Source organism: Arthrobacter sp. TJ-266, assembly GCF_058269115.1.
Genome location: NZ_JBZCNC010000001.1, coordinates 165,425 through 275,310, shown reverse-complemented (window position 1 = coordinate 275,310; position 109,886 = coordinate 165,425). Strand labels below are relative to the sequence as shown.

General features: G+C 69.8%; 110 protein-coding genes, 1 tRNA gene, 3 pseudogenes and 4 riboswitches. Of the genes and pseudogenes, 53 read left to right on the top strand and 61 right to left on the bottom strand.

Annotated features, from left to right (window positions below; genetic code table 11):
• Positions 1-132: 132 nt before the first annotated feature.
• A riboswitch (SAM riboswitch) is annotated at positions 133-250 on the top strand.
• A gap of 180 nt (positions 251-430) precedes the next feature.
• From AC4D12_RS01455 to AC4D12_RS01445, 3 genes are all read left to right on the top strand, one after another.
• A complete protein-coding gene (locus AC4D12_RS01455) occupies positions 431-1,318 on the top strand; it encodes a MetQ/NlpA family ABC transporter substrate-binding protein (protein WP_490948003.1) in 888 nt (295 codons plus the stop codon).
• 66 nt (positions 1,319-1,384) lie between these two features.
• Positions 1,385-2,413 carry a methionine ABC transporter ATP-binding protein gene (locus AC4D12_RS01450; RefSeq protein ID WP_490948002.1) on the top strand — a complete coding sequence of 343 codons (1,029 nt, stop codon included), beginning with the start codon at positions 1,385-1,387 and terminating at the stop codon, positions 2,411-2,413.
• Positions 2,413-3,072 (top strand): methionine ABC transporter permease, encoded by a 660-nt coding sequence (locus AC4D12_RS01445; RefSeq protein ID WP_490948001.1) that lies wholly within the window; start codon positions 2,413-2,415, stop codon positions 3,070-3,072. Before AC4D12_RS01450 ends, AC4D12_RS01445 begins: the two co-directional genes overlap by 1 nt.
• An 87-nt stretch (positions 3,073-3,159) precedes the next feature.
• Here AC4D12_RS01445 and AC4D12_RS01440 read toward each other — a convergent pair whose 3' ends face one another.
• Positions 3,160-3,351, bottom strand: coding sequence for a hypothetical protein (locus AC4D12_RS01440; protein ID WP_490948000.1), 192 nt, complete (start codon positions 3,349-3,351; stop codon positions 3,160-3,162).
• Between the two features lie 107 nt (positions 3,352-3,458).
• Here AC4D12_RS01440 and AC4D12_RS01435 point away from each other — a divergent pair, with 107 nt between their 5' ends.
• Positions 3,459-4,016: a dihydrofolate reductase family protein gene (locus AC4D12_RS01435; protein WP_490947999.1), complete on the top strand. Its 558-nt coding sequence runs from the start codon at positions 3,459-3,461 to the stop codon at positions 4,014-4,016.
• Between the two features lie 44 nt (positions 4,017-4,060).
• Here AC4D12_RS01435 and AC4D12_RS01430 read toward each other — a convergent pair whose 3' ends face one another.
• Positions 4,061-4,564, bottom strand: coding sequence for a GNAT family N-acetyltransferase (locus AC4D12_RS01430; RefSeq protein WP_490947998.1), 504 nt, complete (start codon positions 4,562-4,564; stop codon positions 4,061-4,063).
• Positions 4,565-4,622: 58 nt separating this feature from the next.
• Complete coding sequence (locus AC4D12_RS01425) at positions 4,623-5,192, bottom strand: HIT family protein (protein ID WP_490947997.1); 570 nt, start codon at positions 5,190-5,192, stop codon at positions 4,623-4,625.
• A 25-nt stretch (positions 5,193-5,217) separates the two neighbouring features.
• On the opposite strand from AC4D12_RS01425, the gene AC4D12_RS01420 reads away from it, so the two are divergent.
• Positions 5,218-5,739: a DEAD/DEAH box helicase family protein gene (locus AC4D12_RS01420; RefSeq protein ID WP_490947996.1), complete on the top strand. Its 522-nt coding sequence runs from the start codon at positions 5,218-5,220 to the stop codon at positions 5,737-5,739.
• 87 nt (positions 5,740-5,826) lie between these two features.
• Here AC4D12_RS01420 and AC4D12_RS01415 read toward each other — a convergent pair whose 3' ends face one another.
• The 3 genes from AC4D12_RS01415 to AC4D12_RS01405 are packed head-to-tail and all read right to left on the bottom strand — an operon-like array spanning position 5,827 to position 8,778.
• A complete protein-coding gene (locus AC4D12_RS01415) occupies positions 5,827-6,624 on the bottom strand; it encodes an energy-coupling factor transporter transmembrane component T family protein (protein WP_490947995.1) in 798 nt (265 codons plus the stop codon).
• A gap of 25 nt (positions 6,625-6,649) precedes the next feature.
• Positions 6,650-8,149, bottom strand: coding sequence for an ABC transporter ATP-binding protein (locus tag AC4D12_RS01410; RefSeq protein ID WP_490947994.1), 1,500 nt, complete (start codon positions 8,147-8,149; stop codon positions 6,650-6,652).
• A complete protein-coding gene (locus AC4D12_RS01405; RefSeq protein WP_490947993.1) occupies positions 8,146-8,778 on the bottom strand; it encodes an ECF transporter S component in 633 nt (210 codons plus the stop codon). Before AC4D12_RS01405 ends, AC4D12_RS01410 begins: the two co-directional genes overlap by 4 nt.
• Before the next feature lie 63 nt (positions 8,779-8,841).
• Positions 8,842-8,966: riboswitch (TPP riboswitch) on the bottom strand.
• 247 nt (positions 8,967-9,213) lie between these two features.
• Between AC4D12_RS01405 and AC4D12_RS01400 the strand changes: the two genes are divergently transcribed.
• Positions 9,214-9,474, top strand: a complete 261-nt coding sequence (locus tag AC4D12_RS01400; protein WP_490947992.1) for a DUF4235 domain-containing protein — start codon at positions 9,214-9,216, stop codon at positions 9,472-9,474.
• Positions 9,475-9,554: 80 nt separating this feature from the next.
• On the opposite strand, the gene AC4D12_RS01395 is transcribed toward AC4D12_RS01400, so the two are convergent.
• Positions 9,555-10,676 (bottom strand): FUSC family protein, encoded by a 1,122-nt coding sequence (locus AC4D12_RS01395; protein WP_490947991.1) that lies wholly within the window; start codon positions 10,674-10,676, stop codon positions 9,555-9,557.
• Positions 10,677-10,696: 20 nt separating this feature from the next.
• Positions 10,697-11,626, bottom strand: coding sequence for an aminoglycoside phosphotransferase family protein (locus tag AC4D12_RS01390; RefSeq protein ID WP_490947990.1), 930 nt, complete (start codon positions 11,624-11,626; stop codon positions 10,697-10,699).
• Positions 11,627-11,736: 110 nt separating this feature from the next.
• Here AC4D12_RS01390 and AC4D12_RS01385 point away from each other — a divergent pair, with 110 nt between their 5' ends.
• The 13 genes from AC4D12_RS01385 to AC4D12_RS01325 all read left to right on the top strand — a co-directional run bounded on the left by AC4D12_RS01385 (position 11,737) and on the right by AC4D12_RS01325 (position 24,148).
• Positions 11,737-12,588 (top strand): class I SAM-dependent methyltransferase, encoded by an 852-nt coding sequence (locus AC4D12_RS01385; protein ID WP_490947989.1) that lies wholly within the window; start codon positions 11,737-11,739, stop codon positions 12,586-12,588.
• 58 nt (positions 12,589-12,646) lie between these two features.
• Positions 12,647-13,294 (top strand): 4a-hydroxytetrahydrobiopterin dehydratase, encoded by a 648-nt coding sequence (locus AC4D12_RS01380; RefSeq protein WP_490947988.1) that lies wholly within the window; start codon positions 12,647-12,649, stop codon positions 13,292-13,294.
• An 87-nt stretch (positions 13,295-13,381) separates the two neighbouring features.
• Positions 13,382-15,115 (top strand): dihydroxyacetone kinase family protein, encoded by a 1,734-nt coding sequence (locus AC4D12_RS01375; protein WP_490947987.1) that lies wholly within the window; start codon positions 13,382-13,384, stop codon positions 15,113-15,115.
• Positions 15,116-15,175: 60 nt separating this feature from the next.
• Entirely contained in the window at positions 15,176-15,631 is a 456-nt protein-coding gene (locus AC4D12_RS01370; RefSeq protein WP_490947986.1) for a ribose-5-phosphate isomerase, read from the top strand.
• A 7-nt stretch (positions 15,632-15,638) separates the two neighbouring features.
• Positions 15,639-16,430 (top strand): triose-phosphate isomerase family protein, encoded by a 792-nt coding sequence (locus AC4D12_RS01365; RefSeq protein ID WP_490947985.1) that lies wholly within the window; start codon positions 15,639-15,641, stop codon positions 16,428-16,430.
• Positions 16,427-17,173: a GntR family transcriptional regulator gene (locus AC4D12_RS01360; RefSeq protein ID WP_490947984.1), complete on the top strand. Its 747-nt coding sequence runs from the start codon at positions 16,427-16,429 to the stop codon at positions 17,171-17,173. The genes AC4D12_RS01365 and AC4D12_RS01360 overlap by 4 nt, the downstream gene beginning before the upstream one ends.
• A gap of 100 nt (positions 17,174-17,273) precedes the next feature.
• Positions 17,274-18,218, top strand: coding sequence for a sugar phosphate isomerase/epimerase family protein (locus tag AC4D12_RS01355; protein ID WP_490947983.1), 945 nt, complete (start codon positions 17,274-17,276; stop codon positions 18,216-18,218).
• Positions 18,215-19,180: a 3-hydroxyacyl-CoA dehydrogenase family protein gene (locus AC4D12_RS01350; protein WP_490947982.1), complete on the top strand. Its 966-nt coding sequence runs from the start codon at positions 18,215-18,217 to the stop codon at positions 19,178-19,180. The genes AC4D12_RS01355 and AC4D12_RS01350 overlap by 4 nt, the downstream gene beginning before the upstream one ends.
• A gap of 33 nt (positions 19,181-19,213) precedes the next feature.
• A complete protein-coding gene (locus AC4D12_RS01345; protein WP_490947981.1) occupies positions 19,214-19,984 on the top strand; it encodes an SDR family NAD(P)-dependent oxidoreductase in 771 nt (256 codons plus the stop codon).
• A gap of 160 nt (positions 19,985-20,144) precedes the next feature.
• Positions 20,145-21,524, top strand: a complete 1,380-nt coding sequence (locus AC4D12_RS01340; RefSeq protein ID WP_490947980.1) for an MFS transporter — start codon at positions 20,145-20,147, stop codon at positions 21,522-21,524.
• Positions 21,524-23,047: a four-carbon acid sugar kinase family protein gene (locus AC4D12_RS01335; protein WP_490947979.1), complete on the top strand. Its 1,524-nt coding sequence runs from the start codon at positions 21,524-21,526 to the stop codon at positions 23,045-23,047. The genes AC4D12_RS01340 and AC4D12_RS01335 overlap by 1 nt, the downstream gene beginning before the upstream one ends.
• A complete protein-coding gene (locus AC4D12_RS01330; RefSeq protein ID WP_490947978.1) occupies positions 23,040-23,936 on the top strand; it encodes an NAD(P)-dependent oxidoreductase in 897 nt (298 codons plus the stop codon). Before AC4D12_RS01335 ends, AC4D12_RS01330 begins: the two co-directional genes overlap by 8 nt.
• A 56-nt stretch (positions 23,937-23,992) precedes the next feature.
• On the top strand, positions 23,993-24,148 hold the full coding sequence (locus AC4D12_RS01325; protein WP_490947977.1) for a hypothetical protein: 156 nt from the start codon (positions 23,993-23,995) through the stop codon (positions 24,146-24,148).
• Positions 24,149-24,257: 109 nt separating this feature from the next.
• Here the strand turns inward: AC4D12_RS01325 and AC4D12_RS01320 are convergent, their stop codons facing one another.
• The 4 genes from AC4D12_RS01320 to AC4D12_RS01305 form a co-directional block, all read right to left on the bottom strand.
• Positions 24,258-25,121: a class I SAM-dependent methyltransferase gene (locus AC4D12_RS01320; protein WP_490947976.1), complete on the bottom strand. Its 864-nt coding sequence runs from the start codon at positions 25,119-25,121 to the stop codon at positions 24,258-24,260.
• 64 nt (positions 25,122-25,185) lie between these two features.
• On the bottom strand, positions 25,186-25,932 hold the full coding sequence (locus tag AC4D12_RS01315) for a class I SAM-dependent methyltransferase (RefSeq protein ID WP_490947975.1): 747 nt from the start codon (positions 25,930-25,932) through the stop codon (positions 25,186-25,188).
• A gap of 14 nt (positions 25,933-25,946) precedes the next feature.
• Positions 25,947-26,345, bottom strand: coding sequence for a response regulator transcription factor (locus AC4D12_RS01310; RefSeq protein ID WP_490947974.1), 399 nt, complete (start codon positions 26,343-26,345; stop codon positions 25,947-25,949).
• 124 nt (positions 26,346-26,469) lie between these two features.
• The gene (locus AC4D12_RS01305) at positions 26,470-26,961 is read right to left on the bottom strand and encodes a MarR family winged helix-turn-helix transcriptional regulator (protein ID WP_490947973.1); all 492 of its coding nucleotides are present in this window, start codon (positions 26,959-26,961) and stop codon (positions 26,470-26,472) included.
• A 94-nt stretch (positions 26,962-27,055) separates the two neighbouring features.
• On the opposite strand from AC4D12_RS01305, the pseudogene AC4D12_RS01300 reads away from it, so the two are divergent.
• Both AC4D12_RS01300 and AC4D12_RS01295 read left to right on the top strand, forming a co-directional pair.
• Positions 27,056-27,369, top strand: a pseudogene (locus AC4D12_RS01300) (alcohol dehydrogenase catalytic domain-containing protein); the annotation flags it as partial.
• 91 nt (positions 27,370-27,460) lie between these two features.
• Positions 27,461-27,706, top strand: a complete 246-nt coding sequence (locus AC4D12_RS01295; protein ID WP_490947972.1) for a putative quinol monooxygenase — start codon at positions 27,461-27,463, stop codon at positions 27,704-27,706.
• 5 nt (positions 27,707-27,711) lie between these two features.
• Here AC4D12_RS01295 and AC4D12_RS01290 read toward each other — a convergent pair whose 3' ends face one another.
• From AC4D12_RS01290 to AC4D12_RS01280, 3 genes are all read right to left on the bottom strand, one after another.
• On the bottom strand, positions 27,712-28,812 hold the full coding sequence (locus tag AC4D12_RS01290) for an SDR family NAD(P)-dependent oxidoreductase (RefSeq protein ID WP_490947971.1): 1,101 nt from the start codon (positions 28,810-28,812) through the stop codon (positions 27,712-27,714).
• Between the two features lie 239 nt (positions 28,813-29,051).
• Positions 29,052-29,678 carry a TetR/AcrR family transcriptional regulator gene (locus AC4D12_RS01285; RefSeq protein ID WP_490947970.1) on the bottom strand — a complete coding sequence of 209 codons (627 nt, stop codon included), beginning with the start codon at positions 29,676-29,678 and terminating at the stop codon, positions 29,052-29,054.
• Positions 29,679-29,757: 79 nt separating this feature from the next.
• Entirely contained in the window at positions 29,758-30,594 is an 837-nt protein-coding gene (locus AC4D12_RS01280; protein ID WP_490947969.1) for a carotenoid biosynthesis protein, read from the bottom strand.
• A gap of 188 nt (positions 30,595-30,782) precedes the next feature.
• Here AC4D12_RS01280 and AC4D12_RS01275 point away from each other — a divergent pair, with 188 nt between their 5' ends.
• From AC4D12_RS01275 to AC4D12_RS01265, 3 genes are all read left to right on the top strand, one after another.
• Positions 30,783-31,397, top strand: coding sequence for a VanZ family protein (locus AC4D12_RS01275; protein WP_490947968.1), 615 nt, complete (start codon positions 30,783-30,785; stop codon positions 31,395-31,397).
• Positions 31,384-32,223, top strand: coding sequence for a helix-turn-helix transcriptional regulator (locus AC4D12_RS01270; RefSeq protein ID WP_490947967.1), 840 nt, complete (start codon positions 31,384-31,386; stop codon positions 32,221-32,223). The genes AC4D12_RS01275 and AC4D12_RS01270 overlap by 14 nt, the downstream gene beginning before the upstream one ends.
• A gap of 131 nt (positions 32,224-32,354) precedes the next feature.
• Positions 32,355-33,284, top strand: a complete 930-nt coding sequence (locus AC4D12_RS01265) for an SDR family oxidoreductase (RefSeq protein WP_490947966.1) — start codon at positions 32,355-32,357, stop codon at positions 33,282-33,284.
• Between the two features lie 27 nt (positions 33,285-33,311).
• On the opposite strand, the gene AC4D12_RS01260 is transcribed toward AC4D12_RS01265, so the two are convergent.
• The 7 genes from AC4D12_RS01260 to AC4D12_RS01230 form a co-directional block, all read right to left on the bottom strand.
• On the bottom strand, positions 33,312-33,563 hold the full coding sequence (locus AC4D12_RS01260) for a hypothetical protein (RefSeq protein WP_490947965.1): 252 nt from the start codon (positions 33,561-33,563) through the stop codon (positions 33,312-33,314).
• A 252-nt stretch (positions 33,564-33,815) separates the two neighbouring features.
• Positions 33,816-34,304 (bottom strand): monovalent cation/H(+) antiporter subunit G, encoded by a 489-nt coding sequence (gene mnhG / locus AC4D12_RS01255; protein WP_490947964.1) that lies wholly within the window; start codon positions 34,302-34,304, stop codon positions 33,816-33,818.
• A 4-nt stretch (positions 34,305-34,308) separates the two neighbouring features.
• Positions 34,309-34,566: an MrpF/PhaF family protein gene (locus AC4D12_RS01250; RefSeq protein ID WP_490947963.1), complete on the bottom strand. Its 258-nt coding sequence runs from the start codon at positions 34,564-34,566 to the stop codon at positions 34,309-34,311.
• Positions 34,563-35,111, bottom strand: coding sequence for a Na+/H+ antiporter subunit E (locus tag AC4D12_RS01245; protein WP_490947962.1), 549 nt, complete (start codon positions 35,109-35,111; stop codon positions 34,563-34,565). Before AC4D12_RS01245 ends, AC4D12_RS01250 begins: the two co-directional genes overlap by 4 nt.
• Positions 35,108-36,718 (bottom strand): Na+/H+ antiporter subunit D, encoded by a 1,611-nt coding sequence (locus AC4D12_RS01240; protein WP_490947961.1) that lies wholly within the window; start codon positions 36,716-36,718, stop codon positions 35,108-35,110. Before AC4D12_RS01240 ends, AC4D12_RS01245 begins: the two co-directional genes overlap by 4 nt.
• The gene (locus AC4D12_RS01235; RefSeq protein WP_490947960.1) at positions 36,715-37,203 is read right to left on the bottom strand and encodes a Na(+)/H(+) antiporter subunit C; all 489 of its coding nucleotides are present in this window, start codon (positions 37,201-37,203) and stop codon (positions 36,715-36,717) included. Before AC4D12_RS01235 ends, AC4D12_RS01240 begins: the two co-directional genes overlap by 4 nt.
• Entirely contained in the window at positions 37,200-40,196 is a 2,997-nt protein-coding gene (locus AC4D12_RS01230) for a Na+/H+ antiporter subunit A (protein WP_490947959.1), read from the bottom strand. Before AC4D12_RS01230 ends, AC4D12_RS01235 begins: the two co-directional genes overlap by 4 nt.
• A 140-nt stretch (positions 40,197-40,336) precedes the next feature.
• On the opposite strand from AC4D12_RS01230, the gene AC4D12_RS01225 reads away from it, so the two are divergent.
• Entirely contained in the window at positions 40,337-41,725 is a 1,389-nt protein-coding gene (locus AC4D12_RS01225) for an MFS transporter (RefSeq protein ID WP_490947958.1), read from the top strand.
• 169 nt (positions 41,726-41,894) lie between these two features.
• Here the strand turns inward: AC4D12_RS01225 and dcd are convergent, their stop codons facing one another.
• Together dcd and AC4D12_RS01215 are read right to left on the bottom strand one after the other, a co-directional pair.
• Entirely contained in the window at positions 41,895-42,470 is a 576-nt protein-coding gene (gene dcd / locus AC4D12_RS01220; RefSeq protein WP_490947957.1) for a dCTP deaminase, read from the bottom strand.
• Positions 42,471-42,493: 23 nt separating this feature from the next.
• A complete protein-coding gene (locus AC4D12_RS01215; protein WP_490947956.1) occupies positions 42,494-43,348 on the bottom strand; it encodes a tryptophan 2,3-dioxygenase in 855 nt (284 codons plus the stop codon).
• A 71-nt stretch (positions 43,349-43,419) separates the two neighbouring features.
• Between AC4D12_RS01215 and AC4D12_RS01210 the strand changes: the two genes are divergently transcribed.
• The 11 genes from AC4D12_RS01210 (at position 43,420) to AC4D12_RS01160 (ending at position 54,149) form a co-directional block, all read left to right on the top strand.
• Positions 43,420-44,490, top strand: a complete 1,071-nt coding sequence (locus AC4D12_RS01210) for a M4 family metallopeptidase (protein ID WP_490947955.1) — start codon at positions 43,420-43,422, stop codon at positions 44,488-44,490.
• The gene (locus AC4D12_RS01205; protein ID WP_490947954.1) at positions 44,487-45,158 is read left to right on the top strand and encodes a hypothetical protein; all 672 of its coding nucleotides are present in this window, start codon (positions 44,487-44,489) and stop codon (positions 45,156-45,158) included. The genes AC4D12_RS01210 and AC4D12_RS01205 overlap by 4 nt, the downstream gene beginning before the upstream one ends.
• A 152-nt stretch (positions 45,159-45,310) precedes the next feature.
• Positions 45,311-45,381: transfer RNA gene (locus AC4D12_RS01200), tRNA-Gly, on the top strand.
• An 88-nt stretch (positions 45,382-45,469) separates the two neighbouring features.
• Positions 45,470-45,901, top strand: coding sequence for an aspartate 1-decarboxylase (panD, locus tag AC4D12_RS01195; RefSeq protein ID WP_490947953.1), 432 nt, complete (start codon positions 45,470-45,472; stop codon positions 45,899-45,901).
• 216 nt (positions 45,902-46,117) lie between these two features.
• Positions 46,118-47,431 (top strand): sugar ABC transporter substrate-binding protein, encoded by a 1,314-nt coding sequence (locus AC4D12_RS01190; protein WP_490947952.1) that lies wholly within the window; start codon positions 46,118-46,120, stop codon positions 47,429-47,431.
• Positions 47,432-47,547: 116 nt separating this feature from the next.
• Entirely contained in the window at positions 47,548-48,435 is an 888-nt protein-coding gene (locus AC4D12_RS01185; protein ID WP_490948758.1) for a carbohydrate ABC transporter permease, read from the top strand.
• Positions 48,435-49,277 (top strand): carbohydrate ABC transporter permease, encoded by an 843-nt coding sequence (locus AC4D12_RS01180; protein ID WP_490947951.1) that lies wholly within the window; start codon positions 48,435-48,437, stop codon positions 49,275-49,277. Before AC4D12_RS01185 ends, AC4D12_RS01180 begins: the two co-directional genes overlap by 1 nt.
• Before the next feature lie 32 nt (positions 49,278-49,309).
• On the top strand, positions 49,310-50,659 hold the full coding sequence (locus AC4D12_RS01175) for an ABC transporter ATP-binding protein (protein ID WP_490947950.1): 1,350 nt from the start codon (positions 49,310-49,312) through the stop codon (positions 50,657-50,659).
• Between the two features lie 96 nt (positions 50,660-50,755).
• The gene (locus AC4D12_RS01170) at positions 50,756-52,714 is read left to right on the top strand and encodes a helicase HerA-like domain-containing protein (protein WP_490947949.1); all 1,959 of its coding nucleotides are present in this window, start codon (positions 50,756-50,758) and stop codon (positions 52,712-52,714) included.
• Positions 52,715-52,754: 40 nt separating this feature from the next.
• Complete coding sequence (locus tag AC4D12_RS01165; RefSeq protein WP_490947948.1) at positions 52,755-53,135, top strand: hypothetical protein; 381 nt, start codon at positions 52,755-52,757, stop codon at positions 53,133-53,135.
• Positions 53,136-53,162: 27 nt separating this feature from the next.
• Positions 53,163-54,149: a hypothetical protein gene (locus AC4D12_RS01160; RefSeq protein WP_490947947.1), complete on the top strand. Its 987-nt coding sequence runs from the start codon at positions 53,163-53,165 to the stop codon at positions 54,147-54,149.
• Between the two features lie 40 nt (positions 54,150-54,189).
• On the opposite strand, the gene AC4D12_RS01155 is transcribed toward AC4D12_RS01160, so the two are convergent.
• From AC4D12_RS01155 to AC4D12_RS01110, 10 genes and pseudogenes are all read right to left on the bottom strand, one after another.
• A complete protein-coding gene (locus AC4D12_RS01155) occupies positions 54,190-55,410 on the bottom strand; it encodes an SDR family oxidoreductase (RefSeq protein ID WP_490947946.1) in 1,221 nt (406 codons plus the stop codon).
• A gap of 231 nt (positions 55,411-55,641) precedes the next feature.
• Positions 55,642-57,630, bottom strand: a complete 1,989-nt coding sequence (locus AC4D12_RS01150; RefSeq protein ID WP_490947945.1) for an NHL domain-containing thioredoxin family protein — start codon at positions 57,628-57,630, stop codon at positions 55,642-55,644.
• Positions 57,627-59,810, bottom strand: a complete 2,184-nt coding sequence (locus tag AC4D12_RS01145) for a bifunctional copper resistance protein CopD/cytochrome c oxidase assembly protein (protein ID WP_490947944.1) — start codon at positions 59,808-59,810, stop codon at positions 57,627-57,629. The genes AC4D12_RS01150 and AC4D12_RS01145 overlap by 4 nt, the downstream gene beginning before the upstream one ends.
• Positions 59,811-59,944: 134 nt before the next feature.
• Entirely contained in the window at positions 59,945-60,223 is a 279-nt protein-coding gene (locus AC4D12_RS01140) for an HU family DNA-binding protein (RefSeq protein WP_104181350.1), read from the bottom strand.
• Positions 60,224-60,469: 246 nt separating this feature from the next.
• Positions 60,470-60,775 carry a 30S ribosomal protein S14 gene (gene rpsN, locus AC4D12_RS01135; RefSeq protein WP_158502799.1) on the bottom strand — a complete coding sequence of 102 codons (306 nt, stop codon included), beginning with the start codon at positions 60,773-60,775 and terminating at the stop codon, positions 60,470-60,472.
• 2 nt (positions 60,776-60,777) lie between these two features.
• Positions 60,778-60,945 (bottom strand): 50S ribosomal protein L33, encoded by a 168-nt coding sequence (gene rpmG / locus AC4D12_RS01130; RefSeq protein WP_019481734.1) that lies wholly within the window; start codon positions 60,943-60,945, stop codon positions 60,778-60,780.
• The gene (rpmB, locus tag AC4D12_RS01125; RefSeq protein ID WP_043441573.1) at positions 60,945-61,181 is read right to left on the bottom strand and encodes a 50S ribosomal protein L28; all 237 of its coding nucleotides are present in this window, start codon (positions 61,179-61,181) and stop codon (positions 60,945-60,947) included. Before rpmB ends, rpmG begins: the two co-directional genes overlap by 1 nt.
• Before the next feature lie 434 nt (positions 61,182-61,615).
• Positions 61,616-62,764 carry a glucose-1-phosphate adenylyltransferase family protein gene (locus tag AC4D12_RS01120; protein ID WP_490947943.1) on the bottom strand — a complete coding sequence of 383 codons (1,149 nt, stop codon included), beginning with the start codon at positions 62,762-62,764 and terminating at the stop codon, positions 61,616-61,618.
• Between the two features lie 104 nt (positions 62,765-62,868).
• A pseudogene (locus AC4D12_RS01115) lies at positions 62,869-63,339 on the bottom strand (MarR family winged helix-turn-helix transcriptional regulator); the annotation flags it as partial.
• Positions 63,340-63,451: 112 nt separating this feature from the next.
• Complete coding sequence (locus AC4D12_RS01110; RefSeq protein WP_490948757.1) at positions 63,452-64,231, bottom strand: SGNH/GDSL hydrolase family protein; 780 nt, start codon at positions 64,229-64,231, stop codon at positions 63,452-63,454.
• Between the two features lie 141 nt (positions 64,232-64,372).
• On the opposite strand from AC4D12_RS01110, the gene AC4D12_RS01105 reads away from it, so the two are divergent.
• Together AC4D12_RS01105 and AC4D12_RS01100 are read left to right on the top strand one after the other, a co-directional pair.
• Positions 64,373-65,380 (top strand): diacylglycerol/lipid kinase family protein, encoded by a 1,008-nt coding sequence (locus tag AC4D12_RS01105; protein ID WP_490947942.1) that lies wholly within the window; start codon positions 64,373-64,375, stop codon positions 65,378-65,380.
• Between the two features lie 50 nt (positions 65,381-65,430).
• Positions 65,431-66,678 carry an MFS transporter gene (locus AC4D12_RS01100; protein ID WP_490947941.1) on the top strand — a complete coding sequence of 416 codons (1,248 nt, stop codon included), beginning with the start codon at positions 65,431-65,433 and terminating at the stop codon, positions 66,676-66,678.
• Here the strand turns inward: AC4D12_RS01100 and AC4D12_RS01095 are convergent.
• From AC4D12_RS01095 to AC4D12_RS01065, 7 genes are all read right to left on the bottom strand, one after another.
• Positions 66,675-67,958, bottom strand: a complete 1,284-nt coding sequence (locus tag AC4D12_RS01095) for a M23 family metallopeptidase (RefSeq protein ID WP_490947940.1) — start codon at positions 67,956-67,958, stop codon at positions 66,675-66,677. The two genes, AC4D12_RS01100 and AC4D12_RS01095, sit on opposite strands and share 4 nt — an antisense overlap.
• A 3-nt stretch (positions 67,959-67,961) precedes the next feature.
• A riboswitch (cyclic di-AMP (ydaO/yuaA leader) is annotated at positions 67,962-68,165 on the bottom strand.
• 163 nt (positions 68,166-68,328) lie between these two features.
• Positions 68,329-69,381, bottom strand: coding sequence for a siderophore-interacting protein (locus tag AC4D12_RS01090; protein WP_490947939.1), 1,053 nt, complete (start codon positions 69,379-69,381; stop codon positions 68,329-68,331).
• Positions 69,378-70,319, bottom strand: coding sequence for an ABC transporter ATP-binding protein (locus AC4D12_RS01085; protein WP_490947938.1), 942 nt, complete (start codon positions 70,317-70,319; stop codon positions 69,378-69,380). The genes AC4D12_RS01090 and AC4D12_RS01085 overlap by 4 nt, the downstream gene beginning before the upstream one ends.
• A 2-nt stretch (positions 70,320-70,321) precedes the next feature.
• Complete coding sequence (locus AC4D12_RS01080) at positions 70,322-71,287, bottom strand: FecCD family ABC transporter permease (protein WP_490948756.1); 966 nt, start codon at positions 71,285-71,287, stop codon at positions 70,322-70,324.
• A gap of 122 nt (positions 71,288-71,409) precedes the next feature.
• Positions 71,410-72,468: a FecCD family ABC transporter permease gene (locus AC4D12_RS01075; RefSeq protein WP_490947937.1), complete on the bottom strand. Its 1,059-nt coding sequence runs from the start codon at positions 72,466-72,468 to the stop codon at positions 71,410-71,412.
• A gap of 198 nt (positions 72,469-72,666) precedes the next feature.
• Positions 72,667-73,677 (bottom strand): glutathione S-transferase family protein, encoded by a 1,011-nt coding sequence (locus AC4D12_RS01070; protein WP_490947936.1) that lies wholly within the window; start codon positions 73,675-73,677, stop codon positions 72,667-72,669.
• Between the two features lie 81 nt (positions 73,678-73,758).
• Positions 73,759-74,850 carry a YihY/virulence factor BrkB family protein gene (locus AC4D12_RS01065; protein WP_490947935.1) on the bottom strand — a complete coding sequence of 364 codons (1,092 nt, stop codon included), beginning with the start codon at positions 74,848-74,850 and terminating at the stop codon, positions 73,759-73,761.
• A gap of 149 nt (positions 74,851-74,999) precedes the next feature.
• On the opposite strand from AC4D12_RS01065, the gene AC4D12_RS01060 reads away from it, so the two are divergent.
• Entirely contained in the window at positions 75,000-76,082 is a 1,083-nt protein-coding gene (locus AC4D12_RS01060) for an NAD-dependent epimerase/dehydratase family protein (protein WP_490947934.1), read from the top strand.
• A gap of 53 nt (positions 76,083-76,135) precedes the next feature.
• On the opposite strand, the gene AC4D12_RS01055 is transcribed toward AC4D12_RS01060, so the two are convergent.
• On the bottom strand, positions 76,136-78,238 hold the full coding sequence (locus AC4D12_RS01055; protein WP_490947933.1) for a sensor histidine kinase: 2,103 nt from the start codon (positions 78,236-78,238) through the stop codon (positions 76,136-76,138).
• 221 nt (positions 78,239-78,459) lie between these two features.
• Positions 78,460-79,059, bottom strand: a complete 600-nt coding sequence (locus AC4D12_RS01050; RefSeq protein WP_490947932.1) for a TetR/AcrR family transcriptional regulator — start codon at positions 79,057-79,059, stop codon at positions 78,460-78,462.
• Between the two features lie 116 nt (positions 79,060-79,175).
• On the opposite strand from AC4D12_RS01050, the gene AC4D12_RS01045 reads away from it, so the two are divergent.
• On the top strand, positions 79,176-80,123 hold the full coding sequence (locus AC4D12_RS01045; RefSeq protein WP_490947931.1) for an alpha/beta hydrolase family protein: 948 nt from the start codon (positions 79,176-79,178) through the stop codon (positions 80,121-80,123).
• A gap of 220 nt (positions 80,124-80,343) precedes the next feature.
• Here AC4D12_RS01045 and AC4D12_RS01040 read toward each other — a convergent pair whose 3' ends face one another.
• Complete coding sequence (locus tag AC4D12_RS01040) at positions 80,344-81,387, bottom strand: NAD(P)-dependent alcohol dehydrogenase (protein ID WP_490948755.1); 1,044 nt, start codon at positions 81,385-81,387, stop codon at positions 80,344-80,346.
• A 224-nt stretch (positions 81,388-81,611) separates the two neighbouring features.
• On the opposite strand from AC4D12_RS01040, the gene AC4D12_RS01035 reads away from it, so the two are divergent.
• Complete coding sequence (locus tag AC4D12_RS01035) at positions 81,612-82,982, top strand: dihydrolipoyl dehydrogenase family protein (RefSeq protein ID WP_490947930.1); 1,371 nt, start codon at positions 81,612-81,614, stop codon at positions 82,980-82,982.
• On the opposite strand, the gene AC4D12_RS01030 is transcribed toward AC4D12_RS01035, so the two are convergent.
• Both AC4D12_RS01030 and AC4D12_RS01025 read right to left on the bottom strand, forming a co-directional pair.
• Entirely contained in the window at positions 82,979-83,635 is a 657-nt protein-coding gene (locus AC4D12_RS01030) for a GNAT family N-acetyltransferase (RefSeq protein WP_490947929.1), read from the bottom strand. The genes AC4D12_RS01035 and AC4D12_RS01030 overlap by 4 nt on opposite strands.
• Before the next feature lie 84 nt (positions 83,636-83,719).
• Complete coding sequence (locus AC4D12_RS01025) at positions 83,720-84,709, bottom strand: bile acid:sodium symporter family protein (protein ID WP_490947928.1); 990 nt, start codon at positions 84,707-84,709, stop codon at positions 83,720-83,722.
• Positions 84,710-84,809: 100 nt separating this feature from the next.
• On the opposite strand from AC4D12_RS01025, the gene AC4D12_RS01020 reads away from it, so the two are divergent.
• Both AC4D12_RS01020 and AC4D12_RS01015 read left to right on the top strand, forming a co-directional pair.
• Complete coding sequence (locus tag AC4D12_RS01020) at positions 84,810-85,208, top strand: hypothetical protein (RefSeq protein ID WP_490947927.1); 399 nt, start codon at positions 84,810-84,812, stop codon at positions 85,206-85,208.
• 93 nt (positions 85,209-85,301) lie between these two features.
• Positions 85,302-85,571, top strand: coding sequence for a DUF6480 family protein (locus AC4D12_RS01015; RefSeq protein WP_490947926.1), 270 nt, complete (start codon positions 85,302-85,304; stop codon positions 85,569-85,571).
• 122 nt (positions 85,572-85,693) lie between these two features.
• Here AC4D12_RS01015 and AC4D12_RS01010 read toward each other — a convergent pair whose 3' ends face one another.
• The 4 genes from AC4D12_RS01010 to AC4D12_RS00995 all read right to left on the bottom strand — a co-directional run bounded on the left by AC4D12_RS01010 (position 85,694) and on the right by AC4D12_RS00995 (position 89,585).
• Positions 85,694-86,017: a PRC-barrel domain-containing protein gene (locus AC4D12_RS01010; protein WP_490947925.1), complete on the bottom strand. Its 324-nt coding sequence runs from the start codon at positions 86,015-86,017 to the stop codon at positions 85,694-85,696.
• A gap of 79 nt (positions 86,018-86,096) precedes the next feature.
• A complete protein-coding gene (locus AC4D12_RS01005; RefSeq protein ID WP_490947924.1) occupies positions 86,097-87,158 on the bottom strand; it encodes an iron-siderophore ABC transporter substrate-binding protein in 1,062 nt (353 codons plus the stop codon).
• Positions 87,159-87,272: 114 nt separating this feature from the next.
• The gene (locus AC4D12_RS01000; RefSeq protein ID WP_490947923.1) at positions 87,273-87,698 is read right to left on the bottom strand and encodes a ChaB family protein; all 426 of its coding nucleotides are present in this window, start codon (positions 87,696-87,698) and stop codon (positions 87,273-87,275) included.
• A gap of 30 nt (positions 87,699-87,728) precedes the next feature.
• A complete protein-coding gene (locus AC4D12_RS00995) occupies positions 87,729-89,585 on the bottom strand; it encodes a gamma-glutamyltransferase family protein (RefSeq protein WP_490947922.1) in 1,857 nt (618 codons plus the stop codon).
• A gap of 212 nt (positions 89,586-89,797) precedes the next feature.
• Between AC4D12_RS00995 and AC4D12_RS00990 the strand changes: the two genes are divergently transcribed.
• Positions 89,798-90,997, top strand: a complete 1,200-nt coding sequence (locus AC4D12_RS00990) for a M14 family zinc carboxypeptidase (protein ID WP_490947921.1) — start codon at positions 89,798-89,800, stop codon at positions 90,995-90,997.
• Between the two features lie 87 nt (positions 90,998-91,084).
• On the opposite strand, the gene AC4D12_RS00985 is transcribed toward AC4D12_RS00990, so the two are convergent.
• Positions 91,085-91,738 carry an FMN-dependent NADH-azoreductase gene (locus AC4D12_RS00985; protein ID WP_490947920.1) on the bottom strand — a complete coding sequence of 218 codons (654 nt, stop codon included), beginning with the start codon at positions 91,736-91,738 and terminating at the stop codon, positions 91,085-91,087.
• A gap of 123 nt (positions 91,739-91,861) precedes the next feature.
• Here AC4D12_RS00985 and AC4D12_RS00980 point away from each other — a divergent pair, with 123 nt between their 5' ends.
• Positions 91,862-92,305 (top strand): winged helix-turn-helix transcriptional regulator, encoded by a 444-nt coding sequence (locus tag AC4D12_RS00980; protein ID WP_490947919.1) that lies wholly within the window; start codon positions 91,862-91,864, stop codon positions 92,303-92,305.
• A gap of 156 nt (positions 92,306-92,461) precedes the next feature.
• Complete coding sequence (locus tag AC4D12_RS00975; RefSeq protein ID WP_490947918.1) at positions 92,462-92,893, top strand: NUDIX hydrolase; 432 nt, start codon at positions 92,462-92,464, stop codon at positions 92,891-92,893.
• A 14-nt stretch (positions 92,894-92,907) separates the two neighbouring features.
• On the opposite strand, the gene AC4D12_RS00970 is transcribed toward AC4D12_RS00975, so the two are convergent.
• The 5 genes and pseudogenes from AC4D12_RS00970 to AC4D12_RS00950 all read right to left on the bottom strand — a co-directional run bounded on the left by AC4D12_RS00970 (position 92,908) and on the right by AC4D12_RS00950 (position 96,799).
• On the bottom strand, positions 92,908-93,294 hold the full coding sequence (locus AC4D12_RS00970) for a YchJ family protein (RefSeq protein WP_490947917.1): 387 nt from the start codon (positions 93,292-93,294) through the stop codon (positions 92,908-92,910).
• Positions 93,295-93,298: 4 nt separating this feature from the next.
• Positions 93,299-94,321: an NADPH:quinone reductase gene (locus AC4D12_RS00965; RefSeq protein WP_490947916.1), complete on the bottom strand. Its 1,023-nt coding sequence runs from the start codon at positions 94,319-94,321 to the stop codon at positions 93,299-93,301.
• A gap of 97 nt (positions 94,322-94,418) precedes the next feature.
• A pseudogene (locus AC4D12_RS00960) lies at positions 94,419-94,682 on the bottom strand (ATP-binding protein); the annotation flags it as partial.
• A 156-nt stretch (positions 94,683-94,838) separates the two neighbouring features.
• On the bottom strand, positions 94,839-95,687 hold the full coding sequence (locus tag AC4D12_RS00955) for a phosphatidylinositol-specific phospholipase C/glycerophosphodiester phosphodiesterase family protein (RefSeq protein ID WP_490947915.1): 849 nt from the start codon (positions 95,685-95,687) through the stop codon (positions 94,839-94,841).
• A gap of 128 nt (positions 95,688-95,815) precedes the next feature.
• Complete coding sequence (locus AC4D12_RS00950) at positions 95,816-96,799, bottom strand: ATP-grasp domain-containing protein (RefSeq protein WP_490947914.1); 984 nt, start codon at positions 96,797-96,799, stop codon at positions 95,816-95,818.
• A gap of 460 nt (positions 96,800-97,259) precedes the next feature.
• Between AC4D12_RS00950 and AC4D12_RS00945 the strand changes: the two genes are divergently transcribed.
• On the top strand, positions 97,260-97,928 hold the full coding sequence (locus AC4D12_RS00945; protein WP_490947913.1) for a hypothetical protein: 669 nt from the start codon (positions 97,260-97,262) through the stop codon (positions 97,926-97,928).
• Entirely contained in the window at positions 97,925-98,119 is a 195-nt protein-coding gene (locus AC4D12_RS00940; protein ID WP_490947912.1) for a hypothetical protein, read from the top strand. The genes AC4D12_RS00945 and AC4D12_RS00940 overlap by 4 nt, the downstream gene beginning before the upstream one ends.
• Positions 98,120-98,279: 160 nt before the next feature.
• Here AC4D12_RS00940 and AC4D12_RS00935 read toward each other — a convergent pair whose 3' ends face one another.
• The 3 genes from AC4D12_RS00935 to AC4D12_RS00925 form a co-directional block, all read right to left on the bottom strand.
• A complete protein-coding gene (locus AC4D12_RS00935; protein WP_490947911.1) occupies positions 98,280-99,851 on the bottom strand; it encodes an AbgT family transporter in 1,572 nt (523 codons plus the stop codon).
• A 79-nt stretch (positions 99,852-99,930) separates the two neighbouring features.
• A complete protein-coding gene (locus AC4D12_RS00930; RefSeq protein ID WP_490947910.1) occupies positions 99,931-101,250 on the bottom strand; it encodes a M20 family metallopeptidase in 1,320 nt (439 codons plus the stop codon).
• A gap of 141 nt (positions 101,251-101,391) precedes the next feature.
• Positions 101,392-102,474: a PQQ-dependent sugar dehydrogenase gene (locus AC4D12_RS00925; RefSeq protein ID WP_490947909.1), complete on the bottom strand. Its 1,083-nt coding sequence runs from the start codon at positions 102,472-102,474 to the stop codon at positions 101,392-101,394.
• Between the two features lie 154 nt (positions 102,475-102,628).
• On the opposite strand from AC4D12_RS00925, the gene AC4D12_RS00920 reads away from it, so the two are divergent.
• Together AC4D12_RS00920 and AC4D12_RS00915 are read left to right on the top strand one after the other, a co-directional pair.
• Positions 102,629-104,269, top strand: a complete 1,641-nt coding sequence (locus AC4D12_RS00920; RefSeq protein ID WP_490947908.1) for an ABC-F family ATP-binding cassette domain-containing protein — start codon at positions 102,629-102,631, stop codon at positions 104,267-104,269.
• 9 nt (positions 104,270-104,278) lie between these two features.
• Positions 104,279-104,346, top strand: a riboswitch (guanidine-III (ykkC-III) riboswitch).
• Positions 104,347-104,356: 10 nt separating this feature from the next.
• Complete coding sequence (locus AC4D12_RS00915) at positions 104,357-104,671, top strand: DMT family transporter (protein ID WP_490947907.1); 315 nt, start codon at positions 104,357-104,359, stop codon at positions 104,669-104,671.
• Between the two features lie 45 nt (positions 104,672-104,716).
• Here the strand turns inward: AC4D12_RS00915 and AC4D12_RS00910 are convergent, their stop codons facing one another.
• Positions 104,717-105,517: a GAF domain-containing protein gene (locus AC4D12_RS00910; RefSeq protein WP_490947906.1), complete on the bottom strand. Its 801-nt coding sequence runs from the start codon at positions 105,515-105,517 to the stop codon at positions 104,717-104,719.
• Positions 105,518-105,755: 238 nt separating this feature from the next.
• Between AC4D12_RS00910 and AC4D12_RS00905 the strand changes: the two genes are divergently transcribed.
• Positions 105,756-106,280 (top strand): hypothetical protein, encoded by a 525-nt coding sequence (locus AC4D12_RS00905; RefSeq protein ID WP_490947905.1) that lies wholly within the window; start codon positions 105,756-105,758, stop codon positions 106,278-106,280.
• 15 nt (positions 106,281-106,295) lie between these two features.
• Here AC4D12_RS00905 and AC4D12_RS00900 read toward each other — a convergent pair whose 3' ends face one another.
• Positions 106,296-107,492: a TerC family protein gene (locus AC4D12_RS00900; RefSeq protein ID WP_490947904.1), complete on the bottom strand. Its 1,197-nt coding sequence runs from the start codon at positions 107,490-107,492 to the stop codon at positions 106,296-106,298.
• A 130-nt stretch (positions 107,493-107,622) separates the two neighbouring features.
• On the opposite strand from AC4D12_RS00900, the gene AC4D12_RS00895 reads away from it, so the two are divergent.
• Together AC4D12_RS00895 and AC4D12_RS00890 are read left to right on the top strand one after the other, a co-directional pair.
• Positions 107,623-108,741: an alcohol dehydrogenase catalytic domain-containing protein gene (locus tag AC4D12_RS00895; RefSeq protein WP_490948754.1), complete on the top strand. Its 1,119-nt coding sequence runs from the start codon at positions 107,623-107,625 to the stop codon at positions 108,739-108,741.
• Between the two features lie 85 nt (positions 108,742-108,826).
• Positions 108,827-109,690, top strand: a complete 864-nt coding sequence (locus tag AC4D12_RS00890; protein ID WP_490947903.1) for an aldo/keto reductase — start codon at positions 108,827-108,829, stop codon at positions 109,688-109,690.
• The last annotated feature ends 196 nt before the right edge of the window (positions 109,691-109,886 follow it).

Sequence of the window (109,886 nt, the reverse complement as noted above, 5' to 3'; positions counted from 1 at the left end):
GGACCACGTCGTCCGGCACGGTCCATCTGGATCGGCCCGACTGCCCGACGGCGCTCGATATGGCGCTGCATGACGCTCCTTCCCCCGGCCTTTTTGACCCGCCGCGCTCCGATGTCCTAGCGTCGTCCTAGCAATCATGAGTTCCAGCCACAGGCCCTGGCCGGCTGGACAGCAACCCTCTCCCGTAGTGGGGTGCTCCAGGTGAAGATTGGGCCGCCGGGTCAAGTCCCCCGGTTGGCAAGTACGGCGTCGTGCGGTCCTCCGAGGGGTCTTGTCCCTGGAGGGACCGCCCAACGCTCAGCCCAGAACAGCGAGCGTGTCACCTGAAAGTCATTCCCACCTCGTCGCTGCCCCGTCGGCAGCGCGCCCTCCCTCGTCACGCCCCCCTGCAGTTCCGCGGTACCGCCGTGCCATCTCGAAGGACACACCCATGATCACCTCACGCAGGCTGCTCGCCGCCGCCGTCGTCCCCCTCCTCGCCCTGACCACCGCCTGCGGCCTCTCCGGCGGAGACGCCGCAGGTGGCTCCGAGACCGTCCGCATCGGCGTCGTCGGCGCCAGTGACCCCGAGTGGGCCGCGTTCACACAGGCCGCCGAGGACGAAGGCATCTCCGTGGAGATCGTCGACTTCGCCGAGTACACGCAGCCCAACCCCACGCTCTCCGAGGGCGAGCTGGACCTCAACCAGTTCCAGCACCTGGTGTACCTCGCGCGCTACAACGTCTCGAGCGAGTCCGACCTCGTGCCCGTCGGCTCCACCGCCATCTACCCGCTGGGCCTCTACTCCACCCAGTACGAGTCCGTCGAGGACATCCCCGACGGCGCCACCATCGCCATCCCCAACGACGAGTCGAACCTCGCGCGTGGCCTCCTCGTCGCGCAGTCGGCCGGTCTGTTGACCCTGCGCGACGGCGGCAGCGCGTTCTCCACGATCGACGACGTGATCGCCGACGAATCCCGCGTCACCGTCACCACGCTGGATGCCGCGCTCACCCCGACGTCGCTCCCTGACGTCGCAGCAGCCATCATCAACAACGATTTCGTGCAGGACGCCGGGCTCAGCTTCGATGACGCCATCGCGAAGGACGACCCGACGGACCCGGCGGCCGCAGCCTACGTCAACGTGTTCGCCTCCCAAAGCGGGGAGAAGGACAACGAGACCTACCAGCGCCTCGTCAGCATCTACCAGGACACGCAGGCCGTGCTCGACGACGTCCAGGAGACCTCGGGCGGGACGGCCGAGTTCGTGAAGGTGCCCGCCGAGGAGCTCCAGTCCACCCTCGAGCGCGTCGAGGAAGACACCCGCGCCCAGGGCTGACCGCTCCACCACCCTCCGACGGCCGGCCGCACCCCGGCCGGCCGTCGGCATGTCAGAAAGGCGACCATGCCGCTCATCGAACTGCGGAACGTCACCAAGAGCTTTCCCGCGGCCCGCCGGGGCGATCCCCCGGTCACCGCGATCGACGACGTCAGCCTGGACATCGAAGCCGGCGAGATCTTCGGCATCATCGGCTACTCGGGAGCGGGCAAGAGCACGCTCGTCCGCCTCATCAACGCCCTGGAGAGCACCACGTCGGGCGAGATCGTCGTCGACGGCCAGCAGGTCACCGGCGTCCCCGACCGCCGGCTGCGGAAACTGCGCCTCGACATCGGCATGATCTTCCAGCAGTTCAACCTCTTCAGCGCGAAGACGGTGTTCAACAACGTGGCGTACCCGCTGCGCGTGGCCGGCAGGAGCCGGGACGAGATCCAGGCCCGGGTCACCGAACTGCTCGCCTTCGTGGGCCTCGCCGACAAAGCCTCCGCCTACCCGGAGCAGCTCTCCGGCGGGCAGAAGCAGCGGGTGGGGATAGCCCGGGCACTGGCCACCTCGCCGAAGATCCTGCTCGCGGACGAGGCGACCTCCGCACTCGACCCCGAGACCACGCACGAGGTGCTCCGGCTCCTCCGACGCGTGAACGAGGACCTCGGCATCACGATCGTGGTCATCACGCACGAGATGGATGTCATCCAGACGCTGGCCACGAAGGTGGCTGTGATGGACCGGGGGCGCATCGTGGAGCAGGGAAACGTGTTCGACGTCTACTCTGACCCGCAGGAGGCCTCCTCACAGCGGTTCGTCTCCACCGTGGTGCGCGGCATCCCCGCTCCGGACGAACTCGCGGCGCTCCGCGAGCGCCACGCAGGGCGCATCGTGACCTTCTCCTTCCGCGACGGCGACGCCTCGCAGGCCTCCGTCTTCCTGGAACTGGCCTCCGCCGGCGTCGAGTTCGAACTGATCTACGGCGGCATCAACGACATCCGCGGCCGCGCCTTCGGACACCTCACACTCGCCCTCACCGGACCCGACGCCCAGGTGGACGCCGCGCTGGCCGGCCTCGCCGCTCGCACCACCGTGAAGGAGCTCTCCTGATGGACGACCTCATCCCACTGACGCCTCTTCTCTGGGAGGCCACGTACGAGACGCTCTACATCGTGGGACTCAGCCTGCTGTTCGGCGGGCTCGGCGGCCTGCTGCTGGGGCTCGGCCTCTACACCACGCGGGCCGGCAGCATCCTCGGGAACCGGCCCGTGTTCGGTGTTCTGAACCTGGTGGTCAACATCTTCCGGCCCATCCCGTTCATCATCTTCCTCGCGGCGGCGCAACCCCTGGCGCGCCTGGTGACGGGCACGGGTATCGGGAACAGCGCCATCATCTTCACGCTCTCCCTCGCGGCGGCCTTCGGGATCAGCCGCATCGTGGAGCAGAACCTCCTGACGGTCCAGCCCGGCGTCATCGAGGCGGCGCGATCGGTGGGAGCAGGCCGCCTACGGATCATCCTCACGATCCTCATCCCCGAGGCTCTCGGTCCGCTGATCCTCGGCTACACGTTCATCGTGGTGGCCCTTGTAGACATGTCGGCGGTCGCAGGCGTGGTGGGTGGCGGCGGGCTCGGAAACTTCGCCATCCAGTACGGCTACCGGCAGTTCAACCCGTGGGTCACCTGGGCTGCGGTCATCGTGATCATCATCCTGGTGCAGGCCGTGCAGTTCCTCGGCAACGGATTGGCGCGGAAGGCCCTGCGGCGCTGACGGGTGGGGCGGCTCGCGACAGCCGCCCCGGGGCGGATGCAGGACGTGGTACCGCGACCCTCACCGACCGACTCCGGAGAGTAGTGGCTAGTTCTCCTCCGGTTCGGCCGTGGGCGTGCCGAGGCTCCACGGCTCCTCGGGCTCCAGGGACTCCGCAGCCTGGACCGTGTCCACCTCCCACTGCTCGGAGGCCTCCGTCAGTGGATGGCGGACCGGATTCCGCTCGCCCGCATCGTTGAATTCCGGGTAGGGCAGCGGATCGTTCTCGGTGCTGGTCATTTCCCGATCCTACTCACCACCCCGTGACCTCCCCGTGGGGCGTCAGTCTGTTCCGCTCCGAAGTCCTGTGCTATCCGCGCGACAGGCCCGCGTGTGATCCTTTGTCGATGCGACCTCTGCGCTATTCGATCAACGTCTCGCTCGACGGCTGTGTCGACCACACGGCCGGCACCGTGGACGAGGAGACCCATCACCACGCGGCGCAGACCATCGCCCGCGCCGACGCCATCATCCTCGGCCGCACCACGTACGAGTTGATGGAGTTCTGGCGGACGGCTGAGGACCTGCCGCCCTGGATGAAGCCGTTCAAGGAGTCCATCAGCGCGGCCAAGAAGTACCTGGTGTCGAGTACCCGCGAACCGGACGGGTGGAACACCGAGTCGCTCACCGGCGACCCTGTCGAGGCGGTCAGGACGTTGAAGGAGCAACCGGGTGACGGGCTGTACGTCGGCGGCGTCACGCTGCCTCTCGCCCTCGCCGACGCGGGACTCATCGACGAGTACGAGTTCGTCGTGTCCCCGACGCTCGTCGGCCACGGGCCACGGCTCTTCGAGGGACTCGCCAAGCCGCTCGACCTGCGGCTCGTGGGGATCACCGACTTCGCCTCGGGGGTGCGGGCAGAACGCTACGTCCCGGTCGCCGGCTCGTCGTCGCCCGGGCAGTAGCGGTGCCGGCTTCCCCGGCTCGTACTCGAGCGGTGGCGCATCCGTTATCGGACAGCGAAATGGATCCATGCGTCCGCTGGAAGGTCGGGTCGCCCCGGCACGTCGCGATGCACCAGCTCCCAGCGATCATCATGCGCAGCGGCCACGGTCATCCAGAAGCGGGCAGCCGGGGCGTTCTTGTCCTGGAACGCCACTGACCACCGGCCCGGACTCTGCCCGATCACCAGATTCATGGCAGCTCGCCCAACTCCCGATCTCCGCGCGCCCTGGACGATGAAGAAGCTGCTGATGATGTGGTCGGCAGAATTGAGTCCGCGGACAACGGCCAGGCCGACGGGCGCGGCACCCAGCCGGACAAGGAAAGCTGCCCAGCCCGGCTCGCCCAACGCTGCGTCGAGACGTTCTTGACGGAACCGCCCGTGGTCATCGGGGAGCGCTCCGGTGAACGCCGACATGTCGTGTCGGAACATCGTCCAGAGCTGTTCGAGCACCGGACGATCGTCCTCGCCCGCAGCGACGACGGCGAGGGGTCTGTGAGAAGTGGTCATGAAAAAAGCCTCCACCCGGTGGGGTGAAGGCTCCGGACTGCAGTCTATCGCCCTCCGTCTACAGGTCCGCTTCGGAGCGGCCCTGCGGACGCCGTTCGGCCTCGTCACTGCTCTGCAGGTGATGTCGGAGCATGCTCGCCAGAGTCGACTGCTCCGCCGCGGACATGTCGATGACCCCGTTCTCGCTCATCACCGCTGCGAACTGCTGGTGGTCGTACGGCACTCCAGGCGGCAAGGGAGCCACGTGCCAGTGAACATGCGCGTTCCCCTGGCGACTGCCGAGACTCAGGACGTAGATGCGTTCAGTCGGCAAGGTGGCTGACAAAGCGCGCGCCACCTGATGGAGGACCCTCTGCACTGCGAGGTGATCGTCGACGCTTTGTGTCTCCCACCGCTCGACGTGGGCTTTCGGCGCCACGATCACGTAACCCACCAGCGTGGGGTATCTGGACAGGAATGCGATGGTCCGATCGTCGTCGAACAGCACGTCATGGACATAGTCGGGATGGCGCTGCACCGTCGCACACACGAAACACGGACCGGCCGAGACCCGCTGGTCGTACATCGCTCGATCAAAACTGCGTCGTTCCCTCATCCGTCGATTCTCCTTCAGCAGGGTGATCAGCATCGCGGATCACTGGCTACCCTTCAGTGTGGGCACACGGAACTTTCTGATCGAGGGCGGATCCGGGACCGGGAAGACGGCCGTCTGCGAGGAGTTGGCGAGAGGCGGCTACCACTCGATCCACGGTGACCGGGAGCTCGCCTACCAGGGCGACCCGCTGACAGGCGCACCAGCCACCGGGATCACGGGCACCGCCGCCCATGACCATTACGTGTGGGACGTGGCGAAGGTCAGAGCGCTCGCTGCGGATCAGCAGGCGGACGTGACCTTCTTCTGTAGCGGATCACGGAACGTCCGTTCCTTCCTCGATGTCTTCGACGGCGTGTTCGTTCTGCAGGTCGACGCCGACACCCTCGCGCACCGGTTGGATCAACATTCCGACGACGAGTGGGGAGGAGCTGGGCGTCACGCGGAGCGCGAGTTGATCATGCGCCTGAACGGCGACCGGGGAATCGTGTCCGGTTGGGACGTCGTGATCGACGCGACCGCGCCACTCGACGTCGTCGTAGACACCATCCTCACTCTGAGTGGGGCTCCACGAGTCCCGTGACAACCGTGGGCGCTCCTGGTCTTCCGCGGGAAGCAGTAGTACCGGAGCAGGGAATGTCGGAGAGCGGGCCGAGGCCCGTGCGGCGGCTCAGGACAGGATGAAGTTCCATGTCCCGGCGAGCACCGCCGCCGTCGCCGCGCCCGCAGCGATCACGAGCCCCACGGCGGCCACGACGGCGTCGAGCCGGGAGTAGGTGCTCTCCCGCGCCCAGGTGCGCGCCGCTCCGCCGAACCCGCGCGCCTCCATCGCCGTCGCGAGGCGTGTGGCGCGTCGGATGGCCTGCACGATCAGGCCGAACGACTGCCCCATCAGGTTCCGCGCCCGCGCCACGACCGAGCCGCCCGACCCGACGCCGCGTGCGTGCCGGGCGAGTCCGAGCGTCTCCCACTGCTCCACCAGCAGGCCGACGAGCCGGAGCGATGCCAGCCCGCCGAGGACGAAACGGTGCGGCAGGTGCAGCTTCTGGGCGAGGGCGTCGGCGAGGTCCGTGGGGTCGGTGGTGAGCAGGATGAAGATGCCCGGCAGCGCGAGCGCGAGCCCGCGCAACCCCACCGCGATCCCGGCCGCGACGGAGCCCTCGGTGAACAGGAACGGGCCGACGTCGAGCAGTACCCCGCCCGTCTTCTCCGCCAGCAGTGCGGTGCCGTACGCGCCGAGCGCGGCGGCGATCAGGAGCGGCCAGATGCGCCGCGCGAGCCCCACCACGCTGATGCCGAGCAGGGGCATGAGCAGCACCTCGGCGGTGAGGACGACGGCGGCGCTCACCCAGTCGATGCTCGCCAGGAGCACCAGCGTGATGACGGTCGCCGCGAACAGCTTCGACACCGGGTTGGCGCGCACGAGGGTGCGCCCGGTCAGGACGGGCGTCAGGGCGTCCGCACTCATGCGGCACGTCCCGGGGCGACGGCGGTCACCGCGCCACCAGCGTTCCGGTACCTGCCGCGATGTAGAGGGTGGCTCCGCCGAGCGCCGCCACGAACTCGGCGTCGTGCGTCACGGAGACCACGGCCACGCCGTCGTCGATCAGTTCACGCAGGAGCGTGACGAGTTCCGCCCAGGTGAGTGCGTCCTGGCCGAAGGTCGGCTCGTCGAGGATCAGCACGCGGGGCGCGGTGGCGAGCATCGTCGCGACGGAGAGGCGCCGCTTCTCACCGCCCGAGAGCGTGAACGGGTTGGCCTGCAGCAGATGCGTCAGGCGCAGCCGCTCGGCCAGACGATCGACCCTGCCCGACACGTCCGCGCCGCCCACGCGCTCCGGCCCGAACGCTAGTTCCTCCCCCACCGTCGGTGTCAGGAACTGGTGTTCGGGCTCCTGGAACACCGTGCCGATGCGCTCCACCAGCTGGGTGGATCGCCATCGGAACGGATCCTCTCCGGCGTCGCCGGCGAGTGCCGGGCCCGCTGTCACCGCTCCCCCGCGCGGCCGGAGCAGGCCGCCGAGGGTGAGTGCCGCCGTCGACTTCCCGGCACCGTTCGGCCCCGTGATGCCGAGGGCAGCCCCGGCGCTCACGGTGACGTCGAGCTCCGTCACCGCCGCCGGTCCCCGCTTGGTGCGGGCGACGGACAGGGAATGCGCCGTCAGCAGCGGCTCATCGAGTGAAGCGGCGCCCCGCGGCTGCGGCCCGCCCACCACCGGCCGGTGCCCGGGCACCCACACGCCGGCCGCGACGAGCCGGGCGCGCGTGGTGCGCTCGGCGAGCACGACGCCGGGAGGACCGTCCGCGAGCGCCCCACCGTCGGCGTCGAGCACGATCACGCGATCCACCACGTCCGCCCAGACCGCCACGCGGTGCTCGACGACCACGAGCGTGGCACCCGTGCGGTCGAGGACACGGACCACGGCGTCGCGGACCTCGAGGACTCCCTCGGGATCCAGGTTCGCGGTCGGCTCGTCGAGCAGGAGCAGCCCGGGCTCCATGGCGAGCACCGAGGCGAGGGCGAGCCGTTGCTTCTGGCCGCCGGAGAGCGCCGTGGTCGGGTGATCGAGCGGCAGGTCCAGTCCGACGGCGTCGAGGGCGCGGCTCACGCGCCGCCAGATCTCCTCCCGCGGGACGGCGAGGTTCTCGGCGGCGAAGGCCACTTCATCGCCGACACGCGCCAGGACCACCTGCGTCTCGGGATCCTGCAGCACGAGCCCGGCCCTCCCGCGGGCCGCAGCGGGGTGGGCGCCGTCGAGCGTCAGCTCACCTTCCTGCTCACCTTCGTCGTGCGCGCCGAGCAGCCCGGCGAGGCCGTGGAGCACGGTCGATTTGCCGGCTCCGGACGCCCCGAGGAGCAGCACACGCTCGCCCGGTGCGATGTCGAGATCGAGGTGACGGGCGGCGAACGCCTTCCGGCCCGCATGGCGCCACCCCCAGCCCCGGGCGCGGACGTACACCGCATCTGGGGCCGGCGTGTGCGCTGGTGTCACACGTCCGCCGTGCGGCCTGCGGCGAAAGCGGACAGGACGCCCGTCTTCGCGAGCCCGCGGAGGGCCAGCCAGCTGAGCAGACCGGCGATGACCACGCCCGAGATGCTCGCGAACACCACGTACATGAGCTTGAACTCGATGGTCCAGAGCGTGTTGTAGAGGATGTTCTCGCTGATCGAGAGGGCAAGGCCGGCGCCGAGGCCTGCGAGCAGGGCCACGGAGAGGTTCCACTTCCGGTAGGCGAACAGCAGGAACACGAGCTCTGCACCCGCGCCCTGGATGGCCCCCGAGAGCAGGGTCGCCATGCCCCACTGCGTGCCGATGAGGGCGGACACCGTGGCCGCGAGCACCTCGCAGTAGATGGCCGCGCCGGGCTTGCGGATGATCAGGCCGCCGAGCACTCCGGCGATCAGCCACCCGCCGGTGTAGAGGCCCGAGAGGGGCGGGAAGCCTGCCGTGAGCACGCTGATGCCGCTGTAACCGGCCGACCAGGCGGCGAAGACGACGCCGACGGCGACCGCGATGACCGAGGCCACCACGATGTCGACGACGCGCCACTGCCGGGTGGAGGGGGCTGCGCCGCTTCGCGACGTTGATCGGGACGTCGATGGGGATGTGGATGATGCCATGGTGCTTCCTCCTGAGGTACAGGAGGGGAGAGTGCCGGGCGAGCAGCGGATGCGGCAGCCGAGCACTCTGAGAACTCGACTCCCTTCGCCGGTACTAACCGGATCAGGTTCGAGGGTCTGCGGTGGTCCGCACTCTCAGCGCCCGATCCGGCGGCGTACCGCGGATCTGCGCTCCCCTGTCGTTTCGTTGCTAGAGCGTTCACGATCCTACACCTGACGTGCCGGCCGCTCGGCGGCAGAGTGCGCCCGCAGGATCAGTCGTCGTGGCGCTCTTCCAGGTCGGGTGAGCGGTGTAGTCACCGGCGCGGTGATCGTGTCACGTGCCCGCTCCGGAGCGGGAGCGCACGCGTCCCATCGCCGCGGAAGACCCGCTGCGACGCCGCAGGAGCCGGGCTAGGGTGGACGAAGGACGACGACAACTCAGAAGGAGAAATCATGGACGTTGTGTTCAAGCTGCTCGGTGTGGGACTCAGCGCGGGTGCGGGCTTCGTCGGCACCAAGCTCGTCGACTTCCTGTGGCAGAAGATCACCGGCGAGGCACCGCCCAAGAGCAAGGACGGGCTCGAGAACACGCTCCGCTCGGCCCTGATCTTCGCTGTCATCTCCGGCGCGGTGAGCACCATCATCCAGGTGCTGACGAACCGCTCCACCCAGCGGGCCATCAAGCGCTTCTCGAAGACCCGCGACCTCACCTGAGCTGGGGCCGCCGGGAACGGTGACCTGGTGCCGTCGGGAACGGCTGACGGGCGGCCATCGTCATCAGACGTCCCGGCGCTTCAGTTCTGGGCGCGCAGCTCCGGCATGACCGCCTGGAGGATGCGGTGCAGACTCATGCCGATGGCCGCTGCGGCACCGAAGGGGACGTCCCTGGACGACGCCTCGTAGGCCGCGAGTTCGAGGTCCTTGAGCGCTTGCTCGGCTGCCTCCAGCGTCTCGGCGTCGCTCTCCTCCACGGTCCAGAGGTCGAGTACATCGCCGACCGCCGTGAACGCCCGCTGCAGCGTCGGCCGGACGGACGCCGGTAGAGGACGCTCACGGGACGTCCCGTGCAGTGCGTCCTGCAGCATGTTCGTGATGTTGAAGGTGTGCGAGGCGACCACCTCGAGTACTTCGACCTGTCGATGGTCCCGCCGCAGGTCACGCGGGTGGCGGCGTCGCCGGACGTTGCCCTTCCGGCTCTCGTCCGCATACTGCAGCGCGTCCCGGGCATTCCGGGCCGAGGTCGTCAGGTCCTCCCGGTGCTGCGCCCACCGGGCATCGTCCGCCGCCCATTCCTCCTGCAGCGCCTCCCCCATCGCGCGCAGTTCTGCGGCAGCCGTCCGCCGCAGGCCGCTGATGCGCCCCACGGCGTCGTCGAGGTTCAGCGGAGGCAGGATGAGCGCGCTGACAGCCAGACCCACCCCTACTCCGACCACCGTCTGCACGAAGTAGCCGAGGGAGTAGCCGAGGTCCTCGTTGCCGATGACGAGAACGAAAAGGCCCGCCGACGCGATGCCGGAGCCGCCTCCCGCCGTTCGTCGGAGACTACCTGCGAGCAGCACACCCACTCCGACGACGAAGGCGATCGTCAGCCAGTTCGGCTCCGCGGCCCAGACGGCGATGTGGGCCAGCACGATCCCGATCGTGAGACCGGCCACCGTCTGGAGCCCCAGCTTCACCGTCCCGGCCACCGTCGGGTACATCGCGAGCAGGGCTCCCAGCGGTGCGTAGTAGGGGTAGTCCGACGGCGTACCGGGCAGGGCGAGGGCGATCGTCCAGGCGAGCGCGGCAGCGAGGGCCGCCTTGCCCGCCAGGAGGAGCTGCGGATTCACCACGGCTCCGCGCAGGCGGTCCCTCAGCTCGTCGTCGAAACGCGCAGCCAGGACTCGATGGGCCGTCGTTCTCCTTGTTCTGGCCATCTCCGCAGTATCGCACCCGCTCATGGCATCCGTTCGAGCCGATCCCGGTCCGGCGACCGGCCGTCATCTGCGTCCCGGACCGGTAACCCCAGCGCTGCGAGAACCCGCCGCGCCTGGGCCGACCGGGAGGGTTCCTCGAGCGTGATGAGCGCCTTCCAGAGCGCCCACCCGCGGCCGCGCTGCCATTCGGCGTCGCCCAACGCCAGCCGGGTACGGAACCGGTCCCGTGCAGGTGCGGCCAGCGAGGTCCAGGCAACCGCGAGGTCACAGGCGGGGTCGCCGACGCCACAGCAGCCGAAGTCGATGACCGCGCCCAGCCGCCCGTCACGCAGCAGGATGTTGCCGGGCGCAACGTCGCCGTGGAACCACCTCGGACCGCCGTCGTCCTCTGCCGCGAGCGCTGCCGCCCATTCCGCGAGCGCCGCCTCGGCGTCGACCCGCGGGCCGCTCCGCGCTGCCAGTCCTCCGACGGCAGCTCGCACCTCGCCGTCCAGGACCGCCAGGGGTGCGCCGCGGAGGGCGCTGTGCTCCCCGGGAGCAGGTCCTACGGGCGCCACTGCCCGTAGCTCCAGCAGGAAATCGGCGAGATCGTCGGCGACGGCGTCGGCGAGCGTGCTCCCCGACGCCGCCGGTGTACCCGGGATCCAGCGCCGCACCGACCATTCGAAGGGGTAGCCGCACCCCGGCCGGCCCACCGCGAGCACCTCGGGAACGGGAAGGCGGAGGGCGTCATGGAGAACAGGCAGCCAGCGCGCCTCCTTCCGCACCTGCGGCACGTACCCCGCGGCGGACGGCAGCCGGGCGACGAGCCCGGCGCCCACACGGAAACTCCGGTTGTCCCAGCCGTCCTCGTCGACCGGCCGCACGTCGAGCCCTGCCCAGTCGGGGAACTGTTCCGCGAGGAGGCTCCGCACGAGGTCGGCGTCGATCAGCAGGGCGTCGGAGGTCATGGCGGCACGCTAGCGGGAGATTCCCCGCGCGCGCCAGGGGATGCCGCGGGCCGCGACGCTCGCAGCAGGCGGGACCCGGGGCCCCGCAGCGCCCCGCCTAGGATGGCCGCATGGAACACGACGCCGCCCCGGTGCCCTGGGCGACCGCCCGGGCTGAGAACCGCGACAACTGGGACGACCGCGTGCCGCTCCACGAGGAGGCCTACGCACGCGATGCCTTCGACGACCCCGCACACCTCAGCGAAGTGGTTCGCGAGGACCTCGCCGCCCTGGCGCCGTTCCTGCCGGACGGCTCCGTGGCCGGGCTTGACGTCGGCCATCTCCAGTGCCACATCGGCACCGACACCCTCTCCCTGGTCCGCGCCGGTGCGCGGGTCACCGGCGTCGACTTCTCCGCTCCCGCCCTCCAGTCGGCGGCGCAGCTCGCGGACCGTCTCGGCCTCGAGGCCACCTGGGTCGAGACGGACGTCCTCGACGCGCGGGCCGCCGTCGTCGGCGAGTTCGACGTCGTCTACACGAGCATCGGGACGGTCACCTGGCTGCCCGACCTCGGGCGCTGGGCCCAGCAGGTCGCCGCGCTCCTCCGCGACGGCGGCACCTTCTTCATCCGCGACGGCCACCCCTCGCTGTACTCGATCGACGAGGACGCACCCGGGCTGGTCCTGCGGTACCCGTACTTCGGGAGCGGACCGCAGGTGTGGGACGAGGAGCACTCCTACGTGGGGGACGGGAAGCTCGCGCACTCCAGGACCTACCAGTGGGCGCACCCCCTCTCGGAGATCCTGACGTCCCTGATCGCGGCCGGCCTGCAGATCATGCACGTCGCCGAGGCGACCACGCTGCCGTGGCGCTTCTCCTCGCGCATGGTCGAGGTACCCGGCGGGTGGTCCTGGCCCGAGGGCGAGCGGGACCTCGTGCCCTGCACCTACACGATCGTGGCCCGGAAGCCGCCCTCGGCCTGACGCTTCGGGCCAGACCGTTTCCGTGGACCCGACCGCGACGGCGGGACATACTGGCCGCATGAGCACCCTCACCGCAGAGCAGATCCTCGACGCCGGCCTCGACGACTGGCGCCAGCTGGCCCAGGCCCTGCACGCCCGGTTCCGCACCGGCGACTTCACCACGGGCCTCGCCCTGGTCTCCGCGATTGGGGAGCTCGCGGACGAGGCCGACCACCACCCGGACATCTCCCTGACCTACCCGCACGTGGACATCACGCTCCTCAGTCACGACGCAGGCGGCGTGTCGGAGCGCGACGTGGACCTCGCCCGCCGCATCAGCGACCTCGCGAGCGAGCGCGGCATCACCGCCGACCCCGCCGCGCCGACCGTCGTGGAACTCGCGCTGGACACCGCGGACGTCGCCGCCGTCGGGCCCTTCTGGGCGGCACTGCTCACGGGCGACGCCGGAACCGTGGACGGCGACGACGTCGCCGACCCGACCGGTCGCGTACCCCTCCTCTGGTTCCAGCACACCGATGCGCACGAGACCACGCGGCAACGCTTCCACCTCGACGTCTGGGTGCCACACGACGTCGCGGAGGCGCGCATCGCGGCGGCCGTTACTGCGGGCGGCACCGTGGTCGACGACGCACAGGCCCCCTCGTTCACCGTCCTCGCGGATCCAGAGGGCAACCGCGCCTGCGTCTGCACGGCGCTGGAGCGCTGACGCTCCACGTCGGAAGGGCCGTGCGGGGCAGGCGCCCACGTCTCCTTATCCTATAGAATCTAGGAAACCCGACCGAGAGGAATCGCAATGACGCGACTGTTCAACACACCGGAGGACTTCGTCGACGAGATGCTCACGGGCTTCGTCGCAGCATCCTCCCGATGGGTCCAGCAGGTTCCCGGCGGTGTGGTCCGCTCCACGCGGTCGGGAACTCCCACCGTCTCCCTCGTCATCGGTGGCGGCAGCGGCCACTACCCGGCCTTCGGCGGTCTCGTGGGGCCGGGCCTCGCCCACGGCGCCGTCATGGGCAACCTCTTCGCCTCACCCTCCGCCCACCAGGTCCGCACCGTCACCCGCACGGCCGATCAGGGCCGCGGTGTCCTCCTCAGCTACGGCAACTACGCCGGCGACGTGCTGCACTTCGACGAGGCACAGGCGGAACTGCGCGAGGCCGGGATCGACGTCCGGACCGTGGTCGTCACGGACGACATCTTCAGCGCGCCCAAGGGCGAGGAGACCAAACGGCGCGGCATCGCCGGGGACCTCACGGTGTTCAAGGTGGCCGGCGCCGCGTGCGAGGAGGGCTACGACCTCGACGGCGTGGAGCGCGTGGCGCGCCTCGCGAACCACCGCACACGCTCGCTCGGCGTCGCCTTCGGCGGCTGCACCCTCCCCGGCGCCGACGCACCGCTCTTCGAGGTCCCGGCCGGACGCATGGCAGTCGGCCTCGGCATCCACGGTGAGCCCGGGATCGACGAGGTGGACGTCCCCACCGCCGCCGGTCTGGCGGAACTGTTCGTCGAGCGCCTCCTCGACGAGGTGCCCGAGGGCGTGGACCTCGCCGGAGCCCGCGTGGTGCCGCTCCTGAACGGCCTCGGCAGCGTGAAGTACGAGGAGCTGTTCGTCGTCTACGGCACGGTGCACCGCCTGCTCACCGAGCGCGGCCTCACCGTCGTGGACCCCGAGGTCGGCGAGCTGTGCACCAGCTTCGACATGGCCGGTTGCTCGCTGACGCTCCTGTGGCTCGACGACGAGCTGGAGCGGCTCTGGACCGCCCCCGCGGACACCCCCGGCTTCCGCCGTGGGCAGGTGGAGACGCAGGAACGCTTCGACGCCGTGGTGCAGGACGACGCCGAGGACACCGTGGGCAGCGCGTCACCGGAATCGCAGGCTGCCGCCTCGCTGATCGCCGCGGCGCTCGAGGCCGTGGCCGCCGTGATCGACGAGCACGCGGACCACCTCGGCCGGCTCGACCAGGTGGCGGGCGACGGCGATCACGGTATCGGCATGCAGCGCGGCTCCCACGCCGGACGCGACGCCGCGCGGGAGGCCGTGGCATCCGGAGCGGGAGCGGACACGACCCTCCGCCGCGCCGCGAACGCCTGGAGCGACCGCGCCGGAGGCACCTCGGGCGCCATCTGGGCCACGATGCTCAAGACGGCCGGCCAGGCACTCGGTGACGACGCCGCACCCGTACCCGCCGACGTCGTCCGCGCGGTCGAGGCGGGGCGCGACGCCGTCATGGCCTTCGGGAAGGCGTCGGTGGGCGACAAGACGATGATCGACGCGATCGTCCCGTTCGCCGAGGCGTTCGCGGCCCGCGTCGCCGACGGCGCGGACCTGCGCTCGGCCTGGACGGATGCCGCAGGAGTGGCCACGCAGGCCGCCGAGCGGACGTCGGAGCTGAAGGCGACGCTCGGGCGGGCGAGGGCCCACGGCGACAAGTCCGTGGGCACCGCGGACCCCGGTGCCGTCTCCTTCGCGCTGATCTGCACGGCGACGTCCATGCTCGACACGCCTGCCCGGACCTCTGCATCCTGACGTCCGCACCCTGACACCCGGACCGACGCCCCCACGACCACGAAAGAACCAGGAGAGACCATGGCACTCAGGATCATCATCGGCTGCGACGACGCCGGCTTCCAGTACAAGGAGATCCTCCGCGGGGACCTCGAGCAGAACGAGCTCGTGGAATCCGTGGTGGACATCGGGGTGGGCGCCGACGGGCACACCTCCTACCCGAAGATCGCCATCGAGGCCGCGGAGCGCGTGGCCCGGGGCGAGGCCGACCGCGCACTGCTGATCTGCGGCACCGGGATCGGCGTGGCGATCGCCGCGAACAAGGTCCAGGGCATCCGGGCCGCCACCGCGCACGACTCCTTCTCCGTGGAACGCTCCGTGCTCTCGAACGACTGCCAGGTGCTGTGCATGGGCCAGCGCGTCGTCGGCATCGAGGTGGCACGGCGCATGGCGCGCGAGTGGCTCACCTACACGTTCGACACCTCGAGCGCATCGAAGGCCAAGGTGGACGACATCTGCTCCTACGAGGGCGTGTAACCCCTCCATGCCTGCGACCCCGCGCTTCACCATCGGCTCGAGCCTGAAGATGTACTTCGGCCACCGGCGCCAGGTCGAGTGGACGCGGCAGGTGGCGGAGATCGCGGCGGTGCACCCGGCCGTGCTCGGTGACCTGGTGCAGCCGTTCGTCATCCCGACCTTCCCGTCCATCCCGGCCGTCCGCGACCTCGCCGCTCCGGCGGGGATGCTCGTGGGAGCGCAGGACGTCCACTGGGAGGAGGCAGGCGCCTTCACCGGCGAGGTGTCGGCGTCCGAGCTGGCCGAGCTCGGGATCTCCCTCGTGGAGATCGGCCACGCTGAGCGCCGGGCGATGTTCGGCGAGACGGACAGCACGGCGTCACGCAAGGTCCGGGCCGCCTTCCAGCACGGCCTGACCCCGGTGCTGTGCATCGGGGAACGGGACCGCGTGGACGCAGGGGACGAGGCCACCGCCGTCGAGCAGTGCCTGCGCCAGCTCGAGGCCTGCCTGGAGGACGCGCGGCACGCCGGCTCGCCGGGCGGCCTGATCGTCGCCTACGAACCGGTGTGGGCCATCGGCGCGCCGGATCCCGCACCCGATGACCACATCCGGGCGGTGACGAGCGCCCTGCGTGACCACGTGGCGGCGGATCCGCTCCTCGACGACGCCCGGGTGATCTACGGTGGAAGTGCCGGCCCGGGCCTGCTCACGCGTATCGCGGACTGCGTGGACGGCATGTTCCTCGGCCGGTTCGCGCACGATCCCGCGGCGTTCGAGGCGATCCTGGACGAGGCGTGGGAGGTAGGGGACACACGATGACGGCGAACATGATGGCCGACCCGCCCGTCGACCCGAGGGGCGACGACGGCGCGGAGGAGTTCCCCGGGATCGACCGGCGCGGCCTGCGGGACCGCGTCCACGACCGCATCCTCGACATCCTGCTCTCCAGTTCCATGGAGCCCGGCGCACGGCTGTCCATCGACACCCTCGCCAAGCAGTTGAAGGTCTCTCCCACCCCCGTGCGTGAGGCCATGGTGCAGCTCGAGCGGACGGGCCTCGTGACCCGCCAGGCGCTGAAGGGCTACCGCGTGGCGCCCCCGCTCGGCCGGGAGCAGCTCGACGAGCTCTTCGAGGCGCGCACCATGCTCGAGGTGGAGGCTGCCCGGCTCGCGACCCCGCGCGCGGCCTCCTTCCTCCCCGCACTGCGGCAAGCGCACGAGCACCACCACGAGATGGGCGAGCGCGTCACCGCCGCCATGATGAGCGGCTCCGTTCCCGTGCGCACCATCCACGACTACTTCGACGCCGACGCCGCGTTCCACACCGTGATCCTCGATGCCGCGGGCAACCGGTACCTCCGGGAGATGTACGGGAACCTGGGCGCCCTCACGCACCGCATGCGGCAGGCCGTGATCCGCGGTACCAACGACGTCGCGGAGGCCGCCACCGAGCACGCCGCGATCCTCGAGGCGTTCGTCGGCGGCGACGACGCGGCCCCGGTGAACGCGCTCAGGGCGCACATCGAGGGCGTCCGCAGCAGATCGCTGAACGACTCCGTCTGACAGGCCCATCCCTGATCGGGCCTTGCGGAGGGCTGCTGCGCCGTTTATATTTCCTATAGGATCTTTCATCCGGCGAACTCTCATGCAATGGAGCACTGACATGTCCCCGCAGCCCGCATTCACCGCGCAGGAGTGGCCCATCGCCACGTGCCTCCACGGGATCCCCACCGTCACACGCGAGGGGGTGGCACTGCACGACGCCGGCGCGGAGGTCTGGGACGAGATGTTCGCCGAGGTGGAGCGCGTGGGGTTCTCACTCGCCGAACTCGCCGACAGCCACGTGCGGCCCGCGGACCTCGAGCCCTCCCGCCGCGACGAGTTCCTCTCGATCACCGCCTCGCACGGCGTCCGGATCCCGTCAGTCCACCTGCAGCGCCAGAGCGTGATCATGCCCGGTCACGAGGAGAAGAACCTCGCCTACGCGCACCGCACCATCGACGCCGCCGCCGCGTGGGGCATGGAGGTCTTCTCCACCGGCCTGCACCAGCCCTTCAGCGATGCGCAGCGGAAGGCCCTGTGGTTCTGGACCGCCGAAGGCCCGAAGGACCCTGACGATCCCGAGCTCTTCGCGACCGCCGTCGCACGGCTCCGCGAACTCGGCAGGCACGCGGCCGACGTCGGGCTGAAGATGTCTCTGGAACTCTACGAGGACACCTACCTCGGCACCGGTGACAGCGCGGTGCGCCTGGTCGAGGAGATCGGCCTCGACAACGTGGGCATCAACCCCGACATCGCCAACCTCATCCGCCTGCACCGCCCCATCGAGGACTGGCGGGAGCTGCACGCCAAGCTCCTCCCCTACGCCAACTACTGGCACGTCAAGAACTACTCGCGGGACGAGGCGGCGGACGGATCCTGGGCCACCAGCGTCCCCACCTCCATGGAGGCCGGCCTCATCAACTACCGCCAGGTGATCCGCGACGCCGTGGACCTCGGCTTCGACGGCATCTTCCTCTGCGAGCACTACGGCGGGGACAGCCTCGGCAACTGCGCCACCAACCAGAAGTACATCCGCTCGCTGCTCCCCGGAGGGAAGACCACATGACGCAGGAACCAACCGGCCGGAGGATCGCCGTCGTCGGCTCCGGTTACATGGGCGGAGGGATCGCGCAGGTCCTGGCACTCGCGGGCCACACCGTCCGGATCGCCGACGTCAGCGCGGAGATCGCGGCGTCGAACCTCGAGCGGCTGCTCACCGAGGCCGACCAGTTCACCGCGGACGGCCTGTTCCCCGCGGATGCCCGGGCCCGCATCGAGGCGAACGTCTCGGCGGCGGAGTCCATCGAGGCCGCCGTCTCGGACGCCGAGTTCATCGAGGAGGCCGTGCCGGAACGCCTCGAGATCAAGCACGAGACGCTGCGGCGCATCTCCGCCGCCGCCCTGCCCGACGCCGTGATCGGCTCCAACACCTCGACCATCCTCATCGCCAGCCTGGCCGAGGCGGTCGAGCGGCCCGAGCGTTTCCTCGGCGTCCACTTCTCCAACCCGGCGCCGTTCATCCCCGGCGTCGAACTCATCCCGCACCCCGGCACCGCCGACTCCGTGCTGCCCATGGTCGAGGAGATCGTCGCGTCCACCGGCAAGGAGACCGCGCGGGTCAAGGACGCCACCGGCTTCGTGCTCAACCGCCTGCAGTACGCGCTGTTCCACGAGGCCACGCAGATCGTCGAGGAGGGCATCGCGACGGCGGACGACATCGACACGATCGTCCGCACGACGTTCGGGTTCCGCCTGCCGGTGTTCGGGCCCTTCGCGATCGCCGACATGGCCGGGCTCGACGTCTACTCGTTCTGCTACGCCTCGCTGCAGACCCGCTGGCCCGAACGTTTCGCGACCCCCGAGTCGCTGAAGAACCTCGTGGACGCCGGACACTTCGGGACGAAGACCGGCTCCGGGTACCTCGATGTGCCGGCCGATCGTACCGCCGAGCTCATCGCCTACCGCAACAGGGCCTACGTGGCCATCAAGAAGCTCATGGACGAGCTGGGCCCCGCGCCCATCCACTGACACCAGCCCCTCCACCCACCCCAGGAGACACCCATGGCATCTGCTTTCCCCGACTCACGGTCCGTCGTCCTCACGGGCGCGGCCTCGCCCCGAGGTATCGGCCGGGCGTCCGCGCACTACCTCGCCGGCCTCGGCTGGAACATCGGCATCATCGACCTCGACGCCGAAGCGGCTCAGTCCGTCGCCGAGGAGATCGCGGCGAAACACGGCGTGACGGCGGCGGGTGCCGGCGCCAACGTGGCCGACGAGCCCGCGGTCCGTGCGGCCTTCGACGAGCTCGAGGCGAAGCTGCCGCAGATGGTGGCCCTCGTGAACCTCGCCGGCGTCTCCAGCCCCGTGCCGTACCTCGAGGTCACTCCCGAGGAGTGGAACCGCGTCATGGGCATCAACATGAACGGCGTCCACTTCGCCACGCGGCGGGCCGTCGAGTCGATGGTCGGGAACGGCGTGGGCCGCGTGGTCAACCTGTCCTCGGTCTCCGCGCAGCGCGGCGGCGGTACCTTCTCGAAGACCGTGTACTCGGCCGCGAAGGCGGGCGTGATCGGCTTCACGCGGTCCGTGGCGCGGGAGCTGGGCGGGCAGGGCATCACGGTCAACGCCATCTCGCCCGGGCCCATCGACACCGACATCATGGGCGGCACGCTCACGGAGGAGCGGAAGACCGCCATGGCGGCCGACGGCGTCCTCCCCCGCATCGGGACGCCGCGCGACATCGCTGCGGCCATCGCCTATCTCATCAGCGAGGACGCCGGCTTCGTGACGGGGCAGACCCTGAACGTCGACGGCGGCCTCTACATGCACTGACATGCGCGACTGGTCGAAGTCCCGCCTTCTGTTCCTCGCCGTCGGGGTCGTCCTCGTCGGCATAGGTCTCTGGCTCATCGTGCCGTCCCTGGTCGGCTAGGAGTCAGCGCAGTCCTCCGCTCCACCCCACGCGTCACCACTTCCGAACAAGGAGAGCCCCATGTCCGCAACGGACGCGGTCAAAGACGACCTGGACAGCCCAGCGCTCGCCTCCGCCGTCAAGAAAGCAGCCCGGCACCTGATGCCGATGCTGATCATCCTGTACTTCGTCGCCTTCCTGGACCGCACCAACGTGGGCTACGCCGAGGATGCACTCGAGATGGACCGCGGTATCAGCGCCGGTGCGTTCGCCCTCGGCGCCGGCATCTTCTTCATCGGGTACGCGATCTTCGAGATCCCCTCCAATCTGCTCCTCAAGAAGTTCGGCGCCCGGTGGTGGCTCGCGCGTATCGCCATCACGTGGGGCATCGTGGCCTCGGCTTTCGCCTTCACCAGCGGCGACACCATGTTCATCGTGCTGCGGTTCCTCCTCGGCGTCACCGAGGCCGGGCTCTTCCCGGGCGTGATCATGTTCCTCTCCGAGTGGTTCCCCAACAAGGTCCGCGTGCAGATGTTCGCGCTGTTCTACCTCGCGCAGCCGTTCTCGCAGATGCTCGGCAACCCGATCTCCGGTGCGCTCATCTCCTTCGGTGACACCTACACCCCGTGGCGCGGCTGGCAGGTCATGTTCTTCACCGAGGGCATGATGGCGGTGGTCGCCGGCATAGCCGCCATCTTCTTCCTGATCGACAGTCCACAGAAGGCCAAGTGGCTGGATAAGGACGAGAAACGGGCGCTCCTGCGGGTCATGGAGGCGGAGGACGAAGTCCGGGCCAGCGACGGTCCGTCGGGCATCGTCCGCGCCATGGGCAACTGGAAGGTCTGGTACTTCACCATCATCTACTTCTGCCTGCAGGTGGCGGTCTACGGCACCACGTTCTACCTCCCGCAGCAGGTCAGGCGCATCATCAGCCCCGACGCCGAGTTCTGGCAGATCGGCCTGATCTCGGCCATCCCGTGGTTCGTGGGCCTCTTCGTCTGCTACTACGTGGGCAAGAACGCCACGACCATCCGGCGCCGTCGCGTCTGGGGCACCATGTTCTACGTGTCCACGGCCGTGGCGACCATCGGTGCCGCCCTCGCCGGGGAGGCGGGCATGCCGGTCCTCGCGATCGCCTTCCTGGTGGTCTCGGTCTCCAGCTTCCTGGCGTGCGGGCCCATCACGTGGTCCTACCCGACGGCGTTCCTGACGGGTACGGCCGCCGCGGCGGGCATCGGCCTCATCAACTCGCTGGGCAACCTCGGCGGCTTCGTGGCCCCGATCATGCGTACCGCCGTGGACCAGCGGTTCGTCACTGAAACGGGAATGTTCGGCACCATGTCCGTGGGTGTCTTCGCCTTCGTTGCGGCCGTGATGTTCATCCTCACCAAGCGCATGCGGTCGAAGTCGGACGCACTGCTCGAGGCCGAGGAAAAGGCCACGGCAACTCCGGGACATTGATGGCCGTCAACGAACAGTCCCTGCTCAAAGCCTTCCCCGCCGAGTACGCCGTCGCGGCGGCCGACGTCGCGGCGGCCGTCCGGCACGCACCGGACGGCCGACGCCGGGTGTTCGTGGTGCTCGACGACGACCCGACGGGCACGCAGTCGGTCGCCGACCTCCCGGTGCTCACGCAGTGGGAGGTCGGCGATTTCGCCTGGGCGTACCAGCAGGGCACCCCGGCGGTCTACGTCCTGACCAACACGCGGAGCCTCGACCCCGCGGAGGCCGCCACCCGTAACGAGGAGGTGGTGCGCGCGGCGCTCGCAGCGGCGGCGGACGTCCCGGCCTCGGGCCCCGCTCCCCTGCGGATCAGCTTCGTCAGCCGCAGCGACTCCACCCTGCGCGGCCACTTCCCGCTGGAGACGGACACCCTCGCGGCCACGCTGCGGGACGTCACCGGCGAGGAGGTCGACGGCGTGGTGGTGGTCCCGGCGTTCCCGGACGCCGGGCGGGTGACCATCGGCGGGACGCACTACGTCCGTGGCCCCGGCGCGGACCGCCTCACACCCTCAGCGGAGACGGAGTTCGCCTCGGACGCCAGCTTCGGATACCGCTCCTCCTACCTGCCGGACTATGTGGAGGAGAAGAGCGGCGGCCGCATCCCGGCGGACTCGGTGATCGTGCTCGACCTCGGGGTCATCCGGTCCGGAGGCACCGCGGAGGCGTCGTCGCGCGCCATCGCCGACGCCGTCGGGCACGCCCGCGCGGGAACGCCGATCGTCGCGGACATCGTGGCGGAGAACGATCTCCGCGCGCTCTCCCTCGGCCTCGACGAGGCGGAACGCCGCGGCTCCTCCCTGCTCTACCGGGTGGGCCCGCCGTTCATGCGGGCCCGCGCGGGCCAGGAGGTGCCGGCGGTCCTGACCGGTGCCGAGAGCTACGACCGGCCGGAGGGCTCCGCGGTCGGCGGGCTCGTCGTCGTCGGCTCGCACGTCGCCGTGACCACTCGGCAGCTCGAGGCACTGACCACGCGGCACCCGAACGCCGTCGTCGTCGAGATGGACGTCGCGCAGCTCCTCGACGCGCGCGCCGAGGCGCACCTGGACGCCGTGGTGTCCGCGGTGGTCGAAGCCCTCGCCGGGCGGGACGTCGTCCTGCACACGAGCCGCTCCCTCGTGAGGTCCCGGTCGCCGGAGGAGAGCCTGCGGATCGCACGCACGGTGTCCGCCGCCGTCGTCGACGCCGTGCGGCGCGTCCTCGCGCTCGCCCCGCCCCGCTTCGTCATCGCCAAGGGTGGCATCACGTCCTCGGACGTCGCCGCGCACGGGCTGCAGATCCGCCACGCCATGGTGCGCGGGCCCATGCTGCCCGGGATCGTCAGCCTGTGGGAGCCCGTGGGCGGGCCCGCGCAGGGCATACCCTTCGTGGTGTTCGCCGGTAACGTCGGAAACGACGACTCCCTCGTGGACGTGGTGCGGAAGCTCAGCGCCGCGTGGACGGACCTGCCCATCACCGAAGCATCGGACGGATCACATGACTGACTACGCGGTAACGGTTCTCGGCCTCGGCGCGATGGGGCTGCCCATGGCCACGCGGCTCGCGACGGGCGTCTCCGTGCGTGGGTTCGACATCGCGGAACCGCGCCTCGCACTCGCCCGTGAAGCCGGCATCCGCACGTTCTCGTCGGCGCGCGAGGCCACCGAGGGGACCGACGCCCTGCTGCTGGCGGTCCGCAACGCCGACCAGCTCGACGAGGTGCTGTTCGGCCCCGAGGGCGTGGCTCCCGCGCTGCGGCGCGGCGCCGTCGTGATCCTCACGAGCACCGTGGGCACCGACGCCGTCGCGAGTACCGTGCAGCGGCTCGCCGAGTACGGGGTCGCGCTCGTGGACGCGCCGCTCTCGGGCGGACCGAAGCGGGCGGGCGAGGGCGATCTGCTCATCGTGGTGGGCGCGGCACCCGAGGCACTCGACGCCGCGCGGCCCGCCCTCGAGCTGCTCGCCTCCACCCTGACCGTGGTGGGCGACCGCCCAGGCGACGGCCAGGCGATGAAGACCGTCAACCAGCTGCTGTGCGGCATCCACATCGCCGCAGCGGCAGAGGCCCTCGCCCTCGCCGACGCGCTCGGGCTCGACCGCGCCGCCACCCTCACCGCCCTCGAGGCGGGCGCCGCGGGGTCCTTCATGCTCTCCAACCGTGGCCCGCGGATGCTCGAGGCGTACGACGACGACGGCGCCGAGGTGCTGAGCCGCCTGGACATCTTCGTGAAGGACATGGGGATCGTCGGCCGTGCCACCCGCGCACACGGTCTCCCTGCGCCCCTCGCCGCGGCCGCCGAGCAGCTGTACCTCCTCGGGCAGGCCCAAGGACTGGCCGCGGAGGACGATTCCGCGATCATCCGGGTCGTCGCGCCGCAGCGCCGGGCGGACTGACGCCGGTTCGTCCGCGGGTCCGTAGCGCTCTTCGGACCTGCGGCTAGAGTTGCCGCGTGGATACCTCCTGGCTGCTCGTGCTCCTCGTCCTCGTGGTCCTGTTCGCGAGCATCAGCATCGTCGGTGCCCTGAACCGCATCCGCGACGCGAGCGAACGCAGCGCGGATCTCCTGGAGCGACACCTCGCGGACTCCGTGAGCCGCGACTCCTGACCGACGCTTCTCCGGAACTCAGCGAGGACGATCGCGCCCTCGACCGACTCCGTACAACGGTGAAGGGGACACACGGAGAGCCGCCGATGCGTCCCTCGTGTCCGGGCGATTACCGCCCCGGTGTGGGAACCGCCGGCTCGGGATCCCTGGTGAGCGTCAGGATCCCGTACCGCATGGCCCCGGTGCGGTACGCGAGGATCAGGCGGGGGATGCTCAGGAGGAACACGCGGTTTCGCCCCCGGACGGCGAGGCGCCGGGTCTCGCGATCGACGATCAGGACCTTCAGGAGGCGACGCGCGCAGATGCTCCACGTGCGCGCCACGCGAGCGCTGACGTCCTCGTAGCCGGTGACGGTGAACCCGGCAGCCACCGCCATCCGCTCGTAGTCCTCGCGCGTTCCCATCGAGGGGAGCCTCCCCTCGCGGCAGATCGGCTCGAGCAGATGGCGTACCTTCCATGGGCCGGCGCCCGTCTCCGCGAGCCAGGCACAGACGACGAAGCGCCCGCCCGGCGTCACCACGCGGTGGGCCTCGGCGAAGAACCGGGGCTTGTCCACCATGTGTTCGCTCGATTCGATCGCCCACGCCGCGTCTGCGCTCCCGTCGGGTAACCCGTTCGCCAGCCAATCGCGAACCTCGATGGTCACCCCGGGTACGGGCAGGGCATCCGCGAAACGGGCCTGCTCGGCGGAAAGCGTGAGGCCCGTGACGCGGATCCCGCGCGTCTCTGCGAGCCGCCGGGCGGTCGATCCGTAGCCGCAGCCGATGTCGACGCACGTGTCACCCGGCGAGAGCTCGAGCCTGTCCCCCACCGCGTCGCTCAGAGCGACGACGGCCTCGGCCGGCGTCTCGCGGCCGGTCGTCCACAGCCCGTGATGAACATGATCGCCCCAGACCCGCAGGTAGACGGGATCGAGTTCGTCGTAGTGGTCCGCGACAGCGACGGCGTCCTGGGAGGTGTCCGGAAGAATCACGCCCTCACAGTACGACGCCGGCCGTCCCCGGTCCACGCGGCCGACTCCTTCGGCGGTATCTCGGTCAGCCTCTCCGCGCCGCCTGGACGATCATGAGCGGTTCCTCCGCCGAGCCCGCGAACGCCGTGCCGTCCCAGTCGCCACTGACGGTGACGACGGCGAGACCCGCCCGGTCGAGGTCCGTTGTGATCTGCTGGAGGCTACGGAACTGCAGGCGTTGCTCGACGTCCACCACATGACCCGCGTCCACGAACTCGTTGTGGCACCGCATCATCACCACGCCGTCGTCGTCGGGAGGCGTGGTGCTGGTCGATTCCCGGAGCCGGCCCGCGACGGTACTGCGCTCGGTTCCGGGATCGTTCCATCCAGCCCACGCCCGCGCTCCCGGGTTCCGGGTCTCGAAGGCGAGCACGCCCTCACCGTCCAGCCCCCGGGCGATGTCCTGCAGCGCGGCGTGCCAGTCGTCGCCGATGATGTGCATCGCGACGTTCCCGGTCATCAGGATCAGATCGCTTCCCCGGGTGTCGATCAGCGCCGACGTGCCGAGCCGCCACTCGACGGCGTCGCCCCGGGGCCGTGAGCAGGCGTACGCGAGCATCGCCGCAGCGGGGTCGATGCCCACGACCGTCCGCCCCGGGGTCGCGAGGGTCACCGTCAGGAGGCCCGTCCCGCAGCCGAGGTCCGTGATGCGGGTCGCGCCGGTACTCGCCGCGAGCGAGCGGTAGTAGTCGTGGTCCCGTCCGTCCAGGTTGTCCGTGTCGTACAGCGCTGCCAGGAGGTCGTCGTCGTACTCGTCGTGGGCGGCGCTCACGGTGGAGGGCACTGCTACGCCGCGCCCTCGCGCGGGAAGACGCCGTCGAGGTAGGCGCCGAGCTCGCGGGGGCTGAAGGGCTTGGGCATGAAGTGATCAGATCCCGCGAGCAGGCACTGCTCCTGCGTGAGATGCGGAGGGCGAGCCGAGATGGTGAGGATGTGGGCGTCGGTCACCGCCCGCAGCTGCGAGCAGAGGTCGATCCCGTCGATGTCCGGGAGGTTCAGGTCGAGGGTGATGAGCGTGGGCTGCACCTGATCCACGAGGCTGCGGCCCTCGGCACCCGTCACGGCCTCGTGCGCCGTGAAGCCGTGGGAGCGGAGCACGATCACCAGGAGCTGACGGATGTCGGCGTCGTCCTCGACCACGACGGCAGCGCGATGCGCGCCGTCCTTCCGCACTACCGACTCCATGGTGTTCGCCCCTCGATCGCAGTCACCCTATCGCGCAGTGGGCTGTCGATCCACCGGAGCGACGCGTTAGAGCCCTCCGGCGAGCCACTCCGACAGGCGAGCGACCGGATACTTCCCCGCCGCCTTACCGTTCCGCGCGCGGCGGCAGGATCGCGACGCAATCTGCGCGAAGAGGTGTGAGGAGTGCTTCGGTGATGTCCTCGAGCTGGTGGGCCTGCGCGGGCGTCAGGCGGCTGAAGACGAGTGTCCGGACTTCTGCGACGTAGCCCGGTTCGATCTCATCGACGACACGCGCGCCCACGTCGGTGAGACGCGCGAGGACCTTCCGCGCGTCCCGGGGATCGATGCTGCGGACGACCAAGCCCCTCGCCTCGAGGCGAGCCACGATCCGCGAGAGATGGGACGGGGTGACGCCGGCGGTGGTTGCGAGGTGTGTCATGTGGGCCTCGCGTTCTTCGGTGAGTGAGAGCCGGCGCAGTACCTGGTAGTCGGCGTGACCCATCCCGGCGACACGTTCGAGATGGGTGTCCAGGGCGACCGGCAGCCACATCATGACCCCGATGAGCAGCGACCAGGCGCGGTCCTCCTGCGCGGGCAGTGCTTCCGGGGAATCCATCCCGCCATTCTAGCGACGCTTGCCATGGCAAGGACCCGGCCGTAGGGTTACTTTCCGTGGCAAGGAAATGTCGTACCCATCGACAGGAGACCCCATGCGCGCTGCACGCTTCCATCACTACGGCGATCCGGACGTCCTCGTCATCGAGGAGGCGGCCGAACCGCATGCCGTCGCGAACTCGGTGCGCATCAAGGTCCAGGCCGTGAGCGTGAACCCCATCGACTACCTGCTGCGCCAGGGCGTCATCCAGCATGTCCTACCGCTCCCACTCCCGGCCATACCGGGACGTGACGCCGTCGGGATCATCGATGAAGTGGGCGAGGGGGGGTGTCCGGCGCGTCCGTCGGCGATCTGGTGTTCGGGCTCGGCGGCGTCAGTGACACCACCGCGGAACTCGCGGTGCTGACGCGGCCAGTACGCGCCCCGTGTCGATCACGTCCTACCCGTCTCCTCCATCCGGCGCGCGCATGCGTTGGCGAAGAGCGGAGCAGGCAAGGTCGTGGTCACGCTGACGACCACGCCGGTGGACGTCACTGCCGTCCTCACTTCGCTCGAGGCCGAGTTCAGCAGGGTGAGCCTCGTGCTGAGGAACGCGATCGACGAGGTGGTCCGCGAACCCGGCTGCATCCGCTACGGGATCACCGAGGAGAGCGAAGGTCGCATCGTCCTCACCGAACACGGTGAGTCACTCACCGGGCTGCTGGCCGAGCCCATCCGGATCGTTCGTTCCGACCGGGCCGCGTAGCCCGATCAGCTGAACTGCACAGCGGCGAGGTCCTCCAGGGTCCTCCAGTACCTGGCGGCGACGTCGAGGTCCTGGGCGTCGTCGGGAACGACGGCGAAACCCGGTAGACCGCTCAGGCCGCGCAGCTGTTTCGGGCCGTAGTAGGCGCCACCGGCAGCCTGTGGTGAGGTGGCCGCGTAGAGCGCGGGAAGTGCCCCGATCCCAGGGTCCTGCCAGAGTGGCCGTACGTACCGGAAGCGCAGACCTTCCGGCGAATCGGGCCCCGGCCCGTCCAGGACGATGTTCGTGCGGCACACACCGGGATGCACGGCGATGCTGGTGATGCCCCAACCCGCGGCCTTGCTGCGGCGCTCACATTCGAAGGCCATGAGCAGCTGCCCGAGCTTCGTGTCGTCATACGCTCGCCCGTAGTCGTAGCTGTCGACCTTTTGGAGGTCGTCGAAATCGATGGAGCCGACCCGCGAACTCGACGTCCAGATGATGCGCGGCGCCTCGGCCTCCTGGAGAAGGGATCGCAGCCGGGCGGACAGCGCGAACGGCCCTCGTGCGTTGGTGGCGAAGACCCGTTCCAGGCCGTCCGCAGACTCTTCGCGGCCCCTGCGCCCCTGCACCCCTGCATTGTTGACGAGCACGTCGAGGCCCTGCCCGGACTCCTCCATGCGTCGGACGAAGAGGCTGACGGACCCCAGATCGGCGAGGTCGAGGGTCTCGGCGCGGATGATGGCCCCCGGGACCTCGGCGCGGATCCTGCGTGCGGCCTCCTCACCACGCTCGCGGTTGCGGGACGCGATCGTCACGTCCGCGCCGGCGGCGGCCAGTGCGAGCGCCTGGTGGTACCCGATCCCGCTCCTGCCCTCGTTCGGGTAGCCGTTGCCACCGGTGACGATCGCACGCCTGCCGACCATCGACGGCATGTCCTCGGCGGTCCAGTCGGGCAGCTCTGCGCCGGGGGCCGTGAGCCGGGCCGCCCCGAAGCCGACGGTGCCCGCCGCAGCTCCGATCCCCGCCATGGTGAGCAACGATCGGCGGGAGAGCTGGCGACGTCCAACGGTCGCGTCGGTGGCTTCGGTGCGGCGCTGTGCTGACGGTGTGGAGTCGGTTTTCATGATCGTGTCCTTCGGTGTGTGTCCGGGGTCGATCGGCGCAGGAACGCAGCGGCTACCGGAGAGTGATGGATTGGACGTGAGCGCTCACGAAGAGGCCGCGGTGAAGAGCGCACGGGGAGAAGGGCGCGCTGGCGCTCCTGAGTGAGTACGGGGAACGGCGACGACGTCGGGTGACGAGCCGCGGAGATCTGCTCCGCCGTCGACGGCGCTGGTGGTCCGACGGACCTGCTCGGGGAAGGCTAGGCGAGTGGCCCGACCGGCCGGCTGAGAGCGTTGATCAGGAAGCGCGAGACGATCTCGGCTTCCGCAGGTCCGATGACCTGCGACGCACTGTATCTGCGGAGCGCTGCCTGCATCACGCCCACCATGAGTGAACGGGTGAGAGCGGGGTCCTCCACCGGCGCGAACTCCCCTGCTTCGACACCCGCTCTGACGACGTCGATGATCAGATCGCCGATCTGATCCCGGAAGGGGATGACGGCGTCGGTCACGCGCTCCTGCCGGAGCGCCCGCTCGATCGTCTGCATCGCGATGAAGGCGCTCGTGCTCCGGGCGTGTTCGGTGAGCAGGACGATCACGATCTCGCGGAGGCGCTCGGCCGGCGTCATCGACGTGTCGTCGGCCCGCTGCGCCACCGCGTCGCCCACCTCTGCACTGCCGCGCCTCGCCGCCTCGACGAGCAAGGTGACGGTGTCGGGCGCGTAGTTGTAGACGGCGGTCCGGGCGATCCCCGACCGTTCGGCGACGTCGCGCATCGAGATGGTCTCGAAGGGGCGTTCGAGGATGAGTTCGTCGACGGCGTCGAGCAGCAGGCTCCAGGTGTGCAGCTTGTGTTCGGCGATCGTCGCCGCTGAGATCTTGGGCATTGATCTCCCCTCTCCGGTCCCTGCCAGGTGGGCATCGCGAGGGCATGGCCTTCGCTCGGTCGATGGTGCGCGCACCGTGCTAGACCCGCGTGAGGTCTCCCCTGGCGATCTTGACGATCGCGAACAGGGCAACGGGTACCACGCTGAAGATGTTGATGATCATCAGTGTCTCATTGAGAGCGGCCGCGTCCCATGGAGCGCCAGTGGGATCCAGGACCGTCTGTGGTCCGCCCCCGGCGATGAAGGTCGTCGTGGAGACGACGGCGAACATCGCGTAGGCCAGGACCGGCTGGAGGTAGGACACCGGCCGCAGGCGGCTCTCCGAACGGGCTGGGCGCCGGGTCTGACGAGCAGCGAGGATCAGGGTGAAGACCTGGAAGAAGGTCCACGTGACGAACCACCACCCCAGGTAGTTCGTGAAGGGGACGCCGAACACCCCTCCCCCGTCCTCCCAGACCCAGATGCCCCGGACGGTCGAGATCAGGGAGTCCGCTCCGACGTCGAACATCGTCATGACGGCACCGGAGAGCGCCGGGAGAGCGAGGACGTTGATCCGTCCGCCATGGGTGCGGAGGTCCAGGCGCTCGTCCGCACGGTCCAGCAGTGCGTTGGTCGTCATCCAGCTGACCCAGCCGATGCCGAAGTAGATGACCCCGATGATCACCGGGACGTAGAACAGCTGTGGCATGAGCGTGTAGTAGTAGTTCCCGAACGGGAACCCCGTGATGATGCTGAGGTTCTCCCAGGCGTTGCTGAGCACGAAGCAGATGGCGAAGAAGGCGAGGAGCAGCCGCCATCCGTACCGGCGGGAGCCCTGGACGACGGCCAGCGCCAGAGCGCTCAGCGAGACGGCCTGAGCAGCCGCGGGCAGCCCGGCCAGCGGGATGATGACGGCGGCAGCAGCAGCCGCCGCCACTGCGCACCATCCGAGGAGTCGACGGACCCTCCCCTCTGATGGTCTGCCAGCGTCTCTCGCCGCTGGCCGGAGTACGTCGGTCGCTGGTTCATGGACTGGTTCGTGGACTGATGCATGCATCGGGATCGTCTCCTCGAGGGGGTGTGCAAGTTATTGACATGTTGTCAGGAAGATAATTACATAGTGTCATGAAGAAGAACAAGAGCCTCCGGACGGCAGCACGTTCCGGGACGGACGCCGGGCGTGACTCTGCCGAAAGTGTCAGCACGAGGACGATCGCCGCCCTCCTGGGTGCCGCCTACACGTGCACGGTGCTGTGGGTGACGCTGCGGCCGATCCCCTGGGCGGCTGCCGGCTCCGAGGGAAACCGGGGGATCCTGGACGCGGGAGCGTGGGTCGACGGGCCGGGATGGACCGAAGGCCGGCCGGTGGAAGTCCTCCTCAACGTCCTGATGTTCGTGCCCGTCGGGATCTCGGGAGGTCTGCTCGTCCGGGGTGTGACCGCTCTGATAGGCCCGTTGGTACTCACCGTCGTCATCGAGCTGGTGCAGATCCCACTCGACCGGATCTCCCATCCTCGTGATCTCGCCGCCAACGCAGTAGGCGCGATCGTCGGACTGATCGTGGTGATGATCCTCCGTCGTCGGCGGGGGCTCCGACGCAGCGCCCTGCAGCCACACCGCGGACCGGCGCCCGTTTCCGAGGGGTGGCCCGAGGGGTGGTCTGACAGACCGTGGATAACCGGTGACGGACACGGTAGACAGAAGGCTTCAGCCGAGGAGGCACAGCATGATCGATCGTGAGGGTCTGAGCTCGTTCCTGCGTCATCGCCGAGAATCATTGCAGCCCGAGGACGTCGGCATGGTGCGGGGTCAGCGGCGGCGGACGAACGGCCTCCGCCGGGAGGAGGTGGCAGCGCTGTGTCATATGTCGAGCGACTACTACGCCCGGATGGAACGTGGCACCGGGCCCCACCCGTCGGAGCAGATGATCGCCTCGATCGCCCAGGGGCTCCACCTGACCCTCGGTGAGCGTGATCATCTGTTCCGCCTCGCCGGGCACACCCCACCTCACAGGGGCACCGACAGTGAGTTCGTGAGCCCCGGGCTGCTCCGGATCCTCGACCGGCTCACGGACACCCCTGCGGAGATCATCACCGAGGTCGGGGACACGCTCCGGCAGACTCCGCTTGGCAAGGCTCTCTTCGGAGACGCATCGCAGCGCAGCGGACCCGGTCGGAGCATCGGGTACCGGTGGTTCACCGACTCCACGGCCAGGGACGCCTACCCACCCGAGGAACGCGACCGGCTGTCCCGCGTCTACGCCTCGGGGCTGCGTCAGCTCGTGGCACTGCGCGGCCCGGGCTCGCGGGCAGCCGAACTCGCCGCGCTCCTCCAGGACGACGCCGGCTTCCGCAGCGTCTGGGACACCCAGGAGATCGGCGTGCAACCACCCGAGATCAAGCGCTTCCACCACCCCTCGGTGGGCCGACTGGATCTGAACTGCCAGACCCTGCTGGATCCGGATCAGTCCCACCGTCTCCTTGTCTACACCGCCGTACCCGGCAGTGACAGCCACGAGAAACTGCAGCTGCTGGCCGTGCTCGGCTCGCAGGTCGTCACGTCCTGATCACCGACGCGTCGGCATCCGCTGTCCGGTTATCCGTGGATCGGCAGGTCCTTCATGTGGCGGAGCAACCGGTGAATCATCGGAGCAGGAACCGGATCCGGTGACCCACCCCTCGAACGAAGGAACGTCCCATGCCTCGCACCCATGACATCACCCTCCCCGACCTGACCGGGAAACTCGCCGTCGTCACCGGAGCGAGCGACGGCATCGGCACCGTCATCGCGACCCGCCTCGCCGGTGCCGGCGCGGAGGTCATCATGCCCGTCCGCAACCAGACCAAGGGCGACGCCGCAGCACAGCGCATCCGCGCCGCGATCGACGGCGCGAAGGTCAGCACCCGATCGATGGACCTGTCCTCGCTGAGCTCCGTCACCTCCCTCGTGGCCACGCTCGTTTCCGAGGGGCGCCCCATCAACATCCTGATCAACAACGCCGGCGTCATGCAGCCGCCCACCCGCCAGGTGACCCGCGACGGCTTCGAGTTGCAGTGGGGCACGAACCACCTCGGCCATGTCGCGCTCACCCTGGGCCTGCTGCCGCTCCTGCGCGAGGGCCGGGCCCGGGTCACCCACCAGACCAGCGTCGCCGCCCGGAAGGGTGAGATGGCCTGGGACGACCTGAACCACGAGCGGAACTACGACGTCATGAAGGCATACCTCGGATCCAAGATCGCCGTCGGCCTGTTCGCCCGCGAACTCGACGCCAGGAGCCGCACCCACGGCTGGGGTATCAGCAGCAACCTCGCACACCCCGGCGTCTCACCGACGAACCTCCTCGCGGCACAGCCCGGCATGGGGCGCGACAGGACACCCGCGTCGCGCCGCCTGATCGGACTCCTCTCCCGCATCGGCATCGCCGGCACCCCCGAGAGTGCCGCTCTGCCGGCTCTCATGGCCGCGACCGACCCCGAATACGGAGGGGACCAGTTCTTCGGTCCCCACCGCACCATCGGTGGGGCACCTTCTGTCCAGGAATTCTGGGCGCCCCTTCGTAACATGGACGATGCCCGCCGCCTCTGGGAGGTATCAGAGCAGCTCGTCGGGACACGGGCGAGTCACTGAGCTCCCGAGGCGGTGACGCGCAGGCGCCTAGGAGGCGGTGGTGCGGCGCCGCACGAGGTAGGTCCCGCCGGCCGCTGCAGCCAGGACGAGCCCGCCTCCGAGAGCCATGAGCCCGGCGTCGTTCGAGGACGGCTCGACCACCGCGCCGGTCGCGGCACCGCCGGACGGCACGGCACCCATCTGCGTCTTCACGAGGGTTCCGCACAGCGCCGGGGCCGTGGCGCCGAGGGGAAGAGCCGCGGCGGGCTCGGGGGTGAGGTCGCTGCGGCTGTTGAACACCTCGGGGGTGGTCGGGGTGGTGGCGGGGGGCTCTTGTGGTGCTGACGCGGTGTTCGCCGTCGAGCGGCACAGCCCCCCGGATCGGCACTCCCGCGTTCCTGCCGCGGTACGCCCTCGTCGGCTTCATGGTGCGTCGCGCTCAGCAGACGCGGCCACCGCGATACCGGGCGGGTCACTCGCTTTACAGGCGGCGCTCCACCCGTGTAGGGGAGCGCACTACGCGGTCGCGCACCGCGGGCACGACGACGGTGATCAGGTGGCGCCGGTCCGCGGCCCGTCCGTCGGCGGCGCCGACGAGCGTCCGCCGTCGTCGTCCGGGCCGCGGTCCTTGCCGTCGTCGTCCGTGCCGCTAGGGACCGTGCCGCTGCGGTCCGCACGGCGATGGTCCTCGCCGTGCGGGTCCGCGACCGCGCGCGCGACGACGTCGTCGAGCTCGTCGAGGGTGAGGAGGTCGCGGCGGAGGTGCCGCGTCCGGTAGCCGGCGCGCCCCACCATGTGCGCGGACACCGGGCTGACGAGCAACTGGAACACCCAGCAGAGCACGAGTACGGGTACCAGGAGCCAGCTGCCGGACTCGACGGCGAGCGCGAGGAGCAGCAGGAGGAGTCCGAGCACCTGCGGCTTGGTGGCCGCGTGCATGCGGGAGAGCAGGTCGGGGAAGCGGACCAGGCCGATGCCTGCGGCGAGGGACATGGAGGCCCCCGAGATGAGGAGCGCGGCGACGACGACGTCCTGGAGCATGGCGCTACTTCCTGTCCGTCACGAAGCGGGCCATCGTCACGGAACCGATGAACCCGATCAGGGACACCACGACGAGCAGGATCAGGTTGTCCAGGTGCCTGTTCACCACCATGTTCAGCACCAGGGCGCCGCCGATGATCGCGAGGACGACGTCGAGCGCGAGCACGCGGTCGAGGATGGACGGTCCGCGGGCCACGCGGTAGAGCGCGAGCCCCGCCGCGACGGCGAGGATGATGCCGGCCACGAGCGCGACGACGCTCATGCGCCCCCCTCCTCTCGCTGCAGCGCCTCGAGGTCCGCGCGCGTGCCCATGATCCGGATGAGCCAGGCCTCGGTGGCGCGGACGTCGCGGCGCACCACGTCGGCGTCGGCCGCGCTCGTCACGTTGAGACAGTGCAGGTAGAGCGTGGAGGTGGAGCGGTCCACCTCCAGCACGGAGGATCCGGGGATGAGCGAGAGCGCGTGCCCCGTGGCGGTGACGAGGAAGTCGGAGTGGCTGCGGAGCTCCACGGCGACGACGGCGTTCCGCAACCTCGGCCCGCGGGCAACGGCGAGCCAGATCACCTGCAGGCTGGCGACCACCAGCTGGGCGAGGAAGCGTCCCACGAAGGCGAGCGCCAGGAGCACGTTGAACCGGCCGGTGAGTTCGACGGGCGGCAGGTAGAACACGTTGACGACCACGTAGGCGATCACCGCTCCGAAGAGCAGGGTGCCGGGGCTGAAGTCCTGCCAGAGCGCTCCCCACACGAGGACGAGCCAGATGACGAGGGGGAGCTCGGTGATGAGGGGGATCCGCTGGCGGGTCATTCGTCCGCCCCCGGTCCGAGCACGGCCTCGATGTAGGGGGTGCGGTCCAGCATCTCCTGCGCGGCCGCGTCGCTGAGGGCGAAGAGCGGCCCGGCCAGGACCGTGAGGGAGAGCCCGAGCACCACCAGGCCGATCGTGGGACCGGTCATGGTGCGCGGCAGCAGGGTCACGGGGTCCTTGCCGGCGAACCGCCCGCTGTCCTCGCCGGTGACGTGGCGTGAGGTGCCGATCATGGAGCCGTCCGCCTTGCTCGCGAGGAGGATGGGGTCCGGCTCGTCGGCGTCGGCCGGGCTCCGCCAGAACGCCCTGTTCCAGACCCGCGCCATGACCAGCAGCGTCAGGAGGCTCGTTGCCACCCCGCCGGCCACGAGCGCATACGCCAGCGGCGTGCCGAGGTCCACGCCGGCCTGGATCAGCCCGAGTTTCCCGAGGAAGCCCGAGAACGGCGGGATGCCCGCGAGGTTCATGGCCGGCAGGAAGAAGAGGATGCCGAGCAGCGGTGAGAGCCTCGCGAGGCCGCCGAGCCTGTCCACGTTGGCGGTGCCGCCCCGCCGCTCGATCAGCCCCGTGACGAGGAAGAGGCTCGTCTGCACGATGATGTGGTGCGCCACGTAGTAGACGGTGGCGCCCAGGCCGATCCGCGTGGAGACGGCCAGCCCGAACACCATGTAGCCGATGTGGCTGACGAGGGTGAAGGAAAGCAGCCGCTTGAGGTCGGACTGCGCGAGCGCCCCGAGGATCCCCACGATCATGGTCAGGAGCGCCACGACCATGAGCAGGGAGTTGATGCGGTCGCCCGGGAACAGGAGCGTCTCGACGCGCACCATCGCGTACACGCCCACCTTCGTGAGCAGGCCGGCGAACACCGCCGTCACGGGAGCCGGCGCCGTCGGGTAGGAGTCGGGAAGCCAGAACGAGAGCGGGAACACCGCTGCCTTGATCCCGAACGCCACGAGCAGCATGAGGTGCAGCACCATCTGCGTGGCCGGATCCACGCTCTCGAGCTTCACCGCGAGGTCCGCGAGGTTCACGGTGCCCGTGGCCCCGTAGATCATGCCGATCGCGATGAGGAACAGCATCGAGGACACCACGCTGACCACCACGTAGGTGACGCCCGCGCGGATGCGCGGCGCCGATCCGCCGAGGGTCATGAGCACGTAGCTCGCGGTGAGGAGGATCTCGAAGCCCACGTACAGGTTGAACAGGTCACCCGTCAGGAACGCGTTGGAGACCCCTGCCACGAGGATCAGGTAGGTGGGGTGGAAGATCGAGACCGGTCCATCCTCGTCGCCGTCGGCCATGCCCTGCCCTGCCGCGTAGATCAGCACCGCGAGGCTCACCGCCGAGGAGACCACGAGCATGAGCGCGGAGAACTGGTCCACCACGAGCACGATCCCGAAGGGCGGCGCCCACCCGCCGAGCGCCACCGCGTGCGTTCCGGTCGCGGGCGCACCGAGGAGCATGACCACCTCGAGGATCAGGGTCACCGAGAGCGTGGAGATGCTCACAGTGCGCTGCGCGCGCGAGTGGCGCAGCAGCAGGAACGTCACGGCCGCGCCGAGGAACGGCAGGACGACGGCCAGCGGCGCGAGATCGGCGGCGATCACGGAGTGCCGCTGTCGTCGCGCTCGTCGCGGTCGTTCCCCGCGTAGGTGCGCGGGTGGTGGTCGGACACCGATTCGAGGAAGTCGGACGGAGCGGCCGCCACATCGGCGTCGTCCTCGTAGTCGTAGCTCGACTGGTCGGCCACGCGCAGGTCCTCGGGATCGTCCTGGACGTCGTCCTTGCGCCCGAGCACCCAGGAGCGGTAGATGATGCCGAGCATGAACGCCGTGACGGCGAAGGTGATGACGATCGCCGTGAGGATCAGTGCCTGCGGGAGGCTGTCCGTGTACTCGGCCTCCGGCGTGCCGGCCGCGTAGAGCGGCGACCGCCCGCCACCACCGCTCATCGCGAGGATCAGGATGTTGGCGCCGTTGCCCATGAGGATCAGGCCGAGCAGCACGCGCGTCAGGCTCCTCTCGAGCAGGAGGTAGATCCCGGCCGCGAAGAACACGCCCATGAGGACGATCAGCGTGACGTTGACCGTCATCGCCTCACTCCCTCGGTGGCGGGCGGCACCAGGGCATCGGCGCCGGCGTCCTCCTCGACGGGGTCCTCGTCCTCGCTGCGCTCGTCGATCTCGGACCCGAGGCTCCGGAGGACGTCCAGCACCAGGCCGACGACGATCACGTACACGCCGATGTCGAACACCGTGGAGGTCACGAACTTCACGTCGCCGATGATCGGCAGCCAGAACTCGAGGATGTAGCTCTCGAGGACGGCGCCCCCGACCACGAGCGGCGCGAGCGCGGTGAGCGTGACGATCGCGAGACCGGCACCGAGGAGCACCCCGGCGCTCACCGGGCTCGCCTCGGCGAGCTCGAAGCGCCCGCCCGCGAGGTAGCGCACGGCCAGGGCGAGGCCCGCCAGGAGGCCTCCCGCGAACCCGCCGCCCGGCAGGTTGTGGCCGGCGATGAGCAGGTAGACCGAGAGCATGATGATGGTGTGGAACAGCAGGCGCGTGACCACCTCGAAGATGATGGAGCGCCGCTCGGGCGCGAGGGTGCGGCCTGCCACGAGCCACGGGTCACGGGAGACGTCGGCGAAGCGCGCCGCCAGCCGACGCGCGGCGTCCTGCCTGCCCCCGGCGTTAAGCGGCTCCTGGCCACGGTCCACCGAGCCGTCCTCGACGCCGTCGGCCCGCTTCCGCCGGTCGTTCCGGCCGCGCACGAAGATGAGGCTCGCCACCCCGGTGGCCGCGATCACGAGCACGGTGATCTCCCCGAAGGTGTCCCAGGCCCTGATGTCCACGAGCAGCACGTTGACGGCGTTCGCCCCGCCGCCGACGTCGTACGCCAGCCGGGGGTAGGCGAGCGAGATCGGCTCGGCGCTGCGGGAGGCCATCGCGGACATGGCGATCACCGCCATGACGGTGCCGAACGCGATCCCGAGGCCGGCACGGAGCAGGCGGTGCCGGCTCTCCGCCCGGCTCCAGAGGCGCGCCGGCAGCGATCGCAGGGCCAGCACGAAGGCCACGAGCACGATCGTCTCGACCAGCAGCTGGGTGAGCGCGAGGTCCGGCGCCCCGTGCAGGGCGTAGAGCACCACCATGCCGTACCCGGTGACACCGACCATGAGCACGGCCATGAACCGCTTGGCCGCACGCAGCGCTGCGAGGATCCCGACCACTATCACGACCGCCACGACCATCTGGGCCGGCGACTCGGCCACCTGGAGGTCCGTGGGCAGGGGCGCGTCGAACAGGATGAGCGCCGTCAGCGGCGTGAGGATCGCGGTCACGAGGATCACGAAGAGGTAGAAGGCCAGGGAACCGCGCTGCGTGCGTCCCGTGATCCACACGGCGACGTCGTCGAGCACGCCGATCCCCGAGCGGTAGACCACCTCGGAGTCACGAACCGCCGGCACGCGGTCCTGGAGCCGGCCGAAGGGCGTGCGGGCAGCGTGGAGGGCGAATCCACCGGCGAGCGTGAGGACCGAGAGGAACAGGGGCAGGGAGAAGCCGTGCCACAGGGCGAGGTGCGGGGCGTCGCCGTCGGACGGGAAGAGCGCCGCGTACGGCTGGACGGCGGCGTCCAGCGGTACGGGCCACAGGCCGAACACCACCGTGGCGACCGCGAGGACGGCCGGAGCGAGCACGAAGGAGGTACGGATCTGCCCCAACGGGGTCTGGCGCACGCCGTGCTTGAGCGCGAAGGCGCCCCAGACGAAGCGCGCGCTGTACGCCACCGTGAGCATGGACCCGAGGACGATCCCGCCGAGCAGGAGCGTCCCCGTGACGCCCTCCTCCGCACGGTGCACGAACGCCTCGTAGACCGATTCCTTCGCCACGAACCCGAACAGCGGCGGCACCCCGGCCATGGAGCCCGCGGCAACGAGCGCGACGGCGAAGAGCAGGGGCGACGTCGCTCCCACGCCGGAGAGCACGCGGAGATCGCGCGTGCCCGCCTGATGATCGATGATGCCGACCACCAGGAACAGCATGGCCTTGAAGAACCCGTGCGCCAGCAGCAGACCCAGCCCCGCGACCGCGCCGTCGCGCCCGCCGAGACCGGTGACCATCACGAGGAAGCCGAGCTGGCTCACCGTCCCGTAGGCGAGGACCAGCTTGAGGTCGTGCTGCCGCAGCGCCCGCCAGCCGCCGATCAGCATGGTCGCCATGCCGAGCACCATGATCACCGGGTACCAGAAGGCGGTCTCGCCGAACCCCGGGGCGAAGCGGGCCACCAGGAAGACGCCGGCCTTCACCATCGCGGCGGCGTGCAGGTACGCGCTCACCGGGGTCGGCGCAGCCATGGCACCCGGCAGCCAGAAGTGGAAGGGCACGAGCGCGGACTTCGTGATCGCCCCGACGAGCACCAGCGCGATCGCGACGTCGATCACGGTGCCACGCGCCGTCAGAGCCTCTGCGTCGGCGAGGATCGTCGAGATCCGGTAGGTCCCGGCGGTCTCCCCCAGCATCACGAGGCCCACGAGCATCGCGAGCCCGCCGAACGTGGTGACGATCAGGGCCTGGAGCGCTGAGCGCCGTGCCGAGAGCCGCGTCCTCGAGTACCCGATCAGCAGGTAGGAGAGGATCGTGGTGAGCTCCCAGAAGATGAACATGAGGATCAGGTCGTCCGCCGTCACGAGCCCCACCATGGCTGCCGCGAACGCCAGGAGCTGCGCCCCGAAGGCGCCGATGTCGTGGTCCTCGCTCGTGAAGTAGCGAGCGCAGTAGAGGAGCACGAGCGCACCGACGCCGAGGATCAGGATGCACAGGACGGCGGCGAGGGCGTCCAGCCGGAAGGCGAACTCGAGGCCGAGGCTGGGCACCCACGGCACGGTCACCGACGGCGGACCGTCCGCCCGGTCGCCGGGGATCTCCTGCGGCGCGGCGAGGACCGCGGGAAGCTGCACCATGAGCCAGACGAAGGCCGCCGCGGGGGCTGCGGCGAGGACGAAGAACGCGGAACGTCCGAGGCGGGCGAAGAGCAGGGGCGCCGCGAGTGCCACGGTGAACATGGCGATCAGTACGGCGAACATGGTGTCTCGATCTTCCGCTGGAGGGACGGTCGGGCTCCTTCCATCCTAGTCGGGCGGAAAGTTGAAGCTTCCACCACTCCCCTCGCGCGACGCGACGTGAAGGCGGTCATCGCACTGCGCCGCGGCGCTAGCATGCACTCATGAGCACTCACCCGCCGCTGCCGCAGCCCGCGGAGGCCCCGGCCCCTGCGCCCACCGTCGGCTCGGGTAGGATCTTCAGCCGTCCGGTCCTCGCCTGGGCCTCGTGGGACTGGGGATCGGCCGCGTTCAACGCCATCATGACCACCTTCGTGTTCACGGTGTACCTCACGTCGGAGGCCTTCGGCGGGGAGGAACGCGCCTCGCAGGTCCTCGGATGGGGCCTCGCCGCGGCGGGCCTGCTGATCGCCCTCCTGGCGCCCGTGACCGGGCAGCGCTCCGACCGCGGCGGGCGGCGGAAGCTCTGGCTCGGTGTCAACACCCTGGTGGTCGTGATCCTGACGGCGCTGTGTTTCTTCGTGTTCCCGGGGCCCGGCTTCCTCATCCTCGGCGTGGCCCTGATCGCCGCGGCGAACCTCTTCTTCGAGTTCGCAGGCGTCAACTACAACGCCATGCTGACGCAGATCTCCATCCCCGGGACGGTGGGCCGTGTGAGCGGCTTCGGCTGGGCCATGGGCTACGTGGGCGGGATCGTGGCGCTCGTCGTGGTGCTCGTGGTATTCATCCAGCCGGTGGTCGACTGGGCCGGAGCCTCGAGTGAGAACGGGCTGAACATCCGGCTCGTCGCCGTGTTCTCCGCACTCTGGTTCGCCGCGTTCGCCGTCCCCGTGATGTTCGCGGTGCCCGAGGTGCGGCGTCGCTCGGAGGCGACGAAGCTCGGGTTCCTGGCGTCCTACGGCCTGCTCGTGCGGCGCGTGAAGGTGATCTACCGGGAGAGCCCGCACACCATCTACTTCCTGCTGGCCAGCGCCATCTTCCGTGACGGCCTCGCCGCGGTCTTCACGTTCGGTGGCATCCTCGCCGCCGGGGCCTTCGGCTTCTCCGCGAGCATGGTGATCGTCTTCGCGATCGCCGCGAACGTGATCGCCGCGATCGGCGCAGTGGTCGGCGGGTACCTGGACGACCGCGTGGGGCCCAAGCGCGTCATCATCGGCGCTCTCGTGGGCCTGCTCGTCGCCGGGACGGCCATCCTCGTCCTCGGCACCGGGACGTACTCCTTCATCGGCATGGAGTGGACGTCGGACACCACGTTCTGGGTCTTCGGCCTGATGCTCACCCTGTTCGTGGGACCCGCGCAGGCATCCTCGCGTGCCTACCTCGCACGCCTCGCTCCGGTGGGCGACGAAGCCGAGCTGTTCGGGCTGTACGCCACGACCGGGCGCGCCGTCAGCTTCCTCGCCCCCACGCTGTTCGCGCTGTGCATCGGGATCTTCGGCTCGCAGCTCTACGGCGTGATCGGCATCCTCGTGGTGCTGCTCGCAGGACTGCTCGTGCTGCTGCCGGTGCGGCCGCCCGCACGCGTGACCCGCGCCGTCGTGCCGGAGGCCTGACGTTGCAGCGGCCGCCCGCTTCCACGGACCGCCTTCGTTATCGGCTTTCGCCACCCGCACCGCGTGTCGGGAAGGAACACGCCGGAGGACCGGGCATTCGGAGTCGAGAAGGGACAACGATGGGGGCGCCCCGCCGACTCTCCCGCCGATTCCTCCCGGGGAGCTCTCGCTAGATGCCGGTGCGGTGGAAGTTCAGGTGGCTGCGGGAGGCCGTGGGACCCCGCTGGCCCTGGTAGCGGTTGCCGTACTCGCCGGAGCCGTAGGGGTGTTCGGCCGGTGAGGTGAGCTTGAAGAAGCAGAGCTGCCCGATCTTCGAGCCGGGCCACAGCTTGATCGGCAAGGTCGCCATGTTCGAGAGCTCGAGGGTCACGTGCCCGGAGAAGCCGGGGTCGATGAACCCCGCCGTCGAGTGCGTGAGGAGGCCGAGGCGACCGAGCGAGGACTTCCCCTCGAGGCGCGCGGCGACGTCGTCGGGCAGGGTCACGGTCTCGTAGGTGGAGCCGAGCACGAACTCGCCGGGGTGCAGGATGAACGGCTCGTCCGGTGCAACCTCGACGAGACGCGTGAGGTCCGGCTGGTCCTCGGCCGGGTCGATGTGCGCGTACTTGTGGTTGTCGAAGAGCCGGAAGTAGCGGTCTATCCGCACGTCGACGCTCGAGGGCTGCACCATCGTGGGGTCGAGCGGGTCGAGGACGATTCGCCCGGCGTCGAGTTCCGCCCGGATGTCGCGGTCTGAGATCAGCACCGTCCAAAACTACCAGCCGGGCGTCAGCGGCCTATCTCCGTGCGGACGGCGAAGAGCTCCGGGAAGAACGTGAGCTCGAGGGCACGCTGCAGGAAGCCGACGCCGGATGATCCGCCCGTTCCCGTCTTGAAGCCGATGGTCCGCGCCACCGTCTTCAGGTGCCGGAAACGCCACAGCTGGAAGTTGTCCTCGAGGTCCACGAGCTCCTCGCACGCCTCGTAGATGTCCCAGTGACCGGCGGCATCCTCGTAGACCTCCTTGTAGAGGGCCACGAGGGCGGGCTCGAACGCGTGGGCCAGCGTGACGTCCCTCGTGAGCAGACTCTCGGGGACCGCGTAGCCGCGCCGGGCGAGCAGCGCGATGAACTCGTCGTAGATGCTGCTCTGGCCGAGGAGCTCCGTCAGCAGTGCCTGCGCGGCGGGGTCGGCGTCGAACACCTGGATCATTGCGGCGTTCTTGTTGCCGAGGAGGAACTCCACGGCGCGGTACTGGTAGGACTGGAAACCGCTCGAGGACCCCAGCTCGCCGCGGAACTCGGCGTACTCGGACGGCGTGAGCGTCGCGAGCACCGACCACTGTTCGGTGAGGGAGCGCTGGATGTGCTTGATCCGCGCGATCCCCTTCATGGCCGATCGCAGGTCGTCACCCTGAAGGTGCAGCCGCACGGCCCGCAGTTCGTGCAGCACCAGTTTCAGCCACAGCTCCGAGGTCTGGTGCTGGATGATGAACAGCATCTCGTCATGGTGCTCCGGCGTGCTCACCGGATGCTGCGCGTCCAGCAGCTTGTGCAGTTCCAGGTACCCGCCGTAGCTCATCTTGTCCGAGAAGTCCCGCTCGATGCCCTGCTCGAGGTCCCGGGTGTTCCGCTCCACCGTCATGGGCAGAAGCCTACGTGCCGCCCGAATGTCCGAGCCCGGGTCTACCTTGGGGACCAGTCGAAGGAGGCACCATGAACCCCGCCCGTACCGCCCGTCCCGCCCGCTGCGGCATCGTCCCGCCGCACCTGCTCTCGCGCCTCGCCGGCCTCCGGGATCCACGGCTGTCCGTCGCGTCCCGCGCCGCCCGACACGCTCTGCTCGAGCTGGATCCGCTCGTCGCGGAACGCTCCGACAGGCTGCGTGCCCCCGTGCGCAGCGGCAGCTCGGTGGTCGCGGGCACCCTCACCCGGCGCATCCACGACGCCGGTGGCCGCGAGGAACTGCCGGGAGCGCTCGTGCGGGCGGAGGGCGCCCCACCCACGGGCGACGTCGCCGCGGACGAGGCGTACGACGGCCTCGGCGCAACGTACCGGCTCTTCAGCGAGGTGTACGGCCGCTCCTCGATCGACGGCGCCGGCAAGGCGCTCGACGCCACCGTCCACTACGGCGCCAACTACGACAACGCGTTCTGGGACGGCGAGCGCATGGTGTTCGGGGACGGCGACGGCGAGATCTTCGGTCGGTTCACGGCGTCCCTCACCGTGATCAGCCACGAGCTCACCCACGGATTCACCCAGTACTCCACCAACCTGGAGTACCAGGGGCAGTCGGGCGCCCTCAACGAGTCGCTCTCGGACGTCTTCGGCGTGCTCGTGGAGCAGCGGGAGCTGGACCAGGACGCCGGAGCGGCCGGCTGGTTCGTCGGCGCGGGGATCTTCACGGAGGAGGTGCAGGGCTCGGCTCTGCGCTCACTGAAGGCACCGGGAACGGCGTACGACGACGACGTGCTCGGCAAGGACCCCCAGCCCGGGACCATGGCCGACTACGTGGAGACGACCGCCGACAACGGCGGCGTCCACATCAACTCGGGTATCCCCAACCACGCCTTCTACCTCGCCGCCACGTCGCTCGGGGGCCGGGCGTGGGAGGGCGTGGGGCAGGTCTGGTACGACACCGTGATGAGCGGCGACGTCCCCAGCGACTGCGACTTTCCCACCTTCGCCCGGGCCACGACCGCGGCTGCGACGAAGCGCTTCGGACAGGACAGCGCCGAGGCGGGCGCCGTCGCCGGGGCCTGGTCAGAGGTGGGTGTGATGGCGTGAGGATCGAGATCACGCGCTCGGGCGGATTCGCCGGACTGACCCGCACCTGGACGCTCGAGGTGAGCCGCACCGAGGCCGAGCAGCGGTGGCTGCCCCTCGCCGCCGAGGCGGATGCGGCGGTCGGCGGCGCGGGAGCCGAAGCAGGTTCGTCAGGTGCTCCGGGCCTCACGGGTTCGTCGGGCGGTGCGGACAGCAGTGAGGGCCAGGGCATCTCCGGCCCGACGACCGGAGGCCGCGGAGCCTCTCCCGGGCAGCAGCGCGACCGCTTCACCTACCGCATCGCCATCGGCTACACGGAGGTGTACCTCGCGGAGAGCGCACTCGCCGACCCCTGGCGGGAGCTGATCGCGCGTGCTCGAGCCGCGACTCCGGCCCGCCCGGCGGTCGACGGCGACCCTGCAGGCACGACGACGGGCGGCCGAGCCTCGCAGCCGGAAGCGACGGACCCGGGCGCGGCGGATCCGAGCGCTGCTGGTTCGGACGCGGCTCCTTCGGACGCGGCTCGTTCGGACGCCGCTGGTTCGGACGCCGCTGGTTCGGACGCGACGGATGCGGGCGCGACGGATACGGGCGCAGGGAAGCCGGTAGCCCCGGAGCCGGCGTCGACGGACGGCGGAGCGGAGGGCCGGAGCGCGACGCCCGGCTCACCTCCGCCGTCGAAGCTGTGACCGTGGCCGCGCTGGTCGTCGAAGCCGCTTCATCCGACGCCGCCTCGAAGGAGGCGTCGTCGTGATCGGGCAGGTCGTACGGCGCTCCCGGGGCCGCCGGGCCCGGAGCGCCACGCGAACTGTTGTAAGGTGATGGAGCGGTTCCACCGCATGCGGGCGTAGCTCAATGGTAGAGCGCTAGCTTCCCAAGCTCGATACGCGGGTTCGATTCCCGTCGCCCGCTCTTCTCCTCCCCGGCCGGCACCTCGGTGTGCCCAAGGCCACCCTCCCCGGCCCGTTCTGCGCACGGCGGCGGCAGTACCCTTGAAGCGATGATTCGCACGATGTTCGCCTCCAAGATCCACCGCGCCACGGTGACCCACGCCGACCTCCACTACGTCGGCTCCGTCACCGTGGATCTCGACCTGCTCGAGGCCGCGAACATCCTGCCCGGCGAGCTCGTCTCGATCGTGGACATCACCAATGGGGCCCGGCTCGAGACGTACACCATCGCCGGCGAGCGCGGTTCCGGCGTCATCGGCATCAACGGGGCCGCAGCCCACCTCGTCCACCGGAGCGACCTCGTCATCCTCATCACCTACGTGCAGCTCACCGACGCCGAGGCCCGCAGCTTCGTCCCCACGGTGGTGCACGTCGACGCCCACAACCGCGTCGTGCAGCTCGGCTCGGACCCCGCCGAGGCGGTCACCGGCGACGTCGCCCGCCCTCCCCACGCCCTGGACAACAGCGCCCTCCCCCGCTGACCCGCTGCTCGTCCGGGCCCGATCCGGGCAGGATTTCCTGCCCCTCACATCGCACGTCCTGGGCGTCCACGACTCGTTGCAGGATTGGAAGCACACTTCCTAGCGCAACCGTCCGTGAAGGCATATGGTCACAAAACGAAGGTTGCTCAGGCCGTCGGCCCCCTCGGCCGGCAGTCGGGCTGTCTACAAGGATGTGGAGGCTCGGTAGGAATGCGGATGAGACGAAGGACGCGCGAAAGCGCGAAGAACCGCCCGAAGGCCGCCGCCCTGGCGGGCCTGTTGATGGGAACACTGGCGATGAGCGGGTGCGGTCCCGCCGAGGCGGACAACGCCCTCACCTGGTACATCAATCCGGACGCCGGGGGCCAGGCCGCCATTGCCCAGAAATGCACCGACGAGTCCGGTGGCCGCTACACCATCGAGACCTCCCTGCTCCCGAGTGACGCCGCCTCGCAGCGCGAGCAGCTCGCCCGGCGCCTCGCCGCGGGTGACTCCTCGCTCGACATCATGAGCCTCGACCCGCCGTTCATCCCCGAACTCGCGGAGCCCGGCTTCCTCGCGCCCGTGCCCGACGACGTCGCGCAGGGCACGTCGGAGAACGTGGTGGAGGGTGCGCTCGCGGGCGCCACCTGGAAGGACGAACTCGTGACCGTCCCGTTCTGGGCGAACACGCAGATCCTCTGGTACCGGAAGTCGGTGGCCGAAGCCGCGGGTCTCGACATGACGCAGCCCGTCACGTGGGACCAGATCATCGACGCTGCGCAGACCCAGGAGAAGGTCCTCGGGGTGCAGGGCGCGCAGGCCGAATCCATGACGGTGTGGGTGAACGCACTCATCGCATCGGCCGGCGGATCCATCATCGTGGACCCCGAGGCCACCGCCGACACCATCGAACTGGGTCTCGACTCCGAGGCCGGTGTCGCTGCGGCGGAGGTCGTGTCCCGGATCGGCCGGGACGGGCTGGGCGGCCCCGGGTTGCCCACGCAGACCGAGAACACCTCCCTGACGCAGTTCCAGGGCGATTCCGGCTCCTTCATGGTGAACTACCCGTTCGTCTGGCCCGCCACCACGGGTGCCGTGGAGGCAGGAACGCTCGATGCCGCGGTGCTGGATGACATCGGCTGGGGAATCTTCCCGCGCATGTCCGAGGATCAGGAGGCCGCTCCCCCGCTGGGCGGCATCAACCTCGGCGTCGGCGCGGAGAGCGACAACCCGGAGCTCGCCTACGAGGCCATCCAGTGCATCGTCTCGGTCGAGAACCAGTCGGAGTACTTCGTGACCAACGGCAACCCGCCGTCCAACACCGAGGCCTACGAGGACCCGCGCATCGCGGAGACGTTCCCCATGGCCGAGACCATCAGGGACTCGCTGCAGGTGGCGGCTCCCCGGCCCCAGACCCCGTTCTACAACGAGGTGTCCACCGGCATCCAGCAGACCTGGGCGCCGCCCGCCGCCGTCGACCCGGAGACCACCCCGGGCACGTCGAGCGACTTCATCACATCGGTCCTCAGAGGGGAGAAACTCCTGTGACCTCCGCAATTCCCGCCCGGACGACGACGGCGTCGTCGGCAGAAGCTGGCCCACACCTCGAGCGCGACACCGGCGAGAAGAAGGGGCGCAAGGCACCCAAGCAGTACAGCGACCGCGTGCGCGCGGAGCGGCGTCTCGGCTGGATACTCGCCGGACCGGCGTTCGCGATCATGCTGCTCGTGACGCTCTACCCGATCGTCCAGGCCATCTACGAGTCGCTCTTCCGATTCCGACTGACGGCGCCCGGGGAGCGCGAGTTCATCGGTCTCGAGAACTACCTCGTGATCCTCTCCGACGGCGTCTGGTGGGCGGACTTCACGCGCACCGTGCTGATCACCATCGTCACCGTCGCCGTCGAACTGGTGCTCGGCTTCGCCCTCGCGCTGGTGATGCACAAGGCCCTGAAGTCGGTGCGCGGGCTCCTCCGCACCGCCATCCTCGTGCCCTACGGCATCATCACCGTCGTCTCCGCCTTCGCCTGGTTCTACGCCTTCGACATCGACTCCGGCTACATCAACAACTGGTTCGGCTGGCTGCCCGGCATCGACGAGAACACCAACTGGTTCGCGGAGCCCGGGACCTCGCTGTTCGTGATCATGGCCTCCGAGATCTGGAAGACCACGCCCTTCATCTCGCTGCTCCTCCTCGCCGGCCTCGCGCAGGTGCCGGACGAGCTGAGCGACGCCGCGAAGGTGGACGGCGCCACGTGGTGGGAGCAGATGCGCAAGGTGATCATCCCCAACATGAAGGCCGCGATCATGGTCGCCGTGCTCTTCCGGGCCCTCGACGCCTTCAGGATCTTCGACAACGTGTTCATCATGACCAACGGGGCGAACGGCACCGAGGTCCTCTCGCTGCTCGCCTACCGCCAATCGATCAGCAGGCTCGAGATCGGGCTCGGCTCCGCCGTCTCCGTGCTCCTGTTCGTCTGTGTGCTCATCATCTGCTTCATCGCGATCAAGCTGTTCAAGGTCGATCTCGCGGGAACGCAGGGAGGGAAGTAATGACCAGCACCAAGAGCAAGCTGCTCTGGGCACTCGCCACCGTCCTCGTCCTCGTCTACGCGCTCTTCCCCGTGCTCTCCATCCTCGCCACGTCGTTCAAGTCACCGAGCGACCTCACGAGCGGGAAGTTCCTGCCGTCGTCGGGCACGGCCACCACCGGCAACTACGAGCAGATCCTGGTCGGGGACGCGCAGGGGTTGTTCCTCTCGGCCCTGCGCAACTCGATCGGCATCTCGCTGATCGCCACGTTCATCGCCGTCGTGCTGGCCACGCTGTGTGCCTACGCGATCGCCCGGCTGGACTTCCCGGGCAAGAAGCTCGTGCTCACCACGGCACTCGCGGTCTCGATCTTCCCGGTCATCTCGATCGTGACGCCGCTGTTCAACCTGTGGCGCACCATCGGGCTGTACGACACGTGGCTCGGCCTGATCATCCCGTACCTCTCGCTGACCCTCCCGATATCCATCTGGACCCTCGCCGCGTTCTTCCGGCAGATTCCCTGGGAGCTGGAGCAGGCCGCGCAGGTGGACGGCGCCACGACGTGGCAGGCGTTCCGGAAGGCCATCGTGCCGCTCGCGATGCCCGGCGTCTTCACGACGGCGATCATCGCGTTCTTCATCGCCTGGAACGACTTCGTGTACGGCATCTCGCTCACCTCCACGGAGGCCGCCCGGCCGGTTCCGGCAGCGCTGGCCTTCTTCACCGGGGCCTCGCAGTTCGAGGCTCCCACCGGGGCCATCTCGGCGGCGGCGATCATCGTCACCATCCCTGTGGTCCTCCTCGTCCTCCTCTTCCAACGCCAGATCGTCTCCGGCCTGACCTCGGGCGCCGTCAAGGGCTGACGCCCGACGTGTTCACGTAAAGGATCAACACCATGGCTTCCATCACCCTGAATCACCTGGTCAAGAAGTACGGTGACGGCTTCCCCGCCGTCAACGACATCAGCATCGACATCGCCGACGGCGAATTCATCATCCTCGTGGGGCCCTCCGGCTGCGGTAAGTCCACACTGCTCCGCATGATCGTGGGCCTCGAGGACATCACCGAGGGCGATCTCCTGATCGACGGCAAGCGAGCCAATGACAAGGCTCCCCGCGACCGCAACCTCGCGATGGTGTTCCAGAACTACGCGCTGTACCCGCACCTCACCGTGTTCGAGAACATCGCGTTCCCGCTGCGCCTCGCCAAGGGCAAGCACACCGAGGACCAGGTGAAGAAGCTCGTCACCGAGGCGGCTGCGACGCTGGAACTCACCGACCACCTGCAGCGCAAACCCGCCAACCTCTCCGGCGGTCAGCGGCAGCGCGTCGCAATGGGCCGCGCGATCGTCCGGCAGGCGGACGCCTTCCTGTTCGACGAGCCGCTCTCCAACCTCGACGCCAAGCTCCGCGGCCAGATGCGCTCGGAGATCTCGCAGATGCAGCGTCGCCTCGGCGTCACCTCCGTGTACGTGACCCACGACCAGACCGAGGCCATGACCCTCGGTGACCGCGTGGCCGTGCTGAAGAAGGGTGAGCTCCAGCAGATCGCCTCGCCGCGGGAGTTGTACGAACAGCCCGTCAACCTGTTCGTCGCCGGTTTCATCGGCTCGCCGTCGATGAACTTCCTGCCCGCGACGCTCGACGGGAACATCCTGCGGACCGCCCTCGGCGATCTCGAGATTCCTGCCGAGAAGGCCCAGAAGGCGGCGGGCAAGAAAGTCGTCCTCGTCGGCGTCCGGCCCGAGTTCTTCGAGGACGCCAAGCTCGTCGAGGACCACAAGCGGGTGCACGGCTCCACGTTCCACGCCACACTCACGCACACCGAGTGGCTCGGCAACGAGCAGTACGGCTACATCAACTTCGACCCGGCGCCGGAGATGCGCGAGCTGCTCAACAGTCTCGCCCGCGACATGGATGCGGACGAGCTCCGCCCGCAGGTCGTCGTCACGCTCGACGCCGCCAGCCGCATCCGCGGCGGACGTGAGGCCGAGATCTGGCTCGACACCCGCAAGCTCCACCTGTTCGACGCCGAGAGCGGTGACAACCTGACGCGCGACGTCGAGGCGGGCGCCCAGCTCACACGCGAGGCCGGCGAGGACCGCGAGGAGGAGATTGCGACGGCGCAGGGTTCGAACGGCGGCTTCGGTGGCGGCGGTTCGAACGGTCAGACGGCCGACACCGGCCACACGGGCACCGGTCACTCCGGCGGTGCCACCGCGGCAGGCGGAAACCACTCCGCCTGACCGCTCCACGGCGCCCCTCCGGCGTCGAGGTTCAGCACGTCCACAGCAGGGCCGGCACCCGGCGAGGGCGCCGGCCCTGCTGTGTAGTCTGACCCTATGGTCGAACACGACGCCGCAGCCCAGGTCGCCGCCATCACCGCCGGGTACGTCTTCGAGGGGCCCACCCTGCACCTCGGAGCCGCCCTGGTGGACGGAACGCTACACCCCGGCGCGCAGGTCGGTCTGCCGCTGGCCATGATGAACCGCCACGGGCTGATCGCCGGGGCCACCGGCACGGGCAAGACCGTCACCCTGCAGGTCATGGCCGAGCAGCTCTCCGCACACGGCGTCCCGGTGTTCCTCTCCGACATCAAGGGCGACCTCACGGGCCTCGCCGCCGCGGGCACGGCGACGGACAGGCTCACCAAACGCACCTCGAGCGTGGGGCAGGAGTGGACGCCCACGGCCTTCCCCATCGAGTTCCTCTCCCTCGGGGGCGACGGCCCCGGCATCCCCGTCCGGGCCACCATCTCCTCGTTCGGGCCCCTGCTCCTCAGCCGGGTCCTGGACCTCAACGAGACGCAGGAGTCCAGCCTGCAGCTGGTGTTCCACTACGCCGACAAGAACGGCCTCGAGCTCTACGACCTGGCGGACCTCCGCGCCGTCATCACCTTCCTGACGTCCGACGACGGCAAGCCCGCCCTCGAGGCGCTCGGGGGCCTCTCCTCGGCCACCGCCGGGGTGATCCTCCGCGAACTCGTCACGCTCGAGGCGCAGGGCATGGACGTGTTCTTCGGCGAGCCGGAGTTCGACACCGCCGACCTGCTGCGCACCGCGCCCGACGGCCGCGGCATCATCTCGGTGTTGGAACTCGTCACCCTGCAGCGGAAGCCCCGCCTGTTCTCCACGTTCCTGATGTGGCTCCTCGCCGACATGTTCGAGGAGCTGCCCGAGGTGGGCGACCTCGACAAGCCCCGGCTGGTGTTCTTCCTCGACGAGGCCCACCTGCTCTTCGCGGGGTCCTCGAAGGCGTTCCGGGAATCCATCCAGGCAACCGTCCGGCTGATCCGCTCCAAGGGCATCGGCATCTTCTTCATCACGCAGACCCCGAAGGACATCCCGGCGGACGTCCTGGGGCAGCTGTCCAACAGGGTGCAGCATGCACTGCGGGCCTTCACGCCCGACGACGCCAAGGCCCTCCGCGCCACCGTCTCCACCTTCCCGACCAGCGCGTACGACCTCGAGGAAGTGCTGACCTCGGCGGGAATCGGCGAAGCCGTCGTGACCGTCATGAGCGAGAACGGAGCGCCCACCCCGGTCGCATGGACACGCCTCCGCTCCCCCGAGTCGATCATGGGGCGGGCCCCCGAGGACACCGTGCCCGCCGTCGTCGCCGCGTCCGCGCTCCTTCCCCGCTACCGCGACGCCGTGGACAGCCACTCCGCCTACGAGAAGCTGAGCGGCCTGCCTGCACCGCAGCCGGGCGCAGCAGGCGGCGGTTCGACGACGTCGGACGCCCCGTCAGCGCCCGTCCCGGCCGGAACGGGAGGGGACGGCACTCCGCCGCCCGCTACCGGCACACCGTCCGATGACGGCGCTGCGCGGTCACGCGAGGAGCGCGACGCCGAGGCGCGGCGCATCGAGGAGGAGATCCTCGGGATGCCCTCGCGGCCCGCCCGCGAACGCCGGCAGGACGCCGCCGGCGGATCCGGCGGTGGGTCCGGCGGCACCGGCGATGGCTACGATGACCAGGACCGCCGGCGCGATGGCGCCGCACCCTCCCGCGCAGGCGGCGGGTACGACGGCGGCTCGGGCGGTGGCTACGGCCGTGGGTACGGCGCCGGTACGAGCGGCGGGTACGACGGCGGCGCCTACGGGACGCCGTCGACCTACGACTCACGCGGCGACAGCGGATATGGGCGGGGTTCCGACCGACGGCCTCCGGCGCAGCAGTCGCAGCGCGGGCCCGGGAAGGACGAGATGGCGGACCTCGCACTCAAGGCGGCCGGTGTGATCGGGAAGGAACTTGCGCGAGGTCTCTTCGGCACCAAGCACAAGAAGCGCCGGTGGTACTGAGCAGGCACGCATCGCGTCCGGCCGGAGGTGCCTGCCGGTGGTGGTGATCGAGATCCTCAGCTCCACCCTCACGGCACTCGGCGTGGGGCTCCTCCTCGCCGCCCTGGTGATCCGGCTCGTCTACGGCTCGTGGACGAAGACCCAGGCCATCAGCTTCGAGCACGAGGGGCACCCGTACCTGCGCTGGCACGACAACCGGTACCGCATCGTCGAAGCCCTGTGGTCCAGCGGGAGCCGGCGCCGGAAGGGCAGCGTGCAGCCGGCGCCGCTGCCACCCGGTGAGGACGTCGTGATCCACTACCACGCGCGTCACCCGACCCAGTGGTCGCTCGAGGAGCCGTACCGCGGCACGCGCACCCTCGCCGTCGTCGGCCTCGTGTGTGCGGTGGCCGGTGCCCTCCTGGGGTTCCTGCCCGGTTGAACTGCGCCGGCGGGTACCGTGGACGCTGTGCACACCACCCCGGTCGTCAAGGTCCTCGCAGCCTGGCTGCTCGGGCTCATGCTCGTGGGGGCCGCGTTCATCGGCACCGTCGCCGTCCTCAACGGGCGCGCCTACAGCCCCGAGCACCAGGTGAACCTCTACCTCGACGCCCTGCGCAGCGGCGATGGTGGCGCAGCGCTCGGGCTGCTCAACGCGACCGTGCCGGACGGTGCGGACGCCACGCTGCTGGACGGCGACGCCCTGCAGCGCTCCACCGCCGCCCTGCAGGACGTCCGGGTGGGTGACGCGCAGGCCGACGGCGCGGACCGCGTCGACGTCCCGGTCACGTACACGCTCGACGGCGCGGCCGGCACCACCGTCTTCACGCTGCAGCGCGAAGGCCGCACGTGGGGGTTCTTCGACGACTGGCGGTTCGAGCAGGGCGTCCTGCCCGCCGTCGAGCTCTCGGTCGTCAACGCGTCCACCGCGGACGTCAACGGGGCGGAGGTCGGACTGCCGGATGGCAGGGCGCGGCTCGCGGCGTTCTACCCGGCAGTCGTCGCGGCCACGTACGAGGGCCGGTACTTCGCCGCCGCCGAGCGGCGTGTCGCCCTGACCGACGCCCAGGCTCCGCCACCGCCCCTCGGTCTCGCCACCGAAGCGACCCCCGACCTGACCCGGGCCGTCGACGAGCAGCTGCGCGCCTTCCTCGACGGGTGCGCCGACCAGACCGTCTTCCAGCCCGCCGGCTGCCCCTTCGCGTACCCCACCAACGAGCGGCTGGCGGGCGAGATCGAGTGGTCCATCGACGAGTACCCGGCGGTCGTCATCACCCCGAACGACGGCGGGTGGCAGGTGTCACCGCTGCGCGGCTCCGCGCGGATCGACACACGTCTCATCGACTTCTTCTCGGGCGCCGTCCGGGACGTCTCGCAGCCGGTGCCGTTCACGTTCGACGCCGACCTCACCGTCTCCGAGGAAGCCATCGTCATCACGCCCCGCGTGAGTTACTGACGCCGCCGTTCCTCGGCGCTCACGCTCAGGGATCCGGCGGTTACGGGATCAAACGCTCTGCGCGGTAGCGGTCGAACAGCGATGTGAAGGCGTCCGGAGTACGACGGTAGCCCGTGAAGCCCGCCACGCGGCTCTTGCCCATGTCGGTCACCACCTCGATGTCCCGGCCGAGGTCTCCGTCGGTGTGCCACCACGAGGCCACCTTCTCCAACCGCGGTTCGGCGAGGCCGTGGCGTTCGGCGAGCTCGGCCCACTCGGACTCACGCCCGGCCATGGTCTGTTCAAGCGGTCGAGGAGCTCCGTCGAAGCCTTCCCAGTCCACACCGAAGTATGCGGCGAGCTGCGGCCACATCCAGCGCCACCGGAAGACGTCCCCGTTGACGATGTTGAAAGCTTCGTTCGCGGCGCCCGGCGTGGTCGCCGCCCAGAGCATGTGCTCGGCGAGGAGACCGGCGTCGGTCATGTCGGTGAGGCCGTTCCACTGCGTCTCGGACCCGGGGAACACGAAGGGCTGGCCGGCCTCCCTGCAGAGCGTCGCCTGCGCCGCGAGCGTCAGTCCCATGTTCATCGCGTTACCCACCGCGTGGCCGATGACCGTATGGGCCCGGTGCACCGACCAGGTGAAGCCCTGCGCGGCTGCAGCGGCGAACAGCTCGTCCTCCTGCGCGTAGTAGAAGTTCCGCACGGGCAGGCGCGGCTCCTCCTCGTGGAACGGGGTGTCGGCCATCTCGCCGGCGGCGTAGGCCTCGAACGGGCCGAGATAGTGCTTCAGCCCGGTCATGAGGGCCACGTGGGCGACGTCCTTTCCGCGGAGGGCCGCCAGGAGATCACGCACCATCCCGGCGTTGACCTCGATGTTCTCCTCCTCGGTGTCCCGCCGCGACCACGCCGTGAAGAACACCTGCGACGGGTTCTCGGGGGCGAGTACCTCGGCCAGCTGGTCGGCGGAGGTGAGGTCGGCGGAGAGCCAGCGCACGCCGTCGCGCCTCGCACCGGGCGTGCGCGACAGCGCCAGGACGTCCCGGCCCTCCCGGGTGAGCAGGTCGACGAGGGCCGACCCGGCGATACCCGTGGCGCCGACCACCAGCGCCGGCCCAGGCGCGGCATCGCTCCGTGTCGCCGCCACGCTCGTCGACGTCGTGTGCGCCGAGCGTGTGTCGGTCGGTGTCAGTTCCGCCGAGCGCGTACCTGCCTGCGTCGCGTCAGCCGAGCGAACGTCCGTCGGGATCCCGTGGTCATTGATCTGCTCGTGCGTCGTCATACTCGCGACAAGCCGGGCACGTCGGACGTTATTCCGCCGACCAGACTGTCCTGGGCACCTGCCTCCGTCGTCGGATGACGGACGGACGTCCTGACCGGCATCGAGGAGCGCAAACCCGGGCCATTGTGTCCGTTCCCGGGGTACATGTCCCACGGGTCTGACCACCCGCCGCGGCGGACCCCAGAAAAGGTGCCGTCGCCGCGGCGGACGCCTGCCGGGCGGTACCTGGAGCTAGTCGAGGCCGCGGAGGTCCAGGGTCAGCTCGGTCTCGCCGTCGGCCGTGACCTTCACCGGGATGCCCCAGTCCTGCTGGTACAGGTGGCACGCCGCGTGGTCGGGGATCTCCCCGCCGGGCTCGCCGTCGCAGGAGGCCGCCCGCGCGGTGATGTGCAGCACGCCCTCGACGGCGTCAGGCGAGAGGACCAGCTCGCGCGTCAGCCCCGTGGATGTCCCGCCACCCGAGACGAGCAGTGACTCCGGGGAGGCGCTGATCGTGAGCTGCGTGGGGTCGCCCCAGCGGTCGTCGAGCTTCTGGCCCTTGGGAGCGGCGAACCGCACGGTCAGGGCCACCGGACCCGCGGACATGGGCGACGTCGGGCGCTGCGTCTGGGAAGCACCCTCGTCCACGGCGAGAGCCTCCTTGGGCAGCGGCACGCGGACCAACTGGTGCTTGTTCGCCTCGACGACGATCAGCAGCGGGTCCCCTCCCTCGGCGACGGGCGTGAGGTCCACGAGCACGTCGGACGGCTCGGACAGGCCGCGCACGAGGGTGGACACCTCCCGCGTGGCCGGGTCGTAGCGGCGCACGGCGCCGTTGTAGGTGTCGGCGATGGCCACGGAGCCGTCGGGCAGGGCCGTGACGCCGAGCGGGTGCTGCAGGCGCGCCTGGTCGGAGTCGCCGTCGCGGAAGCCGAAATCGAACAGCCCGGTGCCGATGGCGGTCTGCACCTGCACCCGGCGGCGTCCGTTGACCTCGAGGAAGGACATCTGGCGCACGGCGGACGTCTCGGAGTCCGCGATCCAGAGGGTGCCGTTCGCGTCCTCCGCGAGCCCGGAGGACTGCGCGAACCAGGCAGCGGAGGCGTCGCCGTCGAGCAGACCCTCCAGCCCGGTTCCGGCAAGGACCTCGACGGCGTGCGTGCGGGGGTCGTAGCCGAAGATCTGGTGCGTCCCGGCCATCGCGACGACCACGCGCTCGAGCGTCGTCGACCACAGCACGTCCCACGGGGAGGACAGGGAGATGTTGAGGGCGTCCGTCCCGAGCTGCGCCTCGGTCAGGCGCGGCGTCTCGCTCTCCGCTCCGACCACGTGCGCGTTCTCCTGCAGCCCGGCCTTCGTGTGGTTCCCGGCGTCGAGCAGGCGCTGCGTGCCGTTGCCCGCAAGGGTGCGTACCTCGCCGGTGGCGAGCGTGACCCCGCGCAGCCGGTGGTTCACGGAATCGGCGACGACGACGTCGTACCCCACCTCCGCGGCGACATCGGCCGGCAGCAGGGCGACGCCCTGCGGCTCGTTGAAGCGGGCCTCCCCGGCCATGCCGTCCCGGAAGCCCTTGGTGCCCGAGCCGATGGTGCGGCGCACGGTCACGAGGTCCGCCTCGAGTTCGACGAGGCGGTGGTGACCGGTGTCGCCGACGAGGAAGGAACCGGTGCCGGGCAGCGCCACGGCCTTGCCCGGGAACCGGAGGTCGCCGGCGGTGCTCGCCGCGGGGACGTACGGACCGTCGCCGCGGTGCAGCGTGCCCTTGGTCTCGTGCTCGGCGACGAGTTCCTCGACCAGCGAGGTGAGCCCGGCCGCATGGCCCTCACCGGAGAGGTGCGCCACGATGTAACCCTCGGGATCGATGACCACGAGGGTGGGCCAGGCGCGTGCCGTGTAGGCCTGCCAGGTGCCGAGCTCGGGGTCGTCGAGCACGGGGTGGTGGATGTCGTAGCGCTCGACGGCGGCCGCGAGGGCCACGGGGTCCGCTTCGTGCTCGAATTTCGGGGAGTGCACGCCGACCGTCACGAGGACGTCCGAGTACTGCTCCTCGAGGGGGCGCAGCTCGTCGAGGACGTGCAGGCAGTTGATGCAGCAGAACGTCCAGAAGTCGAGGATCACGATCTTGCCGCGGAGGTCCTCGAGCTGCAGCTGCTGACCGCCGGTGTTGAGCCAGTTCCGCCCGGTCAGCGCCGAACCGCGTACCCGGTAGTTCGCACGGGTACGCGGGGACTCGACGGTCATCGGCCCGTTCCTGCGGAGTCGGCTGCGGACGCCGAGGTCCCCGAGCTGTTCGGGTAGGAGCCCTCGGCGGGGCGGAGGGGCGGGGTGGTGCTGCGGGAGCCGGCGTCACGCGCGGCAAGATCGGCGAACATGCCGTTGTAAGCCGCGAGGTCGGCGTCGTTATTCCTGTCCGCCGCGCGGTCCTTCCGCTTGGTCTCCCGTGCGTCCGATCGCGACCACATGATGGCCACGCCGATCGCGAGAAGCAGTGTGGGTAGCTCGCCGACGCCCCAGGTCACGGCGCCTCCCACCTGCTGGTCGGCCAGCGCCGAGGCGCCCCACTCGCGGCCCATGTTGCCGAACCAGGACGCCTCGAGGAGCGAGGTGGATCCCATGAGGGTCACGCCGAAGAATGCGTGGAAGGCCATGGTGGCGAAGAGCAGCAGGATCCGCATGGGGTACGGCGCCCTGAACGGCACCGGATCGGAGCCGATCATGGACAGCACGAAGATGTAGCCCGTGATGAGGAAGTGCGTGATCATCAGCTCGTGGCCCACGTGCTCGCGCAGGGCGAAGCCGAAGAGCGGCGAGTAGTAGAAGACCACGATGGACGCCACGAAGTTACCGGCCGCGAAGATCGGGTGCGTGATGATCTTCGACGGCCAGGAATGCACGATCACGAGGATCCACTCGCGGAGCCCGCGCGTGCCGTCGCGGCGTGCGGAGAGCGCCTTGAGCGCCAGCGTGACGGGGGCACCGAGCACCAGGAACAGAGGGACCACCATGGTCAGGGCCATGTGGTCGATCATGTGGGCGCTGAACAGCACCATGCCGTAGATGGCGGGAGCGCCCGAGGTGAAGTAGGTGAGCAGCAGCAGCCCGATGATCCAGCTGACGAGCTTGAACGGCGACCAGGAGTCCCCGCGGCGGTGCAGCTTCATCACACCGAGGACGTAGGCGACGCCGAACGTCAGCGCCACCGTGATCCACAGCCAGTCCGGCCGCCACTCGGTGAGCCAGCGCTGCATGGTGGGCTCGGGCGGGAGGTCGTACCCGGTGAGGATACGCGCGGGTCCGGCTTCCGTCGGCAGCTCCTCGGCGCGCGGCGGGGCGGTGCGGCCGAGCGCACCGGCCACACCGGACACGGCGCCCATGATGACCAGTTCGACGGCGATGAGCTGCCACAGCACGCGGCGTGCGGACAGCTTCGACGCGGCCGATCCGGAGGGGGCTGTGAGCTGCGGGATGATCCACTGCCGGTGCATCCAGCCGATACCGCCCAGCAGCAACGTGGCGATGGTCTTGAACGTGACGAGCAGGCCCCACTGGGAGCTCAGCTGCCCGAGGTCGGTGATGCGCAGGCTGGCGTTCACCACCCCCGAGGCGACGACGAGGACGAACGCGAAACCGGCGAGCGCGGAGAACCGCTTGAGGACCGGCAGCGCCTGGTCCCCGAGCTTCCCGCCCACGACGGCCAGGGAGATGATGCCACCGACCCAGAGGCAGACGCCGACGAGGTGCAGCGCGATGGAGTTCACGGCCGCGTTGTGGTCGTTCCCGCTGGCGGAGTGCCCGATGAGCGCCATGGGCAGCAGGTTCAGCAGCGCGAGCACGAGGGTCAGCGCGAGGCCGACCTGGGACCGCACACCGAACAGGACGGTGGCGAGGACGGCGGAGACGATCGAGGTGACGAGCCAGGCGCGGCCGGTCGAGAAGTCGGTCAGGAACGCGGCGAGTCCCTGCGTGTAGGCGGGGTCCGTGCTGAGCGGCAGTCCGGCGGCGTCCGAGTAGGTGAACAGCATGACGCCGAGGGCGCCGAGCGTCCAGGCCACAGCCGAGACGGCCGCAAGGATGAGGACGCGGGTGAAGGCGGGGTGCTCGGCGGCGTCGGCCTTGGGTGCGCGGCCCTTGCCCGCGACCTGACGCGGGAGCATGACCACGGCGAAGACGAGCGCTCCGATGGTGGCGGCGGCGGCGGTGTTGTTCAGCACCTTGGCGACGGGCAGTCCCCAGCGTGTCAGCGCTCCGGGATCCCCCAGCTGACGCGCCGCGGAGGCGCCCGAGTACAGCAGGGCGACCACGAGGGCGAGGAGGACGACGGCGCCGGCCAGGATCAGCCACACCGGTCCGACGGCTCGTTCCGGGGAGGCCGCGGAAGTCACCTCGCGGGATTGCTTCGCTGTAGTGGACACGTACACCATTCTCTACCCGAAGTAGAAATAGGGCTAATTCCTTGCGCGGTTTCGCCCTCTGGCGAAGGGCGGCCCCAGGGGGCCGGAACGACGAAGGACCGCTGCCGTCCTGGCAGCGGTCCTTCGGTCACAGCGTGTGGGGCCTACTTCGCGGAGGCCTTGAGCTTGGAGCCTGCGGTCAGCTTGACGCTGTGGCCCGCGGCGATCTGGATGGTCTCGCCGGTCTGGGGGTTGCGGCCCGTGCGGGCGGCGCGGCTGGTGCGCTCGACGGCGAGCCATCCGGGGATGGTGATCTTCTCGTCCTTGGCGATGGACTCTGCGAAGACGTCGAACAGGGCGTCGAGGACGCCGTTGACGGCAGCCTGGCTGGTGTCTGCCTTCGCTGCTACCTCTGCAACAAGCTCACTACGGTTCTTGGCCACTTTCGGTCCTCCTGGACGTTGCTGTTGGGAACGAGCTCTTCACGGTCATGGAAGAACCTCTGTCCGAAAACCTACCAGCTTCGCCGCGTGATTCCGCGTGTTTACAGGCCTTTCCGGCCCGGAGCGGCCCGATGTACGGCCTTTTCGAGCCGTGTGGAAGGACCTCGGCGCACAAACGGAGAAGCCGGCGACCCGAGGGCCACCGGCTTCTCCACCACCGCTTTCGAAGCGGTGGTCACTGCAGTGTTACCAGCTGGACTTGGTCACACCGGGCAGCTCGCCCCGGTGCGCCATGTCGCGGAAGCGGATACGCGATATACCGAACTTCTGGAGCGTGCCACGGGGGCGCCCGTCGATCTGGTCGCGGTTACGCAGACGGACCGGCGACGCGTTGCGGGGAAGCTTCTGCAGGCCGAGGCGTGCGGCTTCGCGAGCTTCGTCGGTGGCGTTCTCGTCCACGAGGGTCTTCTTCAGCTCGAGGCGCTTTGCGGCGTAGCGCTCCACGATGACCTTGCGCTGCTCGTTGCGAGCAATCTTCGACTTCTTGGCCATGCCTAGCGCTCCTCTCGGAATTCGACGTGCTTGCGGATCTTGGGGTCGTACTTCATGAGGACCATGCGGTCCGGATCGTTACGACGGTTCTTGCGCGTCACGTAGGTGTAGCCCGTGCCGGCAGTGGACTTCAGCTTGATGATCGGACGTACGTCCTTGTCCTTCGCCACTAGAGCTTCACTCCCCTCGCGAGGATCGACGCGACGACCGCATCGATGCCGCGCACGTCGATCGTCTTGATGCCGCGGGCCGAGACCTGCAGCGTGACGTTACGGCGGAGGGAAGGCACGTAGTAGCGCTTCTTCTGAATGTTGGGGTCGAACCGACGCTTGTTGCGGCGGTGCGAGTGCGAAATGCTGTGTCCAAAGCCGGGCTCGGCTCCGGTCACTTGGCAGTGGGCTGCCATAACTCTCCTCCAGATTAGATGAACGTGACGGAATCACTTGTGGAGCGTCCCGCCACCAGTAATGACACCGTTATTACTGCAGCTTTCCGGAGGTTGACCTGGCAGGGTGAGAGCCTGCCGAAGCGCCTCGCCGCGGGGAAGACGGTGAAGACCAGGCACGCGCGGCCTCTCGGCCGGCTGCGCCTGGGATTCCAGGTAGTCGCGGGTAGTCGCGCCGATCCCGTGTCGAGGACGACACAGCACCAGCCACGGCCAAACGCCTTACCATACTACCGACCGGATCCGGCCTCGCCAAACCTGATCCGGCACCACTCCGATCGGCTCGGCCCCGCCCGCGATCACACCTCTCGGGCGGCCCCCGCACCGCCCCGGGAAAGGGGCCGCCGGGAGGACTCGGCGATGGAACGGCGAGAGGTTGGACGAGGGGCGTGGGGTCAGTCGGCGGGCGTGCCGTCGCGGTCCACGAGCATCGGATCCTCCGGCCCCGCACCGATCCGCTCGCCGGTCACCTCCGCGTCCGAATCCACGATCGCGTGGCGGACCGTGGCCCCCTTGCGCACTGTCACGCGGTTGAGCAGCACCGAGTGCTCGACGACGGCGCCGGCCTCCACCGTGACGCCGGCGCCGATCACGCTCCGCCGGACCGTTCCGCGGATGGTGGCACCCGGGGCGATCAGCGAGGACGCGATGCTGGCGCCCTCGGCGATGAACGCGGGCGCGAGCTGCGGCGGCTCGGTGAGGATGGGCCACTGCGGGTCGCCGAGGTCGAGGCCCTCGCCGTCCAGCAGATCGAGGTGGGCGCGGAGGTAGTTCACGGGTGTGCCGAGGTCACGCCAGTAGGTGGTCAGCCGGTGCTCCGCCACGTTCCCGCGCTCCACGAAGTAGGGCACGAGGTGGTGGCCGTAGTCGCCGAGGTCCTCGTGGTCGTCCTGGAGTGTGTGCAGCGCGTCGAGGAGGGCGCCGGCCGAGTAGAGGAACACCTCGGCCGTGACGAGGGAGGTCCTCGGCTCCTCCGGCTTGTAGGCGAAGCCGGTGACCGTGCCGCCGTCGTCGACCTCCACCACGCCGTGGGCTGAGGCGTCGCCCGCGAAGTCGACCGTGACCATGGTGAGTTCGGCGCCCGCCTCGCGATGCGTCGCGACGACGTCGCGGTAGTCCAGCCGGTACAGGTGGTCGGAGCTCAGCACGAGCACCAGGTCCGGTGCGAAGTCGCGGATGAAGGCCGCCTGGCGCAGCAGGCCGTCCGCGTTGCCCTCGGCGAAGCCCTCCCCCTCGTGTCCGCTGAAGGGCGGGAGCACCAGCAGGCCGCCGCGCGTCCGGTCGAGATCCCAGGGCCGGCCGTTGCGGAGATGGTCGTTGATGGTCTTCGGCTGGTACTGCTCCATCACCCACACGTCCGAGATGCCGCTGTGGTGGAGGTTGGACAGCGCCACGTCGATCAGGCGGAAGCTCCCGCCGAGCGGCATGGCCGGCTTGGCGCGGTGATCGGTCAGGACCCCGAGGCGGCCGCCGGCTCCCCCGGCGAGCACGATCGCCAGGATGCGCGGATGTGCGGGGTGCCGGGAGCCGGCGGAGGGGCTCACGCGGTCCTCATTCCTCGGGCGTCCTGCCGGACGGGCGCTGATGTTCCTGCGTCATCGAGCTCGGACCCGGGATCCTCCGCGTCACCGGGCGTGCCCGGCGCACACTCGGCGACGATCCAGTGCGTACCGTCGAGCCGGCGCAGGATCTTCCGGCCGATCCGCTCCAGATCCGCGACGTCCTCGGCGTCGAGGGGATCGAACACCGACGCGCGGACCTGCTCCACGTGCGAGGCGGCGAGTTCCGCGAGCATCTCGGATCCCGCTGGTGTCAGGGACGCGGTGGTCACGCGACCGTCCGACGCGGACGGCAGCCGGGCCACCCACCCCCGGCCCTCGAGCTTCTTCACCACATGACTGAGTCTCGAGAGCGACGCCGTGGACCGAGCGGCCAGCTCGCTCATCGGCAGCGACGAGCCGTGCGATTCCGAGAGCATGGCGAGCACGTGGTAGTCGAACAGGGTGATCCGCGCCTCGCGGAAGAGCTGCGCGTCGAGGGTCGCGGGCAGGAGCGAGGTCACGGCCTGGAGCGCCAGCCAGGCGCGCCGTTCGTCGGGTGTGAGCCAGGGCGCCGCCATCCGTTCATTCTGGCACAGCGCCCGGACGCGCTCCCGGCCCCGACGGGTCCTTCCGCGCCCTTGCCCCGGCGTCACGGACCGCCCTCGCGCGGCCTCCGTGGAGAGGGTCACGTCAGTGCTCGACGACGGCCCGGAGCGGGTGGGTCGGCGTCGGGTACCGCGCGGTGAGGGTGTCACCCGAGGAGACCTTCCGCAGGCGCCGCCCCACCCAGGGCGTCAGGTACTCCCGCGCCCACTGGGCGTCAGCGCGTACCTGCTCGAGCCGCGTGAGGGAGGGGCGGGCGTCGAGTCCGGGGACGTCGATCCGGTGCGAGGCCTTCAGCGCCTCCAGCACCCGGACCGCCATGAGCGTGTGCCCGGCCGTGGACATGTGCATCCGGTCCACGTCCCAGTAACCCCAGTCCTGGAACTCCCTCAGGCGCCAGTAGTCCACCAGCGTTGCCCCGTGCCCGTCCGCGATCTCCCGCACCCACTCGTTGTAGATGGCCGTGCGGCCGCGCGTGGTGCCGAACACCGCGGACCCGGACGCGTCGAAGCCCGTGAAGAGGACCACCTCCGCACCGCCCGCGCGCAGCCGGCCGATGCCGGCGTCGTACTCACTCATGAGGCCGTCGATGTCGATACGCGGCCGCAGGATGTCATTCGCGCCCGCGTAGATGGTCACGAGCGAGGGTTGCAGCGCGAGCGCCGCGTCGATCTGCTCGTCGAGGATGCCGCGCATCGTGCGGCCGCGGATGGCCAGGTTGGCGTAGGTCCAGGACGGGTCGGCCAGGATCAGCTGCTCGGCGACGCGGTCGGCCCAGCCACGGACGCCGTTGGGTGACTCCGGATCCCAGTCGCCCACCCCCTCCGTGAAGGAGTCTCCGAGGGCCACGTAGCGCGAGGTGTTCATCACGTCCAAAGATTACCCTCGCCCTCCTCATGGCGCGGGATAAGCTTCGTCGGAGCCGCTCGTGACGGGCCACGGCCTCCGCCGGAGCCCGTCACCGACCGTCGCAGCTCAACTCCAGCCCGTCACCGCCCGAAGGACGCCATGCCCGTCGATGCATCACCCCACGCCGCTCCGGACCCGGACACCGCCGAACCCGCCGGGTCGGGCAGCACGCGCCGCGCCGCGCTGATCATCAACCCGATCAAGGCCACCGGCTCCGACGTGCAGGACGCCGTGACGCGGATCTCCGCGGAGGACGGCTGGGAGGCACCCCTGATCATCGAGACGACGGCGGACGATCCCGGACACGGTCAGGCGCGCGAGGCACTCGAGGCCGGCGTGGATCTGGTCATCGCAGCCGGTGGCGACGGCACCGTCCGGTGCGTGGCCGAGGAACTCGCCGGGACGAACACCATGATGGCGCTCGTGCCGCTGGGCACCGGCAATCTCCTTGCCCGGAACCTCGACATCGCCGTCGATGATCCCGGAGCCGCCGTCGAGGCCGCCTTCCGCGGCACGGAGCGACGGATCGACGTGGTGCACGTGACCGTGGACCGCGCCCAGGACGCGTCGGTGTTCCTCGTGATGGCCGGCGTCGGGTTCGACGCCGCGATCATGTCCGACACCCGGGACGACCTGAAGGACAAGGTGGGCTGGCTCGCCTACGTGGACGCCGGGCTGCGGAACCTCCCCGGGAAGCCCACGCGGAGCAGCATCTCGATCGACGGCGGCAAGCCGTTCGAGCGGCGCCTGCGCAGCGTGATGGGCGGGAACTGCGGCAAGATCATGGGCGGCCTCGAGATCTTCCCGGGCGCGAGGATCGACGACGGACTGATGGACATCATGACCGTGGCCCCGAAGGGCAAGCTGGGCTGGCTCGCGGTGGTCGGCAAGCTGGTGTCCCGCGGGAAGGGCAAGGACCCCTCGCTCGAGTACTTCCAGTGCCGTACCGCGGAGGTGACCCTCCGCGAGCCGCTGGAGGTGCAGCTCGACGGCGACCCGCTGGGCAAGGCGACGCACATGGCGTTCGAGGTCAAGCCAGACGCCCTACGCCTGCGGATGCCCCTCGGGTACAAGGACCCCGCGGTGGTCAGCGACCCGCTACCCTGACGGGTGAGAACCGGGGCCCCGCCCCGGCCCCGATTCCCGTCAGGAGACGAATGCCCTCGCTCGGCGAACTGATCGCTCCGCGTCGGCTCGGTGGCAGCTTCCGGTGGCTGCTCGCCTCCACCTGGACCAGCAACGTCGGTGACGGCATAGCACTCTCGGCGGCTCCCCTGCTGATCGCCTCGGTGACGTCGTCGCCGTTCCTCGTCGCTGCCGGCGCCATGATGCAGATCCTCCCGTGGCTCCTGTTCGGACTCGTGGCGGGATCCGTCGCGGATCACCATGACCGCCGTCGTCTCGTCATGCTCGCCAACGGGGTGCGGGCCCTGATCGTCACGGGCCTCGTGGCGGTGCTCGTGACCGGCCAGGTGAGTATCTGGGTGGTGCTGGTCTCGGCGTTCCTCTACGGCACCGCGGAGGTGTTCGCGGACACGGCAGGCAGCACGCTGCTTCCCATGACGGTCCCGTCGGCAGACCTCGGGCTCGGCAATGCCCGCATGCAGGCCGGGTATCTGGTGGCCAACCAGCTCGTCGGGCCACCGCTCGGCGCCTTCCTCTTCGCGATCGGCTCGTTCTGGCCGTTCACGGTGCAGGTCCTCTGCGTGAGCCTCGCGGTCGTCCTCGTGGCCCGGATGGCGCGGACACCCCGTCCGCAGCAGGAACCTTCGGCCCTCGTCGAGGGCGCCCGCCCCCGTCCCATCCGCGAGGGCCTCGCCTGGCTCCGCGGCAACGCGCCCGTGCGGACCCTGATCCTCATCATCCTGATCTTCAATGTCACGTGGGCTGCTCCGTGGAGCGTCCTCGTGCTCTATGCCACCGACTACCTGGGCCTCACCGCCGTCGGCTACGGACTGCTCGCCACCTCGGCCGCCCTCGGCGGGCTCGTGGGCGTCAGCTCCTTCGCCTGGCTCGAGCGCCGGGTGCGCCTGGCCACGCTCATGCGCGTGTGCCTCAGCCTCGAGGTGGTGATGCACCTGGCCTTCGCGCTCACGACGTCGGCCGCCGTCGCGTACGTGATCATGTTCGGCTTCGGCGTCTACGCCTTCATCTGGGGCACCATCTCGACGACGGTGCGGCAGCGTCTTGTCCCGATGCCGCTCCAGGGGCGGATCGGTTCGGTGAACCTGGTCGGCGTGTTCGGCGGGCTCGTGATCGGGCAGCTGTTCGGCGGGCTCATCGCCCAGGTGTGGGGGCTCACCGGGCCGTGGTGGTTCGCCTTCGCCGGCTCGGCGATCACGCTGGCTCTGATGTGGCGCGCCATCTCCAACATCTCGGCCGCCGCTCCCGCGCTCGAGGGCTAGAGCCAGGGCTGCGGGTCCACCTTCTCGTCGCCGACCATGACCTCGAAGTGCAGGTGGCACCCGGTGGAGTTGCCCGTGCTGCCGACCGCACCGAGCGCACCACCGCGGCTCACGGCCGCTCCCTGCGCGACGTCGATGACGCTGAGGTGGTTGTAAGTGGTCTGCATGCCGTCACCGTGGTCCACGACGATCCGCTGCCCGCCGCCGTAGGCGTGCCATCCCGCCTCGACCACCGTGCCGTCGTCGGCCGCGGTGACGGGGGTGCCGCACGCGCTGGCGTAGTCGAGTCCGGTGTGGAGTTCCGTGCCGTAACCGCCCATGGGATTGACCCGGTGCCCGAAGGTGGAGGCGACGGTCCCCTCGGCGACGGGCACGGCGAAGGCCTCCCGCTCCTGGACCACGGGCGAGACCGACGCCGAGAGGGCACGCGCACTCGCGATGCTCGGGGCGATGCCGTCGGTCGCCGGGCCCGCACTCTCCAGGCGGAAGACCACCTCCGCGCCGGAGGGCGCGGTCACTGCCGGGGCGGCCGCGCCGGCGGTGACGACGGCGGCCGGCAGCGCGGCCGTCGGTGCTGCCGCGGTGGTCGACGGCGCGACCGTACCCATGAGCAGCCCGGCCGAGGCGAGCACCATGCCGGCCGTCGCGGACTGGTCGCGGAGACGGGCCAGACCGGAGCGGTTCCGAGTCCCGTTCCGGCGTGCCCGCGCGCCGTGCGGACGGCTGTGGGAGCGGCGCTCCCGGCGGCTCGGCGTCGGTACGTCCGGCACCTCCGCGCCGGCAGGGGACATCGTGAACAGGGCGTGGGACTGCTCGGCGTGAACGGCCTCGAGCGGAACAGCTGGGGCAGGGTGGGTGGTCGCGGCGTCGGCTCGGCCTCGCAGTTCCCGACGCGTGGGGAACTGCTGTGCGGGAACCTCCAGCGCGGGAGCGCCTGCGGCGGCAGTGTCCGCCTCGGGGGTGCCGACGACGGCGGCGCGGCGACCTGACGCCGGACGGATGGCACGGGCGGCGGGTGCGGCGAGCGGGAGAGGCGCGACGGGCGCCACCGGGGCCACCGGGGTTGCGGACGCATCCGCTGGCGCGACGCCGATCGGGTGGAGCGCATCGTCGATCGAGCGTCGCTCCGGGACCTCTCCACGCGCCTCACCGATCGCAGTGGCCCTCAGGGAGCGGCGGCTGGGCAGCGTGTGGCAGTCGGACCCGAGCAGGACGGGGTGCTGCTGGTGCACGCGAGCGACGGGCGCACGACGGCGCCCGGACGTAACCGTCTGGGTCAACTGCTTACCTCTCTGGGGACGCCGGCGGAGTCAGCTGTCGGGTTCGAGCAAGAGTCGACTCGGCCCCCTGCCAGGCTCCGGTGCGGACCTGCCGGATACGGCAGCGCACCACGAGCACTGTGGGAGGGCTTCACCCCGAGGCGGCCTGCGCCGCCGTGATCGTGGGTCCTCCGCCCCTGTCACGGGTTGGTCAGGCGGTCCGCTGACAGGGTTGGGCGTACGGACCTGGATCACGTCTTCGGGCTTTGCTGCTCACACTGTAGGGGAGGAAACCCGTAGTTACAATTCCGTTATACACGCTGTGGACAATCAGTGGGATACTCCAGAATCCTGCGGAAAGCCGTTGGAAAAATTGAGGTGCGCACCACCCTCAGGTCAGTTCCGCGCGGCCCTTCCGCCAATACCCCATGAAGGCCACCTGCTTGCGGTCCACGCCGACATCGCGCACCAGGTAGCGGCGGAGACCGCGCACCACAGCCGCTTCTCCCGCGATCCACGCGTAGAACGGCTGGGTGCCCGGCGGGCGGTCGGGGTTGATGGTCGACTGGACGATCGCCGTCTCGAGCAGCTGCGGGGTCTCCCACAGGATGGTGCGGTCCACGTCCACGTCCTCCGGCTCGCTGCCGCCCCGTGCGTCCCCGGATCCGGCGAGGGAGACCCAGCCCGGCACCCGGACGGCGTCGCGTACGGCGGCCTCGAGCGGTTCACCGTGCGGCTTGCCGTCGCGCGGGAGCCAGGTGACGGTCACGGACGACGGCGTGTGCAGCTCCTGCACGTCCGCAGCGGTGGGCACCTCCAGGAACGCGTGCCCGCCGACGTCCGCGGGCAGCGACTCGAGGATCGCACCGATCGCGGGCACCGCGGTCTCGTCGCCGGCGAGGAGCACGTGCTGGGCGAGGCCGGGGCTCCACTCGATGCCCCCGTAGGCGCCGGCCGTCAGGCACTGCGCTGCTGCGGCGTTGGGCCCGATCACGCACACGCGGTCACCAGGGCGGCTCGCCGCGGCCCACTCGGCAGCGGGGCCGCCGCGGCCCTCGGCGTCGAGGTGCATCACGAAGTCGACGTCGATCTCCGGGACCGCGCCGTCGCAGCGCGAGGCCCGCACCGTGTAGGTGCGCATGGATCCGCGCTCCTCGGCCTCCATGGCGAGCCAGGACTGGTACCAGCTCGCGCTGTCACCGCTCGCCATCAGGCCCGCGATGTCCGGGCACGGGCGTCCGGCCGAGGGGATGATGATCTTGATCCGGAGGTCGAGGCTGTCCCCGGCCACTCCGAAACCCTTCAGGCACGCCCCGCCGAAGGTGATCCGGCGGAAGTTCGGGCTGAGGTCGCGCACGCGGGTGACGGCGACGTCGAACGCCAGCACCATCGGTTCGGTGTCCGCGGCAGTACGCCGTGCGGTTCGCTCGGTCACGTCGGTCATGATGCTGCCTCCACAGGGGTGGGAACGGAGTCGTGCGGGTTGGGTCGGTAGCCGGCCTGCGGTGGCGCAGGTGCTCCGTGGCTCTCGTGTTTCTCGTTGCTCTCGTGGTCCCGGGCACCGTGGTGGCGCCCGACCGGGACCACCATGGGTGTCGCGGACACGGGGTCCTGGATGATGCGGCAGTCGAGGGTGAAGACCCCGGACACGATCTCCTCGGTGACCACGGCGGCCGGCGGACCCTCCGCGACGATCCTGCCGTCGCGCATGGCGATGAGGTGGTCCGCGTACCGCGCGGCGAGGTTGAGATCGTGCAGCACCATGACCACGGTGGTGCCGGCGCGGCGGTTGAGATCGGTGATGAGGTCGAGCACCTCGATCTGATGGGTGACGTCCAGGAAGGTGGTCGGCTCGTCCAGCAGCAGGATGCCGGTCTGCTGGGCGAGGGCCATGGCGATCCAGACCCGCTGGCGCTGCCCTCCGCTGAGCTCGTCCACGCTGCGGTCGGCGAGCTCCAGGGTGTCGGTGGCCTCCAGTGCGTCGGCCACGGCGGCGTCGTCCTTCGGCGTCCACTGCCGGAACCAGCCCTGGTGCGGGTACCTGCCGCGCCCCACGAGATCGGCCACGCTGATGCCGTCCGGCGCCACGGGCGTCTGCGGCAGGAGGCCGAGCACCCGCGCCACGGACTTCGTGGACTGCTGGTGGATGTCCGTGCCGTTGAGGATCACCGTGCCCTGCGCGGGCTTCAGGAGCCGTGCGAGTCCGCGCAGGAGGGTGGACTTCCCGCAGGCGTTCGCCCCGACGATCACCGTCATCTTCCCCGCGGGCAGGGTCACGGTGAGTCCGTCGACAACGGCCCGTTCGTCGTACGCGAGGGTGATCGCCTCGGCGGCGAGGGTGTCAGCCGTCGCGCCGTCCGCACGCTGCTCGGTGGTGGTCACGGTCAGCCTCCCTGTCCGGAGCGGTTGGCGGTGGCGAGCAGCCACAGCAGGAACGGGGCGCCGAGGGCGCCGGTGACGATCCCGACGGGAAGGGCCGTGCCCGGAACGAGGTTGGCGGCCACGAAATCGGCCGCGAGGACGATCACGCACCCCACGAGCGCTGCCATGGTGAGGGACGGCCGGTTGCCGAGCAGACGCCGGGCGATGGGACCCGACAGGAAGGCGACGGACGCCACGGGGCCGGCCGCGGCGGTCGCCACGGCGGCAAGGGCCACGGCCGTGACCATCAGCCCGAGCCGCGCGGCCTCGACGCGCAGGCCGAGCCCGGAGGCGGTGTCGTCACCGAGCTCCAGCCCCCGCAGGCTGCGGGAGAGCACCGCGATGGCCGGGAGCAGCACCAGGAGGAAGAGCACCAGGACCGTGACGCGGTCCCAGGAGCTCGAGTTGAGCGAACCGCTGAGCCATAGGACGGCCTCGGAGGCGGTGCGGAGGTCGGTGCGCGTGATGAGGAAACTCACCAGCGCGTGCATCACCGCCGCGAAGCCGATCCCCACGAGGATCAGGCGGTAGCCGGCCACTCCTCCGCGCCGCGAGATCAGGTAGATGGCACCTGCGACCACCAGCGCGCCGACCAGGGCGGAGACCGACACCGCTGCTCCGGCCGCCCCGAAGAGCACGATCGCCGTGACGGCCGAGGCGCTGGCCCCGTAGCTGATGCCGATGATGTCCGGGCTCGCCAGCGGGTTGCGGAGCATGGTCTGGAAGACGGCGCCGGCGATCCCGAACGCCGCACCGATCAGCACGCCGATCACGGCGCGCGGCAGCTTGTTCTCGAGCACGATGAACGAGGCACCGGGGATGTCCGCACCGCCGAGGATGCGGAAGAAGTCCGGGATGGTGACGGTGTAGGACCCGAGCAGCACGGCGACGGCGAACAGCACCACGATGAGCGCCGCGGTGGCGCCCATGCGCGTGGCGGTGGACCGACGACGGCGCGAGCGGATGGCGGACAGCCGCGCGGCAGGGAGCGCCGGCGCCTCAGGGGCGCCATCGGGAGCCGGCGCGGCGGGGACGCGGTGGAGGGCAGTGCTCACAGCTGGGCCATCCGGCGCCGGCGCACGAGCCAGACGAAGAAGGGAGCGCCGATGACGGCGGTCATGATGCCCACCTGCACTTCGCCCGGTGGCAGGATCACACGCCCCACGATGTCCGCGCCGAGGAGCAGCACGGGCCCGAGGAGTGCGGAGAACGGCAGGATCCACCGGTAGTCCGGCCCGACCACGAGCCTCACCATGTGCGGTATCACGAGCCCCACGAACGCGATGGGCCCCGCCGCCGCCGTGGCGGCACCGCACAGGATCACGACGCCGAGGCCCGTGATCCCGCGAGCGACGTTCACGTTCTGCCCGAGCCCCCGCGCGATGTCGTCGCCGAGAGCGAGGCTGTTGAGCACCTTGCCGGTACCCAGGGTCAGGACCAGCCCGGCCAGGAGGAAGGGCGCGACGGCGCCGATGACGTCCCAGCCGCGGCCCGCGAGCGTGCCGACCTGCCAGAACCGGAACGCGTCGAGCGTCTCCTGGCTCGAGACGAGCACGGCGTTGGTCAGGCTGGCGAGACCGGCCGCGAGGGCCGCGCCCGCGAGGGCGAGCTTGACCGGCGTCGCGCCTTCGCGGCCCAGGCTCGCCACGGCATAGACGAGGACGGCGGCGGCACCGGCACCCGCGAAGGCGAACCAGAGGTAGCCGGAGGCGCCGTTCACGCCGAACAGGTAGATGCCCACCACCACCGCGAGAGCGGCGCCCGCGTTGATGCCGAGGATCCCGGAATCGGCGAGGGGGTTCCGCGCGATGCCCTGCAGTGCGGCGCCCGCGGCGGCCAGTGCAGCCCCGACCAGCAGCCCCACCACGGTGCGCGGGATGCGGGAGAGCACCACCGCGTGGTCACCGTTCGCGGGGTCGAACGCCGTGAGGGCGCTGATCATGGTGCCCGGGGCGACGCTCCTCGCCCCGATGGTGAGCGAGGCGACGCAGAGCGCCGCGAGGACGAGAGCGGCGAGGGACAGCCGGAGGAGCATGGGGAGCGTCGTGGACCGGCGACGCCCGGGGTCGATCGTCTCCGGCAACGGCACGGAGGAGGCGTGGACTACCATGGAGCCTCCCTCAGACGGACGATCTTCTCTGAAGTAAGGCTAGCCTAGGCTTCCCCGCATTAGGAAACGCTCCCGTTGCCTAATTGGCCACTCCCCCGGGCGACGGCGAGACCCGCCGTGACCCCGGTGTCCCCATCGTCCCCCGCCGTCGCCCGTCCTGACCCGTCCCGCTCGAGGCGGCGGCGTGCTGCGGCCGGCCTACGCTGCTGCGGGCGGCGTGCCGTCGCCGAACGGGCGGCCACCCAGGGACTCGCGTCCGTGGGCGGAGGTCCACCCGGAGAGGTCAGGACCCTTGGGGACGATCCCGGTGGGATTGATGTCCTCGTGGACGATGTAGTAGTGCTGCTTGATCTGCTCGAAGTCCACCGTGTCGCCGAAGCCGGGCGTCTGGAAGAGGTCGCGAGCGTAGCCCCACAGGGCAGGCATCTCGCTGAGCTTGTTCCTGTTGCACTTGAAGTGCCCGTGGTACACGGGATCGAAGCGGACCAGCGTCGTGAAGAGCCGGACGTCGGCCTCGGTGATGGTGTCCCCGACCAGGAAGCGCTGACCGGTCAGGCGCTCCTCGAGCCAATCGAGTGCCGTGAAGAGGCGGTCGTAGGCGGCCTCGTACGCCTCCTGCGAGCCGGCGAAGCCGCAGCGGTACACCCCGTTGTTGACCTCCGTGAACACACGCTTGTTGACGGTGTCGATCTCCTCGCGGAGGTGCTCGGGGTAGAGGTCCGGAGCGCCGTCGCGGTGGTACTCGCTCCACTCGCTCGAGAAGTCGAGCGTGATCTGGGGGAAGTTGTTGGTGACCACGGCGCCCGTGGTGGTGTCGACGATCGCCGGCACGGTGATGCCGCGTGAGTAGTTCGGGTCGCGCGTGAAGAACGCCTCCTGCAACCGCTCGATCCCGAGTACGGGGTCACGGCCGTCGGGGTCGAGGTCGAAGGTCCATGACCGGCTGTCGTGCGTGGGGCCGGGCGTGCCGAGGGAGATAGCGTCCTCGAGGCCGAGGAGCCTCCGGACGATGATGGTGCGGTTGGCCCACGGGCAGGCACGGGCCGCGACGAGCCGGTAGCGCCCGGGCTCCACCGGGTACCCGTCCGCGCCGTCGCGCGTGATGCGCGTCTCGATGTACTGGGTGTCCCGCGTGAACTCCTTGCCGCCGGTCACATAGGAACCCTTGGTGCTGTGCTCTGACTGCTCTGACTGCTGCGTGTCGGTCATGTCCGTCAGTCTAGGGTCGCGGACGGACAGGAGGCCCGGTCGCAGTGCGACCGGGCCTCCTGGACGGAAAGGGGGGGTGTCCTAGCTGCGGCTGGAGTCTCGACCGTACTTCTCGCGCAGTTCCCGGCCTTCGCGGATCAGCTTGATCTTCTTCTCCTGCTTCTTGTCCGCGGCCTTGGTGTCGCGCGGCGGGAGCTGGATGGTCTCCTCCGCCTCGATACCACCCTGCAGCTGGCGGCCACGCTCCATCTCGGCGTCGAACTCGACACCGAAGAGCAGCGAGAGGTTCGCGAGCCAGAGCCACAGCAGGAACACGATGACACCCGCGATGGCCCCGTAGGTGGCGTTGTAGCTTCCGAAGTTGGAGACGTAGAACGAGAACCCGGCCGTGGTGATCGCGAGGACGATCAGGGCGATGAAGCCGCCGAGGCTCATCCAGCGGAACTTGGGCTGCTTGATATTGGGCGATCCGTAGTAGAGGACGGCGATCATGAGGACCGCGAAGAGCACCATGACAGGCCACTTCGCGATGCTCCAGATGGTCACTGCAGTGCTGCCCAGACCGATGGTGTTACCGACCGCCTCGGCCACCGGGCCGGAGAGCACGAGCATGAGGCCCATGAGCACGATCAGCAGGAGCACCACGATGGTGATGACCAGCACCTGGGGGCGCAACTTGAGGAGACCGCGGCCCTCCTCCACCTCGTACACACGGTTCATGGCGCGGGAGAAAGCGAGCACATACCCGGAGGCGGAGAAGATGGCGCCCAGCAGACCGATGACGAAGCCGAGACCAGCAGCTTCGTTCGAAGCGAGGGCAAGGATCTGCGGCCGGATGGTGTCGACGGTCTCTTGCGAGGTGAACCCGCGGACGATCTCGAGCAGGGCGTTCGTGGTGTTCTCGGCTTGCCCGAAGAGCCCGAGGAGCGAGAGCAGCGCGATGATGCCGGGGAAGATCGCGAGGACCGCGTAATAGGTCAGCGATGCGGCGAGGTCGGTGCACTGGTCCTTCCCGAACTCGCTGACCGTCCGCTTGAACACGTACTTCCACGCCGGCTTCTTGACGTCCTTCGGATCGTCGGGCTTCCGGGAATCGTTCGGGTCAGGAGCGTTCTGCGCCTTCTTGGAGGTTTCGCTCGGTGCGCCCTCGCGGACCTTGCTGTTACTGCTCACGGTGACCTCCGGGTTCGGCCCCGGTCGGTCCCGAGGCGGCTGGCTGCGCTGTACGTCTGCTTCAACTGCACCATAAGCTTACTTAGTAGTCCAGTCCCGAATCGGTGCGTCCACGTGCCCTTCCCCGTTCAAGGTCCAGGAGTAGAAGCATGCGCATTGCAGTCACCGGCGCCACCGGCAACGTCGGCACCGCCTTCCTCGCGCGGCTGAAGCGTGCCGCCGCCTCCAACGAGACGACCCATCATTCCGGCCCCACTGCCCCAGGGAACGCCGGCACCATCTCCGTCACGGGGATCGTCCGCACCGTCCCGGATACCTCCGTGGAACCGTACGACGGCGTCGACTGGCATGCCATCGACATCGGCACCGATGACGGCCGCGACGCCCTGACGCGTGTGTTCGAGGGGGCCGACGCCGTCGTGCACCTCGCGTGGGCCATCCAGCCCAACCGCGACGAGGCAGCGATGTACCGGACCAACGTGACCGGTACCGCGAACGTCCTCGCGGCGGCCGGCGCGGCCGGGGTGCGGCAGGTGGTGTGCGCCTCGTCGGTCGGTGCCTACTCTGCTGCCGACAAGGACACCCGCAAGGACGAGACCTGGCCCACGGAGGGCATCGCGTCCTCGCACTACAGCCGGCACAAGGCCGCTCAGGAGCGCCTGCTCGACACCTTCGAGCGGGAGTACCCGGAGATCCCGGTGGCACGGCTCCGCCCCGGGCTGATCTTCCAGGAGCAGGCCGGCAGCGAGATCGGCCGGTACTTCCTGGGGCCACTGGTACCGAAGATCCTGCTGGGCGGCGGGCCGCTGCCGATGGTCCCCATTCCGAAGGCTTTCGTGTTCCAGGCCGTGCACGCCGACGACGTCGCCGACGCCTACTGGCGGGTGATCGTGCACCGCGCGTCCGGCGCCTTCAACATCGCCGCCGAGCCGGAACTGAACCCCGAGCGCGTCGCCGACCTCCTCGGCGCGAGCAGGGTGATCGGCCTGCCGGTGCGCGTGCTGCGCTGGATCGTCGCCGCGAGCTGGGGCGCCGGTCTGCAGCGCACCGATCCGGGGTGGATCGACATGGCAGCCGGCAGCCCGGTCATGGACGTCACTCGCGCCCGTGCCGAGCTGGGCTGGGAGCCGCAGCGATCGTCCCGCGAAGCCATGGCAGAGGTGCTGGCCGGTCTCCGCAGCGGCAGCGGACGGAATGCCTCACCCAAGCTGTACCGGCGCTCGGACGGCTAGGCCACCGCATTTACGCGGCTGCGACGGCGTCCGTTCGGTCAGCGCGACGGCGGTCAGGCGCCGGCGGCCGCTCCGGGCGCCGGGACCCGCACCTCCGCACACGCTGCGGGGCTGGGCTCCGCGGCCCTCACCAGCGGGATGCCCTCGGGCAACTGGTCAGGCGTCGCTGGCATGCTCGCGGTGAACACCGCTCCGCCCTCGGGCCGGTTCCGCACGCTGAGAACACCGCCGTGGCTCTCCACGATCCGCCGGCAGATCGCGAGGCCGAGACCCGTGCCCGAGGCCTGGCGCAGACCGTTCGCAGAGCGGTGGAACTCCTCGAAGACGAGTTCCAGGTCACCCTCGGGAACCCCGATCCCGTTGTCCGCGACGCTCACCAGGGTTCGGCCGGTGGACGCCTCCACGGAGGTGGTGATGCGCACCTCCGCGGCGCCGTCCTGACGCCCGTACTTCATGGCGTTGCCGATCAGATTCTCCAGGAGCTGCAGGAACAGGCGCTCGTCGGCATACACGGGCTGCGGTGCGTCGATGACGAACCGGACGTCCGGCAACTGCGTGCCGGGCAGGGCGGTCCGCACGTCCACGATGTTCGCCGCGAGGCGCGCGACGTCGAGCTCGGACGCCGTCAGCTTCTCCTCCTTGGCGAGGCTGTAGGCCAGCAGGTTCCGGATGAGGTTACGCATGCGTCGGCTCGCCTGCTGGAGTCGCTCGATGCTCGCGCGGCGCTCGGCCGCGGGCAGGTCGGGGTCCTCGAGCATCTCGAGCCAGCCGTCGAACACCGTGAGGGGCGTCAAAAGATCGTGCGCCACGACTGCGGCGAACCGGCTGAGGTCCTGCTGATGCATACGTTCTGCCGTGACGTTGTGCATCACCACGAGCGCGCCCTGACCGTCCGGAAGCGGCACGGCGTCCACCGTCAGGTGCATGACCTCGCCGTCCCGGTGCGTGAGGTCCACGTCCATGCGCTCGGTCGCGACACCCTGCAGCGCCAGCGTCAGGGGGTTCTCCGCGTCCTCCAGGGTTGAGCCGTCCGTCTTCGTGACCTCGTACTCACGAATCCGCTCCTCGCCCGGCTGGGCCTTGCCCAGCCACCGCTCGCTCGTAGCATTCTGGAACACGAGGCGCCGCCCGGGCCCGGCCACGAGGACGCCGTCGTTCATCTTGCCGATCACGAGGTCACGGAGGTCCGCGGCGGCCTTGGCCTCGGCGGTGGCCCGGTACAGGCGGTCGATCAGGCGGCGTCGCTCGTCCATGCTCAGGGCGAGGACGGCGGAGAGGGAGAAGGCGATGAACATGAACGACTGCGCCACGTATGCCGCGGCGCCCGGCCCGAGGTCCTGGAAGGGTCCGCGACCCTCCAGCGTGAAGAGGACCAGGAAGGCGCCGCTGACCAGTCCGTGCAGCATGGCCCACCCCGAACGGAGGCGGAGCCCTGCCCACATGTGCGCAGGAATGGTGGCGTAGGCGACCGGGAGCGCCGTGGCGGTCGCGAAGGTCGCGACGTACAGGATGACGGAGACGACGGCGAGCATCGCGTACTCCGCACGCCGCGCTGGCGGTAGCGGCGACGGAACCTGCCCGGCAGCCCGGGCACGGATGCTCGAGGCGATCACGATGCCCAGTGATCCGAGTGCCGTGAGCGACACCGCGTGGCGCACGAGCCACGGGATGAAGGCGGCGAGGGGCTCGGGGGCCCCGTTCAGGGCACTGCCGACGACGATCACCAGGGCGCCGACCGCGCAGGCCACGAGGGCGATGGAGCCCACACGGAGATAATCCCCGACGGTCCGGACGTCGAGACCGGGCACGAAGCGGCGGAACAGGGCAACGGCGACGACTGTCTGGGCGACGCTGCCGACGGCCACCGCCACGCCGAGCACGGGGGTGAGTCCGGTGATGAGGTTCACCGCGGCGAGGATGGGCAGGCTCGCGACGAGCGAGACTGCGAGGTCCGCCCGCGAGCGCGACGCCCACAGCCCCCAGAGGAAGGTGATGCCCGCCGCGGGCCAGACCAGCGCGAGACCGGAGGACTCGAGGTTGGTGCTCCGCCCGAGGGCGGCCGCAGCGACGAGGACCAGGCCGAAGAGGAGGTGCAGGGCCGCCGGCGGCAACGCCACAAACCGCCCCGCGATCGCCTGCATTCGCCCCTTGCTCATGCCACTACCTGTTCAGAAACGTGAATGTTCCCGCCGCCGGACCAGGACGAGCGGGTGCGAAGCCGGAAGACCGCCGCGTCAGACAGCCTAACGGCTGATGACCTGCCGCACGGGAGGACGTGACTCTGCTGCGAGCGCTTCGTCGCGACGATGCCACTTCGAAGGCGAGCCGTCGCATGACCGAGCCATCGCCGGGATGACCGACCGACCCCTGACCGAGGTCACCGATCAGCGGAGGCAAGGACGCCCGAGATGAGCAGTTGCACAAGGACATCGGCCTCGTACGCGCCGTCACCGGCCGCACCGATACAGAGGTTCCCGATCCCCTTCAGCACGTTGTACGCATCGACCGGCGGGTGCCCGTTCACTGGTTCGAGCGCCGCCCCGAGGAGCGAGGCGCACACCGGGACGAGACGATCGACGAAGTAGGCGTGGAGAGCGTCGGACCCCGCGCTGTCCCCCTGCAGCGCGCCGGCCAATCCGTGCTTCGTGACCAGGAATTCCACGAACAGTGTCACCCAGGCACGTAATGCCACCTCGGGCGTGGCGCTCTCCGAGAGCAATCGCGGACCGGCGTCCGCGCAGGCCTCGACCTGGCGCCTGTACACCGCGACCACGAGCTCCGAACGCGTCGGGAAGTGACGGTAGATCGTTCCCGTGCCGACGCCGGCCTTCGCTGCGATCTCCCGCACCGGGGCGTCCACCCCGGAGGTCACGAACACCGCTGCAGCTGCGTCCAGGAGAGCCTGCTCGCTCTGACGTGGTCGACCGACCTGCTTGGCCGGCACACGCCGCGGCCGTTCATCGTGCGTGTCGATCACACTGCCCCCTGCTGAGCCGACCCCTGCTTGCATAACGGAACATTGTTCCGTTATGTTTCGGAACGACGCTCCGATACCCGCATCGTAAAGCGCGACCATTCGAAAGGAAAGCTGCCATGACGTCGTCACTCGTCGACACACTGGAGGGCATCATCGGTGCCGCCACCCCGGTCGTCTCCGTCGCCCCTCTCGGACTCTCCGCTCCGGGGCGATCGCTCCCGCTGCAGGTGCGCGTCTCCGTGCCTGCAACCGGTACGGATCTTCCTGTCGTGGTGTTCTCTCACGGCAACGGGTGGAACTTGGACGGGTACGCGCCCCTGACGGCGTTCTGGGCTTCCCGCGGGTTCGTCGTGATCCAGCCCACACACCTGGATTCACGCCGGAATGGCTTCGGATTCGACCATCCGGCGTTCCCGACGATCTGGACCGAGCGGATCGCTGATCTCACACGCATCCTCGACCAGTTGGATGCTGTCGAGGCCGCCGTCCCCGGGCTTGCCGGCCGGATCGATCCCAGCCGGGTCGCCGCCACCGGTCACTCCTGGGGCGGACAGACAGCTCAGGCCCTCCTCGGAGCGCGGATCTTGGACGATACGGGGCAGGTCGGCGAGGACATGACCGACAGTCGTGTCACCGCGGGCATCCTGTTCGCCGCAACCGGTGTGGCCGGTGATGACCTGCACCCGTTCGCGCAGGCGAACTTCCCCTTTATGCGCCCCTCGTTCCAGGAACTGACCACCCCGACACTCGTTGTTGCCGGTGACCGTGACCAGTCGAAGATGTCCAGCCGCGGACCCGACTGGTTCACCGACGCCTATACGTACAGCCCCGGCGCCACCGACCTCCTCACGCTCCACGGAGCCGAGCACGCTCTTGGCGGGATCGTCGGATACGACGTTGCCGAGACCACCGACGAGCATCCGGAGCGCGTCGCCGTCATCCAGCGAATGAGCACCGCCTTCCTCCGGACGGCCCTGCAGGGTGACCGGAACAGCTGGCCCGCTGCCCGTGCCGCCTTCAGGGACAGCGCCGGTCCGATGGGCCGCGTCGACAGCAAGCACTAGGCGCTGGTCGGTGCACTCCTCGCCGACGCTTCCCACGTGAACACGACGTCAGGGCGGAACATCCATGCAGCCGAACCGCTTCCTGCCCGGTGACCTCGTCGCCGACCACGTGGAGTCCGGCGTCTGCACCCGTGATACCGGAGCGGTTGGCGTCCGGGACGGGACGCACCAGGGGCGGGGCACTCAGTGCCCCGCCCCTGGTAATTCCGCCGACGACGCGTCAGGCGAGGCTGGCGGTGTCGATCACGAAGCGGTAGCGCACGTCCGAGGACAGCACGCGCTCGTAGGCCTCGTTGACGGCGTCGGCCGTGATGACCTCGACCTCCGGGGCGATCCCGTGCTCGGCGCAGAAGTCCAGCATCTCCTGGGTCTCACGGATCCCGCCGATGCCCGAGCCCGCGAAGGACCGGCGCTGGTTGAAGAGCGTGAAGACGTGCAGCGGCAGGGCGTCCGCCGGCGCACCCACGTTCACCATGGTGCCGTTGAGCCGCAGCATCGAGAGATACGCGTCGAGGTCGATCTTCGCGCTCACGGTGTTGATGATGAGGTCGAAGGTCGTGGAGAGCTTCTCGAAGGTCTCGGGATCGCTCGTGGCATAGTAGCCCGTGGCGCCGAAACGCTTGCCGTCCTCCTGCTTGCTCAGGCTCTGCGAGAGCACGGTGACCTCGGCGCCCATGGCGTGCGCGATCTTCACGGCCATGTGGCCGAGCCCGCCGAGCCCCACGACGGCGACCTTCTTGCCCGGCCCTGCGTTCCAGTGGTTCAGCGGGGAGTAGGTGGTGATGCCGGCGCAGAGCAGGGGTGCGGCCGCCTCGTAGGGGATGGCCTCGGGCACCTTCAGCACGAAGTGCTCGTCCACCACCACGTGCGTGGAGTAGCCACCCTGGGTGATGGTCCCGTCGCGGTCCTTCGCGCCATAGGTGCCGACGTTGCCCTTGAGGCAGTACTGTTCCTCGCCGGCGGTGCAGTTCTCGCACTCGCGGCAGGAGTTCACCATGCAGCCCACACCCACGCGGTCCCCGACGGCGTGGGTGGAGACCTCGGAGCCGACCTCGTCGACGACGCCGACGATCTCGTGACCGACGGTCAGCGGGTACTGCTGCCGGCCCCACTCGCCGCGGACGGTGTGGATGTCGGAGTGGCAGATGCCCGCGTAGGCGATGGAGATCAGGACGTCCTTCGGCCCCACCTCGCGACGTTCGATGGTGGTGGGGACGAGGGGTTCGGTGGCTGACGGCGCGGCGTAGGCGTTGACGGTTGTGATGGCGTTCCTCCTGGAAGGTTCGGGAGCGGCGGGCGGGCGTGCTCGCCGTGGGTCTCCCTCGCGGTACTCGCTCCTCCCACGGTAGGTCCTGCCGGCGCTTCCTGCAGAACCGGTACCTCCTGCAGACCATGATGCGCTCCGCGAACACCACTGTGCCGATTGTGGCTCCCCACCCCCGCGATGGAGGATGGGAGGGCAGCTCCCATCCTCGACAGGAGACCACCATGGAGTACTCGTACGACGTCCTCGTGATCGGCGGAGGACCCGCCGGCATGGCCGCCGCGACCCGCGCAGCAGAACTCGGAGCCCGCACCGCCGTCGTCGAGCGCTCCGCCCTCGGCGGCACGTGCGTCAACTCGGGCTGCGTGCCCACGCGCGTGCTCGCGAAGACCGCGCGGCTGTTCCGCGAGGTACGCACCGCCTACGACTACGGGATCGTGGTGGCCGAGCCGTCCGTGGACTGGGACAAGACGGTGCAGCGCGTACGGGCGACCGTCGCCCGGGTGCTCGACGCCAAGGGCTACGGCGCCACCATGAAGCGGCTCTCGATCGAGCTCCTCGAGGGCGATGCGACCCTGACCGGCCAGCACTCCGTCGTGGTCGACGGCCGCGAGGTCACGGCGGCGTCGATCATCCTGTGCATCGGTGGCAGCGGACGCCGCCTGCCCATCGAGGGCGCCGAGTACGCCGTCCTCCCCCACGAGGTCCTGGGACTCGAGAGCCTGCCGGGCAGCGTCGCGATCATCGGCGGCGGCCACACCGGCGCCCAGATGACCACCATCTTCGACGCGCTCGGCTCCGAGGTGCTGCTCCTCGACCTCGCGCCGCGCATCCTCATGACGGAGGACGACGACGTCGCGGCGGCCGTCACCGCGAGCTTCACCGGCAAGGGCGTGCAGGTGGAGACCGCGATCGGCGGGATCGACAGCATCGTCAAGGGCGAGGACGGCCTCACCCTGACCTGGAAGCGCGACGACGCGCAGCACTCCCGCGTGGTGGACGCCGTCATCATGGCCGCGGGCTGGCCCGCGAACCTCGGCGGCCTCGGGCTCGACGCGGCCGGCGTGGAGACCGCCCGCTCGTTCATCCCCGTGGACGAGTACCTCCGCTCCAACGTGCCCCACATCTACGTGGCGGGCGACGCCAACGGCAGCAGCATGCTCGTGCAGGCCGCCGTGTTCGAGGGCGAGACCGCCGCGGAGAACGCCGTGCTCGGCGCCACCCGCACCACACCGCACCACCTTCTGCCCGAGGGCGGCTTCACCGATCCCGACTACGCCGGCGTGGGCCTGACCGAGGCGAAGGCACGTGAGCGCGACGCCGAGTGCCACGCGGTGACCGTGCCCTACGCCGTCGTCGAGCGCCCCATCATCGACGACCGCGAGCAGGGCTTCCTGAAGCTCGTGATCGACCGGCGGCGTGAACTCATCCTCGGCGCCCACGCCGTGGGCGAGAACGCCGTCGAGGTGGTCACCGCCGTGGCGTCGGCGATGGCCGCGGGTACGGACCTTGCCACGCTGGCGCGCGTGAAGTTCGCGTACCCCACCTACAGCGCCGTGATCGGTCACGCCGCGAGGGCCGGGCTCCGGAACTAGCGCGGCACGCGCGCCAGGATCCGGTACTGCGGGTTCTGCTCGAGGAACGCCCTGGCCGCGGGGCACCCGGGGATCACCCCGAGGCGCCGCTTGTGCGCATGGAGCATGGCCTGCCGCAGGAGGATCGGCGTGAGGCCCCGGCCCTCGAAGCCGGGCGTCTCCACGAGCGCTCGCAGGGTGAGCCGACCGTCCACGAGGGAGTACCTGAGGTAGGCGGCCAGTGAGCCGTCGAGGAACAGCTCGAAACGGGAGCCGAAGGCGGAGTTCTTGAACACCTGGCGCCGCGTCTCGGCGGTGCTGTGTGTTCGCGCCTGCGCGGCGCGCGCCTCGATCTCCTCGACGGCGGCGGCGTAACGCTCACCGGCGTCGAACGGAGGCCGCTCGGCGTCGAGCAGCAGGAACATCCGGTTGGCGAGGACGCGCAACTCGGACGTCGTGACGTCGGTGAGGTCCAGGGTGGCCAGTGCCGTGCGCATCCATTCCGCTTCGCGCTCCCGCTTCGTGGGAGGTGCTGGGACGAGGATGCGCTCGTTGCCCGCGGGACCGCCCGTGAGCTGGTCCTGCTCGCTGGGCTGGTCCAGATCGCTGATCAGGGAGGGGGTGCAGACGGCGGACGGGCCGAGCATGTCCGGCAGGGTCGAAGGTTCTGTCATAGAAGATCCGATGATGGTCAGGTGCCGCAGCCCGCTGCTGGACCGTGGCGTGACAGACACTAGCTGCCGCCACCCCCAGAAAACTCAGGAGTGTGCCGGGTGCGACCCCGTCCGAGCGGCACGCCGGGCGTCCTGGCGGCGCCAGATCGCGGCCATGACGGCCCCCGAGACGTTGTGCCACACGGAGAAGATGGCCCCGGGCAGCGCCGCTTCCGGGGTCAGGTACGTCCGCGCAAGACCCGCCGCGAGGCCCGAGTTCTGCATGCCCACCTCGATGGCCGTGGTCCTCCGGGCGGTCAGCGGCAGCCGGAAGAGCCTCGCGGCGCCGTACCCCAGCGCGTACCCGAGACCGTTGTGGAGCACCACTGCGATAAGGACGAGGAATCCTGCCGAGGCGATGACCGCGGCGCTGCCGGAGACCACTGCGATCACCACCACGGTGATGGCGGCGACGGAGATCCACGGGAGGGCCGGAAGCAGGCGCTCGACCACGCGGGGGAGGAACAGGCGCACGAGGAGGCCCACGATCACCGGGATGAGCACGATCTGCAGGATCGTCCCGCCGATCGCGGCGGCGACCACCGGCATGTACTGCCCGGCGAGCCACAGGGTCAGCAGCGGCGTGAGGAAGGGGGCGAGCAGCGTGGAGACCGAGGTCATCGCCACGGAGAGCGCCACGTCACCGCGCGCCAGGTAGGAGACGATGTTCGACGCCGTCCCGCCCGGGCAGCAGCCCACGAGGATCACGCCGGCCGCGAGCGCGGGTGGGAGCCCCAGCGCCAGCGAGATGGCCCAGCCCAGCAGCGGCATGATGAGGTACTGCGCCACCACACCGATCACCACGGGCACCGGGCGCCGCCCGATCACTGCGAAATCCACCGGGGTGAGCGTCAGTCCCATGCCGAACATGATCACGCCGAGGAGAGGATTGACGAGCGGCCCGAGACCCGTGAAGGTCGACGGCGTGAGCACCGCCACGAGGCCGCCGGCGAGGATGAGGAGGGGGAAGAGGGTCACCGCGATCCGCGCGCTGCGGTCCTCGGCCGTGCTGGGAGCGGTGCTCGTGGGATCCATGGGTCAAAGGAATACCACGGACCGCCCGCACCTGCTTTGCTACAGTGACTTCCACCGAAAGGCAAGGCTACTTACCAACGGACCGACGGCAGGGATCACGATGGCGAAGCCCGACAAGAAGTTCACCGCGACCGAGGAATCGACGAGCAAGCATCCGCACGACTGGGGCCGCGCCATGGCTGTCGCCATCTGCCGCCTGACCGACATGGCGCGCGAGGCGGGCGACCCCGTGCACGACGAGGCGCTCATCGGGGAGGACCTCCACCTGTTCGTCGCCGACACCGAGCACGGTGTGTCCATCGCGATGTCCTGGACCCCGAGCGAGCGTCAGGCAGCGGAAACTCCCGCTCTGACAGCGGGAACGGACGACGGCGGCCCGGACGGCGGCGTCGGCAGCGCCGCGGGAGGCACCAGCGACGGCGGCGAGGAGTCCCCGCACAGTACTGCGGATCAGCGGTTCGACCCGACCGGTAACAGCACGGCCGGTCTGGGTCAGTAGCACCGGACGCGCCCGCCGTCGAGCGCTAAGCAGGCTTATGATTCCCGGGGTAGGCTGACAGGAGGAACACCCGCCGACCCCGTGGAGGACAGCATGAGTGAGCGCAAGAACCCGGATCCCTCGAACGCCGGCAACCCCGACCCGGAGCAGATGAACCTCACGGGCCTCGAGCCCGGTGGCGGAGTACCCCCGGGAGAGACGCCCCCGGGCGAGGCGAGCACCACCTGGCAGCAGCCCACCATCGAGGACAAGCCGCAGTCGAAGGGCATCACGGGCCTCTGGCTCGGGCTGATCGGCATCGTCGTCCTGCTGGTCCTGGTCTTCATCATCGGCAACATCGTGGGGATCGTCGACATCGGCTGACGCCACCGGCAGCAACCGACACCCGCTGCCACCGGCTCGTACCGAGCACCTCGCACCACGCGAAAGCCCCTCTCCACTGTCGGAGAGGGGCTTTCGTCGTACCGGTGGTGTCGCGGGAGGCGTTACGCCTCCGCGCCGTCACGCAGCTTGTAGTAGTCGATCAGGGCGGATTCCTCCTCGGCCGAGAGTTCGTACGAACTCGCGGGCTTCGGGGCATCCGTGATCTCCTTCCGGGTCCATGCCACGTGGAGGTCGTCGCCCTCGAAGCGCGAGTCGGCCAGCGGGATGTAGTGCTTCCGGGAGTTCAGCAGCCCGAGGGAGACGGTCACCCACGCGGGGATCCCCGATTCCTTCTCGAGGTGCACGTCGTTGACGACGCCGAGCTTCTTGCCCTTGCTGTCCCACGCCGTCGCGGCCTGGAGCTTGGTGATTTCGGCCTGAGCCATGGAGCTTCCCTTCGAGAGTCGGTTCGCGACCATTCCAGCCGAGATCGGTCGCGAGGGCAATCCGCGCCCCCGCGCGGGGTCACGCCTTGTCGGCGGCCTCGCCGAGCAGCGGCAGGAATCTGTCGAGGGCCCAGACCAGGCTGAGCGGGTTCGCCGCCGAGATTGAGAGGGTCAGCGTGTTGTCGCTGTCCGCCACGAGCGCACCGCTCTGCACGGCGGGGATCTGTCCGAGGAGGGGGTCGGTGCCGATCGCGGCCGCGGTGTCCGCATCGGGTACCCAGGTCACGAAGACGTCGGAATCGAGCTCGTTGGCGCGCTCGGCCGACCACGGGATGAAGAACTCCTCGGAGCCCGTGGTGGCGTCGGTGACGACGTCGGCCTGCACCATGCCGAGCTCGGTGAGGAACTTGGGCCGGTTGTCGTTCGCGGTGTAGACACTCACGCCGTCGGCCGTGCCGGGTTCAAGGTTGCCGTAGATGAAGCTCTTGCCCTCGAGCTGCGGGTACTCGGCCGCTGCCTCGGAGATGGCGGTTTCCGTCTCCGTCACGAGCTCCTCCGCCGCGTCGCTGAGACCGAGCGCCTCACCGATGATCCGCGTGGAGTCCTGCCAGGCGGTTCCGTAGGCGAGTTCGGGGTACGCGATCACGGGCGCGATCTTGCTGAGGGTGTCGTAGTCCTCCTGCGAGATGCCGGAGTAGGCGGCGAGGATCACGTCGGGGTTGGTGGCGGCGATGTCCTGGAAGGCGATGCCGTCCGTCTCCGAGTACTGCACCGGCGCATCCTCGCTGCCGATCTCCGCGCCGAGCTCCTCGAGCTTGGCATCCTTCCACGGGGTGGACTGGTTCTCGTTGCCGCCGTAGGAATCGGCGGGCATCCCGACGGGCACGACGCCGAGGGCCAGGGACACGTCCGCATTCACCCAGGAGACGGTGGCCACGCGCTCGGGCTTCTCCTCGAGGGTCGTCTCGCCGAACGCGTGCTCGATCGTGACGGGGAAGGCACCGGCGTCCGCAGTTGCACTGCTCCCGCCGGTGCTGGTTCCGGCGGTGCCACTGTCGGCGGGACCGGTGGAGCAGGCGGAGAGGGAGAGGACGGCGACGGCGGCGACGGCGATCAGGCCGCGAAGGCGCGAGGGGGCCATGTGGTTCCTTGACTTCTGGGACCTCTCGATGAGGCCTCGGGACGGGGTAGAAGTAAGGCTAACCTAAGCGCCGAGCAATTACGAAATGCTTTCGTTGCGTAATGCGTCAGGGTGTTACTGCTCCCTGGCCCTCCGCGTCTCGCGGTCGTTGGCCTTCTGCAGGGCCTCCACCAACTCGTCCTTCGACATCGAGGAGCGTCCCTTCACGTCCAGCTTCTTCGCGAGGTCGTACAGGTGCTGCTTCGTGGCGTTGGCGTCCACCCCACCGGCCGTCGGCCGGGCCTCGGCGCTGCTGCCCGCGGCCTGATCGTCCGAGGGACCCTTTTCCGCCTTCGGTTCCCAGTGGTCCCCCACCTTCTCGAACCCGTGCTTCAGGGAGGCGAACGCCGTGCGCCTGGCACGTTCGCCGTCGCCGCCGTACTGCTCCTCGGCGGCGTCGAGCGTCGCGGCAAAGGTGTCCTGCGCCTTCCGGTCCGATCTCTGCAGCGTGCTCGGCAGCGTCTCCGGCTTGACCTTGCCGTCCTTCGTGAATCGCGCCATGGTGCGTCCTCCTGCGTCGTCGTGGTCGTCCTAGCCGGGCGGTATGACGACGGCGCTCGCCGTGTCGTTGCGGGGCTCGGCCGCCGCTTCGGCGGAGAGCCCGTCCCGGGCGATCTCGAGCATGCTCGCGGTTCCGAAGACCCCCTGGCCCACGGCGATCCTATGTCCCCGCGCGGTCAGCCCGTCCACCGTGGCCTGGGGGGCGGAACCCTCGACATCGAGCACGTTGTTCGCTGCGTACGGGAAGGTGGACGCCGGGAAGGCCGTGCTCACGTAGCGCGGCCGCGCGATCGCCTCGGCCGGGGAGAGCCCGAAGTCCACGACCCCCATGAACTGCTGCAGCTGCCCCTGCGGCTGGGTGTCCACCCCGGTGTTGCCGCCCAGCAGGTACGGGCGGCCGTCACGCAGGGCCATGTACGGGTTGGAGGTGTGGCGCACGGTGGCACCCGGCGCCACCACGTTCACGTTGCCCTCCTCCAGCGACATGAACTTCATGCGCTCGTTGATGTGGATGCCGGTGTCCCCGACCACGAGGAAGTGCCCGCCGATGCTCGTGGTGACGGCGGCCGCGTTCCCCGCGGCGTCCGTGATCTGGAAGGTCGTGGTGTCCGATGCCGTGCGCTCCAGGCCGCTGCTGATGGGCCACGCGGCCGCAACACCCGGATCGATCCGCTGACGCTGGGCCGCCGCGTACTCCTCGGAGAGCAGCTGGTCCACGGGCACCGGGGTCCTCTCGGGGTCGCCGACCAGCGCGAAGCGGTCCGCGTAGGCGAGTTTCGTCGCCTCGACCTGCGTGTGCACCACGGCGGGATCGTCCGGTGACAGGCCCTCGAAGGTATCACCCTTCAGGATGCTGAGCGCCTCCAGCATGGCGATGCCCTGGCTGTTCGGCGGGTTCTGGAAGACAGTGACGTCCTCGGTGTACGCGAGGGAGATCGGCTCGACGATCTCGGCCGAGTACTGCGCGAGGTCCTCACGCGTGAGATACCCGCCGTTCGCGTCGGAGTACGCCACGATCGATTCCGCGATCGGACCGCGGTAGAAGTGGTCCCGTGCTGCCTGGACGGCGGCGTCACGCCCGCTCGGCAGGGCGGCGTCGTACGCGGCGGCGAGGCCCTCGAAGGTGGCCGCCATCTCCGGCTGGACGATGGTGCTGCCGGTCGCCGCGAGCGCGCCGTTGCGCACGTACAGTGCGCTGAGCGCGGGGTCGGCGCGGATCTGGGCCTCGTGCACGCCGAACCAGTAGGTCATCTCGGTACTGACCGGGTACCCGGTGCGCGCGGCGTCGATGGCCGGGGCGAGGATCACGCCGAGGTCCAGCGTGCCGTACTCCTGCAGCCACAGCATCCAGCCGTCCCACGCGCCGGGCAGGATCGCCTGGTGCATGCCGGGCGCCCCCGCACGGCCCGCGTAGTCGGCGAGGGTGGTCCGGCTGCCCGTGGGGCCCACACCGTTGACACTCGTGACCGCGCCGGTGCCCGCTTCGTAGTAGAGGCCCCAGGTGTCGCCGCCCAGCGCGCTCGAGTAGAACGGCTCGACCACGCTGAGGACGGCGGCGACGGCGAGCGCGGCGTCCGCCGCAGTGCCGCCCGCGGCCAGGATCTGCGCCCCGGCGTCGGTGGCGCGCGTGTTCGACGAGACGACGGCCTGGATCTGGGCGGGTGCGGCAGGGGTCGGCGCGGCGTCGGCGGGCGGCGTCGTCGGTACCTGTGTCGGTTCCGGGGTGGGGCTCGGTGTCGCCTCAGCCGCCGAGGACGAGGCGGTGGGTTCGGACACGGCCGTCTGCTCCCCCGCGCCGGAGACCCGGTTGACGATCAGCACCACCGCGCCGATCAGCAGCAGGACGGCGACGGTGACGGCAGCGACGAGGGGGAACGAGCGGCGCATGGGGGCCTCCTTTTCGACAGATGGTAGAACACGCAGATGAGACCCGCGCCGTGCTGGACCCGACGGCCGGACCGCCGCCGGATGCTCAGCACCCTGTGCACGCGGTGGCGGGCCGGGTACGGTGAACCACACCAGCCATTGGGCACCGCCAACCGCAGGGGATGCGGACCGGCGCCCGGCCGCCATCACCTACGCGCCAATGGAGGACATCCGTGATTCGCAGCAGCACCGACCGCCCCACCACCCGTACCCGCCGCTCCACCCGGTCGAGGTCCCTCGCCCTCGGCCTCGCCACCCTGCTGGCACTGCCGCTCCTCACGTCGGGACCGGCGCAGGCCAAGGGCAACTTCCCGTCGCCCAACGGCACCACCAGCATCGCGAGCATTCTCACCTACGCGGACACCGTCAAGGAGCTCGAGAAGATCGAGCAGAACTCCCGGTACGGCGTCGACGTCTTCACGCTCGCCGAGGCGGGCACCACGGTGAACACGAGTGAGCAGGGCCGGGACCTCTACGTCGCGACGGTGGGCAACGGGCCGCAGGACGTCTGGGTGCAGGGCCGCATCCACGGCAACGAGCCCTACGGCGCCGAATCCATCCTGAGCCTGCTCAAGGATCTCGGGACCAACGGCTCCCCGGAGTACGACGAGATCCGCGACGCCTTCACCATCCACTTCATCCCCATGTACAACCCGGACGGCAGCGAGCTGAACATCCGCCAGACCGTCCTCTGGGACACCGCGGCGAACGCTCCCCGCACGGACGCGAACGGCCAGAACCTGATCGTGGACCTCAACCGCGACTGGGTGACGGGCAAGTTCCAGGCACGCGAGTCACTCGCCTTCTACGAGTACTGGACCGAGGTGGACCCGGCCTACGGCATCGACATCCACCACCAGGGCCTCAAGCAGCAGTACGGGACGGGCGACGACGTCACGCTCTCCCTCGGGATCTCGCTCGCGCCGGGCGGACCTACGCTGCCCACCCTCCAGGGTGGCGCGTACGACGTCCTCACCCGCCAGATGCACGGCTACGTGTACGAGGAACTGAAAGGCGCCGGCTACATCACCATGGATCGGTACCAGGTGGGCGGCAGCCTCGAGATCGACATCAAGGGCGGCGTCGTCTCCGCGATGATGCTCGGACTGAACCACCAGAACCTCAACCCGGAGGGGCACTCCAACCCGGTGGTGTTCTTCGAGACCTCCGGCAACACGAGTGACGGATCGCTCGGCCAGAAGGCCCGCGGCAAGAGCATCCAGCAGAACATCGTGGCCATGCGCACGCTGCTGAGCGGGCTGGCGAACGGTGAGGTGCAGCAGACCGATCCCACGGTGTGGGAGGAGATCCCGCATGCCCCGGTCACGGGCTACAGCACGGACTACGCGGGCACCCTTCCCGTCACGCCGTAGCACCAGCGCGGCTCACACAGCGAACGACGACGGCGCCCCCGCGGTGAGCGGAGGCGCCGTCGTCGTTCACCCTGGGGCGCACAACGCTCAGCCGACCCGCTGCAGGCGAGCGAGCCCGCGTCCGTGCTGGGTGGCCTGATCCTCGGCACGGAGCTTCAGTTCGTCGGCCAGCTCGGTGAACTGGTCGAGGGCGGGGTTTACGCCGACGAGCGTGAACTCGCGGGTCACCACGTCGAGGTCCAGCTGCCAGACGTCCTCGAGGATGCGCCGCATCCAGGAGGTGGCGTGGTCCCAGCCCTCCTTCGGTGTGCCGGCGGAGTAGTTACCTCCTTGTACCGTCACCAGCACGGCAGGTGTGCCCGCCGTCGCAGGAACTGCGCCCGGGGCCATGCGTGGATCGGTGAGAACCATGTCGACGTAGGACTTGAAGTGCTGGGAGACGCCGAAGTTGTACAGCGGCACGGCGAACAGCATCGCGTCGGCGGCCACGAGCTCGTCGGTCAACTCGCGTGCCAGGGCAACAGCTGCCTTCTGACCGGGTGTCCGGCCGGTGTCGGGCGTCATCGACGCGCCCACGGCCTCCGCCCATGCTGTCGCGGGGACTGGTTCGGTTCCGACATGACGTCGGGTGATCACCGAGTCGGGGTGAGCGGCGCTCCACTCACCCTCGACGATGTCGCCCAGCGCGCGGCTCGTGGAGCCCTCGGTGCGGATACTGGCATCAAGACGGAACAGGGACATGACACTCCTCTAGTGATCGCGGGTCGTCGACCCGCTTATAGTTACGATCGGTAACTCAACCCGGCAGGCCCCCGTTACCGCAAACGACCCCCTGTTACGCAGGAGTAACTCAGAGGAGTGCCGATGACGCAGCAGACGAGTATCAATGCCCTCCAAGCTCGGCTGATCGAGTCCATGCCGACGATGGCCGACCTGTGTACGAGCGACGACCCGGACCTGTTCCGATCACTGCTCTCCCGCATCGGCGACAAGTGGACCCTGCTGGTGATCGGTGTCCTCGGCGAGGAACGGAAGAGGTTCACCGAACTCTCCGAGATCATCCCCGGCATCTCGCGCCGCATGCTCACGGTGACCCTGCGTTCACTCGAACGCGACGGCCTCGTCTCCCGGACGGTCTACCCGGAGGTGCCGCCGCGGGTCGAGTACGAACTCACCGCTCTCGGGCGCTCGCTCCAGAGCGTGGTGCTGACACTCGGGGACTGGGTGAGCGAGCACCAGCACACTGTGAGGAACAACCGACACTCGTTCGACAGCGACAAGCGCGGAGTAGACGGTGCCGGCGATTGAGTGCGGTCGCGGCATCTTTCACCGGCAGCAAAAGGTCAACGCTCGATCTCTTCGTCGCTCGAACCGAGCGCGACCTGCAGCACCGATGCACGTCAGCTCCCGGGCGACCTGACAGCGAGCTACGGACGGACGAAACCGTTTGCTTACACTCATGGCATGAGCAGCGCCGGAGGCATCGAGGGATGCCAGATAATCCTCGTCAATCCTGACGGCGCCGTCCTCCTGCAGCTTCGCGATGACAAGCCCACCATCGCGTTTCCGAACATGTGGGCCATCCCCGGCGGCATGCTCGAACCGGGAGAATCAGCCAGGGCGTGCATCCAACGCGAAGTCCAGGAAGAACTCGGAATCCTGCTGCCGGCGGATTCGATTCACTTCCTCACAAGGACCTGGCGATCGTACGGGGTGGAGAACACCTTCACCGCACCCTTAGGAGTGGACCTGGACGATCTCACGTTGACCGAGGGCCAACGCATCGCCTGGTTCTCCGAGTCGCACGTGGGAGCGATGCATCTTGCCTACGAGGACAACGCAGTACTGGCGGAGTACTTCTCACATCACGCAACCATGGGTCATGCGAACTCCTGAAAACCTCTGCACCCCTAGCTCCAGCGCGCGTCACCGTCGACGTACAGCCAGCGCCCGCCCTCCCGGGTGAACCGGCTGCGCTCCTCCAGCAGCCCCGCCTTCCCACCGCTGCGGAACGACGCCCGGTACTCCACGAACCCTGCATCGTCCGACGGACCGCCGAGGGTCGAGTCGACGATCTGCAGGCGCCGCCACTCCACGTCCCCGTCGAGATCCACGCCGTCCGGTCGGGTCGACGGATGCCAGGAGTCGAGCAGGTACTGCTCGAGCCCGAGGGCGAAGGCGGAGTACCTCGACCGCATGAGGGCGAGCGCCGTCGCCGCGGCGCCACCCCGGTGGAGCGGTGCGCAGCACTCCTCGTACGGCGCGGCGGACCCGCAGGGGCAGGTGTCGGCGGGCATGGGATCAGGCGGTCTCGTCGGCCACGCGGACGAGGACCTTGCCCACGGCCCCGCTCTCCACGGCGTCATGGGCGGCGCCGGTCTCCTCGAGCGGGAACCAGGTGAGGGGAAGCCCGGCATCCTCCCCGACGGCCAGCGCGCCGTCCCGCAGGGCGGCGGTGATGTCCTCCGCCGCCGCGTCGAGCGCCTCCTGCCCCACGGTGTAGAGCAGCAGGCCCTGCCACCGGACGTTCTTCACGAAGCTCGCGATGATCGGAGCGGAGAAGTCGTCCCCGCCGTTGTTCGCGTAGTAGGCGATGCTGCCGTGGTTGGCGATCACCGCCACGTCGAGCGCCGCGTTCTGCGCGGGGGACACCTCGACGACGTGATCCACGCCGTCGGGCGCGGCCTCACCGATGCGATCCGCGAGCGCGTCGTCGGGATAGCGCAGCACGTGGTGTGCCCCCGCAGACCGGGCGAGCTCGGCCTTCGCGTCGCTGCTGACCGTGGCGATGACGGTCGCCCCGGCCCAGACGCCGAGCTGGATCGCCGCATGGCCCACCGCCCCGGCGCCGCCCTGCACGAGCACCACACGCCCCGCGAGGGCACCGGGCGCGAGGCGGGAGGGGCCGTGTTCGTGGACGGTCAGCGCACGGTGCGCCGTCATGGCGGGCACGCCCAGGCTCGCCGCGAGAGCGACGTCGACGCCGTCCGGCAGGCCGACCGCACGCTCGGCGGGCACCACGGCGAACTCCTGAGCCGTTCCGGTGGGTCGACCGTGAGCCGCCAGGTACAGCCAGACGCGGTCACCGATCCGGTGACCCGTGACGCCGTCGCCCACGGCGTCGATGACGCCTGCGCCGTCCTGGTTCGGTACCACCTCGGGGAACGGGACGTCCCCGCCGGCGCGGGCCTTCCAGTCCGTGGGGTTCACCCCGGAGGTGACCACACGCACCCGCACCTCCCCCGGACCCGGTTCCGTCACCTCGCGTTCGACGATGGAGAGGACGGACGAGGGGCCTGTGGAGGAATAGACGATTGACTTCATGGCTGACGGAACCACCGAGGCCGGACCGGCATTCCCGCCGCGCGGGGTCCGGGCGGGTGCCCGCGAGCGGATGACCCGACGGCGGGAGCGACGCCGCTCAGCCCGTGGGGAGGCTCACCCGGAACTCGGTGCGGCCGGGCTCGCTCTCCACGACGACGCCGCCTCCGTTCGCCTCGACGAGCGCCTGCACGATCGCCAGGCCCAGACCGGTGCTGCCGGTACTCGTGGTCCTCGCGGTGTCCCCGCGGCGGAAGCGTGTGAAGACCGCTCCGAGCAGAGCGGGGTCGATCCCCGGGCCGTCATCCACCACCGTGATCCGCACCGAGCCCTCCGTGCGCCGCAGCGTCGTGATGATCGAGGTACCGGGCGGGGTGTCGGTGTGTGGCGATTCTTTCGCCCAGCTGTGCGTACGCTGTGCGGCCCGGCCACCGGGCGCGGGATCCGTCCGGGCACGACGACGGCGCCCCTGCTCGTCCGCGGAGGCGCCGTCGTCGTTCGTGGTTCGGTGGTCGCTGCGTCAGCCGCGCGCGGCGAGGAACGCCTCGAGGGCCGGCAGGTCGTCGGTGTTGATGTGGTCCACACCGGCATCGGCGAGCTCGGTCCAGACCGCCTCGCGGGCGGGGCCCGGGAGGTCCGGCGTCTCCCAGAAGCGGACGCGAGAGCCCTGCTCGTGCGCCGCTGCCACGTAGGCCTCGAGCTTCGCGCGCTCGGCAACGGGCATCTCGCCGATCCCGCGCCACGTGAACAGCTGGGTCCAGTTGTTGCTGATCAGCGGCATGAGCGACGACGGCAGCGCGCCTCCGAGGTCCGTCGCCCGGCCGTCGTAGAAGCTGAGGCGCTGGCGGTCCGCGGCCATGGTCGCGAGCGGGCGGTTCCCGCTGATGACCACGCTCACCGCGCCCTGCTTGACCTTGCCGTTGCTGTAGCGCGTGAGCATGCTGCGGTGCTCCTCAAGTTCGGCCTCAATGGCCGCCCACGTCTGCTCGGCGTCTCCCTTGATGTCCACGAGGAGCTGGAACTCGCCGTTCCAGCCCGGGTACACCCCGCTCGCGCGGCCCTGGACGAGCTCGTCCAGCGGGTCGAGGTACAGGCTCTTCAGGGTCACCCCGGGCGTCACCTCGTCGAGATCGTGCGCCACGAGGAGCTCGCCGTCCACGAGCCAGACGTCCGCCTCCACGCTCGTGAAGCCGCTCGCCAGGGCGTCGTACAGCGGGCGGTCGTGCTCGTAGTCGTTGTGGGCGTGGGCGGCGGCGTGCGGTGTTCCGAGCACGACGTCGTCGCGCGCGGGCGCGGCGGACGCGGGCAGTGCGGCCGTGGTGGCGAGGGTCGCGCCGGCGAGGAGCACGGCGAGCGGGCGGAGCTTCATGGGTGGGGCCTTTCCTTGGGGGACGTCCCGTCCACCGTAGGAAGCCGAGGTGATCAGCAGACTGCCTGCGGGCGACCCACCGGTGAACGGCGCGCCCCGGCCGACTCCGCCTCCGCGCCGCTCCCCCCTCAGCCGAGGGTCTTGAGGTACCTGACCAGCTCCCGCGGCGCCGACACCGGCGCCACTGCCTCGACCGCCGCGTTGTAGTTCGTGTTGGTGTTGACGTCGTACGTGAGGATCCGGCCGTCCGCCGTCTCGATGAACTCGATCCCGCACACCTCGAGGTTGTTCCGACGCGCGAACTCCTCGAAGCGCGCGATCACCGGGTGGTCGAACCCTTCGCGGAGGCTGAAGAGCTGCTGGTCCGGCTCGGGCTCGATCGTCGCCCCGGGCGGCATGATCGGCTTGCCCGTCTCGGGATCGATGGCACACGCGTCCGCGGGGCAGAGCTGGAACCCTCCGCGCGCGGTATCGGCCTTGATGGCGTAGACGAACGTGCCGCCCACGATCTCCGCCCTGGTGATGAACGGCTCGGCCGCCTGGATGTAGTCCTGTACGAGGGTTATGCCGTCCTGCGGCTCCTCGAATTCGTCCGACGCCACGTACGCGGCGAGTTCCTCGTGGGTGTCGAACTTCCGCACGCCGAGGCCCTTGCCGCCCTGGTTGTGCTTCAGGATCAGCGGCAGGTCGAAGCCCTGCGCGGCCTCGAGGATACGATCCCGGCCGATCGCGGCCACGGTGCGCGGGGTGTCGATCCCTGCCGCCCTGAGCGCCGTCAGCTGGTCCACCTTGCTCATCTCGAGCTCGAGGACCCGGCGTCCATCGACCGTCCGCCGCCCGTGCGCCTCGAGCCAGGAGAGCACAGACCGGGCGTAGTCCTTGGACAGGCCGTGGTCGCGGGTGTGCGCCGAGGCACTGATGCGTGACCAGAAGATGCCTTCCGGCGGCACGGCATCGAGGTCCAGCACGCCGTCGGTCAACAACCACTCCACCACCTCGACGCCCTCGGCCTCGAAGGCTTGCGCGAACGGCGGGAACCACTCGGGGTTCTCGTGCAGGGCGTAGACCGTGGTCACGGTGGGGTCCTTCCGATCGGTGGGTGTTTCCCGCATAACCTGCGTGGTCAGGCCCCTATTCCGGCGTCCGGCCGGCGCGGCGCCCGGTGAGCCGTTGCGCGGTGGCGCACAGCCGGGCGCCGCTACCCGGTGAGCCGTTGGGCGGTGGGGCGCACAGCCGGTGGACCGTCCCACTCTGCAGCATCGACGCGTGGGCTGGTGAGCACATGCCCACGGTGGGAGGCGTCACTGTGGGATCGTCCGCACCGCGGGCGCCTCCGCGGATCGCCACCGCGCCCGGACATCCCCGTTCCTCACAGTGCACGGCTCGTTCCTGAGGGATGAACGCGGTATTCCCTACTCAAGCACCCGTGGAGTGGGAGGAAGCGGACCTGGCGAGGTCTTGTCCAGCGGCACGGGGAAGCCTGAGGACCGCGGGCGTCTATCCGCGGCCCGCACTGGTGGCTAGAGTCGCGGTAGCCACCACGGAGCGGCCACGGGCAGGAACGGGGGACGGATGCGCACGAGCCCACAGCGGAGGTGGAGCGGGGGCCTGCTTCTCGCGGGTGTCAGCTGCGCGCTTGTGGGAGTGGCGCTCGTGGTCGCTGCCCTGACCGCTCCGTCGAGGAGCTTCGGCTGGTTCGCCTACGCCCCGCTCTCCGAGACGACCTTCGTGCCCGGTGACGGACGACCGGCCGCCGTCGACCTCTTCGGGTACGGGCTTGCCGTGGTAGGCCTCGTGATCCTCGCCTGGTCGCTCGGCCGCGGACGGCATCCGCGCGGTGCGTTGCTGCCGCACCTCCCCCACCATGTGACGCTCGTGCTCGGCGGGCTCGCCGCGGCGGCGACCCTCGCCGTCCTCGCCGGTGGCGCCACGCTGCTGGCCTCTCCGCCGGGTTTCGACGCCCTTCCCGTGCGACCCGCGCCCGGTCGGGAGCTCAGCGTCGCCTACAGCTCGGACCTCACCATCACCCTCGATGACCCCTACGGACCTACGATGACGCCAGGTCTCCTGCTGCTGGTCGGTGGCCTGTGCCTCTGCGCCGCCGTGACGGGATGGCGGACGGGCCACCCCGGAGCGACCGGGCGCGGCCTTCCCGGGCATGGACGACCCGACGAATTGGGCGGGCCGGGCGGGCCGGGCGGGCCGGGCGGGCTGGGTGCACCGGCGGGTACGGACGCATGACCGTCCACCCGCGGAGCGTGACCCTCGCCGGGCTCACGTGCGTCGTCGTCGGACTGACCGTCGCGCTGCTGGGCGACGACCGGGGCACAGGCGCATCGACGGCAATCGGCTGGTCGCTGCTGATGGCGGGCATCGCCGCGGGCGCATGCGTCATCGGCTTTGCCCTCGGGGCCCGACGCCGGAAGCCGTAGCTCCCGCCGCGCGCGCGGAGTCGCCCTCGAAATAGCCCGTGGAATAGCCCGGGAAGGAGACCGGCAACGAGCTCCCGGCAACGGCCCCGTGCGAACGGCGACGGCCGCCCGAGGGAGCCCGGCGACGGGCACTCGGCGCCCGCCCCCGCGCCACGGCCGCCTACTGCGGGATGAAGATCCCGTTGCCCGGCCCCAGCGGCAGGTCGAGGTAGAAGAACACCGTCAGGATGGCCACCCAGGCGAGCCAGAACGGCACCACGAAGGGCAGCATCCGGGCCATCAGCGTGCCGAGGCCGGCCTCGGGCTCGTACTTCCGCAGCATGGTCAGCAGCACGATCATGTAGGGGTTGAGCGGGGTGATCACCTGCGTGGCGGAGTCGCCCACGCGGAAGGCGCCCTGGATGAAGGCGGGCTCGTACCCCAGCAGCGCGAACAGCGGCACGAACACCGAGGCCATCAGCGTCCACATCGAGGACCCTGAGACGATGAACAGGTTCAGCACGGACGCCAGGAGGATGAACGCGATGATCGCCGGGTACCCGGTCAGTCCGATCGCCTGAAGGCCCGAGGCTCCCGCCACCGCGATCCAGGACCCGATGCCGGACCAGTTGAACAGCGCGATGAACTGGCCGAGGATGAACGCGAGCACCAGGAAGCCCGCCATGTCCTTGATGGCCTCGCCCATGACGCGCGGCACGTCGCGCCCCGTGGTGATGGTCCCGACGATCCGCCCGTAGACCAGCCCGGGGATGGTGAAGAGCAGGAACACGATGAACACGATCGAGCTGAGCAGCGGCGAACGCGGCAGGAAGCCGCCGGTCTCGTTCCGCCACGGCGACTCGGGCACGATGACGGCCACCAGGATCACGAGGGCGACGATCGCACCGACGATCATCGACCACTTCAGGCCCCGGGCTTCGACGGGCTCGAGCTCGGCCGTGAGGATCACGGGCGCGGAGGCTTGCTCACCGTCCTCGACGATCTCGTCCACGGGCACCTTCTGGCGGTCGAGGCGCGGTTCCAGCACCTTGTCGATGATGAAGCCCGCGATGAGGATCAGGACCACCGAGGACGCGATGTTGAAGTAGTAGTTCGAGAGCGGCGTCACGGGCGAGCCGGGGTTGGGCAGGTTCTCGGTGACCGCCGTCGTGATCCCGGCGAACAGGGCGTCGAGGCTCGTGACGAGCAGGTTGGTGGAGTAGCCGGCTCCGGCCGCCGCGAAGCCGCCGAGGAGCCCTGCTACCGGATGGCGTCCGGCCGCCTTGAACACGAGGGCGGCCAGCGGCGGGATGATCACGAACGCGGAGTCCGACATCACGGACCCGACCACGCCCACGAACCCGACGGCGTAGGGCAGCGCCCACCGCGGGGCGGAGCCGAAGACCCGCCGGATCAGCGCGCCGAGCAGGCCGGACTTCTCAGCCACCCCGACCGCCAGGAGGATGGGCAGCACCGTGGCGAGCGGCGGGAAGCCGAGGTAGTTGGCGCCGATGTTCTGCGTCAGCCAGGTCATGCCCTCACCCGTGAACAGGCCCTTGATGACGGTCGCTTCCTCGGCTCCGGGCACCTGCACGGTGACGTTCGCGAGCGCCATGAAGGTGGTGACGACGGCCGTGATCCCGAACAGGATGAGGAAGAGCATGAAGGGATCGGGCAGCTTGTTGCCCACCCGTTCCACGCCGGTGAGGAAGCGGTCCGTCAGGCCGGGGCGGGCTGCTGCGGTGGATGACATGTGTTCTCCTTGGCTGCTGCTGGGCGTCGGGCGGTGCGTCGTGGCGGTGCGTCGTGGCGGTGCGTGGGGAGCGGAACGGTCAGTCGAAGTAGGAGGGCACGTCGATGGCGCCGCCCTGCTCCTCGAACTCGTGCTCGACCGCTGCCCGCAGATCGCCGTCGAACAGGTAGTCGAGGGCGGTGAGCGCGAGCCCGGCGGCGCCGTCGACCGCGCCCTCCAGCGCAGCCGGACCGGCAGCCGCCTCCGCGAACCCGCGCGTGTGCAGCGCGGTGGACGGCTCGGCGATCCGTATGAGCGGGTGGATGCCGGGGATGCGGTAGCTGACGTTCCCGAAGTCGGTGGACGCGGCGAGGGTGTCGGAGACGACGCCGAGCGGCAGCGGCGAGCGCCCGCGCCGCTGTTGCGCCGCGACCCAGCGGCCCGTGAGCGCACCGTTGGTGCGGATGGGGAGCGACGGCGGGTGCTCGTCCCACTGGAGCTCCACGCCCGTACCGGTCATGAGCGCCGCCCCGCGGGCGATGTCCTCGAGGCGCGCGCTCAGGTCCTTCAGCGTGGCCGGCTGCTGCGACCGGGCGTAGAGCTTCATGACGGCGCGGCCGGGGATGATGTTGGGGCTGTCCCCGCCGTGCGTGATGGTAGCGTGCACGCGGTCCGACGGCGGGAGCTGCTGGCGCAGCAGGCCGATGCCCTGATAGGCGAGGCTCGCGGCGTCGAGCGCGTTGCGGCCCATGAAGGGCTGGGCGGAGGCGTGCGCCTCGACGCCCGTGAAGGTGAGGGTCAGCAGGCGCCGGCCGAGCCACACCTGGTCGGCGAGGTCGTACCCGTAGGGGTGCACCATGACGGCGGCGTCGACGTCGTCGAACGCCCCGTTGCGCGCCATGACCTCCTTGCCCGTGTGCCCCTCCTCGGCCGGGGTGCCGAGGAGCAGCACGCGTCCCGGAAGGCGGTCGGCCACGGCGGCGAGCCCCAGGAACGCCCCGAGACCGGCGGCGGCGATCACGTTGTGACCGCAGGCGTGGCCGATGACCGGCAGGGCGTCGTACTCCGCGAGGATCGCGATGGTCGGGCCCTTGGCGGCATCCCCGATCTCGGCGCGCACCGACGTCTCGACGCCGTGCACCCCCAGCCGGGCGTCGATGCCGTGCCGGGTGATCTCCTGGTGCAGGAGCATGGCGCTGTGGTGCTCCTGGAAGGCGGTCTCCGGGTGCGCGTGCAGGTGGCGGACCACGTGCTCCAGCCTCGGGGCGAGGGCGTCCACGGCCTGCTCGACGACGTCGGACAACTCACGCGGTGCGCCGTCGAAGGTCGACGGCGTGGGTACGGCCTCGGCGGCGAGCCTGCGCGTCCGGTCGTCGATGGACTGCAGGTAGGCCTGGTCGGGGCTGGTGGGCTGACTCATTCGAGTAGCTTAGGCAACAGTCAGGTCACTGGGCAGTCCGGCGTGTTAACACCGGGTAACGCCCGGCGGATTGCCCGTTCGGTGTCCAGTCAGGTGTTCCGGTCAGGTGTTCCGGTCAGGTGTTCTCGTCGGGCGGTCCGGTCAGCCGGGCAGGTCCAGGCTGATGATGCGGTCGTCACCCTGCGGCGCCGCAGTGTCGCGGCCGGTGTTGTTCGTGAGGACCAGCAGCCGGCCGTCCGCCGCCTCGAGCACGGCGCGGAGCCGCCCGTACTCGCCCACGAGGTAGTCCGTCCGTGTGGACGGGTCCCCCACCGGAACGGCCCGCAGTGTGGCGCCGCGGAGATTCGCGATGAAGATCGTGTCATCCACCACGGTGATGCCGCTGGGGCTCGCCTCCGCCGGATCCCACTGCTGCACCGGGTCCACGAAGCCGTCCTCCCCGGCGATGCCCTCGACGACCGGCCAGCCGTAGTTCTTCCCGGGCTCGATGATGTTCAGCTCGTCCCAGGTGTTCTGGCCGAACTCGGTGGCGAACATGGTGCCGTCCGCCGCCCACGCGAGGCCCTGCACGTTCCGGTGTCCGTGGCTGAACACGAGCGAGCCGGGGTAGGGGTTGTCCGCGGGGACGTCGCCGTCGGGGGTCATGCGCAGGATCTTCCCGGCGCGGGAGTCGAGGTCCTGCGCACTGTCCGGATCACCGGCGTCGCCTACGCCCGCGTAGAGCATGCCGTCCGGTCCGAAGGCCAGCCGGCCGCCGTTGTGGGTGGTGTTGCGCGGTAGTCCGTCGACGAGCGTCTCGGCATCACCCAGCGAGAGCGAGCCCGGAGCGCCCTCGACCTCGATGCGCTGGATCCGGTTGCCGTCCGCGCCGGTGGAGTAGGCGTACAGGCGGTCCTGGTCGTCGACGGCGAGGCCGAGCAGTCCGCCCTCACCGCCGGGTTCCACGCCCTGCACCACGCCGACCTCGCGCTGCTCCCCGTCCGCGGCGATCTCGACGATCCGCGCGGAGTCTCGCTCGCTCACGAGCAGCGCGTCGCCGAGGTAGGTCAGCGACCACGGCACGTCGAGATCGCTCGCGAGATCCTCGGCGGCGAGGTCCGCGCCGATCGTGACGTCGGCGGAGGCACCGCGGGGCGCCCCGCCGGACGTCGGCGCGCACCCGGTGATGAGCGCGGTGGCGAGGACCAGAGCCGTGAGGCCCAGGAGCGGAGTGCGGTCGATCATGTACGTATCCCTTCCGAGCGCGGGCGGATCCGAAGCAGGGACCGCCGGTCGGCCTCGAGGGTGAACGGACCGACCCTCCTCGTGAACGTCCCGGACCGACGGCGGGTGCCGCGGCCCGGACGGCAGCACGACCCCGCACTCCTAGACTGGTCGCATGACCGCAACCCTCGTGGCGAAGGACCTGTCCGGGGGCCACGCCCACCGCACCCTCTTCTCGAACCTCGACCTCACGGTCGCCCCGGGCGACGTCGTCGGCGTGGTGGGCGCGAACGGCGCCGGCAAGACGACGCTGCTGCGACTCCTCGCCGGTGCCGACACTCCCCTCGCGGGAACGGTGCGCACCACGCCGCCGGACGCCTTCGTGGGCTGGTTGCCCCAGGAGCACGAGCGCCTCGCGGGCGAGACCGTCGCCGCGTACATCGGTCGCCGCACCGGCACGACGGCGGCGACGCTCGCCATGGAGGAGGCCGCGGCGGCGCTCGGCAGCGGCGCGAAGGGCGCGGACGACGCCTACGCCGTCGCGCTCGACCACTGGATGTCCTCCGGCGCCGTGGACCTCGAGGACCGCATGCCCGCCGTGCTCGCCGACGTCGCGGGAGCCATCGATCCGGCCACACCCACCACTGCCCTCTCCGGCGGGCAGCTGGCCCGCGTGGCCCTCGCCACCCTGCTGCTGAGCCGCTTCGACATCGTGCTCCTCGACGAACCCACCAACGATCTCGACCTCGCCGGCCTCGAGCGCCTCGAGGCGTTCATCCAGAACCTCCGCGGCGGTGCGGTGCTCGTGTCCCACGACCGCGAGTTCCTCGCGCGCTGCGTCACCACCGTCGTCGAGCTCGATCTCGCGCAGAACAAGGTGGCCGTGTACGACGGCGGCTACGACGCCTTCCTCGAGGAGCGCGCCGTGGCGCGCCGGCACGCACGCGAGGCGTACGAGGAGTACGCCGACAAGAAGCAGGACCTCGTCTCGCGCGCACGGGTGCAGCGCGAGTGGAGCTCACAGGGCGTCCGCAACGCGATGAAGAAGAGTCCCGACAACGACAAGATCCGCCGACGGGCGAACATCGACTCCGCCGAGAAGCAGGGCCAGAAGGTGCGCCAGATGGAATCGCGGATCGCCCGCATGGAGGAGGTGGAGGAGCCCCGCAAGGAGTGGCAGCTGCAGTTCACCATCGGCGCCGCGCCGCGCTCAAGCTCCGTGGTCGCCACACTCAACGGCGCCACGGTGACGCAGGGCTCCTTCACGCTCGGCCCGGTCTCGCTGCAGGTCAACGCCGGCGAGCGCATCGGCATCACGGGCCCCAACGGCGCGGGCAAGTCCACCCTGCTGCGCCTGCTGCTCGGGCACCAACGCCCGGACGACGGCGGCGCGTCCCTCGGCTCCAGCGTGGCGGTCGGGGAGATCGACCAGGCCCGCGGCCAGCTCGCCGAGACCCTGCCGCTGGGGGACGCGTTCGAGGCCCTCGTCCCGGAGATGACGCAGGGTGAGGTGCGCACACTGCTCGCGAAGTTCGGGCTGAAGGCGGACCAGGCGCGCGCCGTCGTCGGCTCCCTCTCCCCCGGCGAGCGCACGCGCGCGGGCCTGGCACTGCTGCAGGCGCGCGGCGTCAACCTCCTCGTGCTCGACGAGCCCACCAACCACCTGGACCTGCCCGCGATCGAGCAGCTCGAGGACGCCTTGGAGTCCTACACGGGCGCCCTGCTCCTCGTCACGCATGATCGCCGCCTCCTCGAGAACGTGAGGCTGGACAACCGGTGGAAGGTTTCCGGCGGCCAGGTGACCGCTGACGCGTGACACGATGAAGGGGAAGCGCGACGAGCCGCTTCCCGGACGAGGGGTGCCGTACCCGGAATGCGACAAGACGGCCCGCGGAAGGACGTCATGGCGTGGATCGTACTTGTCATCTCGGGAGTGCTGGAGGCCGTCTGGGCCACTGCGCTAGGAAAGTCGGAGGGCTTCACGAAACTGGGGCCCACGGTGGTGTTCGGGCTGGCGATCGTGGCGAGCATGGCGGGTCTCGCCTACGCGATGCGGAGCCTGCCGGTCGGCACGGCCTACGCCGTGTGGGTGGGGATCGGCGCCTCACTGACCGTCGTCTACGCGATGGTCACCGGCACGGAACCGGCGTCGCTCCTGAAGATCGTGTTCCTGCTCATGATCGTGGGCGGCGTGATCGGCCTGAAGCTGGTCCACTGAGCTCCGGGCACTGATCCCCTGATGCCCTGAGCCATGGACCGCGCGTCATCGGACGCCGATCAGCGCCTGCACGGCGGTCGCCAGCTCCTGCAGCGAGAAGGCATCGGCGGGCGTGAAGCCCCGCGAGGTCTCCGAGATGACGCACAGCGACCCCACGCGCCAGCCGCCCGGTCCGCGGACGGGGTAGCCGGCGTAGAACCGGATGTGCGGGGCGCCGGTCACCAGCGGGTTGGCCATCAGCCGCTCGTCCTTCGTCGCGTCCGTGACCACGAACGCGCCGGAGCCGCCCACCGTGTGGTGGCAGAAGGACGTTGCACGCGGGCCGTCGGTGCCGATGGGGCCGGCGACGGACTTGATGATCTGGTGTTCGGCCGTGATGAGCGCCAGGGACGCCGAGCACCCCGGGAAGCGGCGCACCGCCTCCCGGGTCATGGCGTCGAACTCCTCCTCTCCGCCGGGGCGGAGCAATCCGGTGCGTTCCAGGGACGCCAGCCGCAGGGCCTCGGCGCGGACGGGACCGACGAGCGGCGCGATCAGGTCGGCGGGAGTCACGTCCCAGCCGGGGTAGGAGCGGAACATCTCGTCGCCGTCGAGCCACGCCGGTTCGCTGTGCATCGGAGCGCGGAGGCCCCTGTCCGCGCTCTCGTCGAGCAGCACGTTGACCGCGCGTGCAATGAGGTTCCTGTCCTTCCGAGCCGCGGTCAGCAGACCGTTGAGGTACGCATCCACCTGGATGCCGTCCTCCGAGCCGCCGAGCCCGGCGTAGACCACCCAGACGTCGAAGGCGCTCAATCCGCCCTCCACCAGCGCCTGCTGGGCCAGCCACTGCTGTGGATCGCGCCTCATCCGTCCCCCATTGTCATCCCGGCATTCTCGGTCCGTATCCCACGACTGTGACGTACGGCACTACCGCTGAACCTTGTTCGTCACCGGTCGCCCCACGGATGAGTCCGCCTCTCCGTACCCAACCGTGGGAACCGACGGGTCGCTTGCGCCAAAACAGAGGCTGAGGCCCCGGTTCAGTTGAGGCGCGCTCGTCAGAGTGGAGGCAGGCCCGCTGGAGGACCACGACGAGGAGATGGACATGCAGAACGAGGAGACGCGGACGGCGATGAGCTTCGCAGGGCTCACGGCCTACGAGACGTGGATGCACTACTGCAACATGGGCGGCTCCACCGACTACTTCGAGTTCGATGCGTACCTCCACGGCGTCCTCGCGCTCGAGACCGACGACGCCGACCTCGTGGCCCAGGCGGTCAACGAACTGATCGACGACACCTGCCCCGACGTGGCGCCCCACTGCCGCGCACCCTACTCCTGGCGCCCCGCACCCCGCGCCGCCTGCCTCGACATCGACGAGGACGGCGAGGACATCGTGGGCCTGTCCTCGGTGCTCCCCCTCGGCGCCCTCGCCCAGCCCCCCGCTCGGCAGACCTTCGCGTCCCGCCTGCTCACGGGCCTGGACGTGCGCTCACTCGGCCGTCCGGGCATCCCGCTCCCCCCGGGATCGCACGCCGAACTCCTCGGCGACATCCTGGGCAGCGGCATCGACGGCGTGAACGGCGGCCAGGGCGTCCTCGGCCGGATCGTCCCGAGCGACACCCCGTAGCTCCCGGCGGCGCATCTAGCGGCCTGGCTCCCGCTCGAGCGCCTGGTCGTGCTCGGCGTGCGCCTTCCGGATGAGGTCCATGAACTCGGTCTCGTTCCGGATGAGCCGCTTGTACTTCTCCGGCAGCTTCTTGAGGTCCGCCTCCTCGGCGCACAGCTTCGCGTAGATCTTCTCGCGCTCCACGATGTCCGTCTCGTAGGTCAGATCCACGTACTCGGTGGCGTGCCGCTTCGCGCCCGAGATCGCGTTCTTCGCCCGGCCCTTGGGGCTGAGGACGGACGCCAGGACCGTGACCACCAGCACCCCGAGGATCACGCTCAGCGAGAGCCCCGTGCTGATCTCCACCACGTCCACATGCTCACCGTTGTTGATGAACGGCAGGTTGTTCTCGTGCAGTGCGTGGAGGATCAGCTTCACACCGATGAACCCGAGGATCACGGCGAGCCCGTAGGAGAGGTAGATGAGGCGGTCCAGCAGGCCGTCGATGAGGAAGAACAGCTGGCGCAGGCCCATGAGCGAGAACGCCGTGGCCGTGAACACGATGAACGTGTTCTGCGTCAGGCCGAAGATCGCGGGAATCGAGTCCAGGGCGAAGAGGATGTCCGTGGCGCCGATGGCCACCATGACGAGCAGCATCGGCGTGAGCACCCGCTTGCCGTTCTCCACGGTGAACAGCTTGTCGCCGTCGTAGTGCTCCGACGCCGGGAGGAAGCGCTTGGCGAGGCGGATGATCGTGCTGTCCCCGCCGTCGTCGTGCCCGCCGGGCTTCAGCAGGTTGCCCGCCGTGATCAGCAGGATCAGGCCGAAGATGTAGAACACCCAGGCGAAGCTGTTGATCAGCGCGGCGCCGAGGAAGATGAAGCCCGTGCGCGCGATCAGCGAGAACACGATGCCGAAGAGCAGCACCTTCTGCTGATCCGCACGGGGCACCTTGAAACTCGCCATGATGATGAGGAACACGAACAGGTTGTCCACCGAGAGAGCCTTCTCGGTGACGTAGCCCGCGAAGTACTCGGTGCCCATGGTGGAGCCGCCGAACACCAGGACACCCACGCCGAAGACGAGCGCGATCCCCACGTAGATCGAGGACCACACCGCCGACTCCTTGAGGCTCGGCGTGTGTGCCTTCCGGACGTGGAAGAAGAAGTCGAACACCAGCAGGCCCACGATGAAGACCACCGTTGCCGTCCAGACGTGCAGGGGTACTTCCATGCGGCGGCTCTCCTCGAAGGTGATGCGCGTGTCGGGGTGACCCTCGTAACGCTACTGGCCCCCCTCTAGACTGACGCAGTCCGCACCTATATGACGAGGGAACCCGACGATGAGCCCCACGAGCCCGATGATGCGCGCCGCGGTGCTCCGGACCGCCGATCTCCCCCGCCCCTACAAGGGGAGCACCCCGCTGACGCTCGAGTCGGTGCCCGTGCCCGAACCCCGTGCCGGTGAGGTACGGGTGCGGATCACCCGGGCGAGTCTCTGCCACTCCGACCTCTCGGTGATCGACGGATCACGGGTGCGCCCGCTGCCCATGGCGCTGGGCCACGAGGCCACGGGCGTCGTCGACCGCGTGGGTGCCGGCGTGGACGACGTCCGCAAGGGTGATCACGTGGTGCTCGTGTTCGTCCCGGCGTGCGGCTCCTGCCGCGCCTGCTCCGCCGGGCGCCCGGCCCTCTGCTACCGCGGCGCCGAGGCCAACGGCAGCGGTGACCTCCTCCACGGGCCCGCCTTGCTCACGGGGCAGGACGGCGGGCGCATCAACCACCACCTCGGCGTCTCCGCCTTCGCCGAGTACGCGGTGGTGGCCCGCGAATCGGTCGTAGTGATCGACGACGACGTCCCCTTCGACGTCGCCGCCATGTTCGGCTGCGCGGCGCTCACCGGGATCGGAGCCGTCCTCAACACCGCGGCGGTCCGGCCGGGGCAGTCCGTCGTCGTGTTCGGACTCGGCGCCGTGGGGCTCATGGCCGTCATGGCCGCCGCGAAGGTGGCCCGGGCGCAGGTCATCGCCATCGACCCGCTGCCCGCCAAGCAGGAGCTCGGCCTGCGCTGCGGTGCGGAGCTTGCGGGAGCGCCCGACGACGCCGCCGAGCTCGTGGGACGCCTCACCGACGGCGGTGCGGACGTGGTCATCGAGGCCGTGGGCAGTGCGCGCGTCATCGAGTCCGGCCTCGAGCTGCTCGCCCGCGGAGGCGCGGTGGTGTCCGTGGGCCTCCCCCGCCCCGACCAGCGCATGGACCTGCAGGCCCTGCAGTTCGCCGGGACGGGCCGGCGCCTGCTCGGCTCCTACATGGGCGACGCCGTGCCCGAGCGTGACCTCCCCGCGTACCTCGACCTGTGGCGCCGGGGCATCCTGCCGGTGGAACTCCTCCACACGGACACACGCCCGCTCGAGGACCTCAACGAGAGCCTCGACGCCCTGGCCGAGGGCCGTGTGGTGCGCCGCATCTTCACCCTCGACTGACGTCCCCGGGTGACCGGCGCGGGTCGCGGGCTGGTCCGAAGCGTGCTTACCATGAGGAAGCACGCCTACCCGAAGGAGAACGACCATGCAGCAACGCACACTCGGATCTGTCCAGGTCAGCTCGATCGGCCTCGGGGGAATGCCCATGTCCATCGAGGGTCGCCCCGACGAGGACCGCTCCATCCGCACCATCCACGCCGCGCTCGACGCCGGCGTCACCCTGATCGACACCGCCGACGCCTACCACCGCGACGCCAACGAGGTGGGCCACAACGAGACGCTCATCGGCCGCGCGGTCAGCAGCTACGGCTCCGACACCTCGCACGTCGTCATCGCCACGAAGGGCGGCCACCTCCGCCCCGGTGACGGCTCCTGGACCCAGAACGGGCACCCGGACTACCTCAAGGAAGCCGCGAAGGCCTCGCTCCAGCGCCTCGGCGGCGACGCGATCGACCTGTACCAGTTCCACCGCCCGGACACCGAGGTGCCCTACGAGGACTCCATCGGTGCCCTCAAGGACCTGCTGGACGACGGCGTGATCCGCATGGCGGGGATCTCGAACGCCACGGTGGACCAGATCCGGAAGGCGAACCAGATCCTCGACGGCAGGCTCGTCTCTGTGCAGAACCAATTCTCCCCCGCCTTCCGCTCCAGCGAGGACGAGCTGCGCTACTGCGGCGAGAACGGCATCGCCTTCCTCCCGTGGAGCCCGCTCGGGGGCATCCAGAAGGCCAGCGGACTCGGTGAGAGCTTCGCGCCCTTCCAGGAGGCCGCGGACAAGCACGGGGTGAGCCCCCAGCAGGTCTGCCTCGCCTGGGAACTGGCCCTCGCGCCGACCGTCATCCCCATTCCGGGCGCCTCGCGGCCCGAGAGCATCACGGACTCCGCGAAGGCCGCCGAGCTGCAGCTCTCCGACGAGGAGATCGCCGCACTCTCGCAGACCGCCTGAGCCCCGGCCTTCTCAGGACGGACCCGCCTCGACGCCCGCACGTCCTCCGGGAGGTGCGGGCGTCGTCGTGCTCGCACCTCCGTCGGGGTTCGCCGCGGCGGGTGCTCACACCCGGGGGTACTTCACCCCTGCAAGGAAGCAGATGCCCCGGGTTTGGAGCGAGGCGGTCATCGCATCCTCTGGAGCGGATTCTGAA

Bases quoted from the DNA above. Each gene is read 5' to 3' on its own strand.
- AC4D12_RS01455 (WP_490948003.1), top strand. From the start codon at position 431: ATGATCACCTCACGCAGGCTGCTCGCCGCCGCCGTCGTCCCCCTCCTC.
- AC4D12_RS01450 (WP_490948002.1), top strand. From the start codon at position 1,385: ATGCCGCTCATCGAACTGCGGAACGTCACCAAGAGCTTTCCCGCGGCC.
- AC4D12_RS01445 (WP_490948001.1), top strand. From the start codon at position 2,413: ATGGACGACCTCATCCCACTGACGCCTCTTCTCTGGGAGGCCACGTAC.
- AC4D12_RS01440 (WP_490948000.1), bottom strand. From the start codon at position 3,351: ATGACCAGCACCGAGAACGATCCGCTGCCCTACCCGGAATTCAACGAT.
- AC4D12_RS01435 (WP_490947999.1), top strand. From the start codon at position 3,459: ATGCGACCTCTGCGCTATTCGATCAACGTCTCGCTCGACGGCTGTGTC.
- AC4D12_RS01430 (WP_490947998.1), bottom strand. From the start codon at position 4,564: ATGACCACTTCTCACAGACCCCTCGCCGTCGTCGCTGCGGGCGAGGAC.
- AC4D12_RS01425 (WP_490947997.1), bottom strand. From the start codon at position 5,192: ATGCTGATCACCCTGCTGAAGGAGAATCGACGGATGAGGGAACGACGC.
- AC4D12_RS01415 (WP_490947995.1), bottom strand. From the start codon at position 6,624: ATGAGTGCGGACGCCCTGACGCCCGTCCTGACCGGGCGCACCCTCGTG.
- AC4D12_RS01405 (WP_490947993.1), bottom strand. From the start codon at position 8,778: ATGGCATCATCCACATCCCCATCGACGTCCCGATCAACGTCGCGAAGC.
- AC4D12_RS01400 (WP_490947992.1), top strand. From the start codon at position 9,214: ATGGACGTTGTGTTCAAGCTGCTCGGTGTGGGACTCAGCGCGGGTGCG.
- AC4D12_RS01395 (WP_490947991.1), bottom strand. From the start codon at position 10,676: ATGGCCAGAACAAGGAGAACGACGGCCCATCGAGTCCTGGCTGCGCGT.
- AC4D12_RS01390 (WP_490947990.1), bottom strand. From the start codon at position 11,626: ATGACCTCCGACGCCCTGCTGATCGACGCCGACCTCGTGCGGAGCCTC.
- AC4D12_RS01385 (WP_490947989.1), top strand. From the start codon at position 11,737: ATGGAACACGACGCCGCCCCGGTGCCCTGGGCGACCGCCCGGGCTGAG.
- AC4D12_RS01380 (WP_490947988.1), top strand. From the start codon at position 12,647: ATGAGCACCCTCACCGCAGAGCAGATCCTCGACGCCGGCCTCGACGAC.
- AC4D12_RS01375 (WP_490947987.1), top strand. From the start codon at position 13,382: ATGACGCGACTGTTCAACACACCGGAGGACTTCGTCGACGAGATGCTC.
- AC4D12_RS01370 (WP_490947986.1), top strand. From the start codon at position 15,176: ATGGCACTCAGGATCATCATCGGCTGCGACGACGCCGGCTTCCAGTAC.
- AC4D12_RS01365 (WP_490947985.1), top strand. From the start codon at position 15,639: ATGCCTGCGACCCCGCGCTTCACCATCGGCTCGAGCCTGAAGATGTAC.
- AC4D12_RS01360 (WP_490947984.1), top strand. From the start codon at position 16,427: ATGACGGCGAACATGATGGCCGACCCGCCCGTCGACCCGAGGGGCGAC.
- AC4D12_RS01355 (WP_490947983.1), top strand. From the start codon at position 17,274: ATGTCCCCGCAGCCCGCATTCACCGCGCAGGAGTGGCCCATCGCCACG.
- AC4D12_RS01350 (WP_490947982.1), top strand. From the start codon at position 18,215: ATGACGCAGGAACCAACCGGCCGGAGGATCGCCGTCGTCGGCTCCGGT.
- AC4D12_RS01345 (WP_490947981.1), top strand. From the start codon at position 19,214: ATGGCATCTGCTTTCCCCGACTCACGGTCCGTCGTCCTCACGGGCGCG.
- AC4D12_RS01340 (WP_490947980.1), top strand. From the start codon at position 20,145: ATGTCCGCAACGGACGCGGTCAAAGACGACCTGGACAGCCCAGCGCTC.
- AC4D12_RS01335 (WP_490947979.1), top strand. From the start codon at position 21,524: ATGGCCGTCAACGAACAGTCCCTGCTCAAAGCCTTCCCCGCCGAGTAC.
- AC4D12_RS01330 (WP_490947978.1), top strand. From the start codon at position 23,040: ATGACTGACTACGCGGTAACGGTTCTCGGCCTCGGCGCGATGGGGCTG.
- AC4D12_RS01310 (WP_490947974.1), bottom strand. From the start codon at position 26,345: ATGGAGTCGGTAGTGCGGAAGGACGGCGCGCATCGCGCTGCCGTCGTG.
- AC4D12_RS01305 (WP_490947973.1), bottom strand. From the start codon at position 26,961: ATGGATTCCCCGGAAGCACTGCCCGCGCAGGAGGACCGCGCCTGGTCG.
- AC4D12_RS01290 (WP_490947971.1), bottom strand. From the start codon at position 28,812: ATGAAAACCGACTCCACACCGTCAGCACAGCGCCGCACCGAAGCCACC.
- AC4D12_RS01285 (WP_490947970.1), bottom strand. From the start codon at position 29,678: ATGCCCAAGATCTCAGCGGCGACGATCGCCGAACACAAGCTGCACACC.
- AC4D12_RS01275 (WP_490947968.1), top strand. From the start codon at position 30,783: ATGAAGAAGAACAAGAGCCTCCGGACGGCAGCACGTTCCGGGACGGAC.
- AC4D12_RS01270 (WP_490947967.1), top strand. From the start codon at position 31,384: ATGATCGATCGTGAGGGTCTGAGCTCGTTCCTGCGTCATCGCCGAGAA.
- AC4D12_RS01265 (WP_490947966.1), top strand. From the start codon at position 32,355: ATGCCTCGCACCCATGACATCACCCTCCCCGACCTGACCGGGAAACTC.
- mnhG (WP_490947964.1), bottom strand. From the start codon at position 34,304: ATGCTCCAGGACGTCGTCGTCGCCGCGCTCCTCATCTCGGGGGCCTCC.
- AC4D12_RS01250 (WP_490947963.1), bottom strand. From the start codon at position 34,566: ATGAGCGTCGTCGCGCTCGTGGCCGGCATCATCCTCGCCGTCGCGGCG.
- AC4D12_RS01245 (WP_490947962.1), bottom strand. From the start codon at position 35,111: ATGACCCGCCAGCGGATCCCCCTCATCACCGAGCTCCCCCTCGTCATC.
- AC4D12_RS01235 (WP_490947960.1), bottom strand. From the start codon at position 37,203: ATGACGGTCAACGTCACGCTGATCGTCCTCATGGGCGTGTTCTTCGCG.
- AC4D12_RS01230 (WP_490947959.1), bottom strand. From the start codon at position 40,196: ATGTTCGCCGTACTGATCGCCATGTTCACCGTGGCACTCGCGGCGCCC.
- AC4D12_RS01225 (WP_490947958.1), top strand. From the start codon at position 40,337: ATGAGCACTCACCCGCCGCTGCCGCAGCCCGCGGAGGCCCCGGCCCCT.
- AC4D12_RS01215 (WP_490947956.1), bottom strand. From the start codon at position 43,348: ATGACGGTGGAGCGGAACACCCGGGACCTCGAGCAGGGCATCGAGCGG.
- AC4D12_RS01210 (WP_490947955.1), top strand. From the start codon at position 43,420: ATGAACCCCGCCCGTACCGCCCGTCCCGCCCGCTGCGGCATCGTCCCG.
- panD (WP_490947953.1), top strand. From the start codon at position 45,470: ATGATTCGCACGATGTTCGCCTCCAAGATCCACCGCGCCACGGTGACC.
- AC4D12_RS01190 (WP_490947952.1), top strand. From the start codon at position 46,118: ATGAGACGAAGGACGCGCGAAAGCGCGAAGAACCGCCCGAAGGCCGCC.
- AC4D12_RS01180 (WP_490947951.1), top strand. From the start codon at position 48,435: ATGACCAGCACCAAGAGCAAGCTGCTCTGGGCACTCGCCACCGTCCTC.
- AC4D12_RS01175 (WP_490947950.1), top strand. From the start codon at position 49,310: ATGGCTTCCATCACCCTGAATCACCTGGTCAAGAAGTACGGTGACGGC.
- AC4D12_RS01170 (WP_490947949.1), top strand. From the start codon at position 50,756: ATGGTCGAACACGACGCCGCAGCCCAGGTCGCCGCCATCACCGCCGGG.
- AC4D12_RS01155 (WP_490947946.1), bottom strand. From the start codon at position 55,410: ATGACGACGCACGAGCAGATCAATGACCACGGGATCCCGACGGACGTT.
- AC4D12_RS01150 (WP_490947945.1), bottom strand. From the start codon at position 57,630: ATGACCGTCGAGTCCCCGCGTACCCGTGCGAACTACCGGGTACGCGGT.
- AC4D12_RS01145 (WP_490947944.1), bottom strand. From the start codon at position 59,810: ATGGTGTACGTGTCCACTACAGCGAAGCAATCCCGCGAGGTGACTTCC.
- rpsN (WP_158502799.1), bottom strand. From the start codon at position 60,775: ATGGCCAAGAAGTCGAAGATTGCTCGCAACGAGCAGCGCAAGGTCATC.
- rpmB (WP_043441573.1), bottom strand. From the start codon at position 61,181: ATGGCAGCCCACTGCCAAGTGACCGGAGCCGAGCCCGGCTTTGGACAC.
- AC4D12_RS01110 (WP_490948757.1), bottom strand. From the start codon at position 64,231: ATGAACACCTCGCGCTACGTGGCCCTCGGAGACTCCTTCACGGAGGGG.
- AC4D12_RS01105 (WP_490947942.1), top strand. From the start codon at position 64,373: ATGCCCGTCGATGCATCACCCCACGCCGCTCCGGACCCGGACACCGCC.
- AC4D12_RS01100 (WP_490947941.1), top strand. From the start codon at position 65,431: ATGCCCTCGCTCGGCGAACTGATCGCTCCGCGTCGGCTCGGTGGCAGC.
- AC4D12_RS01090 (WP_490947939.1), bottom strand. From the start codon at position 69,381: ATGACCGACGTGACCGAGCGAACCGCACGGCGTACTGCCGCGGACACC.
- AC4D12_RS01080 (WP_490948756.1), bottom strand. From the start codon at position 71,287: ATGGGCGCCACCGCGGCGCTCATCGTGGTGCTGTTCGCCGTCGCCGTG.
- AC4D12_RS01075 (WP_490947937.1), bottom strand. From the start codon at position 72,468: ATGGTAGTCCACGCCTCCTCCGTGCCGTTGCCGGAGACGATCGACCCC.
- AC4D12_RS01070 (WP_490947936.1), bottom strand. From the start codon at position 73,677: ATGACCGACACGCAGCAGTCAGAGCAGTCAGAGCACAGCACCAAGGGT.
- AC4D12_RS01060 (WP_490947934.1), top strand. From the start codon at position 75,000: ATGCGCATTGCAGTCACCGGCGCCACCGGCAACGTCGGCACCGCCTTC.
- AC4D12_RS01055 (WP_490947933.1), bottom strand. From the start codon at position 78,238: ATGAGCAAGGGGCGAATGCAGGCGATCGCGGGGCGGTTTGTGGCGTTG.
- AC4D12_RS01045 (WP_490947931.1), top strand. From the start codon at position 79,176: ATGACGTCGTCACTCGTCGACACACTGGAGGGCATCATCGGTGCCGCC.
- AC4D12_RS01035 (WP_490947930.1), top strand. From the start codon at position 81,612: ATGGAGTACTCGTACGACGTCCTCGTGATCGGCGGAGGACCCGCCGGC.
- AC4D12_RS01030 (WP_490947929.1), bottom strand. From the start codon at position 83,635: ATGACAGAACCTTCGACCCTGCCGGACATGCTCGGCCCGTCCGCCGTC.
- AC4D12_RS01025 (WP_490947928.1), bottom strand. From the start codon at position 84,709: ATGGATCCCACGAGCACCGCTCCCAGCACGGCCGAGGACCGCAGCGCG.
- AC4D12_RS01020 (WP_490947927.1), top strand. From the start codon at position 84,810: ATGGCGAAGCCCGACAAGAAGTTCACCGCGACCGAGGAATCGACGAGC.
- AC4D12_RS01015 (WP_490947926.1), top strand. From the start codon at position 85,302: ATGAGTGAGCGCAAGAACCCGGATCCCTCGAACGCCGGCAACCCCGAC.
- AC4D12_RS01010 (WP_490947925.1), bottom strand. From the start codon at position 86,017: ATGGCTCAGGCCGAAATCACCAAGCTCCAGGCCGCGACGGCGTGGGAC.
- AC4D12_RS01005 (WP_490947924.1), bottom strand. From the start codon at position 87,158: ATGGCCCCCTCGCGCCTTCGCGGCCTGATCGCCGTCGCCGCCGTCGCC.
- AC4D12_RS01000 (WP_490947923.1), bottom strand. From the start codon at position 87,698: ATGGCGCGATTCACGAAGGACGGCAAGGTCAAGCCGGAGACGCTGCCG.
- AC4D12_RS00995 (WP_490947922.1), bottom strand. From the start codon at position 89,585: ATGCGCCGCTCGTTCCCCCTCGTCGCTGCCGTCACCGTCGCCGTCCTG.
- AC4D12_RS00985 (WP_490947920.1), bottom strand. From the start codon at position 91,738: ATGTCCCTGTTCCGTCTTGATGCCAGTATCCGCACCGAGGGCTCCACG.
- AC4D12_RS00980 (WP_490947919.1), top strand. From the start codon at position 91,862: ATGACGCAGCAGACGAGTATCAATGCCCTCCAAGCTCGGCTGATCGAG.
- AC4D12_RS00975 (WP_490947918.1), top strand. From the start codon at position 92,462: ATGAGCAGCGCCGGAGGCATCGAGGGATGCCAGATAATCCTCGTCAAT.
- AC4D12_RS00970 (WP_490947917.1), bottom strand. From the start codon at position 93,294: ATGCCCGCCGACACCTGCCCCTGCGGGTCCGCCGCGCCGTACGAGGAG.
- AC4D12_RS00965 (WP_490947916.1), bottom strand. From the start codon at position 94,321: ATGAAGTCAATCGTCTATTCCTCCACAGGCCCCTCGTCCGTCCTCTCC.
- AC4D12_RS00955 (WP_490947915.1), bottom strand. From the start codon at position 95,687: ATGAAGCTCCGCCCGCTCGCCGTGCTCCTCGCCGGCGCGACCCTCGCC.
- AC4D12_RS00950 (WP_490947914.1), bottom strand. From the start codon at position 96,799: ATGCGGGAAACACCCACCGATCGGAAGGACCCCACCGTGACCACGGTC.
- AC4D12_RS00945 (WP_490947913.1), top strand. From the start codon at position 97,260: ATGCGCACGAGCCCACAGCGGAGGTGGAGCGGGGGCCTGCTTCTCGCG.
- AC4D12_RS00940 (WP_490947912.1), top strand. From the start codon at position 97,925: ATGACCGTCCACCCGCGGAGCGTGACCCTCGCCGGGCTCACGTGCGTC.
- AC4D12_RS00935 (WP_490947911.1), bottom strand. From the start codon at position 99,851: ATGTCATCCACCGCAGCAGCCCGCCCCGGCCTGACGGACCGCTTCCTC.
- AC4D12_RS00930 (WP_490947910.1), bottom strand. From the start codon at position 101,250: ATGAGTCAGCCCACCAGCCCCGACCAGGCCTACCTGCAGTCCATCGAC.
- AC4D12_RS00925 (WP_490947909.1), bottom strand. From the start codon at position 102,474: ATGATCGACCGCACTCCGCTCCTGGGCCTCACGGCTCTGGTCCTCGCC.
- AC4D12_RS00920 (WP_490947908.1), top strand. From the start codon at position 102,629: ATGACCGCAACCCTCGTGGCGAAGGACCTGTCCGGGGGCCACGCCCAC.
- AC4D12_RS00915 (WP_490947907.1), top strand. From the start codon at position 104,357: ATGGCGTGGATCGTACTTGTCATCTCGGGAGTGCTGGAGGCCGTCTGG.
- AC4D12_RS00910 (WP_490947906.1), bottom strand. From the start codon at position 105,517: ATGAGGCGCGATCCACAGCAGTGGCTGGCCCAGCAGGCGCTGGTGGAG.
- AC4D12_RS00905 (WP_490947905.1), top strand. From the start codon at position 105,756: ATGCAGAACGAGGAGACGCGGACGGCGATGAGCTTCGCAGGGCTCACG.
- AC4D12_RS00900 (WP_490947904.1), bottom strand. From the start codon at position 107,492: ATGGAAGTACCCCTGCACGTCTGGACGGCAACGGTGGTCTTCATCGTG.
- AC4D12_RS00895 (WP_490948754.1), top strand. From the start codon at position 107,623: ATGCGCGCCGCGGTGCTCCGGACCGCCGATCTCCCCCGCCCCTACAAG.
- AC4D12_RS00890 (WP_490947903.1), top strand. From the start codon at position 108,827: ATGCAGCAACGCACACTCGGATCTGTCCAGGTCAGCTCGATCGGCCTC.